Origin of the sequence: Paraburkholderia megapolitana (assembly GCF_007556815.1) — a bacterium.
Taxonomy (GTDB): domain Bacteria; phylum Pseudomonadota; class Gammaproteobacteria; order Burkholderiales; family Burkholderiaceae; genus Paraburkholderia; species Paraburkholderia megapolitana.
This window is the reverse complement of record NZ_CP041743.1, coordinates 1,835,674-1,951,016: the sequence shown is the minus strand read 5'-3', so window position 1 is coordinate 1,951,016 and position 115,343 is coordinate 1,835,674. Positions and strand designations below refer to the sequence as shown.

Genomic DNA, 115,343 nt, shown 5'->3' with positions numbered 1-115,343 from the left:
GTTACCACGTGACACTGGTACAACAACCGCTGACGTCATTCAACGACGACGTGACCGCCACGAAACGTGTACTCAATAGTCTTGACGGTCCTTGCGTACTCGTCGGCCATAGCTATGCCGGCACCGTTATTAGTGAGGCCGGGAACGACGGGCATGTGAAGTCGCTGGTCTACATCGCCGCACATGCACCCGATGCGGGTGAAACCATGGCGGACAACAACAAGAAGTACCCGGGCACACCTGTATCTATCGTCGGAACTCCGGATAACTTCGTTTACCTGAAACCGACCGACTACCCATCACAGTTCACACCTGACCTGCCCCACGCCCAAGCCGAGTTCGAGGCGCATGCACAGATCCCGCTTGCGGTATCCGAATTCTCGGCGCAGGTTTCCGATCCGGCATGGAAGACGAAGCCGAGCTGGTACATGGTCGCGACGGCCGACAAGATGATGAGCCCGAACCTCCAACGCATGTATGCAGCACGCGCTCATGCGAATACGGTCGCGATCGACGGTGCAAGCCATGCAGTGTTTGAATCTCATCCGCGGGAAGTCGCTGCACTGATCGAACAGGCAGCGCAGCACTCTGGGGAATAAGCAATCGCGATTCCGGGCAGGCTATCGGTCTTGTTGCTACTGATGCGCTTTCACCGCAGCTCACGCCATCAAGACGCCTCGGGTTCCGGCTGGAACGCCGCTGCGATGACAGACAGCGTCAGAATACCGACCGAAAGCCACAGGCCCGCACGAATGCCCGAAGGTCCATCGGAAAGCGCGCCGCTCAGTATCGGACCGATGCACTGACCCACGCCGAACGCGACGGTCAGTGCTGCGATGGCGGCAGTCCATGCGTGAGGTTGTGCGGCCCTGCGCGCAAAACTGGTCACAGCGGCAACGACCGCAAGAAACGAACCGCCGAACAGAACCGCCGACAGGTAGGCACCTGCGGCAGTGGGCCAGATGAGCGGAAGCACGGCACCGACGGCAACCATGGCGACCGTCGCGGCCGTCCCCCAGCCGCCTTTCAGATGACCAAGAACGGGGCCCCAGGCGAACGCAGCAACGATTGCGGCAAGGCCGAGGACCGACCAGAAAGTCGTGATGCCATAGCTGTTGAAACCGACGTTGCTACGCAGGTACGCAACGATGAAAGTGGCATAGGTGATATACCCTGCGCCGTAAAGACAGTACGACAGCAGCTTGCACACCATGAACTTCACGGACCAGCCACCGCGCGCCCTGGTGGCGTGATGCGCTGGCTCGGGCGTGCGGCTCAGCACAAGCCATCCGTAGATCGTCGCGAGTAGCGACAGGCCACCCAACGCGAGCCAGCCCCCTCGCCAGCCGGTTGCCGATAGCAGCGGCGGAATGGTGAGCGCCGAGGCCATCACGCCTAATCCGGCACCAGCAAAGTACACACCGAGAACAGTCGGCGCGCGAGACTTGCTCCCCCCCGCGGCAGCCGCAGAGGTCAGACCCGCACCCGCAACGAATGCCAGCGCACCCGTTACGCCCGTCAAGGTTCTCAGCACGAGCAGCAACGTGAAATGCGAAGTCATGCCAGTTGCACCAACGCATAACGCTGTTAAGAGCAGTCCAATCGCAAACACGCGCTTGTTGCCGATCCAGCGGCCGAGCGGTGCGGTAATCAGTGCTCCAGCCAGATAGCCCGCAGCGTTGGCCGTATTCATCGCCCCTGCGTCGGCAAAGCTCCAGCCGAGCTCCGCGCGCATCAGAGGAAGCAATAGCGCGTAAGCAAAGCGCGATAGTCCGAGCGCCACCGCCGGCCCCATCGCGAGACCAACTACGACCCAGAGAGGCGTCAGCGCGGCATCAGCGGTGGAAAAATCCGCTTGCCCCGCACGGCTCACCGATGACGAATGCGTTTTCTCACTCAATCTGACGCTCCTGGTGGCCATACTTTAAACCTGCGCAAAGCCACCGTCAGCCTGAATGTCGGCTCCGTTGATATAGCTGGCCGCATCGGAAGCAAGAAAAGCCACGATCGCGCCCATCTCATCTGCTTCGCCCGCGCGCCCCAACGGAACCGCGCCGACGATGTTCTTCATGTAAGCGTCCTTAGCCGCTTCGTCGACAAAGGTGGCCTTCACCAAAGGCGTCATGATCGGTCCTGGACTGATGGTGTTGACACGGATGCGACGCGCCTTGAGCTCCGTGGCCCATGTCCGCGCAAAGCTGCGAATCGCGGCCTTGGTCGCGGAATAGACCGTGCGCGCGGGCAAACCCTTCTGTGCCGTCGCGGACGACACCAGGATGATCGATGCTCCATCGCTCAGCAACGGTAGAGCCTGCTGAACCGTATAAATGACGCCCTTGAAATTGATCGCGAGCTGGGAATCGATGCCCTCTTCGGTAATCGAACCGAGTGCTTCTCGCGTCTGAACGCCGGCGTTCGCCACCACGATATCTACTTTGCCTTTCGCGACACGAACTGCTTCGTAGACGCGATCCAGCTCGGCCTGTCGGGACACGTCGGCCCGCAGCGCCACCACATCGCCGCCAATTTCGGCGACCGCTGCATCGAGTATCGACTGACGCCGACCTACGATAAACACGGAAGCCCCCTCTTCAACCATCCGCTTCGCGGAGGCCAGCCCGATACCTTCGCCACCTCCGGTAATGACAGCAATTTTGCCTTGCAGAGATGCGCCCATCGAACACTCCAATTCTGTGATGATCGACATATAACCATGAGTGAATGGACGAAGCAAGCGAATTATGTAATGATCGGCACAGATCATTGGAATGGATTGGTATGGCACGACCTCGCGATTTTGAAGAAGAAGAGGTGCTCGATCGGGCGATGGAGGTGTTCTGGCGCCGTGGCTACGACGGCGCCTCCATGGCCGAGCTGACGAAGGCCATGGAGCTGAGCTCACCCAGCATTTATGCTGCGTTCGGCAGCAAACGCGGCCTCTTCGATGCGGTACTCACCCGGTACCGCGAACGACGTGCTGGACACCGGCAGCATTTGCTCGGTGACGCCACTGCTCGCGAAGTGGCCGAGCGATTTTTATTCGGTGCAATCGAATGGCTCGTCGATCCAGACGAGCCTCGCGGGTGTTTGCTGATTCAGGCCGGAACGGCGATCGGAGTAGACAACGAAGATGTGCCGCGCGCCATCGTCACCCTGCGCGGCAGGACGAAGGAGTTGCTGACCGAACGGCTCGCGCGTGCGCAACGGGAGGGGTATCTCGCCGAGTCCGAAGATCCCGCGGCGCTCGCCCGTTATCTGCTCATGGTGTTCAATGGTCTGGCTCTGCAGGCAGCGGAGGGTATGTCGAAGGCGGAACTCACTGACTCCGCCGAACGCGCGTTGATGAGTTGGCCCGCTCGGCCTCGCCGCAAGTCTGTTGCGGGTTCAACAAGGCGCAAAGTTAAACAGTAACCGCGCTTAAGTGACGCTCCGCGACCTCGCGCGCTTTTTCGCGGGTGGAGCGTTATTTCGTCGCGCGGGTTTGCTCGAAGCGCGATGACCTTCCACTTCTCGCAAGACATCGATAAAAGCCCTTAACGCGGCCGGTACGAGACGGTTGCCCGGATAGTAGAGGTGCTGACCGGAAATAGGCGGTGTCCATTCCTTCAAGACGCACACAAGATGGCCGCTATCGATCTTGTCTTGCGCCGTCTCCGCCCAGACATACGCGAGCCCTATCCCTTTCACTGCTGCGTCGACCATCAGACCGACGTTGTCTAACGTGATCGGCCCCGATACCTCGATCTTCAGCGGCTGCCCATGTCGTTCGAACTCCCATCGATACATCTTTCCACTGGGTAACCGAAAGCGGACGCATCGATGTTTGCCGGCCGCCGCCGACGATTGGCCGATTTCAAGAAAAATTTGGCCGACCTTGCCAATGACCGGGTCTCCGGTTTGAAAGACACTTACTCCAATTTTGGGTGGTTAAATATGACCATTCAAAGATCACAGGAACATGCAGATTGCATTCTCCCAGCCTCCTCGGCTGGAGACACTTCTGCACGGACGACCAGATTCAAATAACTACATAAATCCACGTGATGGAGAGAGACAATGAACCACCTGGAGTCCGTGAGCAGCGGAAAATCCACCACTGATACTCCGTCGGCAACCGACACGCTATTTGCAAAGATTGCCTGGCGTATCGTTCCGCTGCTTTTCCTCTGCTACGTGTACGCGTACGTCGATCGCGTCAACGTCGGCATGGCGCAGCTGCAGATGAAACAGACGCTGCCGTTTGGCGACCTGTCGTACAGCATCGGCGCAAGCATCTTCTTCGTCGGCTATCTGCTTTTCGAAGTGCCCAGCAATCTGATGCTGGAAAAAATCGGTGCGCGCAAGACGATGCTTCGCATCATGCTCGGCTGGGGCGCCGTCAGTACCTGCCTGATGTTCGTGCGAAGCGAACCCGTGTTCTATGCGTTGCGCTTCCTGCTCGGTGCGTTCGAAGCGGGTTTCTTTCCGGGCGTGATCCTGTACCTGACGTACTGGTTTCCCGCCCAGCGCCGCGGCTCGATCATTTCGATCTTTCTTGCCGCGCCGGTCCTTTCGCTTCTCGCGATGACACCGCTGAGCGGTGCGATCTTGCGAGGCCTCGACGGTATCGCAGGTCTGCACGGCTGGCAGTGGTTGTTTCTGATCAGCGGCCTGCCGGCGGTTCTGCTTGGCATCGTGACGTTCTTTGCACTCAGCGACCGGCCGGAACAAGTGGCCTGGTTGACCGACAGTGAGAAGAACATATTGCGCAAGCAGCTCGATTCCGAAACAACCGGTGTCAGCACTGCCGCGCATACGTCGATCAAGGCGTTGCTGTGCGACCCCAAGGTCTACGTACTGTCGCTCGTCTATCTGCTGTTCATCGGCTGTGTGTACTCGATGATCTTCTGGACGCCCACGCTCATCAAGGGTTGGGGTATCGACAATCTGTTCTGGGTGGGCATCTATTCGGCAATTCCGTATCTATGCGGCATTGTCGGCATGACGCTGTTCGGTCGGCATTCCGATCGCACCCGCGAACGGCGCTGGCACTTCACAGGCGCAGCCGCCCTTTCCGCCGCGGGCCTGGGCATCACGATCGTCGCGCACGGTTCTTTCGCTGTGTCGCTGCTTGGGCTCTGCGTGATGACGACTGGCATGGTCACGCTCACGCCCGTGTTCTTTACGGCCGTAAGCGAATATGTGCCAAAGAAAACGGCCGCTGCGGGTATCGCGTTGATCAGCAGTCTCGGGAATCTCGGCCCAAGCGTGATTCCGCCTGCGCTCGTCTGGGTGAACGGCAGGACCGGCGCACCTTATACGAGCCTTGGTTTGATCATCGCGATGCTGTTGTTGTCGGGCGGACTGCTGCTGATCGCGCTTCGGCCCGCACACATAGCGCGTACCACTGCGGCTTACGAATCGACCTGACGTATCCCCGTGTCGCGCCGGTACGCACCCGGCGCCACGCCTGTCCAGCTACGGAACGCGCGATAGAACGACGGGATATCGCCGAAGCCGAGTCCTTCGGCAATTTCCGAAATCGGGTCCTCCGTTTGTGTGAGCCGATGGATTGCAAGGTCGCGCCGCAGTGCGTCCTTGACCTCCTTGACGGACATGCCCTCCTGTTCCAGTCGACGGCAAAGCGTTCGCAGGGACATGTTCAGCGTTTTGGCGATGTCGGGGACTTTCATCGAACCCACGCCGCCTTCGAGCAGGCAGGTCCGCACCTGATGCGCCACCGGTTGCCTGACGGAGGGCGAGCATAGCCAGTCGCGTGGCTGACGGGAAAGGAACGTTCTGAGGTCGCGTTCGGTGCGATGGAATTGCAGGTCCAGTAGCGACGCATCGAACGTCATCGTCGTCATCGGGCAATCGAAGTTCAGCGGCCCTGGAAACAAGCTGTAGAGATCGTCCAGATAGGTCGGTGCGGGGAACGAGAAGTTGACCGCCATCAACGGAATGTTTCGACCGATCAACCAGGAACCGACACCGTGAAATACCTTTAGCGTGAGCTCCAGACCCATCGGCCGGCATCGTCGCGGCCCGTCCGGTTCGCGTAACGCGATCGATGCGAGCCCGTCGTTTCGCGAGATCAGGACTTCGAAGTCGTCGCTGAGCATTTTGAGCAGACGGGAATAGCGATGCAGTGCGATGCCCGTGGTCGGCGCCGCGATGATGCTGTACCCCCCAAACTTCATCGTGCCGCCCGGCATGGGTCGGGACAGGAGGCCGAGCAGCTCGTCGTTTCTTGCGCTCGCCATCAGCCGGTATAGCGTCGCGAACTGGTCCTCGGTGACGCGTCCGGTGCTGGACGTCAAGGTATCGGCAGCGATGCCTACCTGTTCCATCAACCGTTGCTGCGTCGGGAGATCCGTGCCCGTTTCGCTGAAGAACGCTTGCAGAAAACGGGACGACAATGTCAGGCAGAGTGACTCGCTGGATGGGCGCATATCGCCTGTATACACCATTCCCCTAACAACACGCCACGTCTGGCCTCCAGCGTTCCGGACGATCTATAACACCGTCGGCGACGGGCCGATCGAGGCCCGCCGGTTCGACGCGGCCACGGCCTGCTCGGTCTCGTTGTTCCCTTGCACGTTGCCCGCTTCGGGAACGATCGAACCATTGCGATCGGTGACACGATCGAGCAGACCGGCGAGCCGCTCCGGTACGTCGATACCTACCCCGACGTGCAAGCCCTCCGTGAGCGTGATATGCGCGGCCTCGAACGTCCCCGCTCCCGCACAGAGAATGGTGCGCGTCGGCGCGCTTTCGTGAGCGAGTACCAGCATCGCGGGGACCACGGCTTCGGGCGACAGCATGTCGGCGAGATTGTCCTGGATCAATCCTTCGGTCATCCGGGTCGCCGCCGTCGGTGCGAGCGCATTGACATGGATGTTGTACTTCTTTCCTTCGATCGAGAGCGTCTGCATCAGGCCGACCAGCGCCATTTTCGCGGCGGCGTAGTTGGACTGCCCGAAATTGCCGTACAGACCCGACGATGACGTCGTCATCACGATACGGCCATAGCGTTGCTGCTGCATGATGTCCCACACCGCTTTCGTGCAATTGACCGAGCCCATCAGATGCACGTCCATCACGAGGCGAAAGTCGTCCAGCTCCATCTTCGCGAACGTCCTGTCGCGCAGGATGCCCGCATTGTTGATGAGCACATCGACGCGGCCCCATCGACTCATCGTGTCGGCGACCATCTTTTGCATCGCGTCGAAATCGGTAACGGACGCTTTATTGGCGATGGCCTCGCCGCCCGCGTGCCGAATCTCGTCGACGACCTGCTGAGCCGCGGTTGTAGTGAGGCCGGACCCGTCGCGCGAAACGGCCGGATCGTTGACGACCACCTTTGCACCACGCGCAGCCAGCGCCAATGCATGCTGCCTGCCGAGTCCGCCGCCGGCGCCGGTCACGATTGCAACGCGTTCCTTGAAGTCGATGCTCATTGTCTGGATTTCTCTCTGTCCGGGTCAGTGCTGATCAGTGCGGGTGAGTGGTAAAGACGATGTGAAAAATTACCCTGCACGAAAGGCTTGATTTCGCGCACGGCAAATTCTCCATGTGTTTATTTCCGGGGTCAGCGAGGGGTTTCCCGAGGTTTGTATTGATTGGCGCATTTTGAAAAAAGTTTGGCGAATCGTGCCAATGACGAGGTATCCGATCTGACTGATACTCGCCCCGAGACAATTCCGGCACAGGAATTTCTTTGGTCAAAAAATCAAATAGAAATGGAGACTTCAACGATGAACTCACATCGCCGCATTGCTGGCGCGGTTGTGCTTTGCACGTCGCTTGCCGGCGTCGGAACGGCCGCTCATGCGCAGGGCAGCGTGACGCTCTACGGCATTGTCGATAGCGGAATTTTATATACCAGCAAAACGCTTAACCCAGCTACCGGACAGAATGCCGGTCACCAGCTGTCGGTGATCACTGGAGGTTTGAGTCCGTCGGTCTTTGGCCTGAAGGGAACGGAAGATCTTGGAGGTGGATTCCATGCAATCTTCAACCTTGAGAGCGGTATCAACCTCGCTAACGGCGGCGTTGCCGATTCGAACGGCAATTTCTTCGGACGCCAGGCATGGGTCGGCCTGACGAGCGACATGGGTACGGTCAAAGCGGGCCTGCAATATTCGCCATTTGCGTTGTCGCTGATTGCCAGCGATCCGCGCAACGTGTCCTTTTTCGGCAGCGGCGTCCCCATCTATATCGGTGGGGTGTTCGTGACCGGCATCTTCAATTCGAATGCCATTTCGTACTCAAGCCCAACCATTGCGGGTCTGCAAGGCAGTGCAATGCTCGCCCTGGGAGGAACCGCGGGTGACTTTCAGGCTGGCCGGCAGTACTCGGCGAGGCTGAGCTACAAGCTCGGTCAACTCGTGATCGATGCGGCGATGTACAGCGGGAACCCTGGCGGTACGGCCGCGTCGACACCCACGCCGAGCACGGTCGCGTTCTCCGGTCGCACCATCGGCGCCAGCTATCGCTTCGACAGCCTTACGGTGAGACTCCTGTTCGTCAATTACAAGATCGCTGGGTCTTTCGACAATCGCGTATATGGCGGCGGGTTCAGTTATGAAGTCACGCCCACCGTGAATGTCGACGCAGGCGTGTGGGCCACCAGCGACGGCAACGACACCAGCAATCATTCGATCATGGCGGCGACCGGCCTGACCTACAGTCTTTCCAAATCGACCGCCTGTTATGGCCAGTTCGGTTTCGTCAACAACCACGGAGCGATGAACACCGGGTTGTCCACGAACGGCGCGCTCATGGGCGTGCGAGGATCGACCCTCGGTGCGGACGTTGGCATTCGCCATCTGTTCTAACCGCTCCAACTTTCGATGTGGGCACACGCGTATCTATCGATGATATCCGCCGGTCAATAAAAACAGGAGACAACGTATGTCCGTAAAAATCTTTCAAGCGACAAGTGCTGCGCTCGTGGTTGCCCTGATCGTATCGGCATGCGGAGGCAGTGTCGGTAGCTCTACGTCGCCCACTTCATCGCCTGTCGCTTCGTCGGCCGCTGCGGAAGGCTCGCTGCTGAATAGCCCGCCGCCGCGTACCGCTTCCCTGAGCGCGGCCGCTTTCACCGCTGTGCTGCAATCGAGTCTGTCCGGTTTGAGCCTGCTGCAAATGGCCGGCGGTACGCTGGCCTGTGGTGTCGACGTGCACTACGTGCAGTACGCTACCGTGGGCGGCGCCGGCGAAGCCACGACGGCATCGGGCGTGCTGATGGTGCCGACCGGCAGTGGGCCGAACTGCACAGGTCCTCGCCCGGTCGTGGAATATGCACACGGCACCAACATCACGAAAAGCTATAACCTCGCCGCCATCACCGATCCCACCAATCAGGCTTACCCCGAAGCGCTTCCTCTCGCCGCGCTGTATGCCGCGCAGGGCTACGTCGTCGTGGCGCCTAACTACGCCGGCTACGACAGCTCGGCGCTCGCATATCACCCGTACCTGAACGCGAATCAGCAATCGAAGGACATGATCGATGCGTTGAGTGCCGCAAAGGCCGCGTTGCCGTTGCTTGCCTCGCCCACTACGGCTAGCGGCAAGCTGTTTCTAACCGGTTACTCGCAGGGCGGTTATGTTGCGATGGCGACCGCGCGCGCGATGCAGGCGGCCGGTACACCCGTCACCGCCTCGGCGTTTCTGTCGGGGCCTTACGCGTTAGCAGCGATGGCGGACCAGGTGTTTGAAGGCGAAGTGGACATCGGTGCCAATGCGTTCTTTCCGATGATCCTGACCAGCTACCAGAAGGCATACGGCAACATCTATTCGTCACCCTCGGACGTCTACGAAAGCGCTTATGCGAGCGGTATCGAAACGCTGTTACCTGGTCCGTACAACTTCACGACGGTTACTTTGAGCGGCAAGCTGCCAAGTGCGCTGTTCAGCAGCACGCCACCCGCCGGGCCAGCCGCGCTCCAACCCACGCTTGACGCCATGTCACCGCCTACGGGTACCGGCGCGACCGATGCGATATTCGCACTCGGCTTTGGCGCGAACAATCTGATCCGCAATGACACACGGCTCGACTATCTGCTCGACGCTTTCGCCAATCCGGACGGGGTGGCACCGAAGCTCACGACGGGTGCGCCGGCAGCGTCCCCGCAGAATCCGCTTCGCATCGCGTTGAAGAAGAACGACCTGCGTGGCTGGACACCGACCTCGCCGGTGCTGTTGTGCGGCGGTCATCAGGATCCTGTCGTGTACTTCGCCACTAATGCCGACGTGATGAAACAGCAATGGGCCGGGCTCGGTTCGCTCGTGACGGAGCTTGACGTCGATTCCGCACCTGCGTCGGACGGTTTCAACACAGCCCGGCAGGTTTTCCTGACCGCAGAGGCGGCGACCGCTGCGAGTGGCGGCGCCATTGCGGTGATCGGGGCTTACCACTCTCCGCTGGTGTTCGATGGGTGCATGTCCGCTGCCGCTACCTTTTTTTCGGGTCACAGGAGCTGACGGGCGTATGGATGACGAGTTGGGATGGCAACTGATACCCCGTGAACATCCCTACTCGCATCAATCCCTCAGTCCAGTTGTCTCCACGCAAACGCCCGTCGCCGGGACACGGAGAATTCGATGCAGATTTTTCAGCAGGCCATATACCGCGTGATAGGCAGAAGACGGCGGCCTGTCGTAAGCGAGTCCGGCCTCCGTGTAGGTCGCTGCTTCGAGCAACACGACACGCGCTATGGCAATGCTGCGATCTGAAATCCTTCTTCTTGCGTTTGCCTTTCTCCGGCCGATGGTAGCCAACGCTTCGAATTCCTCGAATGTCAGCTTCGGCAGGTCGGAGTATCTGCAAGCACCAACGTTCCTCCGTTCGGTCTTCCCCGCCCCACCTTCTCCCAGGCACACCGGCGGCTGAACGGTCGGGTCCTGTATTGCAAAGTGCATCAAGGTCTTGACTGCTCGTCGCGCTCCACCTTCCGATGTCGCACCTTGTGCGAATGACGCCTGCTTGTACGTCACACCCTCGATCATTACAGCACGCGCCATCGCGACATCGTCATCTGACATGACGTTCCAGGATTTTCCATATGCTCGTGCGATTCGCACCAGTTCGTCGAACTCATTGGGCGTGACTCGAGGAAGATCCCGATAGGGCATTGACTTGCCAATATTGCTATCCATGGGGTGTACGAAGCAAAGTGATCGATTCTCTTAAGGCGCTCCTACGCCCGTGTCGAAAATCTGTAGGGTTATCCAGGTCGGAGAAAAACACTTCTTGCAACCTCACTTATGAGGAAGCCCGTTCGCTTTTCTCCGTGAAACTATCACGACGCAATGTCTAACGTCATTGTCATGTTGCGCCATGTCATTCTCAGAATCGACCATCTGGACGCCCCAGCCAAATCAAGATCACCTATAACACTATCGTTCATTGATGAATGCGAGAATCTCGTTTCCATAGCTGTCGTCATCGCTTCCAAAACTCAGGACATTGGAAACGTGATTATGGCCCTCTAGATAGACGATCTTTGGCATCTTGCCTCGTTGATTCGCAATTGCCTCTGCAAGACGAAGCGTTGGAATCGCAAGAAATGGAGGATCGAATTCCGAATAGCTCAGGAGCAACGGTACGTCGGCGTTTCCGACGTGCCGCAACACCCCTCGGCTGTCATAACAGGACTCGTCTTCGCCGTAGTAGAGCGCGAAGCCCGGGGGCATCGGCCGTACGCTCAGGTCATAAACTCCGCTGGCGAGAACCGCGCGCGTAGCCAGAAGCGTTTCTTTGCGAACCTCGGGATGAAACAGATAGCTGGCAACATGCGCTGCTCCCGCCGATTGCCCGAACAGCGTGAGGTTCTCGGGATCTCCACCCAGGCCCTGCGCATGCGCGTGTATCCAGTTGATTGCATCACGAACATCGTGCCCACCCGCAGGCCACTGAAATCCAGGTGCAAGCCGATAATTCATCACGAAGGTCAACACTCCGCGTTGTGCGAACCACCGACCGATGTTGCCATAAAATATTTCATCTATTTTCTTGTCACCGGAGACAAAGCCGCCTCCGGGAACGAACAGCAAAACGGGCGCGTGTCTCGCACCAAGGCAACCGTAAACGTCCATCTTCTGACGCGGATGATCCCCGTACGCGACATCGGGCGAAAGCGGCAAGTCATGTGTGCTGGCTGCGACGCAGGGAGCATAGAGTGCTCTTGTACGCGCGTTGATGTCCTGATCGAAAACCGCACCGAGTCTGGCAATTTCTCGCTTTATGGAAGTCATTGCATCGATCACTCACTACTCCGGCAGTAAAGTTCAGGCGCATAACGTCACCCATGATTCACAAACCTATACGTCACTGAGTTCTTTAGCACGATGCCGCTTGCCGATTTTCTCGATGTCGGACTTGATGAGCAATGCAGTCAATTTCGAGTAGAAGCGCGACATCGTAAATGTGCCACCCGACACGAAGAAGCCCGGCTGCCCGGTGCGTGTCCACATGCCCTGCATTTCATTGTCTGGCCCTAACCCCCAGATCGGACCAACCCGCTGCGCAACCTCTGGGCCGAACATGGCAGCAACCGCATCCTGGAGCGGACGATAACCGGTACCGAGCACAATCAGATCAGCTTCGAGGACGGTGCCGTCGGAAAGCTCCACCTCCCGCGGGCCAAGCTGCTTCACGCCGACTCCCGCTTTCAGCTTGATCTTGCCTTCGATAATGAGTTCGGAAGCCCCTACATCCAGATAGTATCCACCGAGGTAACGCACCAGTTTCATGAAAAAACCGGTGTCGTCTTCGCCGTTGTCGAGCAAAAAGCCAACCTCCGCCAGTCTTCGAAGCAGTTCCTCGTCGCCCTTCGCCATCACCTTGCTTAAGGGGCCGTGCGCTCTGCGTAAAAGATCGAATGGAATGGCGGCGACCATGAGGTCGGTGTCTTCAATGGGGCGGATGCCTTCGTCCCGGCGAAACGCGGCATAAGCTAGCGCGGCCTGCTCGACACTGACCACAGTGACGGACGAACGCTGCACCAGTGTCGGCTTTCCGCCGCGCAGATACACGTCCTGAGCGATATCGTGAGCGCTGGTACCCGCGCCCACCACGACGACGGATTCCCCCGACACGTCGACCGCGCTATTGAAGCGGCTCGAGTGAATGAGATCGCCCTGAAAGCGATTTTGCCCCGCGAACTCCGGAATATTGGGGATGCCACTCACGCCGATCGCCATGACGACATGCGACGGACGCATGCTTCGGATGCTCCCATCAGGCATCTTCAGACGAACATCCCAATGACCGGATGATTCGTCATAGCTACCGTCGAGAAACGTCGTGCGGTTCCAGACATTCAACTCCATCGCCTCGGCATAAAACTCGAGCCACCCGGCAAGCTTGTCTTTGGGAAGGAAGAGCGGCCAGCTAGCGGGAAACGGAAGATAGGGGAGATGATTGCAGGAGATCTCATTGTGAAGCGTGAGCGAATGGTAGCGTGAGCGCCAGTTGTCGCCGACCCGTTCAGAACGGTCGATGACCAGGGTGTCTACATTCAGGTGACGAAGCCGGGCAGCAACCGTCAATCCCGAATGACCGGCACCGATCACCAGAACCTGCGGATTGCGGTCTGCATAAGCCTGCTCGTATCTCCGTCTGTCGAGCCAGTTGGCCGTAGCCCCTGGGCCTGAGCGATGCGTATCGCAATCCCGGTTCACAAGTGATTGTTCTGGAAAGCCCTTGATCTCCTGCACGCTTGTCAACAACGTAAGGGCGCGCCGCTGACCCGACATCAAGCGGAGATATCCGCGTCCAGTGATCGTATCGGTTTCATATCGAATGAACCTGCCGGAGACTCCGCCCACACCCGGAATCGTCTCCACCTGCACGTCCCCTTCAGCCGCAATCTTTAGCGCAATTTCATCGCCGCCCTGCCCTGCGAGCATGTCCCGTATCGCTGCGTGACCCTGCGCTGTCTGGATCCGCTCATCGAAGGTCAGCATGTCGCGCCAATATCCCTCTTCGACAAAGAGCGACGCAACGCTGTTGTAGTCTTTCTCCGCAATCGCTGCATTGAAGGACGCGCACCACTCATCGAAAACATCGTACTGCTCGCATACGGAAACGACTTCGGTGATCATCATTGTTCCTTTGAACTCATTCCGGAATTCGATTGCCGGTCACTCGTATTGAAGACCTTTGTCGGCAAGTACCTGACGCATCTGGTAAATATCGAGTCCAAGCTCGCCCGCGGCAAGCCGCGCGCGCTTCGCCTCTTCGTTCTTCTCTCTCGCGCGAGCGGCCGCGAGAACCGAAGTCGCCATCGCGCGCTTCACAACACATATGCCATCGTCGTCCGCAACGATGACATCTCCCGCATCGATGGATACGCCGGCGCAGACGACTGGAATGTTGACCGAGCCCAAGGTGGCTTTCACCGTACCCTGCGCCGAGATCGTTTTAGACCAGACTGGAAATCCCATAGCCGCAAGATCACGAACGTCGCGCACGCCCGCATCGATCACTAGCCCCCGGCACCCACGCGCGAGTGCCGATGTTGCCAGCAGATCGCCAAAGTAGCCGTCATCGCTGGGACTGGTTGGCGCGAGCACGAGTACGTCGGTGGGCTGGAGAACTTCGATCGCCACATGAATCATCCAGTTGTCCCCCGGTGGCGCCGAAATGGTGATGGCGGATCCGGCAATGCGCGCGCCCGGATAGATCGGTCTGATGCGGCTTGATAACAAGCCGGTACGTCCCTGGGCCTCGTGAACGGTCGCGACGCCCGCCGTGGCCAGGCCGTCGATCACGTCTGGCCCGGCACGCTCAATATGTCGGATTACCCGGTGAATCGTCATGTAGCTTTCATCCTTACGAGCGCAAAACGACTTATGCCGCAACGATGGCAACACGGATGGAGCCGATGCCGTCCAGTTCGCCGATAACCTCATCGCCGGCAGCCATTGGACCTACACCTGCCGGTGTTCCAGTAAAGATTAGATCGCCGGCTTGAAGCGCGTATTGCCTTGAGAGCTGGCTCACGATCTCAGCCGGATTCCAGATCATCTCGGCAAGATCGCCCCGCTGGCGAAGCTGCCCGTTGACGTGAAGCGATATGACGCCACTGCCCGGCAGTGGTTCACCGTTCAACGGAACGATGGCGGCGATCGGCGCGGAATGGTCGAAGGATTTGCCGATCTCCCATGGCCGCCCCGCTTGTCGTGCCTCAACCTGCAAGTCGCGCCGGGTCAGGTCAATGCCGACCGTCAACCCGAATATGTGCCCAGCCGCTTCCTCGACCTCGATGTCGGTACCCCCACGCCCGATTGCGAGAACCAGTTCGATCTCGTGCTGGAAATCGACCGTACCCGACGGGTAGCGGATCGCGGCGCCGTCTTCTACGATCGAATCGGCAGGCTTCTGAAAGAAGAACGGTTTCTGCCGTTCATCACCGCCCATTTCGCGCACGTGCTCCGCATAGTTTCGGCCGACGCAATATATTCTGTGAACCGGAAAACGCTTGTCACTGCCCTTGATCGCCACGCTACTCACATGAGGAGGAGCGAACACATAGTCTTCTGTCTTAACCATTTCCACGCACTTCCCTAAAGATGTCGAGCTTTTCCTGAATGACACGGTCCGAGTAACTGAACAGCACTGCGTCCTCATCGGCCAGCAATGTGAAAGGGACCCAGCTTGGGACGACGAAGTGGTCTTTAGGCCCAAACCGGAAACGCACATTGCCAACAGTTGCGTCGCCCTTGCCTTCAACGACTGAGAACACGGTACCCGCGGTGCTCCTGTAGGGTTCGGTCGAGAATCCTTTGGGTACCAGCTGGATTGCAGTCGTGAGCGTCGGCATTGCCGGGCCGCCGGTGACGGGATTGATATAGACCATCTTGAACGCATGACAACTGTCGAGGTCCCGCGCACGGCTCAGCCGATCGAGTGCTTCCCTGCTAACGCGATAGGGATAGCTGAAAAGCGGCGACGTCTGTGAGGCCACCTTGTAATCGACTGGCAGCAAGTTGCAACCGGCCTCGGCGAACGATGCCCCCGGTTCGCGCGTCACCGGGTGCTCCCTGCCCGCGTAGTTCTCCCGGAAGCTTGCGCTCAGGATGTTGACGACATGCATGTCCAGGCCGTCGAGCCATACCATCGGCTTATCCGAATGATTGCCGTGATCGTGCCATGTCCAGGATGGCGTGATAACGAAGTCGCCCACCTCCATGACTGTTTTCTCGCCCGCTACGGCCGTATAGGCTCCGCTTCCTTCAACGATGAAACGCAACGCCGAGGCGACATGCCGGTGGGCCGGCGCCACCTCGCCGGGCAGGATGATCTGGAGTCCTGCGAAGAGGCTCGGTGTGATGCGGGACTGACCGGGTAAGCCTGGATTCTCAAGAACCAGCACGCGGCGCTCCGCCTCGTCGGTTGAGATGAGGTCACAAGCCTCCGCAAGATAGGGTCGTACGGCGGCATAGTCCCAATGAGCTGGAATCGCCCCCGACCTGGGCTCGTCAGTAACGAGGCCGTGAAGCACGCGCCAGAGCGGCGCCAGATTTTGCGTCCGGGCTTTCTCATAGAAAGCCATCCGCCCCACTTCAGCCTCTCGACTCACTGTCGGAACGAGGCCATCGGTGGTTTCGCTGGTCGTGACCATCATATCGATTTGGTTCCTGTATGAGAACATATTCTCATTTATATACACATCGACTGAGTGAGTCAAGCGATCGTCGCCTGGCATCGACGGGATGTACCGAGGGAGATAAGATGCAGGCGATTCCCTTGGACGAACGTAAATGGCAACTGAGAAAAACGCGCAGGTAAAGTCCGCCGATCGAGTCCTCGACCTCTTCGAGCTTCTGTCGCGGTCGAGCCGGGGTATATCTCATAGCGATATCGCTGACCGGCTCGGCATTCCGAAAAGCAGCCTCAGCCCGCTACTACGCAACATGGTGTCGAGGGGCTACGTGATAGCCGGCGCGGACGGGCGCTCATATCAGCTTGGACCGCAGTTGCTGCAGCTCGTGAGAGCCGGACGAATAGCAATTGATCTCGCGAAAGAGGCCGAGATTTTCCTTCAGCATGCGACCCGCGAAGTTGCGGAAAGCAGTGCTTTCAACCAGTTTCAGGGCGATCAACTTGAGGTCGTTGCGACGGTCCTGGGCCCCCATCGGCTTGTCACGCACATGAAAGTGGGAGACGTCGCGCCGCTCTACGTTACGTCGGGTGGCAAAGCGATGCTCGCGTTGATGCCGGACGAGTTTCAGAAGGAATACTTTCGTCGGGTGCGATTTCAGGCATGGACAGAATCGACCATCGTCAGACGCGCAGACCTTGAAAAACAGCTAGCCGAGATCAGACAAACCGGGATCGCCTATTCGCTTGAGGAATGGACACCCGGCATTGTGGGCGTAGGCGTTGCCGTGGTCGGGCCGGACCAGTGGCCGGTCGGCGCCGTGAACTTCGCCATACCGGCCGCCCGCTTCGACGAGGCGTTGCGACAACGCGCCGAGCGTGCTTTGCGACGATGCGCTGCCGATATGCAGCGCCTCTTCTCCGACTCCGACTCACTTCCGGCCAGCACGGACGAGTAAGCCGCTGCAGGCGGCAAGCGATCTCGTAGCGTTGCAAGGAAGAGCAATACATCGCGTCGTGCGCACCGCGACAAGCAACATCTCCATCCAACTAAATATTGTGCGCATACTAGAACTTGTTCTACTATGCGCACATCGTTGTTGCCTCATCCTTGAGGCAACAACCGGTGGCCGGCATCTCCTGCCCCTGTGCTTTGTCAGCCATCGCTCAGCCAACCACACCAGGACGTCTACTGTGACCTCTACCGTGATCCCCAAGATCGACATCTTCAATCACGTGATACCCGCTGGATACCTGGCGGCGATAAAGCAGTGTTACAAGGACGGCGGACTCGTCAAGCGGTTGACCAATCTGCGCATGCTCTGGGACATCGACGCGCGAGCCGGAATGCTGGATCAGTGGCCCGAAGTTCAGCAGGTGCTGACGCTGGCAAGCCCTCCGCCGGAGGTGCTCGGTGGCCCATCGCAATCGCCTGGATTCGCGCGGATTGCGAACGATGGCATGGCCGACATCGTTCGCCGTTATCCTCGCAAGTTCCCCGCATTCGTCGCGGCGGTGCCTATGAATAACGTTCCGGAGGCCTTACGCGAAATGGATCGGGCAATTGGCCGTCTCGGTGCGCGTGGCATCGAGATCAAGACCAGTGTGAATGGGCGCCCCCTCGATGACCCGGAGTTCTACCCTGTGTTCGAGCACGCGAGCAAAGTACATGGCGTGCCTGTCTGGATGCATCCCATCCGGCCAGAGAGTTTTACCGACTACCCCTCGGAGTCGAAGTCCCGTTACGAGATCTGGCAGGTGATGGGTTGGCCATTCGAGACTACCGCCGCGATGGCGCGAATGGTTTTCTCTGGTTTGTTCGATCGCCTGCCGGAATTGAAGGTCATCACGCATCACTGTGGCGGTATGCTGCCGTTCTTCGCCGGAAGAGCGGAAACGCTATGGGCTCAGCTCGGCTCACGAACCGCGGGCGAGGACTATAGCCAGGTCTTGAAAGGCTTGAAGCGTCCGTTCATGGAATATTTCCGGATGTTTTACGGCGACACGGTTCTAGGCGGCTCGGCCTCTGCGCTGCGCTGCGGTTTAGACTTCTTCGGACCCGACAATGTCGTGTTCGCCAGCGATTGCCCCTTCGATCCCGAAGGGGGCCCCATGTTCATTCGCGAAGGCATTCACTCGATTGAAGGCTTGAATCTGCCGGACGACGTCAAGCGCAAGATCTACGTGGAAAATGCCGAGAAGCTTCTCAAGATCAAAGCGTTCATCACAAGCTAGTCAAGCAGCTCAGTTGCCCGGCATCAGAACGAGCTTGCCGCGGGCACGACCGGCCAGACTGATATCGAGCGCCTCGCGCCAGTCTTCGAGAGCAAAGGTCCGCGCGACCGGTATGAAGAAACGTCCCTCGGCCGCCAGCCGCCCGTGCTCACCGAGCGCATCCCAGCGAAGCTTGAAGCCGCCTTCCGCTTTGACGTTCTCCGCACCGGTCCGCACACCGGTTTTCGCCGCACCGTCGAAGTCGGCGATCGTGATGACGCGCGTGGTGTCTCCGCCAGCGATCTCCACCAGGTCGGGCAGCGCGCCCGCAGAACCCGCTTTCAGGTTGACCGGCGCCACATCGATGAGAACATCGGGTGCTTCACCGACGAGCGCGCGGACCCGCTCTACCATTCCGTCACCGTGCGCCGCGACTAGTGCGCCCATGTCACGCAGACGATCCGCGAAGGTCTCGCCGGCCGTCGCGATAACTCGCGCACCATGCATAACAGCCATCTGGACCGCGGCAAAACCCACCATCGTGCCGCCTCCATTGATGAGAACAGTCTGCCCTTTCTTGAGACCCGACCAGGCAAGGTAGCGGGCCGCCGTTTCGACGACCATCGGCAGCGCCGCTGCATCGACGTGCGACAGCCCGTCGGGAAGTCGATCCCAGTGGTAGAGGACGGCGTAATCGGCCGCGCCTGCGCTCGGGTAATTCTTGAAGTCGGCTGGACCAAATACGGCGTCGCCTATGGCGACGTCGGAAACGCCGTCCCCTATAGCCGTGACGACTCCCGATACATCGAGTCCTATGCCACGTGGCAACGCCTGGGCGGACAGCCCCCGGCAGAGCGCCCAGTCGGCCGGGTTCAGTCCACAGGCATGCACGCGCACCGCCACGCACCCTGCATTGGGCACGGGTATCTGCGCCTCCTCGAGCCGAAGTACGTCAGCAGGCTCGCCATAGTCGTGAAAGCGGATCGTTCTCATCTTCTCAGCGCTCATATATTCTCCGGGCGTCTACGAGATCCGAAGGCGCGTTGCTTAAATGCCTTAGATCCGCTACAGTCGGTCGACACCATATTTTATGTCAGTGACTGTCAGTAAACATACGGTTTATGTCAGTGACTGTCAACAGGAGCGTTCGCGAGCCGTGCCAAAAGATCGAGGAGACGTGCGTCGCCGCATGCAGGAGGCTGCTCTCGAGCTATTCCACGAGAAGGGCTATGACGGGACTACTGCCGCAGAAATCGCCGCGCGCGCCGGCGTCACGGAGCGCACCTTCTTCCGCTATTTCCCGGACAAGCGCGAAGTGCTGTTCAACGAGGCCGCGTTGCATGCCGGCCTGAGCACCGCGATTGCCGAGGCGCCGCCCACGCTAGGTCCACTCGAGGTCGTGGTGTGGGCGTTTCAGTCGCTTGCGCCGATGTTCGAAGAGAACCTGCCGTTCGCCGAGCTGGGGCAAGCGGTGATCGCGCAGACGCCCGCACTGCAGGAGCGTCAACTCGCCAAATCGGCGGCGATCACACAGACGATCGCCGAGGCGCTTCAACTTCGCGGGATCGAGCCTGGAATTGCACGCCTCGCCTCGGCGACGGGGATGGCTGTCACCGGGCATGGCTTGCAAGCGTGGGTTCTGGAGCCGTCATCGCCGCTCGTCGAACATCTTGAGAAGGCGCTGCGAGCGTTGCGGGGGTTATCTTGACTTACTCCGCATCGATCGTCGGCACCCATTCAATACCTTCAGCGAACCACGCTTCCAGTTCTTTCGCGACCTCGGGTAACGTTTCTCTCACTGCCTGGAAGAAGATGTCCTGCAACAGGTAACTCGTTTCGAGTCTGTAAAGACAGTCCTTCCTGGCGAGCGTCCATAACGCCATCACTGCGACCAGTTGCTCGATTGAATATTGCTGCGTCTGGTCACCATATCTGGCGTTATCGGCGGCGAGCTCTTCTGCTTCCACCTCAATGAGGTTTGGCTGGGTACAGTTCACCCACCTGACTGAACTGTTCGCACCGGCACTAAGACATGGAAACGACAGTCGCACGCATTGAGCGGTAGCGTGACATGCGCCGCGACTCTGGGGAGACTGACATCGGGAATGTCCAGGAGGATGCTGGATGCTAATTGCTCGAACGGCCGGACGATTGCCACATCGAGACGTTCAGTTAACCTATATATCGTTAGCTTGATTAGCGAACGCGCGACGACTTCGATCTGGTCCAGACGCAGCGAACATGCGCCGCCATCAAGCGGCGCACCTCAGGTCAACCACCGATGACGCTAAAGCGAAAGTACCGTTACGCCGCCGCGAACTCCCCGATCAACCGACGGCTTCCGCTCAACGCAGCCTCAACCGCTGACTCGCCCATGGCCAAGCCTTCGGCGCGAATGACGGTGACGTCCGTCAAGCCGATAAATCCGAGTGCGGCACGGAGGTAGGCTTCCTGGAAATCCATGGACTGCGCCGGCCCTTCGCTATATACCCCGCCGCGGGCGATAAACAGATACACTTTCTTCCCTGTAACCTTGCCTGCAGGGCCTGCGTCGGAATAACTGAATGTCACGCCAACCCGGATGACATGGTCGATCCAGGCCTTCAGTGTGGAACTGATCGAGAAGTTGTACATGGGTACGCCCAACACAATGATGTCGGCGCCAAGCAGTTCGGCAACCAGTGCATCGGACAACTGCACGGTCTCAGCTTGCTCCAGCGAACGTTGCTCCAGTGGCGTAAAGAATGCCCCCATCATCTGTTCGGTCAGATGCGGAACGGGAACGACCGCCAGGTCGCGCTCGATAACGATGTCGCCAGGATGTGAAGCTTTCCGCTGGCTTAGAAATTCGGCCGCCAACTGCCGGGACGTAGAGCCTGTGCTGCGAACGCTGCTGCTGATATGAAGAATAGTCGCCATGATTGATAAATCTAGAAGAGTTAAGTGCGGAATGAAATTAGCCGCTTCGAATAGCCACGCGGATAATTCGATTGATGTGGCAGAAGCGCTGGCACGCATGAATCCTATGTGCGACAGCCGTTATCGACTAGACCGTAGAAACGGATTGCACTCGTCCATGACTGGAGGTAATTCATGGTGGATCTGAACGACATCGCGTTGTTCGTCCAGGTGGTGCGTGCCGGAAGCTTTGCTGAAGCAGCACGTCGCGTGGGCATACCGGCAAACACGGCAAGCCGGCGCGTGCAGGAACTCGAACGCGACCTCGGCATACGTCTATTGCAGCGCTCAACGCGTCGACTCACGCTGACCGACGCCGGCCAGACTTTCTTTACGAGGTGTGTCGATCAGATCGAGGCGTTGACGCAATCGGCCCTTGACCTTGCCGAAGGCAGCGAGGTGCCCCGAGGAAAGGTTCGTGTCGCCGCAGTGGCTGATTTTCTCAACTGGTTTTCAGTTGCCTTTGTAGCCGAATTCCTCGCAACCTATCCCAAGGTTCAGCTTGAATTCGTTTTGAGCGACATGCGGGCAGATCTGCTTGGCGAAGGCATCGATATCGCATTCAGGGCCGGCAAGGAGATCGAGCCACATGTGGTCGCACGTCAGATGGGGTGGGGCCATTACACGCTCGTAGCAAGTCCGGCCTATATCGACGCGCGCGGCATACCCGATTCACCTGCTGCGTTGTCGAAGCACGATTGCATTACGTGGCCGACAGGTCCGTCCGGTTTCGTAACCTGGCAACTCGAGGGTCCCGAAGGTGAGGTCGAGATTTCGGTGACCGGAAGATTCCATGCGAATAACGCGCAGGCCCATATCAATGCCGCTCTCGCCGGACTCGGTATTGCTCTGGTGCCGACAGCGATGGCCATCGCGCAGATCGACTCGGGTCGATTGCAAAGGGTGCTGCCCGAGTTCGATCTGCGCGTCGGTTTCTATGCCGTCTACCTTAGCCGGCGACAGTTGCCCCGGGCCGTGAGTACTTTCATCGACTTCGTCATAAAGAAAATGCTCGATCAAGGGATGATTCCGCCTCTTCCCGTTGCCGGGCAAGGCAGCGAACAGCATTAAGCATTCCCCCTGCCGCCCACTTCACGCGAGACGCCCCGCCTCGCGCAGATGCTTGCCGATGCGTTGTATGCGCCCCTCGCCTTCGCGCAATGCCTCGGCACTCGTGTGTACGGAGTAATAGCCGAGCACCAGATCGTGCGGGTGCTTAACCGCGGAACCCAGCACAAATTCGGTGTCGACTTCAGCATGGAAGTCAATGGCTTCAGTCGACTCGTCGAAGACGGCGAGCACCCCGGAATCCAACGACTCGGGCGCGGAAAGCCGCCCCTTGCCGACGGCTGCCCATGCGACGGTTTGCCCATCGGGCGGTTGAAATTGCCACCGTTCCCCCGCGCTTAATTTCACCGCCATGTAGGTCATAGGAGAAGCTGTACGGATCGGGCTGCTTGCTGCGCCGTAGTGCCCAAGGAGCACGGCGGCCGGACCATGATGGTCGATTGCATCCGGAGACAGGTAGATGCTTTCCGCTTCTGCCAGCTCACGATCAGGCGGTAACGCAACCCACAGCTGGAAGCCGCGAACCCGTCCGGTCTCGCCGATATTGCCGCCGTGCCACGCTCCGCCGCCCGCCTGCATCCATTCCATGCCTCCTTGCGGAAGCACTCCGATCTCGCCCGACGTGTCCACGTAGTTGATACTGCCCTCCTGGACCCAGGTGATGGTCGCGATACCCGAATGCGGGTGCATGTTGAAGCTATCGCTCTTCACCGGCCCCTGCGTGTCGAAGTAATCCAGAAAGACAAAAGGTCGCAGAAACTGACCGAGATCCGATGGACTCATCAAACGGGTAACCGGACCGTGCCACTGGCCCTGAGTGCGATGAACTACCGAGCGAACCGAAGTCGGTACTTTTTCGAGCGTACTCATGTTCTCTCTCCTGCGCGCGCAAGTTCGCCGTACGGGGAGCGCAGGCTATGAGCGACGAAGGCGCTGAGCAGTGCGAGGAGTGCAGCCGGACCCGGATTGCCGCCGATAATCAACAGATGCGTCGCGAGAGCGCACACCATCGTCGCGGCAAGCAGCAGTCCGCCCAAAAAGCCGGTTCGAGGAATGAGCAGCAGTACGGCACCGGTGACTTCGACAAGACCCGTGACATACCGGAACCATTGACCGAAACCGATGTGTTCGAAAATCTGGATCATGAGCGGCACGCCGGCCAGCTTCGCCGTTCCGGCCGCACCGAATGCGAGCGCGAGAAGCAGGCGTACCGCCCACACGATTCGATTGTTGGTGGTTTTAGACAGAGCCATCAGGACTTCCTTGAGTTGATTGACACGACGGATTCATCTTTCCGATGAGCGTCATGCTACGTAGCGCGGTAACCCGCGACTAGCCGGTTAAACCGGATTTCTCTCGTCCATGAATAGATGCAATCTGTCTGCGGCTTCGTCCAGGCAGCGACGGGAGCCAATGTAGGCTCTCAGAGAACGTGTCCTTGGGCGTCGAAATTCTCAGAAAAGCCGGCTGCGTAAATTGCGTGGCCTACGATTGCGCAACTGTAGTAGCGTTGAGCTGCGCCCCCAACTGCACGCCGTAAAACCCAGGCAACTGATGCAGGTTCGCCGGCGCCGATACATCTACCTTGAATTCCTTAAAGGCCCCTTCGAATTACGTATCACTAAGGTCACTTGCTCTCACTCAGGCATCGCTTCCCGGGCTACGCCGACGACTTCATCATCGCGACCAGCGCTTCAACCTTCACGCGGTCTATCTTGGCGTCACTAAAAAACTCAGCGACCTGCGCAGCAAGCATCGGCACACCATCGATCGCAGCCCGGTCTGCGGACGACAGGTTTGCGTCAGCCGCCAGCGCCGCACAAACGGGCTGCAGATCGGCGGCCAGCGCACTCAGACGGCATCCCTGCGGTCTATCGATTGCTCGAAGATCGTCACGATTTCGCGCTGCCTCGTCGAATGCCGCCAGCGCGAGCAAGCCAGCGGTCCAGATCCTGCCGTGACTCAGAAACAGCTGCGCTCCCGTCAAAAAATCCAGCCCCGCGGGCTGCAAAAACATCGGCTTGAATCCCGCAAGTCGATCCATAGCATAGAAGTTGGGAAGTGCCCGCACCGCATTCGGCGCACCCAGTGTCTGACGTAAGTCCGGGTGCCACCAGAAGTTCACCGACACCGCGACATCCGCTGCTTGCACCTGATGCCACCAGAATGCTGGCAGAAACAGCAGCTCGCCCGCATTGATCGTGAAGCGCACCGGAGATGCATCGGCGAAATCCGGGTAGCGGGCCAGGTCGGGTTGCAGCGCGTCGACGTGCGATAGATGCGCGGTCGCCGTGTCATGGTGATGCGGATGGAGACGCTCGCTCTCGTGTGGATCGAAGATGACGAACTGCTTGCTGCCATAGAGCTGCGCAAAAAAATTGTTCGAGTAGTCGAAGTGCAGCTGGGTAGTCGTGCGTCGACCGAACCACAAGTTAATGGCCGGCCGTGACGATGCGATCCATTCCGGAACGACCAGGTTGTCGAGCAGCTCGGGCAGCACGTCCGGAATCGACTGCTGCATCACGTAGATATGATCGCCCGCGTTTTCGTCGAGCATGCGCCGCGCTGCATCGCCGAATTCGACCTCCGCCTTCTCGAACACATGCGACCTGTTGATGTCGTGAGACGCATCGAACAGATACCGCCCGTCGTGTGAGGTGCTCATCGTAACGGGCCGCGCTTTCGCTATCCGGGCAATATGCTCGGGTGCCCAGCGCTCCGCGATCTGCCAGTCTTGCAAAGCATCCGTAATGATGGTCGGTCGCCCCTGCTCGAAGAGTTCAGCGGAAAATTCGTTGCGGGTAACGCGTGCAATCATGGTGTCTCTCCTACCGGTAGTTGTTGGGTTGGGTCGCGTCATCATCGACAACGATGCGACATTCGCGATCGCCATAGCCTGCATGTGCCGCTGCCGCCCGTTTCACCAGGCGCCCTCCTTTATTGACTTGAAGATCTCATCCGCAACCCGGTCGGGCTGGGTACCGACGAAGTAGTGCTGGCCTTCCGGCAACACCGCCAGGGCCACCTTGTCCGACAGGCTCGACCATCCCCTGAACCGACGTGCATATCTTCGCGTCAGGGGATCATCCTGACTGACGATGCAAAGTATCGGAGCAGCGATCTTCCAATGCGTGCGGCGTCGCTCGTACTCGAAAGCTAGCCGGGTATCTCTGCGGAAATTACCCATCATGAAGGCGATGATTTCCGGATCGACTTCGCCGGCCACCCCGCCCCAGCGCTTCGTCAGCGCATGCAGTTTCCTGTCGCTGGTAAAACGCCAGGGGGCAGGAGCCGGCAGCGTGCGCAAAAGGCGCGGTAGCGGAAACGCGGCAGCAGCGGCAAAAAAAGCGACTTTCTGCCCGCGCTGTTCAAGCTCATGCACCAGTTCAAGAGCAAGGAAGCTGCCCACACAGTGGCCATATACCGCGATCTCGCCAGGGTCCGAAGCGAGTAGCTCGTCGGCACACGCCTGCGCCATCTGCTCGACCGACACGTAGTCTTGTGGCGCTGTGCCAAGCTCGTTGCCCGGCAGTGCAAGCGCGCGCACCGCAAGTGTCGGATCGCGCAAACACAGCGCATCGGCGAGTGGCTTGAACACGGTGGCCGAGCCGCCGGCGTAAGGTACACACACAACCGTCAGTCGCGTCTGCGCCGCGCCGCGCGCAATCACAGGCACCAGCCCGTTCGTACGATCTTCGTCACACGCAAGCAACGTCGCGAGCCCCGCGACCGTCAGTTGTCGATAGAAATCGATCTGCGAGATTTTCCTGTCGAACACGCTGCCCAGCCGGGTCAGCAATACCATCACCTTCAAGGAGTGACCGCCCAGATCGAAGAAATTATCGTGGCGACCAACCTGATCGACACCTAGCAGCTCCTGCCAGATGCGTGCGATCGCGGTTTCCGTCTCGCCATGCGGTACCTCGTAGGTCTGCGTGGTCATCGAGGACTTGTCCGGTGCCGGCAACGCACGGCGGTCCAGCTTGCCGTTCGGTGTCAACGGCAAGACATCGAGGCTGACGAATGCGCTCGGCACCATGTAATCGGCCAGTACCGCCGACAAGCGTTCGCGCAGTTCCGTCGGTGCCAGCGTCACCCCCTCGTGACTGACCACATAGCCCACCAGCTGCTTGTCGCCCGATGCGTCCTCCCGCACCAGTACCGCTGCTTCCTTCACCCCGGCGATCTGACTCAACTGCGCATCGATTTCGCCGAGTTCAATACGGAAACCGCGAATCTTCACCTGGTCGTCGTTACGCCCAAGGTATTCGATGCTGCCGTCCGCAAGCCATCGGCCCAGATCGCCAGTCCGGTACATCCGCGCCGACGGCGGCGCGCTGAACGGGTCCTGCATGAACCGCTCTGCGGTGAGGCCGGCGCGATTCAGGTAGCCGCGTGCCACACCGGCGCCACCGACGTAGATCTCGCCCGCTACGCCCACCGGTACCGGTTCACCTCGTTCATCCAGAACGTACAGGCGCAAGTCGGATAACTGTTTGCCGATCGGACTGCGGCCCGCGTGCCGTGCATCTTCCACATTCAACGCCCGATAGGTCACGTGTACCGTCGTTTCGGTGATCCCATACATGTTCACCAGTTGCGTGTTCGCGTTCTGGCGACGCGCATACCACGGCTGCAGCATCGCGGGCTCCAGCGCCTCGCCGCCGAAGATCACCTGACGCAGTCGATGCGGCCGATCGCTCTCGCCTTGTGCGGCGATCAATTGACGAAACGCGCCCGGCGTCTGGTTGAGGATCGTTACGCCCTCCTCGTGCAGCAGGCGGTAGAAGTCGTGCGGCGAACGGCTCACCTGTTTGGGAACCACGACGAGGCGTCCTCCATGCAGGAGTGCACCCCACATCTCCCATACCGAGAAGTCGAACGCAAACGAGTGAAACAGTGTCCACACGTCGTGCTCGCCGAATCCGAACTGCTGCACCGTTGCCGCGAAAAGGCGCGGCACATTACGGTGTTCGATCATCACGCCTTTCGGCTCGCCGGTGGAGCCCGACGTGTAGATGATGTAGGCCAGATGGTGCGGGCTCAGGCCCGGAACGACCGGGTTGTGGTCCGGTCCGGCGGCGAATGTGGAAGGGTCGAGTTCGATCAGCGGGACCGGGATGTCCCCAAGCACTTCACGTACACCTGCTTGTGCCAGCACCGCCACCGGTGCGCTGTCTGTCAGTACGTACGCGAGCCGCTCGCGCGGATAGGCGGGGTCGAGCGGCACATACGCGCCACCTGCCTTCAGGATTGCCAGGATACCCACCATCATCTCGATACCGCGCTCGGCGCACAGCGCCACGCGATCGTCCGGTGAGATACCGAACTCGCGCAGACGATGCGCTACCTGGTTGGCCTGTGCGTTCAGCTCGCCGTAGGTCAGCGATATCCCGTCGAACGTCACCGCAACAGCTGCCGGCGTGCGCGCGACCTGTGCCTCGAACAACTGGTGAACAGTGTGGTCCTGGTGCCATGCGGCCTCCGCGGTGTTGAAGGTCTCCAGCACCAGCAGTCGTTCGTCTGCGGGAAGGACGGTCAGTGCATGCACGGCCGTGTGCGGTGCTGTTTCCAGCGCATCGAGCAGACTCTCCAGAGCAGTGCGCATATAGCCGCCCACTCGCCGCGCGTCGATCCCGGAGACCGCCTGCACCGTCAGTTCGAACTCTTCACCGAAATCGTCTACCGACAGCACCAGCGGATAGTTCGTCCGCTCATACGCTTCCAGCATCGCGATGCCCGGCCACAGATCCTGCCCTGCATGCGCCGCTGCGCGATCGCTATGCCTGTAATTCAGCAGCGCACTGAACAACGGCACGGGCGCCGCTACGCCGCTGCAACGTTGCGCGAGCGCGAGCGATGCATGCTCGTGCTCGAGCAATGCCGCAAGCCGGACGCCCGTTTCCTTCACGGCCGCCTGCACGTCCTGCGTCCCCACGCTGACGCGCAGGGGCAAGGTATTGATGAAGAGCCCTGGCGCCCGGTCTGCTCCCGCTCCGCCCTGCATGCGCCCGAGCAATACCGTGCCGAACACCACCGTGTCGCGTCCCGACACCGCCGCGAGCACGCGGCCCCACGCAAGATGACACAGGCTCGCCGCGCTCACGCCCAGCGCCCGCGCCTGCGTGCGCATGCGCTGCGCGAGAGTACTGCCCAGCGGCAGTTTCGCCTCGGCAATGCCGCTTCCATCGCCCTGGACGTTTGTCAGTCCGAAAGGCAGCGTCGGCTCGTCCACGTCCTGCAGCATGTCGCGGAAGAACGCTTCGTGCGACGCCTCGCTCACACCGAGCTTCGCCTGCGCGACATACGTGCGATACGGTATCGCAGGGGGCAGGTGCGCCGCCTCACCGGTCAGCCACATCTGCACTTCCTTCTGCAGCACCGCCATCGCCACATGGTCCAGTACGATGTGATGGGCCATCAGCAGCGCCACCCAGCGGTCACGCACCTCGTCGTGCGCATACGCGAGCCGTATCAGCGGTGCCTCGCGGATCTCCAGCTTTGTGTGGGCCGTATCGAAGCGCGCCTGCAATTGCTGCGCAGTGTCTCCTTCGCGTGGGTTCAGCACGATTTCGTCGAGACCCAGTGGCGCTTCACGCCAAACCACCTGCACCGGCGCATCGAGTCCATCCCACGCAACCGACGTCCTCAGGATGTCGTGCCGCGCGATCACGGCTTGTAGCGCCGCGGCAAAACCGTCCAGATGCGTGCGGCTCTGCATGCTGAACACAGCATGCAGCACATACGGATCGCCCTGCGCCGTCGACAGATGGTGATACAGGATGCCTTCCTGCAACGGCGCAAGCGGGTAGATGTCCTGCACATTGGCGGCGCCACCCGGCACACCCGCGACGATCCCGTCGATCTGCTTCTGCGTCAGGCTTATCAGCGGCAGCATCTGCGGTTCGATCGCCGTGCAGCCGGCGGCGATCAGGTTCGGCGGTACGACCACCTCGACCGGTTCGCTCACGGTGCCAGCCAGTGCCGCGACCGTCGGTTTTCCGAACAGCACGCGAACATTTGTCTGGAAACCCACCTGGCGCAATCGCTCGATCAGCGTGACCGCCAGCAGCGAGTGGCCGCCGAGTTCGAAGAAGTTGTCGTGCCGCCCGACGCGTTGCAGACCGAGCAGGTCCTGCCAGATTCCGGCAATCGTGGATTCGAGCGGCCCAACGGGTGCAGCGTATTCATGGCTTATCACCGCGCTGTCATCGGGCGCGGGTAGCGCGTGACGGTCGAGCTTGCCGTTCGGTGTGAGCGGGAACGCCGCGAGACTGACGAATGCGCCAGGCACCATGTACTCGGGCAACACACTGGCGAGCTGTTCGCGCACCGCGGCGATGTCCAGTATCGCGGGCTCTTGAGGAATCAGATACGCCACCAGGCGCTGGTTGCCCGGGGTGTCCTCGCGCGCGATGACAGCGGCGTCGCGCACCTGGGGCAAGGCGGCGAGCCGGGCCTCGATCTCGCCGAGCTCAATACGAAAGCCGCGGATCTTCACCTGGAAGTCGTTGCGGCCCAGAAACTCAATGTTGCCATCGGGTAGCCAGCGCCCGAGGTCCCCGGTCCGGTACAGGCGTGCACCGGAGTGCGAGCTGAAGGGGTCACGCACAAAGCGGGTGGCGGTGAGTTCGGGGCGGTTCAGATAGCCCCGCGCGACGCCTGCCCCGCCGATGTACAGCTCACCTGCCACGCCAATCGGAACCGGATTGCCGTGGGCATCCAGAATATAGATCTGCGTGTTCGCAATCGGGCGGCCTATCGGAACAATGCCGGTCTGTACCGATGGATGGGGATAGATTGCAGCGCAGACAGTCGACTCTGTCGGCCCATATGCATTGAAAATGCTGGCGCGATCCTTTTCGAACGATGCGAGTGAATCAAGCCTGAGCGCTTCCCCCGCAGCAATGTAGGTGATACCAGGTGCGGCTGATTCTTTTGACAGAAGGCGGAGAACAGATGGCGGCAAGGTGATATGCGTAATCGCGTAGCGACGCAGGGTATCTCGCAAGGGCACCCCAGGCATGAGTTCATTGCGCGATGCCAGGCACAACGCCGCTCCGCTGCACAACGCCATGGCGATCTCGGACAAGCTCGCGTCGAAACTAAAGGACGAAAACTGCAGGACGCGACTATCTTGCTGTACGTTGAAAACGTTAGTCTGTGCGGTTACCAGATTGATGACGCCAGCATGTTCGACCATCACGCCCTTGGGGGTGCCGGTAGAGCCAGAGGTATAGATGACGTAGGCGAGATGATGTGGGTTCAGACCGAACCCTGCAGGCTCGAGGTTGTGCTCCGGTTCAGTATCCAGCACGGGAGCGTCGAGCAGGATCACGGGGGCGGTAACGCGAGGCAGTGTCGGGAGCAGCGCGCTTTGTGTGAGCAGCGCCACCGGTGAGCTGTCCTCCAGCATGAAAGCCAGCCGCCCGGCGGGATAGTCCGGGTCCAGCGGCACGTAGGCACCCCCGGCCTTGAGAATGCCCAGCAGCCCCACCACCATCTCGAAGCTGCGCTCCACGCAGATAGCCACGCGCTGATCGGGCTGCACGCCGAGCGCATGGAGGCGGTGCGCGAGCCGGTTGGCGCGCGCGTTGAGTTCGGCGTAGGTGAGCGACGTGTCTTCGTAGACGAGCGCCACGGCATGCGGGGTCGCCTGGACCTGGGCTTCGAACAGCTGATGGATGAGCGCCTCGTGCGGATACGCGGCCTCCGTAGCGTTGAACTGCACCAGCACCTGCTCGCGTTCGGCTTCGGGCAATACAGTGATATGTCCGACCGGCTCCGACGAGCCTGCCACCAGGGCCTGCAGCAGCCCCTCAAGAGCTTGCACCAGGTAGGCGGTGATGCGGGTCGCGACAATACCGCGCACGCACTGGGCAGTGAGTGAGAAATCCGCGCCCAGGTCATCCACCGACAATGCCAGGGGATAGTTGCTCCGCTCCTCGCTGCCAAGAATCCGGATACCCTCCCAGGCAAGAGTACCGGCAGCTTCTGTCATTCCAGGTGCGCTGTGCCGGTAGTTGAGTAGCGCGGTAAATAGCGGCATGGATGGCGGCACCGCGCTGCAGCGCTGCGCCAGCGTCAGCGACGCCTGCTCGTGAACGAGCAATTCGCCAAGCCGCGTATGAGTATCGAGTATGGCCTGCCGTGCAGTGACATTGCCCAGCGAGATCCTTACCGGCAGGGTGTTGATGAACATGCCCAGCACCCGGTCGGCACCGGCCGAGCCCTGCAGGCGTCCGGACAGGACCGTACCGAAGACCACGTCGTCGCGCCCGGTGCAGCATCCCAGCACCTGGGCCCACGCAACATGGAACAGCACGGCGGGCGTCACGCCCAGTTGCCGCGCGTTCTCGCGGATGCGCTGGGCCAGTTCCGGATCGAGCAACGACCGCGCCTCGTCAAGCTCGCTGCCATCGCCGCGGGTGTTCAGGAAACCGAAGGGTATGGTGGGTTCTTCAATATCGCCGAGTTGTTCACGGAAATACGCTTCGTGCTCGCCTCGCGCAATCGCTCCAGCCTGGGCGATAAAGTTGCGATAGGGCAATGGCGTGGGCAACTGCTGGCGCCGCTCCTGAAGCACGGCCTGCACCTCGCTGACCAGTAGCTCCACTGTCAGGTGATCGCAGACCAGATGATGATTGAGCAGCGCAAGCAGCCATTCCCCAGAGTGCGGATCGCACACCGCATAGGCAGCCAGCAGCGGAGCGCGGCGCAAGTCCAGACGTAGATGTCGGGGGTCCGTGTGCTTGCGCAGTGCTTCGAGTACATCGCTGGCTGCGCTTAGATCGAGCTCTTCAACCGGCAGGGGAGCGTGGCGATGCACAACCTGTACGGGCTCGGGTAGCTCGTTCCAGTAAGCGGCACTGCGCAGAATATCGTGACGATCGATAACCTCCTGCAGGGCATCCACGAATCTGTCCAGGCGTGCACGACTATCGAAGGCCAGGACCGAGCGCATGATGTAAGCATCGCCCTCGCTCTCGAGCAGATGGTGGAACAGGATGCCCTGCTGCAACGGACCCAGCGGATAGATATCCTGGATGTTGGATGCGCCCTGCGGCACCTGCTCTACAATCCGGTCGATCTGTTCCTGGCTGAGCTGGACCAGTGGCAGCATGGCCGGAGTAATGGCGGTGCTGCCTCGCGGGATGAGATTGTCGGGAACCAGAAAGACCGGTGCGGGACGGTTGCGTCCGATCAGGCTGGCCAGCGTGGCCACTGAAGAGGTGGTAAATACCGAGCGCACATCCGTATTGATGTCCTGCTGGCGCAATCGCTCGATCAGCGTGACCGCCAGCAGCGAGTGGCCGCCGAGTTCGAAGAAGTTGTCGTGCCGCCCGACGCGTTGCAGACCGAGCAGGTCCTGCCAGATTCCGGCAATGGTGGATTCGAGCGGCCCCACGGGTGCAGCGTAGACGTGGCTGATCACCGCGCTGTCGTCGGGCGCAGGCAGCGCGTGACGGTCGAGCTTGCCGTTCGGTGTAAGCGGGAACGCCGCGAGACCGACGAATGCACCAGGCACCATGTACTCGGGCAGCACACTGGCGAGCTGTTCGCGCACCGTGGCGATGTCCAGTACCGCAGGCACGTGAGGAATCAGGTACGCCACCAGGCGCTGGTTGCCCGGGGTGTCCTCGCGCGCGATGACAGCGGCGTCGCGCACCTGGGGCAAGGCGGCGAGCCGGGCCTCGATCTCGCCGAGCTCGATACGAAAGCCGCGGATCTTCACCTGGAAGTCGTTGCGCCCCAGGAACTCGATGTTGCCATCGGGTAGCCAGCGCCCGAGGTCCCCGGTCCGGTACAGGCGTGCGCCGGAGTGCGAGCTGAAGGGGTCACGCACAAAACGGGCGGCGGTGAGTTCCGGGCGGTACAGGTAGCCGCGCGCCACCTGTACCCCGCCGATATGGATTTCTCCCGCCACACCGATCGGAACCGGATTGCCGTGGGCATCCAGAATATAGATCTGCGTGTTCGCAACCGGCCGGCCAATTGGAACGATGCCGGCATAGATTCCCGGGCGGCAATGCCAGGCGGTGACGTCAACGGCTGCTTCCGTCGGGCCGTACAGATTATGCAGTTCGACCCCGGGGAGCACTTCCGCGGTACGCAGTTGCAAGGTAGAAGATAGCGCTTCGCCACTGGCGAGCAGACACCTCAGCGGGAAGTCGCGACCCACACGGACCTGTGCCAGGAACAGCTGCAGCATCGAAGGGACAAAGTGGGCGATGCTAATACCCCGCGCCTGGATAAGCCCGGCAAGGTATTGGGAATCCTTGTGTCCATGCGGTCTGGCGAGCACCAGCTGGGCGCCCGAGAGCAACGGAAGGAAGACCTCCCAGACAGAAACGTCAAAACTTAGTGAGGTCTTCTGAAGAACGCGATCCTGCGGGCCGACGGTGTACTCGCTGCGTGCCCAGTGCAACCGGTTGACAACGCCACCATGCTCGTTCATCACGCCCTTGGGGGTGCCGGTCGAGCCGGAGGTATAGATGACGTAGGCGAGATGATGTGGGTTGAGACCGAGCCCTGCAGGCTCGAGGTTGTGCTCCGGTTCGGTGTCCAGCACCGGAGTGTCGAGCAGAATCACGGGGGCGGTAACGCGAGGCAGTGCCGGAAGCAGCGCGCTTTGCGTGAGCAGCGCCACCGGTGAGCTGTCCTCCAGCATGAAGGCCAGCCGCCCGGCGGGATAGTCCGGGTCCAGCGGCACGTAGGCACCTCCGGCCTTGAGAATACCCAGCAGCCCCACGACCATCTCGAAGCCTCGCTCCACGCAGATAGCCACGCGCTGATCGGGCTGCACGCCGAGCGCATGGAGGCGGTGCGCGAGCCGGTTGGCGCGTGCGTTGAGTTCGACGTAGGTGAGCGACGTGTCTTCGTAGACGAGCGCCACGGCATGCGGGGTAGCCTGCACCTGGGCTTCGAACAGCTGATGGATGAGCGCCTCGCGCGGGTACTCGGTGTCCGTAGCGTTGAACCGCACCAGCACCTGCTTACGTTCCGCTTCGTTCAACAGGGGCAATCGATCTACCGGTATCTCCGGGTTCCTTAACCCTGCCTCCAGGATGCGGGATACGCCTCTAAAAAGATCCCTTATCTGGATTGCCTCGAAATACTTTAGATCGAACGCTATATTTATCTTGACCCTGTCGGCGCCGGCCATCTCCTCCACTGCGGAAATAGCTAGCGGCGTTTCCGCTATCAGGTTTGGGAATCTGATGAATTGAGCAGACGCACCATCAAAATTCAGACCCTCGCCTCGATGCTCATAAGAAAAAATGACATCGTAGATTTTTCTGAGTCGAGATCCCGGGAGATGTATTTTTTTATAAAACTGGTCCGCGGAGAATTTTCTGAATTTATAATCTTCACGCAGAATTTCTTTTACGCAGGAAATTACATACAAAAAAGAAGCTTCCGGGGAAATATTGAATCTTGAAGGAATCAGATTTAAAAACAGTCCAATTGCCGAGGACTTCTCGCTACCCCATCGGTCGACGACCGGAATTCCCAGAACAATATCTGACTTTTTATTTGTTATGGATAGATATACATAAAACGCAGCCAGTATGATATTGTATTTTGAGTGTTTATGATTTTGAGAGAAATTTTCCACCTGAGAAAAAATACTTTCCTCCATGACAAAACTTAATGAATCGTACCCGGATCTGGTTTTGTCAGAATTGCTGGCGACTCCAAAAAAAGCTTCTGGAGGGGTGGCGTATTTATTAATCCAATATTCTTGATTTTTTAAAAATTCCGAGGTCTTGGCAAAATTATCTTCCTGCGCTGTAAAATTTAAAAAAGAAGAAGCTACAGCGGAGTGCGGGCGATTATTATACTCGTTGCAGAGATCTCTAGCTATCACACCCATGGACCATCCATCACTAATTAAATGATGGATACGGAGCACAAGATAGAACAAATCACTCTTTATTTTTAATAATGTAACGTCCAGCAACGGCCAGTCGAACCAGAATATCTTGGTTCGCAATTTCTTGTTAACCCACTCGATAGCTTCACTTTCAGGGTTTGATGCCTGCGTAAAATCGAGCATCGACATGGGGATGTTCGTACTAGATGAGATCTCTTGCCGGGGTAGCGAATGTTCTGATGTAGGCGGTAATATACGAATACGCAGCGCATCATGGCGCATGACGATTTTATCGAAAGCCTTGCTCAATCGAGCCGCTTCCACTACACCTTCAATGCGTAAATGACCGCCGATTGTATACGCCAAAGACTCACTATTAATTTCCTCGTCAAGCCATATATCCCTTTGAGCCGATGAGAGTGGATATATGGCAGATCCGCTTTCGTGATCGATGTAATTCATGAAAAATCTCTCAATTTGGGACTGCCGATGCTTCGCGCAATCCATTCCTGTACAGGGGCACGCCCTTGTTCATCAAAGTCGCATAAGAAGCATCAAGATTCGGTCCTTCGTCCGGATGGGACATGCCACGCAAAAGGCATAATCTGTTCTAGCGAATCATTCGGGATCGCGAACGGCAAGATTTGACTTGTTTTGCGACGTTTGTCCGGCAAACGATTGACTATTCTCGTGACCTTCGACGATGTGGTGACACGCGTTCTCATGCAATACCCAGAGAACCATCGTACTGCATCGGTTCAGCAGGCGATGTCAGATGTTTCTGGGACAAACATCACGAGGCAAGCCAGATTTAGTGCGCATCAATGTCAAATGAATCTGATGCCGGATGACTCGCTAGAACGCGTTATGCAGATTTTGCGAAGCCGCTCACCCACGCCGAACGACAACCGCTCCGTTACCTGGTAACGATTCATGGTCATGTTCATATATCGGACGAGCATGCGTCGCCATTTCGATTACCTGCCACGTAATTGATGATTCGAGGCATGTCGATAAACTAGCCAGCATCTACCGCGGGTAGATATTCCCTGGATATCCGGGGCGACGAAGCACGGAATTGTTTTCGGTAGTCTTAACGCGCTTTAACTCCGCATCATGTAACGAAGCCGGGCCTCGATCATCTCAGGAAGTCGCGACATCGCGCTATCGGGTCGCGGCCATCATCCCAAGCGCAATGAACGTCAGAATCAAGACGACTTGCGTGATCGCGAACGATGGAACAGCAAACGCTGCGGCACGCTGCTCCACCCGCAGCGGCGGGTGGGCAAGCGAAGGAGTCACTTGCCTGAGTGTCGGCAAGAACTGGAACGCCGCGACCACGCCGGCAAACACATTCAGATAGAGAGCCGCGACGCTGCTCGCGAGATATGCGGGCTTCCATATCCCCACCAAACCGCGCATGTAGATTGCGAATAACGCGAGCGTCAGCAAAGGAAGCGAGATCACGGCGAGCACATCGGCGGGTCCGAAAGACGTCGAAGGAATCGCCAGGCCACTGGCACTGGTGAACACTGTGGTAGCGAGAAACAGTGCTATCCATCGGGGAAGTCTGGTTCTGCAAGCCATGCCCACCAGCGCGACCACACCAGAGACTATTCCAGTGAGACTGACTGCAACGTGCACGGCACCCAATGTCGAGATTGACATGTCACGGACTCCAGAATGAACTACCCCACAGCAGGCTGTGGGGAACCTCAAAGCAGCACGATTAACTTGAAGAAAACGAGAAAACTCCTGGGAGAGAACGACCAGCCAGGGCCGGCCGTTTGCTGACCTCAGGGCTGCCACGCGTGCGACTGGAAGACCTCTTCCAGCGGCGGCTGCGTGACGCTCGCCGTGTAGTTCGTCATGGTCGATGAGAGCCATGACACAACACAGAAATCCTGGCGAGGGGTGTCAAGCTCAACAATTACATGTGAGGTAATAGCCAGCCTCACTGCGAACGCGGCTAGAGCGATCGACTACATCCCGCTATTCATCACAATTCCTTCGCAGGTAATAGACCTGCGATAGCGTCTACCCCAACGTAGGCTTTGAAGGAACACATACACCGGGAAAATCCCTTCACGTTTTCGATCCGATCGACTTTCAGACGTCGAGACTTTCTGGTGCCAAATTGACAAAGCCATGGCGTCGGATACGATGAGCCCGACGAAGGAGGGAAGGGTTTCATGCTGGCACTGCGCTATCCAATCGTTGCCGATGCGGAACGCATTTTTGCTGACCTCACCGAGGGCAGCAAGGTCACCATGCCGTTGCAAAGAACCTTCTGAGCCGAACCGTTTGGCATGGCGGTCGATCGCGTCGGTACCTCGTGGGCAGCCAACGGTGTGCCGGTCGCGCCCGAAGCGCTGTGCAAATAATCGTAGGCGTCACACACAAAACGTAGGAGCAACTGCATGACCCACAATATAGAGGGCCGTAAGCGCTGGCTCGCGCTCATCGTGCTCTGTCTCGGCGTGCTGATGATCGTGCTCGACACGACCATCGTCAATGTCGCACTGCCGTCGATCGCGGCCGATCTCGGCTTCTCCGAGACCTCGCTTGTGTGGGTTGTGAATGCGTACATGCTGACGTTTGGCGGCTTTCTGCTGCTCGGCGGGCGCCTCGGCGACCTGTATGGGCACCGCAGGCTGTTTCTCGGCGGCATCGTGTTGTTTACGGTTGCGTCGCTTGCATGTGGACTTTCGAACTCGCAGGTGCTGCTGGTCTGTGCGCGCGCTGTGCAGGGGTTGGGTGGTGCGGTGGTGTCCGCAGTGTCGCTGTCGTTGATCATGAATCTGTTCACCGAACCCGCCGAACGTGCGAAAGCGATGGGTGTCTACGGCTTCGTGTGCGCGGGCGGCGGCAGCATCGGTGTGCTGCTCGGCGGACTGCTGACCAACGTGCTCAACTGGCACTGGATCTTCCTCGTCAATCTGCCCATCGGCATCGCGGTCTACGCGCTGTGTATCGGCCTGTTGCCCGACGGCCGCGGCCATGCGGAAGGTGAAAAGCTCGACGTGGCCGGTGCCGCAACCGTGACGGTGTCGCTGATGCTCGCGGTCTATGCGATCGTCAACGGCAACGAGGCAGGCTGGACCTCTGCACAGACGCTCGGACTGCTGGCCGTCGCTGTCGTGCTGTTTGCTGCGTTCCTGTTGATCGAGGCACGCGTACAGCATCCGCTGATGCCGCTCGGCCTGTTTCGTAAGCGCAACGTTGCGGTGACCAATGTGGGCGCTGTGCTATGGGCCGCAGCGATGTTCGCGTGGTTCTTCATTTCTGCGTTGTATCTGCAGCGCGTACTCGGTTACCTGCCGATGCAGGTCGGCCTCGCCTTCCTTCCGGCCAACGTGATCATGGCGCTTTTCTCGCTGGGTCTGTCAGCAAAACTCGTGATGCGTTTCGGTATCCGGATACCGCTCGCCGTTGGGCTCGGTACCGCTGCCGTGGGTCTGTTGCTATTTGCTCGCGCACCGCTCGATGGACAGTTCGTTGTTGATGTCTTGCCAGGCATGCTCCTCCTCGGCTTCGGTGCCGGGGTTGCGTTCAACCCGATGCTGCTCGCCGCCATGAGCGACATCGAGCCAGGCGAGTCGGGTCTTGCTTCGGGTATGGTCAACACCTCGTTCATGATGGGCGGCGCACTCGGTCTCGCCGTGCTCGCGAGTCTTGCTGCTGCGCGCAGTGAGACGCTCGCAGCAGCGCACGTGCAGGAAGTGGTCGCGCTAAACAGCGGTTATCACGTAGCGTTTGTGTTCGGCGCGGTGTTTGCAGCACTCGCAGCGCTGTTGGGTGGGTTCTTTCTGCGCGTCGGCACACACGCAGGCGCACCCGACGCCGCGCACGGTGCGCGGACCGGTGAAACCAGTTCGGCTACCGGCAATACCTGATGTGCGCGGCAAAGCATTTCGCGTGCGCTTCATCTGAGTACCCGCGCGATTAACCCTGCCACCCGCCACATTGTAGGCTCTCAGAAAAGCTGTCATCGGAGCCTCATACAAATCAATGACCTGGACACCTTTTCTGAAACGACCGCATGCCGCTCGTCTCAGAGAAAGTGTCCTTGGGCATTGAAATTCTCAGAAAAGCTGGCTGCGTAAGTTGTGTGACCGGCGATCACGCAACAGTAGTAGCGTTGAGGTTCGCCCCCAACTGCACGCCGCAAGAATCCAGGCAATTGATGCAGGTTCGCCGGCACCGATACATCTGCCTCGGATTCCTTGAAAGCCCCTTCGAGCGTCGATGCAGGCCAGGGGATGGGGAGAAGGGGCTAGAAAACTGCGAGTGAGCCAGAGCGCGGGCCATGTAACGACGAAATGTGTGAGGACACGATGGCAAAGGCACACGACTCTGGCAAGACACCACTATCAGCTCAGGACGAGGTACCGGCAGAAGTAATGGAGGCGCTAGTCGCGCTGGTCCAGCGGATGGTTGCAGAGTCTGGCGATCCGATCGGATTTGACGCCAGACAGTGGCTGAACCGGTGGCTGCGTGGACCCGTTCCGGCACTCGGTGGGCGTTTGCCTGTCGAATTTCTTCATACGCCGGACGGGGTTGTTCAGATAACTCGCATTCTCGCAGGCATGCAAACCGGAGCCTATCAATAGAAATGCGAACCGCTCCGGGAACCATGGAGGCCGGTCAGTTTAGGTTCATGCAGGAGCAACAGCGACATTGCGTAGTTGCTGACAGTACTTGCCTCAACTTCGGCGTGCTGCATATGGCCGGCCGGTTGCATCAGTGATGGTGATTGCACCACATTGCCCATTCCAGCATGGCCGGTTCGACGGAGTTACGTGCCTTCCAAGGGAGTCGTCAATGAATCGGCGCCCCTGTACACGCATCGACCGCTTCAGCCAGCGTGAATTGTAGCTAGCGCCACGCACGCAGCGGACGGTCGCCTCGTCGGTCAACAGGCCTACATATCAGCCGAGCAGTACAGTTAGCTCGTCGGGAAAGCTGGCTGGTATGGGACTGCTGTTGCGGAAGGGAAACCCGTTTTCACGGGGTAGGTTTGGGTCGCAAATGCAGTCATTAAGATAAGAATAGTTATCTTAACAGTCACGTTTCCAACACTGTGAATGCATGCAAGACACCACACCGGGCCGACTATCGTAGCAAAGTGATTCCAGAGCTTGACGACTCCAGCGTGAAACGCTTGAGCCAGTACATGATCGTCGTGTCCCACCGTGACCTTCTTTGGGGCGTACGTCAGCGCCTGACCGCGCCAGATCTTCGTCTCAGCGTGGTCTCGAGAGCTGTGCACGTACACACAGACACTCCCCCAGATCGCACCACGTCCCCGTGCATTGCTCTAATTCGAACGGGACGTGGACCTCGGCCCTACCGATCCAGCCGATCTCGCAACCAGGCCGCCGCAATCGACTTCTGGGACAAAACCGCGTCACAGATGAGCCGTGTTTCAAAAAAGCCCCCGGCCTCTGCCAGCGCAACTAGCGACGTTTGCGTAGCGATCTCGCGGGTTATCTCGTCGTAAAGGCGTTCGAGATCCGCGCGCTCGCTTTCAGGCGGTCTACCGAGCCTGGCTTCAGGAATAGCGGGGATATCCTCCATGGACATCTGGGTATCATCCTCGTTCCCGGCCCCGTTTATTCGCTCGATGCAGCTAGCCATCTGCATACGATGTTCAAGCGTCTCTCTCAGGCTGGTTGCAATATGCGACGCAAGCTCCGTATCGTGAACAGGGCCGGTATTGAGCTTTCTCAGCAGCCGTTCGGCATCGAACTCCATGGCATGGGCGCTACCTAGTAGAGACAATAGATCCCGCCTTTCGTTACTCACCTCTAGCTCCCACTGCTGAAACGTTCTTCTGATAGCCCAGATGCAGGGGACCCCCGCATCTGTGCCTCAATGGAAAAGTGCGGAGCAAAAACATCAATGACCGCAGCGCTCATTCCGTCTCATTTGCATATCGAGGCAAGGTGATCGTGAAGACGCAGCCTGTGTCAGGTATATTCCGGACGCTGAGAACGCCGCCGTTTGCCTCGACGCCGTGCCTCGCCATCGAGAGCCCCAGCCCCACGCCGCTCCTGTCCTCGCTATTCTGCACGAAGGGCAGAAACATCTTTTCTGCACTGCCGGGTGGAAGACCGCCACAGTGATCCCTCACGTCGATCAGGATATGATCCGCCAAAGCATAGGCATTCAGCGTGACCTCAGTGTGATGGTGCGTGAACTTGAACGCGTTTTGTAGCAGACCGGCTACTGCCGAATACAGCTGGTCGCGGTCCCCGTGGATCGCAAGCCCTGGGTCCACCTTGGAAACCGTTAGCTGCGATCCGCGAATCTGAGCCGCAAGGTCAGCGGCAATTCTCACTTCCGCGATGAAGTCTGCGACAGAAAAAGTCCTGGGCCGCAAGGAAGTGCCGGCTGCGACGCGCACTTCATCCATCGATTGATCGATCAAATTTCTCAACTCTCCCAGGCTCCGCTCCAGAACCGCTCCCGTCGCACCAGACAGGCTCAGGTTTCCGGTTTTCACTGCCGTAAAAGCGAGCGTAGCCGTTTGAAGACGGCTACGTAGTTCGTGTGCGAACACTCCCAATTGCTCATTCGCCTCGCTGGCTTGCCTGTCCGCGATAGCAAGGTCGTGCTGATAGCTGAATTCGGTGACTGCATCGGCAATTGCATTGTCCAGACAACGATTGAGCGTGCGAAATTCGTCAATCAGAAATGGCGCATCGCGTTCGTACGCGAGATCCGTAATGGCCTGGCACAGGTCGCCATAATCGTGAACGACCTGGTCCACCGAGAACCCGAGCGTCAGCAACTCCCGTCCGTGCAGAGCAGCTGTCTTGCCAATCTCGGATGAAGATGCGCCACCGCCCGAAGGGCCAGAAATGCCGCGGCTATCCATCGGCTTCGCTGTCTGTTCTGTCCGCAGCGTCGCGATGAGCTGCTCCAGAAACAGTGGCACACCATTCTGAAGCTGCATCGCCGTTGCCTTCCGCGCGGGCCGCTGCGCGACCTTTACCCGGCAGCGCTCTATCAATTCATGGCGATTGTTCGCCAAAAAAACGTGCATCATGAATGTCCCCCGAACATCGGTTCACAACATTTACACAAACGGCGGTGGTGGAGGCCGGACATGGTGACAAGGCTCTTGTACAAGAATATCGGACCGTTTCGATCCAGGCGCGTGGCTCACGCAACGATGTTACGCCCTCTGCGCGTTCCGGTACGCCCGTCAAATACAGAGAGCGCACGACAAAATAACGCTGCGTCCGCCGCCGTACCGACAGTGGCACCGTCGGACGTCACACTGCTGTGAACGCATCCGCGTTGAATGACGCTCCAGGAGTCAAACGATGAACAACGACCAGATGCAGGGTTGGATCAAGGAAATGACCGGCCGTCTGAGGTCGGGTATCGGCAAAGCCATCGGAGATCGGACCGTCACATGGAAGGGTCGCGTGGAACAGGTGATCGGCAAGACTCAGGCGTCCTATGGCGACGCCAGGGCACGTCTCAAGAAACGATTGTGAACAGACCCATCAACAACCCCACTGCGAACTGAACGCGCAATCCAATGATCGCTACCGGACAGACATAAAAGTCGCATTCGCTCCATGATGAGTTCAGTCCGAGGAGGTCATCATGGACATCTCACTTTCCCCCGAAGCAATCTGGTCGCTCAAATCGTTCGATCACATTCCAGACTCGCAAGCGACGCTCCCACGCCCTGTCGCCGACGAACTGTTGACGTGCGGGCTCGCGTACGAGTCACGCCTGGGCGGCGCTATCAATATGACGGCCGCAGGCAGGCGGTGGCTGACCCGGCACACGGAGTAGCACGGCCGCTCCGGGCGAGCGTCCGCAGGATGACTGCGTCCGGCTATACCGGCTCCGGTACAGCGGGCTCGACGCTCGGTGCCTTACTGGCAGGCTCTGGAAGGCGCGGGGCGGGCCGATATCGCCACTTGGTCGCAGCAGGATCGTTATGGGTAGCGTCCTGTTTGCGCTGCTCCGCCCGCACTTCATCGGCATGGCCATATTCCGCGCGCCGGTCCCGGGTTTGATTGTGTGCATCCAATAGATTTGGCATAAAACCTTCTGTCATCGCGTGCGATAGAGCTCAAAATCTGCCACTGATTGCTCTCTATGTCAGTAAAGCGAGCCTTGTTTTGAATTGCTTCTGTGCCCCCTCCACACCCGTGTATCTCATCTCACGCAGGCAAGCGAGCGCGATGAATGCGCTCCTTGTCATGCGATGTGCGAGCGCCGTCGCCTCGACATCCCGCAGCACGCTCCTGCTCATACTGAGTTGAATACTGACCGCGCGCGATACGACCCGTGAGAGGTCGATATCGACAAACAGCCACAGTCCTTTGCCATCGTCCATGTCGAGCGTCTGTAGTGCCGACGTGTCGTGGGTGGGTGCCGGAATGAGTTGCTCGCTTCGGTGGTACATCCGCTGCACGACGTCCTGTGCATTGCGCTCCAGCTCGCCGAACGCGTCCGCATGAACATCGGCATCGGGAAGATCGGGGAAATGGCCGCGATAGCCCCCGCCGGCCTGTCGATGAATATAGAGTGGATATTGCATAGCGCCCTCCGAAGTTGCGCAACGCGAACTATCGCCAGGTACGGATCGTGCGCTCTACCCGACCTCGCGTCTGTACGCTAATGAACTTTGGTTAAAAGAGTGGGTATGGCGCATAGGCGTTTGCAAATATCACGGCCTCTATATCGCCTGCAGATCCGGCAGCAGCCGGTCGAATTCCCGTTTCACCACGGCATAGCATTCGCACACCCGCTTTTCCAGACCTGGTCGATCCAGTACTTCGATGTTGCCATAGCTGTAGCGGATCAATCCTGCCTCCTGCAGTTTCATTGCTGCATCCATTACACCAGGGCGACGGAGACCCAACATGTTGGCGATGAGTTGTTGCGTCATCCTCAGTTCGCTCGATGGGAGACGGTCGAGACTGAGCAGCAGCGAGCGGCACAATTGCTGGTCAATCGAGTGATGCCGGTTGCACGCGGCGGTCTGCACCATCTGAGCCATCAGCGCCTGGGTATAGCGCAGCAGTAACCGCTGCGCAGGACCGCCGCGATGGAATTCGTCTCCCAGGATTCGTGCGCCGAGCCGATATGCGCGACCGGCGCTTTGCACGACGGCACGGCTCGAGGTCGTCTCGCCCCCCATAAAGACAGCAATACCGATGAGCCCCTCGTTGCCGACGATCGTGATCTCCGCAGAGGCACCGTCTTCCATCACATATAGCAGCGAGACGATGGCCGTTGAGGGAAAGTAGACATGCTGGATGGGGTCTCCTGACTCGTAAATAACCTGTCCCAGCGGGAGGTCAATCGCCACGAGATACGGTGCCATGCGCTCCCACTCTGCTTGCGCGAGCATCGCCAGCAGGTGATTGTCTTTGGGTTGGTATACGTTCGGCATTAGCGGCGCCTCAATATCCTGTCAAAAACCGGATCGAGGAGCGCGAAAACAACCGCGGCGAGAAGAAACAGCGATAGAGGATTCATGGTTGTTATCCATTCGTGAGATCGGCGGCAATCGTGACCAGAGAACTGGACGTCATGTTCCGTGCGCGCATTGATTTGACTTCACCGCGTTGTGCACGGATTACTCCTGTGCACGATGTACGCAACGGCCCGGCATGTCGGTACGATCCCGTACTGGTACCCACCGTAACCGCCCTGACAATTGTCATACGTCGGGATCGCTTCCTGAAGAAAGCAGGACATTCCCACAACGGCAACGACCATCACAATCGTCGCCAGCCAGCTAACAACCCGCAACGTGCCTGAAGTGCGATACGTCCCCATCATGTCCCGATGCGATGCCATCTTCATCATGAGCACCATGATCGGGACTGTGATGACGCTCTTAATGACGGCACTCCCAAAAAGTGGTTTCTGGAAATCGTGTGGGTGAAAATGGTGTTTTCGTAGATGAGGCAGCATGCAGGTGAGGGTCTTCAGGTGCAGATACTTTGTGTCACGCAACCCGTAAACTCGGCGCTGGATGGCCCGGATCTTGTTTACGAGTCCCTCAACGAAACCAGGTGGCACCCTGTCCTCTGGCTTACAAAAAGCAGTGGTTCCATCCCAATAGCGCTCGATCATCGCGGCGAACTTCTCGTACGGCTTCGCGCGTTGCCACTTCAGACTGGCCTCCCCCAGTCGTCGAAGGCCCGTCTGCGTCTAGGCTGCGGTCTTGAGCGGCGCCATCGCCGTGCCTGCGATCTCATGTCCGGCAATCGCAAGTGCAAGCGGCGGGTTCAGGCTATCCACCATCGAACTCGGAATCAGGATTGTCGCGCCGCGCTCCTTGGTCGTCTCGTAGATGATGTTCATCGCGCGCAACTGCAGTGCACCCGGATGGTTCTCATAGACCTGCGCAGCTTCGACGAACTTCGCCGCAATCTCCGCTTCCGCGGAGCCAAGAATCACGCGCGCCTGTTTCTCGCGTTCGGCCTGCGCCTGGCGGGACATCGCATCCTGCAACGCCACCGGAATCGCCACATCGCGGATCTCGACCGATCCGACCGTGATGCCCCACGCGGCCGTCTTGGCGCCGATCTCGGCGCACAGTTGCTCGTCCGTGGCGCGTCGATCGGACAGGAGCGCTGCAAGCATCGACGAGCCGATCATCTCGCGTAACGACGTCTGTGCGACCCGGTCGATCGCCTGACGGTAATCGGTGATGGCGAGCGCGGCCTTTTGCGCGTCGTGCACATGCCAGAAGATGATCGCATCGACGTTGACGGGAACCGTGTCTTTCGTCAGCGCCTGTTCTGCGTTGAACGACGTCGTCTGAATCCGCTCGTCGATAATCGCGACAATGTTGTCGAGAACCGGGATGATCATGAAGAACCCTGCGCCCTTCACGCTTTGCAGTTTCCCGACTCGCAGGATCACGAATTTCTGCCAGACGTTGGCGACTCTCACCGACAGAACAATCAAGGCGGCAATCGCAAAGAAAAGCGGCGCCAGATACAGGTTGGCCCATTCGCCAGCGGCAACGCCCGCGAGCACGAACACGGCGGCTAGAAAGAGTGTGATGGGATTCATGATGGGCACCTCCCGGCTGACGACACCCGCAGCGCAGGATCGTTTTCCCGCCGAAAAGGTGCCTCGCGTGACGAACGGAACGCTCGCCGCACTCGGAGACGGTGCGCCAGATGGCGGAGGAGAGTCGGTACGGTGCCGTACCGGCGTTCATCACGCGTGAGCGACGTCTCGCGAACGGCTAACGCATCAGTCGACGCCGATACCGGTTCAGCGAAAAAGCGACTATCAGCACCATCCCGATGACGACTCCACTCATTGCGGTCATGTCGCACCTTCCCGTCGACGGTCGATTGAAGTCCGATATGCGCTCGCGAATTCGGCGCTCCCGGTTCTAGTGGTTGCTGTCCGGCCTGCTCGCGGCCTGCTGCGGCTCTATCTGCGCGATGGGCGCGGACTCGCTACGCGCACGGCGCAGACGCGCCACCGAGTAAATCGCGACGAGCAGTAACACGGCAAGGCCTGCTGCGAGCTCGATGAATGACTGGTTCAACGCGTCCTCCCCTGACGCCGGCAGCAAACAGATCGGCACGATCGACTGATCGAATGCGGCAGCCCCGTGAATCGACACGCGAGAAGACGCCCCGGCAAGCACACATCATGCGACCAGACGGATCACGCAATCTGTACGCTGCAGGACCCTGTGCGCATCGCATGCGGCGACGCACCGTATCCGCTGCCCAGCTCGCTCGCAGCCGAAACCGGCGGCCGGGTTTGTACGCTGTCGTACCGCTTGTGGCTCCACGAACGCGTACTGTCGTTCATATCGCTGGATCACATGGAGAAGATCATGCTGAGACGAACATTTATCTGGAGCACACCGGGTTCCCTGCTTGCGCTGGGGCTCGCGGTCTCCGGCTGCACGACGACGAGCCCGACGGACAGCAGCAGCACACAGATGGACAAGCGCCGCACCATCGATGCCGGCGTCGACTCGACGCTCTCGCGCCTGTACGTTGCGGCACGAGGCTCGCACGAGCTGGTCGCGAAAGCGCACGGTGTGCTGACGTTTCCGTCGGTTATCGATGCGGGCTTCGTCGTGGGTGGCCAGTACGGCGAAGGTTCGCTGCGCATCGCCGATCGCACCGTTGGGTACTACAGCACGACAACGGGCTCGATCGGCTGGCAGATCGGCGCGCAATCGCGCGCCATCGTGTTTCTGTTCATGACCGAAGCGGCGCTCGGGCGGTTCCGCAGCGCGGACGGCTGGTCGGCGGGTGGAGACGCATCGGTCGCGTTGCTGAAGGTCGGCGCCAACGGCAATCTCGATACGAGCATGGCCACTGGGCAAGTCGACGCTTTCCTGCTGACCAACAACGGGCTGATGGCCGGCGCGTCGCTCGAAGGTACCAAGGTCACGCGGATAAGTTCGCTATGACAACAAGGCTGATCTGGTGTGCGCACCGGAACAGCGCTTTTCGGCGAGGAGTGCCACCATGTTACGCGGCGTAGCAGATCTGCACGGGTACACGATTTGCGCCTCGGATGGCGACATCGGCCGCGTCGGCAAGGTGTACTTCGACGACAAGGCATGGGGCATCCGTTACCTCGTCGTCGATACAGGAGACTGGCTGCGCGACCGACAGGTGCTGGTGTCGCCCTACTCGGTCGAGCGCGTCGATGCGGCCACGAACCAGGTTCACGTGCGTCTGACGCGCCAGCAGGTGCGCGACAGCCCGAGCATCGACTCGCATAAGCCCGTGTCGCGCCAGCATGAAATCGAATATCTGCGCTACTACCGCTACCCAACTTATTGGGGCGGCCCCAATCTGTGGGGCATGGGCGCCTACCCGGCGTTCGATCCGGCCTCGATCGCGCAGCAGCCGGAGGCACTCGAACCGCGACTCCCGCCGCTTGCCGACAGCGACCGACCGCTCGATACCCACCTGTGTGACACCAGCGTCGTAAAGGGCTATCACCTCGAGACGATCGACGGCAAGATCGGCCACGTCTGCGGCTTCGTCTACGACGACGAGGCGTGGGCGATCCGCTATCTGACGATCGATACGCGCACCTGGTGGCCCGTTAGCAAAGAGGTATTGATTGCGACGCACTGGGTCGATCTGATCGACGAGCTCACCGCGACCGTGTCGACCTCGTTGACGCTCGATGCGGTCAAACACAGCCCGCCCTACGACAACTCGGTTGCGATCGAGCGTAGTTACGAACTGGCGCTGCACGCGTTCTACGGCAAGGAAGGGTACTGGGACCACGGACGATCCGCATTGCCGCCGGACCGCAGCTGACATGCAGCCCCGTCTACAGCGCTTTCAGATCGGGCAGCAGGCGATCGAACTCGCGCTTCACAACGCCATAGCATTCGCAAACCCGGCGCTCGAGTCCCGGCCGGTCCAGCAACTCGATGTGGCCGTAGCTATAGCGGATCAACCCGGCGTCCTGCAGTTTCATCGCCGCTTCGGTCACGCCGGGTCTGCGCACACCGAGCATGTTGGCGATCAGTTCCTGCGTCATCTTCAGTTCGTTCGACGGCAAACGATCGATGCTGAGCAGCAGCCACCGGCACAATTGCTGGTCGATCGAATGGTGCCGGTTGCAGACCGCCGTTTGCGCCATCTGCGTAATCAGCGCCTGGGTGTAGCGCAACAGCAGGCGCTGCACCGGACCGGCGCGGTGAAATTCTTCTTTCAGAATCCTCGCTTCGAGTCGGTACGCCTGCCCAGCGCTTTGCACCACTGCGCGGCTAGGCGTCGTTTCGCCGCCCATGAAGAGCGCAATGCCGACTACCCCCTCGTTACCGACGATCGCGATTTCGGCGGACGCGCCATCCTCCATGACGTACAGCAGCGATACGATCGCCGTGGTCGGGAAATAGACGTGATGCAGACGGTCGCCCGATTCATAGACGACCTGCCCCAACGGCATATCCATCAGCACCAGATGCGGTGCCACGCGCGCCCACTCGGGTTCTGGAAGGACCGAGAGCAGGTGATTCCTGTTTTGATGATGTTCTTGCAACATGTTCGCACTCCCGCTGCCGGGTCGAAAACGGCAGAATGTTCGCCGCTCCGCTCCCGACACAATCGTCATAAAGCAATCGTTGAATGAATACTGCGAGCGGCGCTCTCTTCAGATCGCCGGCCAATGTACGTGCGCGGTCACGCGTTACTGCAGGCCGTATCGTGCTGAACGACGATCGGCAGCCTGAGCGTGAATTCACTGCCGGTACCCGGCCCGCTGCTCGCCGCCGATACCGTTCCACCATGCGCCATCGCGATCGCTTTCACCACCGCAAGACCAATGCCGAGGCCACCTGCGCAGGCACCGATGGTCCGGTTCGATTGCACGAACAGATCGAAAATACGTGGTAGCAGCAGTGCGGAGATACCGGGTCCGTTGTCTCTCACACTGATGACCAGGTCGACTCCTTCAGTCAGTACGTCCAGCTCGATCGCGCCGCCCGCCGGCGTGAATTTGACGGCATTGCGCAGCATGTTGCCGATTGCCTGGGAGAGGCGAACCGGATCGCATTCGAGTCGCAGCGTGCCGCGCGGCACCCGCGTGGTGAACGTCTGGCTACGTACAGCCGCGGCGGCGGCAGCTGCTTCGAGCGGGTCGATCAGGATGTCGGCTACATCTACTGGCACACGCATCAGACGCAACGTGTCGTGATCGACGTGTACGGCATCCGTCAGATCGTCCGCGAGCCTCGCGATGCCGACAATCTGCCGGTCGATTACATCGAGCATCGGCTGGATGTCGCTTCGACCCGGCAGCGTCTTGCGGGTCAGGTAAGCAGCCAGCCGCAACGACGACAGCGGCCCACGCAATTCGTGCGCGACGATGGCGAGGACTTCGTTCTTGTGTCTGAGCGCGTCGACGGAAACGTCAGCCGCGAGAGAACCTGTTTGTGTTGCCGACGGAGCGTCTTTGGGAAAATGCTCCATCAACTCCATCATTTCATCGGCCACGAATGCGTGGTGGTGGATAGAACCGTTAACTGACGTCTGGAGAGACGCCGTATGGGCTGACATGATAATCCCCATGTTGCAGCCCGATGGGCCGCACGAGATTAGCGAATCGCGATGGGAGACTTGCCGTTCGACGACGGCGGAGGCGCTCTGTGCAGAGCCAGTGACCGGCGGTTCGCCAGTGCCTGCTCAACGGAATCGATCGGTAGATCGCGTACGCAAGCAGCTTGAGCAATCAGCATGCCATGGCTGATCAGAGGCGTCTGTACGGTGCGGGTTAAAACAGCAAAATAACTCAAGACCTTTTGCTGCCAGCGCCGCCGCCTCGAAAGGAGCGACACGGGTAGCGCGCCGCGTCACGCATACTGGCGCAGGCGCAGCGAGAACTCCGCGAGCGCCTCGATACCGCTTTGCTCCGCACGCCTGCACCACTCCTGCAACTGGATCAACAGCTGTTCGCGGGTCGCCGTCGAACGTTGCCATAGCGACGCCAGGTCGCGGCACAGGTCGGCGTACGTGCGCAGCTTCTCGCTGGATGCATACACGTCGACGAAGGGCACGCAGCGCATTGCATCCCGATCGCTCTGCTCGCGGCACAGACCCTTGCTTACCGCGCGCACACGTCGCGATTTCTCGCGACGGCTGAGATCCTTCAGATGCGCCAGTTCCTGCCGGTAGTCGCGCTCGGCTACTTTCGCATAGCTCGCCATCACCTCGTAACGATTGCGCAGCACCGCCTGCAGTGTGTCGTCGTCGACCGTCATCTTGCCTTTGACGAGCAGCGGCGTCGGCGCGAGCTTTCGGACACGGGCCAGCCCAAACGCCGAGAGCATGCGGATATACATCCAGCCCATGTCGAACTCGTACCATTTGCTCGACAGCTTCGCGGAGGTCGCATACGCGTGATGGTTGTTGTGCAATTCTTCTCCGCCGATCAGGATGCCGAAGGGCAGCACGTTGGTACTTGCATCGGCGGGATCGAAGTTGCGGTAGCCCCAGTAGTGGCCCAGCCCGTTTACCATGCCGCCGGCCCAGAACGGAATCCAGATCATCTGGATCGCCCAGACCGATACGCCAATTACACCGAACAGCGCGACGTCGATCACCATCAGCAGACCGATGCCGAGATTCGGATAGCGGGAATAGACGTGCCGCTCCATCCAGTCGTCGGGTGTGCCGTGACCGAAGCGGCGCAGCGTTTCTTCATTGAGCACTTCGCGGCGATACAGTTCGGTGCCGCCTAGCAGCACGCTCCAGATGCCGTAGAACTGCGGACTGTGCGGATCGTCGCTGGTTTCGCATTTCGCATGATGCTTGCGATGCACCGCGGCCCACCGGCCAGTGAGCATGCCGGTCGTCATCCATAGCCAGAAGCGGAAAAAATGGCTGACGACGGGATGCAGATCGAGCGCGTGATGCGCTTCGCAGCGATGCAGATATACCGTGACGCTGATGATCGTGACATGCGTGACGGCCAGCGTAGCGAGTACGATCTGCCACCACGAAAAAGCGAGCATGCCGTGGGAAAGAAAAGCAAGAGACGCATTCAACAAGAGGACCTTCTTTCCGCGGACAGCTCGACCGTCGACGGTCGCGTTGGCTGCAGCACAGTGCGCACCGCATTTTTAGCGATGCGGCAGGTGTGAGACCGGTCCCGTCGGATGGCGCCGCGACGTGTCCGGAGAATCCGGAGAATCTGGACATGGCAATGCCCCGTGCCCTTGATGCACGGACCATCGCATACCGTCTGAGGATGCACGAAGCGCTGGTGCCTGTCGGTACGGTTGCGTACCCGACGCATTGCACGCTGGCGAAAAATTGCAGCGGCCCTTTGCTGTTTCTTTCTGTTTCTTATAGCAACCCGCTGAACAACCGGTCGCTCTCGCGCTTCACCACCTTGTAGCACTCGCAGACCTGGGTTTCCAGCGCCGCGCGATCCAGCACCTCGATCAGCCCACGGGTGTAACGGATGACGCCGTCCTCCTGCAGTTTCTTCGCCGTTTCCGTGACGCCGGCCCGACGCACGCCCAGCATGTTCGCGATCAGTTCCTGCGTCATGCGGACATCGCTCGACTCCAGACGGTCGAGACTCAGCAGCAGCCACCGGCAGAACTGCTGGGCGATCGAATGATGCCGGTTGCAGACTGCCGTTTGCGCCATCTGCGTGATGAGCGCCTGGGTATAGCGTAGAAAGAGGCGCTGTATCGCACCGCCGCGCGCGAACTCATCCTTGACGACCTGTCCGCTCAGGCGGAAGGCTTCGCCGGCGCTCTGCACGATCGCACGATTCGGCATCGTCTCGCCGCCCATGAAGAGCGCGACGCCGAGCAATCCGTCCCGACCGACCACCGCGATCTCCGCCGACGCGCCGTTCTCCATCACGTACAACATCGAGATGATCGCGGTGGTGGGTAGATAGATGTGACTGAGGTGGTCGCCCGATTCATACACGACCTGGCCGAGTGGCAACGTCACCGTCGACAGATGCGGCTCGATACGCTCGCGTTCCTCTTTCGGCAATGCGGCCAGCAGACTATTGCGGCTCACCGGGGAATCGGGCGTGCTCTCGTGATACGCGCCGTTTCTTCCGTACGCGTGAGCGCGCCCGCTCACGCGCGCGATCAGATGCTCCTGCTGCCGGACCTGCTCCACGCGATTCTTCTCAGGCAGCAGGCTCAACACCGCCGAGCGCAAGGTGTCGTGGCCGAGCGCATCGAGGATCTTGATCTTGGTCAGCGTTCCGAGATCGCTCTTGCCGGTTCGCCACGCAGAGATCTGGGAGCGGGTGAGCACCAGGCTATCCGCCAGTTGTGCATCGCTGTCGAAATGGCCGCGGCGCTTCAACTCGTCGAACAACTCATACCAATCGAACTGCATCGTTTGATAGCCAGAAAGATGTCAAATACATTTGACACAACCCTCGCCAGCATGAAACACTCAAGCAGGCATACTATGTCAAATATCCTCGACATTTATATCATATACACCCCTTGTCGTAATGCTAGGTCAACGCCTTCTGCATTCACGCCGTGCTCGTGTACCTATGGAAGGACAGCATGAGCGATATCACCAACTACATCCGTTTGCCTTCCGCACTGTCCGATAAGCGGCTGATGACTGTGCCGTCGTCGATCGATGACGACGAGTTTGCCGCCCATCAAATCGAATTCGTCAGGCACGTGTTCAGTTATTGCGCGCACCTGCACGAGCACGCCCGGGAAACGCCGGTCTCGGATGCGTTTCTCGCGGTGTTCGTCAATCTCTTCGAAGTCATGGACACGAACGCGCCCGACGATGCGCGACGCTGCGCCTTGCAACTGCGGGAAGTTTTCCGGGTCATCTTTCCTGAACTCGAGGTTCACGGATAGAGAGCGAGATTTACCGAAGCCCCATCCGCCATCGCGGCAGCCGGTCGTGTTTGCCGATTACACGGGCGCCGGTATAGCTGAACGCTACGCGACGTGCAGCTCCGTCGTCAGTTCCGACATGCGTTCTATTGCTGCAAAGAGTTTAAGCAACCTTGTTACGCGTACGGTGTCGTTCCGGCATAGACCCGGATGCGTCGATAGCGACGTGACGCGGCTTGCCCAGTACACGAGACCGAGTGGACTATCCCGCGCGAGCCGGGGGACGATGTATTCGAGGTGCTTCAGTTCTTGCTGGAATTGTAAATACGCCATCATGCCCCCGGGATGTTGTCGCCCGTGGCACTGAGCATGTCCGTACCAGTTTGCAATGTCTGCACGCTACCGTACGGCGCCCCGTCGGACTCGTCACTGGCACGCCGCACGATGAACAAACCGCCTCGCGTAGACCAAATTGAAGTTGTCACAACTTCGTCTATAGAGTTGTCAATTCGCACACTCGTGCGGTCAGACTTGCCGGAGACCCAGCGAGTTCAACAGGTTGAATCAAGGAGAGCGAGCAAAAACCTAGTGAGGCCTATTTAATCTGGAATCCTTAAATATAGGCAGCTCTGCATGCCTGGTTTGTTCGATAGACGGAGCTGACCTGTCGACGCTGTCCCGCTGCACTTGACGTGCCGCAAGGCCGCTGCCCGGAGCGCCGCGATACAGCGGGGTGAAGTTCTCCGTTCAGAACCGCGATCCTGACCTGTGCCATGCAGTGCGCTCTTTCGTCAGTCCAGCGCATCTGCTGCTTCTTCGCCATGCGGTGGCTGACGACCTGATTCATCGCCGACCCCTCCACCTGTTTTGAAACCAGCCCCGCCTGCACTTTGGCCAGCAGTGTGCACCCCTTTGCGAGGCTCGGGCCCAGCTGGGCAAGACTGCAGCCACGGCGTTCAATCACGGCCAGAACTTCGTCACTATCAGTGACCGTGTCGCTGTCGGCCAACCTTGCTTCGATGATCCAGCGCATGATCTACTCCCGCCGTTCCAATACCGCTCAGCGTACTCCACACGAAGCCGACGACCATCCCTGGAGCCTTCCCAACTCTTGCACACTCTCAAACGTCCGGCACCGGACAGACCTCGACTGAGAACACAGTCATAGCTGCAGTACCTGGCTTAACTCGCTTGCACGGCTCGCCGCACTGAAGTGATTCGCTCTATGAGTACTCGTCGGTAGCCTCATCGGCAATCAATCTGTCTTTGGTTCACTGCGTGGCTCGTTATGCGTTTGACCAACTGCTGCTCGGAAGCGGCACAGGGACGACCTGTCCAATTCATCTCGCCAATACGCAGGAGCTTGATCGATATCAAGTATCAATCGCAGTGGATGGCTAAAGTGACTTTCAGCGAGGGCATCCCGCATGGCGCTGACGGCTCGCCATCGATTCATCCGATAGTGGCACAGGAAAACTGATGCATATCGTCGACGGGCGACAGCCGGGACACCGACGCGGGGGAAACAGCATCCAGCTACTGCTGCGACGCCCGTGTTTCGCACGCGTTCGGGTCGTGGCACTTGCAGTGAAGTTTGCTTTGCCCGGCGAGTTATATATGGTTTTTTCTCAGACACACAGACCGTCGAACCACGCGTCGTTGCCGCCGCCGTCGCGCACATTGTGGCCGGCCATCCCCGACTGTCCGCGGAGACCCAGGATGATCGATACCTCCGAACCTCAACCGATAGCCATCTCGTTCGCGACAGCGGCGCTCACACGTGTCAGATCTACGGATCTCGTGTCCCACAAACGCTTGCCCCGCAAGGCTTGCGTCAACCCTGGCGTACTTTGGCGCCCCAATCGACGAACGCCCTCATCCTGAGCAGGCAGTTCACTTCCTGGAGCAGCGAAATGGCCGATACCCGTGGTAGCGAATCGCCTCTCAGCGCCGATGCGCTACGCAAGATGGATCGGTATTGGCACGCCTGCAATTACCTCGCAGCGGGAATGATTTACCTGCGCGAAAACCCGTTGCTGCGCGAACCGCTCAAGCCCGGGCACATCAAGAACCGTCTGCTTGGGCATTGGGGCTCCGATGCCGGGCAGAGCTTCGTGCTGGTCCATCTGAACCGGCTCATCAAGAAGCTCAACCTCGACGTCATCTATATCGCCGGTCCCGGCCACGGTGCGCCGGCCACACTGGCCAGCTGTTATCTGGAAGGGCATTACTCCGAGATCTACCCGGACCGCAGCGAGGACGAGGCCGGAATGCGTCAGTTCTTCCGGCAATTCTCGTTTCCGGGTGGCATCGGCTCGCATTGCACGCCCGAAACGCCCGGCTCGATCCACGAGGGCGGTGAACTGGGTTACAGCCTCTCGCATGGTTACGGCGCGGCTTTCGACAATCCCGACCTGATCGTCGCGGTTGTGGTCGGCGACGGCGAAGCCGAAACCGGTCCGCTCGCGACGTCCTGGCATTCGAACAAATTCCTCAACCCGATCCGCGACGGCGCCGTGCTGCCGATCCTGCATCTGAACGGCTACAAGATCGCCAATCCGACGATCCTCGCGCGTATCCCGCACGAGGAACTGGAAGCGCTGTTCATCGGCTACGGCCACCGGCCGTATTTCGTCGAAGGCGACGACCCTGCGCAGATGCATCAGAAAATGGCCGCAACGATGGAGCACTGCATCGAGGAAATCCGCGCGATCCAGCAGCATGCGCGTTCGACAGGCAGCGCCAGGCGACCGCGCTGGCCGATGATCGTGCTGCGTTCGCCGAAAGGCTGGACCGGTCCACGGGAAGTGGACGGGCACAAAGTAGAGGGCTCGTGGCGCGCGCACCAGGTGCCGGTGCTCGATCCCGCGACTAACGAAACGAGCCTGAAGCTCGTCGAGAGCTGGATGCGGCGCTACCGGCCTGAAGAACTGTTCGACGAATCAGGACGCCTTGTGGCAGAGCTGCGCGAGCTGGCGCCCACCGGCACGCGACGCATCAGCGCGAATCCGCATGCGAACGGCGGCCTGCTGTGTCGCGCGCTCGACATGCCGTCATTTCGCGAATACGGCGTCGACGTGACGACGCCCGCAAGCCGTTACGTGTCACCGACCGATGTGCTCGGGAAGTTTCTCTGCGAGGTCATGCGGCGCAATATGAGCAACTTCCGCGTGTTCGGCCCGGACGAAACATCGAGCAACAAGCTCACCGCGATCTACGAGGCATCCCAGAAAACCTGGCTAGCCGAAACGATCGCCGACGATGCGGACGGCGGCGAACTGTCGGTCGACGGCCGCGTGATGGAAATGCTGAGCGAACACACGCTCGAAGGCTGGTTCGAAGGCTACGTGCTGACCGGGCGGCATGGACTCTTCGCCACCTATGAAGCGTTCGTGCACGTGATCGATTCGATGTTCAACCAGCATGCGAAGTGGCTCGAGAAAGCGAAGCGCGAACTGAGGTGGCGTCAACCCGTGCCGTCGATCAACCTGCTGATCACCTCGCTGGTCTGGCGCCAGGATCATAATGGCTTCACGCATCAGGACCCGGGCTTTCTCGATGTCGTCACGAACAAGAGTCCGGACGTCGTGCGGATCTATCTGCCGCCCGATGCCAACTGCCTGTTGAGCGTGGCCGATCATTGCCTGCGCTCGCGTGACTACGTGAACGTGATCGTCGCCGACAAGCAGCCGCATCTGCAGTATCTCGACATGGACGCGGCGGTCACGCACTGTACGAAGGGCATTGGCATCTGGGAATGGGCGTCGACCGACCAGCACGCCGATCCTGACGTCGTGATGGCGTGTGCGGGCGATATCCCGACGATGGAATCGCTCGCCGCCGTCGAGATCCTGAAGGCGCAGTTCCCCGACCTGAAGATCCGCTTCGTCAATGTGGTCGATCTGTTTCGCCTGATGCCGGACACCGAGCATCCGCATGGGCTGTCGGACCGCGACTTCGATTCGATCTTCACCGCCGACAAGCCGGTCATCTTCAACTTCCATTCGTATTCGTCGCTGGTGCACAAGCTGAGCTACAAGCGCAACAACCACGACAACATGCACGTGCACGGCTACCGCGAGAAGGGCAACATCAACACGCCGCTCGAACTGGCGATCATCAACGAGGTGGACCGCTTCTCGCTCGCAATCGATGTGATCGACCGTGTGCCCAGGCTGCGCGGCGTCGGCGATCATGCGAAGGAATGGTTGCGTGGCCAGATCATCGAGCATCTTGCGTATGCGCATGCCGAGGGCATCGACAGGGAGGAGATTCGCAACTGGACGTGGGCTGGCGAAGGTACGCGAGCATGAATACGTCAGGACAGACCATTCTCGTGTTGAACAGTGGCTCGTCGTCGCTCAAGTTCGGACTGTTCGACACCGACGGCACCGCGGGAGAGGCGCACGACGAGACGGTGCTCCTCGAAGGCAGCGCGGAGGGCATCGGTCGGCCCGACGGCAGCTTGAAGATGCGCTCGCCCGATGGCTCCGTGCGGTGGCAGAAGACCCACGTGATGGAGTCGCAGACCGACGCACTACGCACGCTCGCCGATGTGCTCGCCGAACATGGCCACGGCCGCCCGGCGGCGGTCGGTCATCGCGTGGTTCACGGCGGTCCGCATTTGCGCACGCATCAGCGTCTGACGCCGCAGGTGCGGCAGCAGTTGCAGGAAGCCGTGCATTTTGCGCCGCTGCATATTCCGCCGGCACTTGCATTGATCGACCAGGCAACTGAGATTTTCGACGGCGCGCAGGCGTTCGTCTGTTTCGATACGGCATTTCATCGCACGTTGCCACCGCATGCGTCCCATCTCGCGTTGCCGCGCCGCTATGCGGATGCCGGTGTGATTCGCTACGGCTTTCATGGGCTGTCGTACGAATCGCTGGTGCATCGTCTGGGAGACGCGTTGCCGCGGCGCGCGGTGCTGGCGCATCTCGGCAACGGCTCGAGTGTGTGCGCATTGCGGGACGGGTGTTCTGTCGATACGTCGATGGGGCTCACGCCGACTGGCGGCGTACCGATGGGCACCCGCAGCGGCGATCTCGATCCCGGCGTCGTGCTCTATCTGATGCGCACGGAGCGACTCGACGCACAGCAGATCGAGAACCTGCTGAATCGCGACAGCGGCCTCGCGGGTTTGGCGGGCGGCGAGAGCGACATGCAGGCGTTACTCAGCCGCAGCGCTGCCGGCGATCGCGATGCCGCGCTCGCTGTCGACGTGCTCGTCACGGCCGTGCGCAAATACATCGGCGCTTACGCGGCGCTGCTAGGCGGCATCGATCTGCTGGTGTTCACTGGTGGTATCGGCGAGCACAGCGCCGAAGTGCGGAGCCGCGTTTGCGAGGGGCTCGGTTTTCTCGGGCTGTTCGCGGAGGATGCGAACGGTAAGGTCAAGGCAATGCACACCAACGAGGAACGGCAGATCGCCCGGCATTGCCAAGCGTTGCTGCGCGAGACGGAAGACTGAAGCGCGGCGTGCGTGTGGTGGGTTCAGACATCCGCAAACGGGTTGCATCTTCGCGTAACGGTAGTTTGCGCGTTGCAGTAACCACACCTTAATAGACAATCTGCAGCGGTGTGCGTAAAAATCCGATACGAAATAGATTTCCCGGAATGAGTATAGCCCGGGGATATTGATGCGGGTACTCCAGCGTTACTCCGTCTACTTTCACGTGGATTTGATGCGATTTCTGGTGTTCCGTCGTGTTTTTTTAGCACACCGGTAGCGCCGGACGCATGTAAAGGGGCAAAAGAAACCTCGACGGCTCCTAGCATTGTTAGCGTATTTCGACTGGTGTCAAACGAAGCAAAGTCGGTACGAATTTGCCACTAAAGTTGAGACTTTTTCGACTTTAGCAGGATGTCCTAATGGTGGCCCCTAAGGGGCAAGTTTTGCACGCTCTCACCGGCGGCCGCAGTTCGTTTGCATGAACCTCTTCCTCTTTTACACAATTTTGATCTCTGCCCCCAGGGTAAAATATTTGTGCAACGACCTGTTACGCAAACAACACCGAGCCCGACGAGATTTCCGCGTCGCCGATTCAAAAATCTCAGTGCGGCGGAAAGACTACAAGTGAGCGTGGGCCGTTGCCTTGACGGCGCATATCTGCCTGTCAGTGCAGTCCCTGGGCGCGCAGCAGCTCCTGCACGAGCTGGGTGGACACGTAATGCGGGCCGTCAAACAGATAAGCTGGATAGCCACGATAGGCTGTCAGTTGTGACGACAACTCGGCGGCCGTGGCAGATCGAAAGCCCCCGCCCTGCGCCGGCCTGAAGGCCTCGGCGATGATCCGCACTCGATCCTTGCCAAGCCGGGCCGCCAGTGCGTCCGCATACTCGCGCGCCACAGCCGGGCCACGTGCGTAGACACCGCATCCGTCCTGCAGAAACACGCCGACGTCGCGCGGCAACCAGCTATCGAGCCACGCGGCGAGCGCCGGACCGCCGATGTTCGATCTGTCGTAGACACTGATCCATAGCGGCCGCGGAAGCGTGTCGAGCAGTGGCCTCAATGCCGAAGCGTCCTTCCACGTCGGATCGACTTCGACCGGAAAGTAGTAGCCAACCACATGCACCGGGGGGTGCACGGCAGCCAGTTTCTTCGACCGCTCGATCAGTTGTGCAGTCTGCGCACGCGCCGTGGTTTCGTCGAAACGGCCCGCGAGGCCGACGATCACGTTGCGCGCCCACTTTTCTCCGGCGACGCGGGTCCAGTCCGGTAAACGCGCTGCTGTCTGCATACCGGCGCCGGGTAGAAACGACGTGTCGTCCACTGCGGTCCATTGCACCAGCAGGTCGCTGACACCGAGCTTGTCCCAGTCGCCGTGCGGATCGATGTGATTCTCGTCAATCTGCCAGACCACGCCTTGTGCCAGAGCGCCACTGTCGCCCGGGTTCTGTATCGAACAGCCGCATACCAGCGCCGCGTATAACCCTGCGGCTAGCAGGACGCGTTGCCGCGACGTAATGCGCTGTTGTTGCATATGAATCTCCGGCGAGTCACGCTTTGCACTGGCGCTACGATTCGAGGTGGGCGTCACGGTAATCCTGAGCAAGCTGAACACGATCGACCCTGAAGTTCACCGACACCGGAAATGACTGGCACACCAGCGATTCCGAACGGATCATATCCTGTAGAGATTGATCTGATTCAGTCCTTTCAATACGAGTAGGTGGCGCCGAAGAAAACGCCACGCGCGCGATCGTCGCCGGTGATCTTCAAACGATACTGCACCGACAGATCGATATACGAACGCGGTGTATCGTACATGCTGTCGCGCATCCAGTAGCGCGTCGAAATGCCGATGCCTGCGCCGAGCGGAATGCTGTGATCGACGGTCGAGTCGTAGTCCGCACCGATCACCGCGTACGGAAACACCGTCCACTTCGGGCTGTAGCGGTCCATCCGGAACGTGCGGCCGAATTCAAGGTTAGTGGTTGCGTAGGTCGAATCGCCATTCAGGTAGTGGCCGGCCTCGGCGTAGATCTGCGCGGTCCACCACGACGGCACGTCGACGCGACGTGCGGTGCCGAAGCCGCCCGAATACGCGAGCCGCGCGAGCCAGTCCGGATTGACCGACGACCCGATCGGAATGATCCGTTCGAAGGCGACGATCGCATCGATCTGGGAAAACGGCTTCGCGCGCGCGCCGACCGCTGCCTGCAGTGTGTCGGCGCCGCTTGGACTGCCGCCCTTCACGCCGAAGCTTTCGTAACCGCGTGCGTAGACTTCGAACATCCGGTCACCCAGGCTGCCGAACGGCCGCCAGTATGCTTCGACACCGGTCTGCCAGTTGTTCGACGTGCTCTGCGCCGGAGACGGCGAGAAACCCGGTTGTATCCCCGCACCACGATAGTTCATCGACACGTTGAAACCCCAGTTGCGGGTGACGTCCGCATGCGCGCTGCGAATGTCGTTCAGCGCGATTGGGGTGACAGGTGCGTTGCCGCCGTTCAGCGCGTCGTTTGCGACTTCTTTGGGCACGGCTGGAGCAGCGCTTGTCGTCGGCGCCGCTGACGTCGCTATCGTTGCGTCGACTGCCGTGTTTGCATCGATCGCGCGTTCGAAATACTTCGCGGCGTCGCGGTTACGGTGTGCCCGCCACGCTGCGTAGCCGGCGTCGGCATTCGCGCGAGCCGGCAGTTGCCCGGCTTCGTCGGCTCGCCTGAAGTGCTCATAGGCGAGACGGCTATCGCCGGCCCGCTGTGCGATGTACGCCGCGCTCAGGTCCGGCATCGCGGCGTCCATGCCCGCGTCGATCATCCTGCGCGCTTCGCGGGTCGCCGACTTCGCATCGCCCGCTGCGCTCAGCGCATCGATCAACTCGATCCGATGCTGCGGGTCGTCCGGTGCAGCCTTGACTGCTTCGCGTGCGTAACCGACTGCGCCGGTCCTGTCCTTCGCAGTCGTCGCGGCAGCGGAGGCTCGTGCGGCGAAGAAGCCGGGGTCGGCTGCGTAGACGTCGCAACTCGCGCCGAATTGATCAACGGTGCAGTCGATCACCGGGCGCCTCGCTGGATCGATCGCCTGGGCAGTCACGGCTCGTGCAGGCGCGACGGCAGGCACCTGCGACGAAGCCTTCGCCAGCAACTGCCGCGCCTGGTAACGGCGCAGGGCGATCGGTGGGTCGGTGTCATCGCCGTTCGTCTTCAGTGGCGCGAGCAGGTCGAGTGCGCGCTGCGCCTCGCCCTCGGCAATCCACACGTCGGCGATGATCACACGCGCAATGCGCTGATTGCGCTGCGTCGCATCGTGTGCCTGCTGCACTTTCGAGAAGTCTGTATCGGCCTCGCTCGTCTTGCCTTGCGCAGCGAGCGCGTAACCGTGCAGCGTCAACAGCATGATCCCGATGTCGTCGGCAGCAATCGCCGCGCTTGCAGCGGCTTGCACGCCAGCCAGATCGTTGGTGGCGAACAGCGTATCGATCAGCTGCACGCGATAGCTGGCCTTATCAGGCTCGTACTCGACTGTCTGCCGCGCGAGTGCTACTGCCTGCGCATCGTCGCCACGCTTGAGCGCCGCATACGAGCTGCCGGATGCCTTCGGCGCCAGCCGGTTGCCGATAAAGCGACGACGCAAACTCAATTCGTCGCGGTCGCCGAAACGCCTGACGGCGTCGAGATCGGCGCTCCAGGCATCGGCGTCCTGACCGGCAGCACTGGCCGCGTCGATCATCAGCAAACGTAGCCGCAGCACGTCGGGACGTTGCGCGATCGCCTCGTTTGCATATCGGACCGCGGCCGGGAAATCCTTCGCGTCATAGGCGTTGTACGCCTGCTGCGCACTGGTCAGCGCCGCGCCGGTCAGGGCGTTCGGGTCGCCGGGCAGTTCGCGGCTACCAGGACCTGAACGGCTCGCCTCGCCAGAGTGACGTTCTGCCGCCAGCGCATTGGCAAGCAGGAGGCGCAGCGATGCGACGTCGGGCCGCTGGCGAATCGCTTCGCGCGCGGCCGCAACTGCCGTCGGGTAGTCGTGGCGCGCATAGGCCGCGTAGGCGTCCTGCGCGACCCGATACGCGGCACCGCTCAGCGGCAGCGGCTCCGAGGCGGCCGGCAGCTGCGCACTCGCGATGCTCACTGCACCGGATGTATCAGGCGCGTTCTGCGTGCCGGATGCACCTGACATCCGTGCTGCGCCCACTTCGCCCTGCGCCTGCGTCGATGTTTGCGCATGTCCGGAGCTTGCGCCAAAGCACAGCACACCCGTCACCATAACGGCGGCAACGTGCCGCATCGAAGACACGGAAGGTGGCACACACACAGACACGCGAGTCTGCCTGCAAGCAGTTGCGGATACTGCCCGCGTGCCTGTCATGAGAAGTAACTCAGTCATTTGGCGGCCGCTGGATCGTCAAGCAGGCGACGCTGCTGCTGGATTACGTTGTCGAGTGCGACACGCGAGATGACGTTGCACGCCACCATGTACTCGCCGATACGGCCATGGAGATCCGGACGATAGTGCTGCATCGCGACTTCGAACGCTTCGCGCCGCACGTGGCCGTATTCGATCAGCAGATCACCAATCAGCGGTGCGCCGCGCGTGGGCACCTCGCCGGCGGAGGCAGGTGTAGCCACCGGCGTTGCGACGTCGACACCTCGCAGCAACCGCAACCCCGCGGCGATCTCGCCTTCGCGGACGATGCGCTGCGCGATCGGACCGCTCGCCAGCCCGGTCAATTCAGCAATCGCGGGTTCGGTGAGCGGGCCCGCCGTCAGCAAAACGATGGGACTACCTGCTTCACTGGATTGCGGCAACACGCGGTGACGCACGATCGCTTCGAGTGGCAAATGTATGGCGTCCTGCGCGAGTCTTGGCACATCGAGCCTGCCGCGCGGCAGATCCGCCTGGAACGCAATCGCTTCGGCGAGGGTTTCGTCGTCCAGCCAGCCCTTCGCCATCAGCACGCGGCCAAGCGGCGCTTCGCGCGCATGCCTGTCGCCGAGTGCCTGCTCAAGCCTGTCTGCATCGATCGCCTGCCACGACATCAGCAGCTCGCCCAGGCGTTGACGGCGATTGATAAAACCATCCGCGGAAGGAAAATCGTGCATGGTCTTGTCCCACGCAAGCCGCTTACCGGTCACGAGGTGCGAGACGAACAACTTCCACGCACGCGATACGGCCATGAAGTTAATGAAATTGCCGACTACCATCCGCGGGGCGGAAAGCACACCGTGCTCCCAGCCATACAGGCGGGTCACGAAATAGAAGCGTTGCGCGACGCGCAACAGGAGCGCGCAGCCGTTCATCCATAGCAACGCTCGCATCCAGCCCGAGTCGGAGAACGGCGACGCGATCAGATCTGGCATCACACCGAGCGCATCGGCCGCGGCAAACAGCAAAAACTGAACGACCAGCACGTACGCGAGAATACTGACGAACGCGGTCACGATCCCCTTGCGGTCACGAAACAGCAGATAACGATTTACCAGCGAGCCGGTCCAGCCGGTCTGCTCCCAGCCTTGCAGACCGATGCCGAGCACCCAGCGCGCGCGCTGCCGGTACGCGGTGCGGAGTGTGTCGGGGAAAAATTCGCGTACGCACAGCGGCATCGTCACGGTGATATCGCGCTCCTTGCCGAGGCCGAACCAGGCCTTGCGGCGCGTCGCGAACTGCACCGGAAAGCGCGCAAAGATCGACTGCATGCCCATCCTGCCGAGCCTTGCCCCGACGTCGTAATCCTCGGTCAGGCTTTCGGTATTGAACGGCTGCCGGTCGGTTTCGTCGATCAACGCGAGCAGCGCGCGGCGCGAGAAACAGGTGCCGACACCCGCCGACGGTACCCAGCCGACAAGGCTCTCGCGCACCACCAGATCCTTCGCATGCCACTCGGCAAATTCATCCATGTAGGTTCCTGCCACCAGTTCAAACCAGTTGCGCTCGAGCGACGCAACTGGCAGCTGGATCATGTCCTTGCGCGGCAGCAGGTAGTTGAAGAACTTCAGCTCGACCGGATGCAATACGTCTTCGCTATCGTGCAGCACGACACCCGCGAACTCGATATCCGCCTCGCTCTCATGCCGCAAGATCGCCTGAATCACCCGGTTCAGGCAGTCGGCCTTGCAGGTCGGGCCGTCGTGCGGCACCTCGACGCGCTGCAGTTGCTTATAACGGCGACGCATGCGATCCACTTCGGCGATCGTCTGGGGATCGTTCTGATAGGTACCGACGAACACCACGTAGTTGCGGTAATCCACCACTCGCACCAGGTCTTCGAGCATCGCGGCGATCACGTCGTACTCATGCCACGCCGGCACCATGATCGCGATCGGCTGCTCCTCGCGCTGATACAGCTGTGCAGTAGTTAGCGGTTTGTAGATGCGCTTCACCGTGAAGCAGCGATAGAGCGTGCGCGTCCAGTACCAGGCATCGATGAACAGATCGTCGAAACTGGACAGCAGGATAATGGCCGCCACTACCGCCGCGACGTACTCAAGCCCCTGGTAATAGTGAGCGACGACGTACCCGCTATACCATTTGATCAGCCCGATGCTCACGACTTGTCCCGATTCCTGCGGCGCGCGATCCTGGCCACCAGCAGCAGCACAATCAGCAGGCCGACCAGTACGACCGGAACGCCCCAGCGCACCCAACCCAGCACAAATCGCTGATCCTGCGCGTCGTCGTCGATCACTTCGCCCGGATGCCGCGTGTCGAACTGACGCAGCACACCGCTACCGTCGACAATCGCGATATCGCCGTGCGACAGCTGCAGCGAGGCCGGGAAAATCGCCGAAGTGTCGCCGACGGTACGATAGGCGATGCCCGACACGCTACCCGACCTCACCACCTCGATCACACCGATACGGCTCAGGCCAGACACGTCGATGAGCATCTTGCCGGAGGCATCGGTCAGCGACAGACGGTCCTTGCTCAGACGTGTCAGGTTTTTCTCGTCGGCGAGCATCACATCGGCGGCAAGGAACGCGCCCTTCGGCGCGAACGACTGACCATCCTGTGCGACGCTGAAATTCGCGCGCGTCGGTGCGATACCGCTCGCATTCGCCAGTCGCGCGATCCGCGACAACGTATGGATGGCGTCGTTCAGGTAGGACGTGGGCACCACCACATTCGCGTCCGACGCGTATCGCGCATCCATGCCGGTGAAATCGTCATCAACCTTCGCATCGACCAGCGTCAGATGGCTGGTCGGCAGCACGGCGATCGGATAACCCTGACTGCGCGGCTGGCAACCGCCTTCTGGCTGGCGCTGGAACACCACGCGCAGCAGGTTGTTCGGCGCGAGCGCGTAGCGCGGCACACGCACGGAAATACGCTGTGGCTTACCGTTGGCACCCAGCAGTTGCGAGCCAATCAGCACGTCGTTGAAATACACCGACGCCGTTTGCGCGGTGTTGTTCGGTGTGGGCGATGCGGCGACGTCGAGCACCACGGCACCCGGCAGCTTGCCGTTGCCAGAAGCCGCGCCGAGGTCGAAGTTCGCGTCCCACGTCGCACGACCCTGCACGTCGAGCGTACGCGGCTCGCCACCGAGGAGCGACAGTGCAATCCGGTCACCGCGCGTATCCGGCGCGTTGTCCACCTCATGGACGACGAGGCGGCTTGCAACATCGATCGGACGCCAGCTGCGCGCGAGCAGCGCGACGCCATTGTTATCGCCCACCACGATCGCGGTCTGGCCACCGAGATGCGCGAGGCGCACTTCGCCCGCTGCAAGCGGCTGCGCGATCGGATCGACCGCGCGTTCTCGCCATGCGTCGAACGCGGCGGCCGCATCCGGCGATGCGCCGACCACCTGCTCGCGCAACGCGTCGAGCGTGGTTTTCAGCGTGTTGCGCAGGGTGTCGTCGGCAACGATCACGTCGGGCGCGAACGCGGAACCGGGCGCGAGCGCCATCAGGGCACCGACTTCCGCGGGACTTGCGAGCTTGTGCGAGCCCCCCGCAGCGAGCGCGGCAAACGCCGGAATCGCACGAAGTGGAGCCGGCACCTGCACGTTGCCCAGATCAACGGTCTCGCCAACGGCCGGCCATGCGCGCGTCACAGGCGTATGGCCGTCACGCTGCAGCAGCGCCTCGACACGCCAGCCAGCATCGAACGCGGGCGCAGCTAGCGTGGCGGCCCCGAGCATCACCACCGGCTCTTGCGGCAACGCGCTCCACGCGCTGCGCAGATCGACTATTGCATCCGGATCGTAGCGGTAGGTCAGACGCGAAGTCGGCGCGATACGCCAGACGTTGCCGATCGCAGTCTGATCGGTACAGATGTTATCGTTGATCACCGATGACCAGTCGAGACCGACACGCACCATGCCGTTCGGTCGCGGGGCGCCGTCCACTCCGAGCGTTGCGGAGCCGTCGCCCTGGGGCTGCGTGGGGCTGCGCGAGAGCACCGGTGAACCGTCGAGTGAAAGCAGCATGGTGGTGCGGCCGCCGTCGCCGCGCAAATAGCTACCGTCGATCTGCAGTGTCGCATCGGTCAGCGGCACGTTGGCTGGCACCGGCAGATACAGTTCCTGACGGCCGTCGGGTGCATGCAGCACCAACGGATCGCGAATACCCAGGCCAGTCAATGACACGGTGCGTGTCGCGAGACGCCCGCTGCCGAGTTGTGCAAAGCTGCCGGCGACGTCGGTCGCCCGCTGGGGCAGTTGAGGTTGTTGCGCATAAGCGGTGGAAGCCAGCAGCAACAACACGGCAAGCGCGTTCAACTGAGAGAGCGCAAAACTGCGCACAAGCGTATTGATGGTCACGTCGTTCTTTCTCGAATGGGTGCATAAGCAGCGCAGCGAAGTCGTTGCACTGAGGGTTCCATGAAAGCAGAGGTTGCCAGCGTTAGAGCAGGACCGGTTGAAACCACGCCGGAGCCGCCCTCGCCTGAGGCATCAGCGAAACGAGGTTCGCGCGGGGGGCACTATCCTGCGACTTCCTGCGATGCGACAGGCATGGCCGGATGGGCCTGCCGACCCGCACCGCCTGCGAATTCGTCGAACGGACGGCCGGCCAGGGCCGCAACGATCCGTTCAGACGCGCGGCCGTCGCCGTACGGATTGATCCGGTGTGCGAATTCATCGCGTTCCTGTGCGTCCTCGAGCAGGTCCGTCACCGCATGCACGATGGCTTCGCGTGCCGTGCCAATAAGGCGTACCGTACCGGCAGCGACCGCCTCAGGTCTCTCTGTCACGTCGCGCATCACCAGCACCGGCTTACCGAGCGCAGGTGCCTCTTCCTGTACGCCGCCCGAATCGGTCAGGATGATCGTCGCACGCTGCATCAACCGCACGAAACCCAGATAGTCGAGTGGCTCAATGAGATGCACGTTACGCGCCTTTCCGAGCGCACTCTGTACGGGACCGTGCACGTTCGGATTCAAATGCACCGGATATACGATCTGCACCGTGTCGGTCTTCGCCAGATCGGCCAGCGCGTTGCAGATATTCGCAAAGCCCCCGCCGAAACTTTCGCGGCGATGGCCGGTAACAAGCAGAATTGGCCGCGAACCGTCAAGAAACGGCAGGTACGCGTCGAGCCTGGCACGCAGCGCCGCGTCGTTGGCGATACGGGTGGTCGTCAGGCTCAGTGCGTCGATCACCGTGTTGCCGGTGACAATGATCTCGCCATACAGGGCCTCGGCCACAAGATTCGCTTTTGAACTCGCCGTGGGCGCGAACATCAGGTCGCTCATAACGTCGACGATACGGCGGTTCATTTCTTCCGGCCACGGCTGCATCAGATTGCCGGTACGCAACCCTGCCTCCACGTGGCCGATCGGGATGCGGCGATGAAATGCGGCAAGTGCGGCCGCCGACGCCGTCGTGGTGTCGCCATGGACCAGCACGCGGTCAGGTTGAACAGTGGCAAGCACATCGTCGAGCGAAGCGATCAGACTCGACGCCAGACCGTTGAGCGTCTGGTTACCCTTCATCAATGCGAGATTGTAATGAGGGGTGATCTGAAACAGATCCAGCACCTGATCGAGCATCTGCTGATGCTGTCCCGTCACGCAGACGATCGATTCAATGGCCGGATCCAGTTCGAGCTGTTTGACGAGCGGCGCCATTTTGATGGCTTCCGGCCGCGTGCCGAATATCGACAGGATCCTCGATGGCATAACTTAAGACCTCTAACTAATTATCCGGTTGATTGACGGCGCGCAGATCTGTCGCCGGAATCCCTCAGTAAGGGGAATAGCTGTCTCCCAGACACCGAACTGATTTCTACCGCTGTTTCATGAGAAGAAATATAGCGCCTGATCAGGCGACTGTAGGCCAGATTCGCAGCATCATTCATTGATACATTGAAGGCTGATATCATAACGTGCGACACGACCGAATTTTTGGCAACTTTTGACTTTATGAGGCCAAAAAACTGTTGCGCGAGCCGCGTGGAATCGTATTTTCACAGCATTAATCGGGTATTTACGTCGCTATACGCACTTATATTCGACTCCCTCTCAATGCTGGCAAAGTTGTAAAAATCAGTGACATTTGACAACCGCAATGACCCTTCCGTGCCAATTTAGATCCGGGGTTAATTCGGAGCGCGGCGGATTGACTAGGAGCTTCAGAAGCTTCGTGCAAAATGTGAACTGACTTGAGGGGGGCAGAATTTCCGTGTTCAAGGCGGGTTGAGAATTACACGGATGATCTGAGGAAGCGATCCTGATAAAGGATAGCGAACTGGTTCGCGGCCGTCTTCCAGTCGTGAGCGGCGTGCCCCCAGCTGGCAGTGGTATTGCGCAAGGCCAGCCAGATGAGCTTGGTAGCGGCTTCGTCGCTCGGGAAGTGGCCGCGGGGTCTTGAGGATCTTGCGCAACTGCGCATCAATGCTCTCAATGGCATTGGTGGTGTAGATGATCTTGCCTATCTCGGGCGGAAACGCAAAGAACGGGATCACGCGATCCCATGCACTGCGTCAGGCCATGCTGGTCATCAGAAGTTTCTCGCCCCAGGGTCCGTCGGCAAATTCATTGACGATGCAGGTCTGCAACGTAGTCCCGGGGAATACGGCTGCCAGCGCTTCGGGCATGCCCTCGAGGCCGTCAATATCGTTCGCCGCGCGTCTTCAAATCGTTGAAGACCTTCATCCAGAACCTGGCGCCCTCGGCACCTTCGATCCAGAGCCCCCAGGATATCGCGTGTACCGTCTGGCAGTACGCCCGACCGCCTTGTTGCCCACCACGGCATCTTCGCGGATCTTCACGCGCAGTGCGTCGAAGAATACGACCGGGTACATCGGGTCGAGCGGTCGGGCCTGCCAGGCCGTGACTTCGGCCGTGACCTCGTCGGTTACCGAACTGACGAAGTCGGGCGAGACCTCCGTACCGTAGTGCTCCAGCAGGAAGCCCTGAATCTTGCGCACGGTCATGCCTCGGGGGTACACGGCAACGATCTTGTCGTCGAAGCCCGCGAAGCGTCGCTCGTGTTTGGGAATCAGCAGTGGTTCGAAACTTCCGTCACGGTCGCGCGGCACCTCGATGCACATCGGGCCGTCCTCGGTCAGCACCGTCTTGGCGTCGCGGCCATTACGCTGGTTGGTGACGGTGACCGGTTTGGTGGCGCCTGACGGATAACCGAGATGGTGATTCATCTCGCCGCCCAGCGCCCGCTCGATCAGCGCCTTCTTGAGGGCCATCGTGGCCGCATTGATGGCTTCGGCCGTCATCGGGCCACCGAACTGTTCAAGCAGTTCAGCCGGAATCGCCGGCAGATCTGCCGGTTTGGCTTTCGGTTTGCGAGGCATAGTCTCTCCTTGAGAGCATGTTATGCCTTAAACAGGCCCGTAACTGGACCGCTCAGCTAACGTCGCTGAGCCAGCACATCATCAACGACTGGAACAACGGCGAGAGTAAGCAGGACAATAGCGAGAGGAATGGTCGACACGAACCCTAGATGTCTGAAGCCTATGGCACCTGCAAATCCACCAGCAAAGAACGATAGCAGCAGCGATCCGAGCAGACCTAGTTTCTGTCGATCTGCACGCACCAGGCTACGGGGTGTTGTTCCAACATTCCAGTAAAAGAGCTTGCCGAGTTCGATGCCGATATCTGTCACAAGGCCGGTGACGTGCGTCGTACGTATCTCCGCCTTTGAAATCTTTGTGATCATGGCGTTCTGCAGCCCCATCACGTAGCAGAGAAGACAGACGGTTGTCGGCACGAACAGCAGGCGGTGCGTTTCGAGATTCGAGCCGAGCAGGCCAAAAAGGAGTAGCAGCGCAGCCTCGAGCATCAACGGCATCGCGTACTGGCTGCGCAAGCTCCTGCCGCGCCCCCAGTTGATCAGGATTGCGGAAGTAGCCGCCCCGACAAGAAACGACAGCAACGGGCTCAATCCCTCCACGACCGCATTGACGCCGCCAAGCGCGAGGTTCTCGGCGAGCGCCGACACAACGCCGGACATGTGGGATGTGTACTGGCCCACAGCAAGGAATCCGCCGGCGTTCGCTGCCCCGGCGACAAACGCGAGCGATTGCCCAAGGCGCCGATTCGTCGCGTCGCTGCGTTCAGGTTTCGTGAACCCACGAAGATAATTGATAGGCATGCGGACTACCTTCGGTATCGGCGACGTGAACCCGGAGCGGTTGCGCTCCAGTTAGCCCATGCACAAGATATATGAGCCGAGCCGGTTTTCGGGCGGATCAGATGCCCTGCGCTGGCCCTATCGAGATGACGGCAGAAAATTGCTGCGGCTCACAACAACGGTCAGTCGCTCTCTACCGCACGCGCGAACACGCCGGAAGGCGGTCGCGACATCAAGACTCGACGGTGAAGTCCGAATTTGCTTCCAGCCACATCGCGTTGATCACTCCGACTGCCACAGCAAAACCAATACCGAGAATCCATGCGAAGTACCACATGATCGAGCCCCCCCTGAAGTCAATACGATGCGTGATCCTGTTCGACCGATTCCGCCGTCACACGTCCGAACATCACGCGATAGGCCCATGCGGTATAGAGCAGGACAATCGGCAAGCACACCGCGACGGCCACCAGCATGATCTGCAGCGTCAACCGGCTTGACGTCGCGTTCCACATCGTCAGGCTCTGGAGCGGCACCGTCGACGATGGCACAACGAACGGGAACATCGACACGCCCGCGGTCAGGATGACGCCTGCGACGCTCACGCTACTCGCCGCAAACGCGCCCACCGGATGGTTGCGATGCGCGCATAGAGCCGACGCCAGCGCCCCCGTAAGCCCCAATGCCGGAGCAAGGGAAAACCAGACGTCGAACCCGTAGTTACTCACCCATAAACCCTTTGCTGTCGTGACGCTGCCGTTGCCCGATAGCTGGTAACCCGGCACCACCGTGACAATCAACGCACCGGCAATAACAAAGAGCGCAAACGTCGCTATACCCGCCCCGACGTTGACGTAAGCAGCCCGCGCGACGATGACCCCCGACGCCTTCAGCCGGAGGAACGCTGCGCCGTGCATGACCAGCATTGCGACACTCACGAGCCCGCAAAGCAGCGCAAACGGATTGAGCAACGCCCAGAACGATCCGCCGTACGCGAGACGCATGTCCGCGTCGAATTGAAACGGCACGCCTTCGAGGAGATTGCCGAACGCTACACCGAATACGAGCGCCGGTACTGCGCTCCCCACAAACAGTGCCCAGTCCCACGTTGAACGCCAGCGCTGGTCCTGCACCTTGCTTCGATAGTCAAATCCGACGGGACGGAAGAACAGGCTGAACAGCACCAGCAGCAACGCGATGTAGAAACCGGAGAACGCCGTCGCATATACCATCGGCCACGCGGCAAAGATTGCCGCACCGGCGGTGACCAGCCAGACCTGGTTACCTTCCCAGGTCGCGCCCACCGAATTAACGACGACTCGTCGCTCGATGTCGGTACGCGCGATGAACGGCAGCAACATACCGGCCCCCATGTCGAAGCCGTCGGTCAACGCAAAGCCAATCAGCAGCACCCCAATGAGCGCCCACCAGACCACCTTGAGCACGTCGTAGTCGATCACATCAGTCCCCTTTCAAGCGTTTCGGTACGCTCGCCGCCCCGATCCAGCGCGGACTGCGCACGCTCCTGCTCATCGTGATCCGGCGGCCCAAGCCGCACATACTTGATCATCAGGAACATCTCGATGACGAACAGCACCGTATAGAACAGCAGGAAGCTCGCGAGGCTGAAGACGAGATCGCTCACATGCAGGGTCGATGCCGAAAGTTGTGTGGGCAGAACGCCGGCGATGGTCCACGGTTGTCGCCCGCACTCCGCCACGATCCAGCCCAGCTCGGCCGCGACCCAGGGCAGTGGAATCGCCAGTACCGACCAACGCAGGAACCAGCGATACCGGCCCAGTAGCATGAGGCGCCTTGCACACAGCCACACGGCAAACGAGAATGTGGCGAGTAGTAGCATGCCCAGACCAACCATCCCGCGAAACGACCAGAAGAGCAGTGCAACGCGGGGAATCGTATCGGCGGCAGCGGAGTCGATCTGCGCTGCAGAGGCATCGAGTACTTTCGACGTATAGCGCTTGAGCAGCAACCCATAGCCCAGGTCGTCACCGTGTGCGGCAAACTGCGCGGCGACGGACGCAGACTCATTGCCTGCACGCAGTTGCTGCAGCGCTCCGTAGGCGATCATTCCGCTACGGACCTTGTCGGCGTTTTCTGTCTTGAGCTGCCTCAGACCTTCGATCGGCGTATCGACCGAGCGGGTCGCAATCAGGCCAAGCACCCACGGCACCCGCACGGCAAGATCGGTGTGCTCTTTGGTCTGGTCGGGCAGCCCGAACAGCGTGAAGGCTGCCGGAGCGGGGACCGTGTCCCACTCCGCCTCGATCGCAGCGAGCTTGACCTTCTGGACCTGCCCGGTCGTGTAACCCGATTCGTCTCCGAGCACAATCACCGACAGTACTGAAGCGAGCCCGAAAGCCGATGCAATCGCGAACGACCGCAACGCGATTGCGGTATGACGACGTCGAAGCAGATACCACGCGGAGATACCCAGCACGAACATCGAAGCGGTGACGTATCCGGCAGAGACGGTATGCACGAACTTCACCTGCGCGGCCGGGTTGAACACCACCACGGAAAGGTCCGTGAGCTCCATACGCATCGTTCGATAGTTGAAGTGACCGCCGACCGGATTGTTCATCCAGCCGTTTGCCACGAGAATCCACAACGCTGACAGATTGGAACCGAGTGCCACGAGGAACGTCACTCCGAGATGCTGGACCTTCGACAGGCGTCGCCAGCCGAAGAAGAACAGCCCGACGAACGTGGATTCGAGAAAGAATGCCATCAGGCCCTCGATCGCAAGCGGAACACCGAAGATATCGCCGACATAGTGCGAGTAGTAGGCCCAGTTAGTACCGAACTGGAATTCAAGCGTAAGACCGGTCGTGACACCCATCGCAAAGTTGATGCCAAACAGCTTGCCCCAGAAGTGCGTCATGTCCCGGTAGACGGGCTTGCCGGTCATCACATATACCGACTCCATAATGACGAGGATCCACGACAGACCCAGCGTGAGCGGTACGAAAAGAAAGTGATAGAGCGCCGTAATGCCAAACTGCAGGCGGGACAGTTCGACGACGGTGTTATCGATCATCATGGGTCTCCGCGGACGGTCGGGGATCGCCGGCCACAATGTGCGCAACGGCGGCAGAAACGACGCGTGGTTCAACGCTCTGTGTGTTTGAGAAAAAAACCATATATAGCGCGCCGAGCAACGCAAACTTCACTGCGAGTGCCACGGCCAGATCGCGTGCGAGACACCGTCGCCGCAACAGAAGATGAATGCGGCTTCCCTCTTGTCTGTGTCCCGGCCGTCGCTCGTCGACGATAAGCATCAGTTTTCCTGTACCGCTATCAGATGAGTCCACAGCGAGACGCCGGCGATACGCGACACGCCCTGGATGAAAGTCACCTTAACCATCCACTGCGATCGATTTTTGATATCGATCAAGCTCCCGCGCATTGGCAAAAGGTCGGACCGCTGCAAGGGAGCTCAGCCCGGTGCTGCAGCTATGACTGCGTTCCCGTTCGAGGTCTGTCCGATGCCGGACGTTTGGGCATGTAGGGGATGAACAAGGCGCGCGCTTAGGTACCCTGTTACTGCCTCACGCCAGTCAGAAGAATCGGTGCCCCGGATAGGTACGTCGTGTTGCGCGTGATGCACAACGTGTGCAGGCCCAGCCCGTCCGGTGGACCGCCTGGACAGGCGTCACGCGATGGACTCAGAATTCACAGCCTACCGTTCGCTCAGGTTTTTCCACACGCGGCCGATATCGAGGTATCGCACCGGATGCCCACTGAGTATCCGGAAGCGCGACAAACCAGACGGCAGCAAAAGTGCTCTATATGTTGCGCAACATTCAGATTCTTGGAGTAGCGGCTCTCCTGCTAGGCACATCCACGTCGCACGGATCTCCCGCAGGACAGGCCCCTATCCAGGTCAGCCTGATCATCCAGGAGAGCTGCGTGATCCAGTCCGCAGTCAATTCGGCTACCACAGGGACGCCCGGGGTCTCGTGTCTACACGGCACGCCTTATAGCGTGGCGCTTGCGCCGAGCAGATCTACGGAGCCCACCGCCCCCTTGCTGCCTGCCGATCGCACTGCGCAGCGCGCCATCTGGACGGTGATGTTCTGACCGGTGATACAGGTAAGTCAACACCACCAGGTCAGAAACTGATCGTCGCAGTGATGGTGTCGCTATAGCTGCCCGGCGCCGGCGTGGTCTGCGGCGGAACAACGCCATAAACGCTGATCACCTGCTGGTTACCGGAACCGGTCGCGGTGACCATCGTGGTGCCAGCTGTACCGTCGCCCCATGTGGTGGTGTGAGCTGCATCGGTATACAGCTGATAATTCACCGCCCCTCCGCCACCCGAGCGCTGCATCGTACGCGCGACCACGTTGCCACTGATGCCGCCGTTCAACGCAATGCGATAAGCGTCGCTGTTTGTGCATTGCGCGGTGATCGAGCCCGTCGCACTCAGCGCGGAGTTCAGCACGCTCGAAGCAGCAAAGCTGATATTCGTCGCAGTGATGTTGCAGTTGTTGACGACGGTGGCCGACACGCTGAACGGGAAACTACCCCCGGCGCTAGTGAGCGATGTACAACTCGGCGCTCCAAGCAGATAAAAGCCGTAGTTGATCGATGTCGAAGTGCCCCCGAATGTCTGTGTGTAGATCGTGCTGCTGTTGCCGACAGTCGGCACGGTGGGCTGGTTACTGGCGATCTGGCCATAGATGGTGACCGACTGGGTGGCGCTGGTGCCGAGCGCGGGTTTGGTGAGCGTGAGCGGAATCGGTGTAGTGCCGTAGTAGATCGAGCCCCACGCGAGTGAATGGGCCGAGTCCTGATACAGGTCGTACTGCATCTGGTTCGTGCCGTTCACGAGGCTGCGCGGGCTGGTGCCGCCCAGATTCAGGCACACCTGCACGTAGGGTGTAAGCGTGATCACGGGCCAGGTGCAGGTCACACTGACCGTGCCGGTCGCGCTGACCGCGCTGCGACTGATTGGACTAACCGAGCCGAAATTGACCGACGAAGCGGTGGCCGAGCACGTCTGCGCACTCACCCGGCCGGACACGCCGAGCATCACGGCAAGAAGCAGCAGCGTGAACACCATCCGTCTCATGGCTGGCCTCCAGGCTCGGGATGGCATGTCAGCGGCCCGATTGTCGGCAGCGTGCCGTTGACGGGACGGACATACGCAAATTCCACCGTGCAATGCAGCGTGCTGCTGTTGACCACGAGATGGTTGTCGCGCTGAAGGCTCTCGATGAAGGTCAGTCCGTCGTAGCCGACGATGGTTTCCTTGCCGCTTTCCACATGACGCACGGACGTGCCGGCTGCCAGGACCTTACCGTCCGGACCATCGAGTATCACCGATGCCGCGCTGTAACGCGTCACCCCGAAATGGGCGAGCACACCCGATTGCGCCTGCGGCACGAGATCGATCGAGGTGCTGGCGATCCGCGCATCGGCCGGCAGCTTCATGCTGTCGATGCTGACCTGGTTGTTCTGGTAAGCATTCAGATCCGGTACCAGCAGGTGGCCGGAACCATCGGTCGTGCCGATCAACCGGTTTTCGTGGAGCACCGGGATACCAGCGACGCGATCGGTCGACACCAGCGCAAAACCATCGTCGATACGGCGCGACAGCTCGGCACTTCCATCCATCAGCACGAGCGCGCCGCTCACGTCCAGCGACATGCTCGAGTGGCCCGCTACGTCCTGACCGATCGCGGTCACCTCGCCATATCGGCCGAGATATTGCACCTGCGCCTGACGGTATGCCACCGGCCCCGTACCGCCCGCCTGCACGCCCCAGCCCCAGCCGCCGTCGTAGTCGGGCGGACGGATCGCATTGACGTCGTAGTTCGATTGACCATTCTGTCGGCCGACCGAGGCGTTGACCGATGTGTTGTGACCAAAGCCGAAGCTCACGCTCAGGAACACGCCGCTTGAGTCGCGCTCGTGGAAGTCCTTGTAGGCACTGACATTGAGTGTCGCCAGATTGCCGAAATTCAGCGTGTACGACACTGAGCCGATTTTCGAGCTCGGCCCCTGCGGTAGCCTGAAGCCAATGTAGCTCACGGAGAATGTCTGGTGGCGCAGGAACGGCAGGGCGAGCGTGACCTGGTCGGTCGCGCTCGGTACCGGTGTGCCGTCGCGCGCGGCAAGATCGCCATAGTTGCCGAACGCCCGGATGGTCTGAGCGCTAACGGAAAAGTGCGGGGTGACCAGCTGGTAGCCGAGACTCGTCTGGGTGCCGGCCAGGCGCCCCGCGCTCGCCGAGAGCGAACCGTTGACGACGCCTGCCATGCCAAGCCGCACGAGCGCGCCGGCGCCGGCGTTGTAGAGACCACCGGTGGCTTCCGCGTGAGCTTCGACGGTCAGCGAGTCACTGACTCCCCGGCGAACTGATCCGCTCATCGCTGGCCGCGGGTCGTAATCGAACGAATCGAGACTGTAGTTGCGTCGCAGAAAACCGGCTTCGAACGAATAGCTCGAAAGTCCTGGCGTCAGCAGACGCGTGTCGACATAGAGCGGCACGGACGTGACGACGGTGCGTCCAAGCGCGTCGCGCGTGATGACGGTAGCCTGTCCGGCACCGGTAATGCCGGGCACGTCACTGACGACGAACGGACCACTCGGCACGTTGCCGCTAAATTGCCGGACATTGTTGATATACAGATCGACCGCCGACGGCACGACCGCCGTCCCTGCAAGCGCGGGGACGGGAAAGGTGACCAGGTCCGGGCGCAACGCGAAATTGCTGCGCCACTGGAATCCGCCAATGCGGATCGAACGCGACCACGCGAGTGACGACGAAATAGTGTCGCCGATCTGCGTCGTGCCGAGAGTGGCGGGGTTGGACCAGCTCCACGACGTGTCGTAGCGTGTATAGCGCTGGTCGTTACGGTACAGGTAGGCGATGCCCGTATTCCTGAACACACCCAGAGGGTTGAAGTAACGCTCTTCAGAATACAGCGCAAGGTCCTCTCCGGCGTTGCTCTGCGCGAAGGCGTCATAGTTGATTACCAGTCCGCTCGACGCAGTCGCAGGAGGTATTTTCGGCAATGAGCGGCTGTCGAACGTATAGGGTTTGCGCATGGTGTCGGGAATGCGCAGGTCGACGGCCTGGCGCGCAACATCATAGGTGTACTGCAAGCCTGGAATCGCATCGAGCTGCACTTGCGCCGCGTCTGCAATGCCAAGACGGTCGGTGGTCAGGCCGATATCGCTCAGGTCCTTGCCCGTCGCGGCAAGGTGACCGTCAAGCTCACGAAAACGCGCGAGCAGTGAAGTGCGTTGCCCGTTGATTTCGACTTCGAGTACTACCTCATTCGGCATGCTCGTACTGGCATCCACCATCAGCAGGGACGATTGTCCATAAACCCGTGTACACCCCACTGCGACGAGGCACACCGCGGCGAGCGCTGCACGAAGGCGGCGCATCTGGGGTCCCTGCAGTCGCATCTTGTTGCATTGATCGGACATTGGCGCACGGTGTCGGCTCCGGGCAGTACATGAGTAGTAAGCAATGCGCGCGGTTAGCCCGGGTGTTCCACCGTCACGACGGCTTCGACCGGCAGCGAATTGACTGACGCCCGGACCCTTACGGTGCCCCCCAGGTCTGCATTGGGCGGCAGCAGCACCTGCCACTGGCCCGCGCGTCCTGCAAGCGCATAGCCGAGCAGTCCCTTGTTGATCACATAAGCGCTACCGGTGCCACTCACCAGCTGGACCGCAGCGATCTGCGCGCGTTTCGTGCCGGTGTTCGCGACGTGCATCACCCATCCCTGACCGGTTCGCACGAGACGCCAGGAGAGACTGGGCTGACCTGCCGCGCTGGCGGGTTCGATGAAGACCGGCACGGAATAGCGCAGCCGGATCGTTACGCCGTTCGTCGGCGCCGCGTTGGGCTGCGGCAGTTCATCAATCAGGATGCGAAAGCTCTGTTCAGTGGCGACAGCGCCAGGCGTAACCCGCACGAGCCGGACCAGCTGGTCGTTCTGCGCCGCGATCTGGATCAGGGGCGGGCTCGCGATCAGGTCCTGGGTTGGTGTCAACGTGTCCTCGCCATTGACCTGGTCCCAGCGGAACACCCGCACCTGTCCGTAGAGCAGGCTGTCACCCGGGTTGCGCAACGTGACGCCAGATGCACTCTCCTCCGCCTGCATGTCGACCATCACCGGCGAGATCTGCAGTGTTGCGGCAGGTGCTGCCAGCGGCCACACGGATAACAACAGACCGGCGGCAACCAGCAGCGGAAGCAGACAACGACGGAACCTGATCATGGTCGCGGCGGGCCGTCAGAAGTAGACCGTCGCGGTGACAGTTGTCTGGTACGTGTCAGGCTTCGGCGTGGCTTGCGCCGGCACCTGGCCGTAGACCGTAATCGACTGCGCCGACCCGGTACCGGTGCCCGCGACGGTATTGGTGCCCTGCGTATTGCCCCAAACGGTCGCTCTGCCCGCGTCCTGATAAAGCTGGAAGCCGACCGTCGTACCAGTGTTGCCCGTTGCGGTGCCAGCCATCAGCCTGCTTGCGATGCTCGAACCGGCAACCGTGCCGGCATCGAGCCCGACGTTATACGGCGTGGTATTGGTGCAGGTTACCGCGACCGACGTTTGCTGGTTGAGAGCAGTGGTCAGCACGCCGCTTGTGCCGAAGTTCAGCGGCGTCGCTGCGATGGTGCAGTTGGCCTGGAGCGTGAGCGTGACGTTGAATGTCGCCGTCGCTGTGCCATTGCTGTATGTCGCGGCGTTTGCTAACGGTGCGCCCGCTCCGAATGCCAGAACCACGGCAAAGACGGGTGACAGAAATTGCTTGTTCATTTGTTGCCTCTCCGGCAAGTAATACCGCAAAGCATCGGTGATGACCGGTCTTACTTCCTGATCACGCAGGCCGCCCAATCCCTGGAGATGCTCATATAAAAAACGGATTTAATATTTATAGGTTAGACCATTACGTCGAAACTGATAGATTCTTCTGGATTCCGTACGATAGTTTTAAATTTCGGGGCAAACAGCGAAAATCCCCTCAATTCAAGTCATGGATTTGATGCCCGATTCCTCACTTCACGGATTTCGCGGGAATCGCCTGCCAGCATTGACTGACATCGATCGGCGACAGCCATAGATCCGTGCTTTAATCGATCTGATCGAACTAACAAGTTAAAAAATAAACAACCTGAAGATCATTTTTACACTGCTAAATCGGAAATGTCATTGTGCATAATTTCCCCGTTAAAGATGAAATGCATTTACCCGCTTCAATCCGATCCAGACCATCCCTTCCCGCAAACCTTCGATCATCGCTTCGTGTTCCGTCGAGAAGACACCACTTTGCGTGAACGCATGATCGAATTCACCGCCCGGTATCGCATGTTGAACGCGAATCTGACACGTGAACCCGCCCGTTGTCCGGCGCGCTTCACCTGAAACGGACCAGTCGTCCTCGTGGACACAACCTGTCAATGCCATAGCAATCCCTGGACCTGTTTGCATCGCGGCCGCTCCTTCGATTCGCTGCCGCCCGCCACTCACGCACTACACTTCGATAATCACCTTCAGCGCGTGCGTGTCTGCGGCCCGCCCAAATGTGTCGTACGCCTCGACTACCTCGTCCAGGCGAAAGCGGTGGGTAATCAGCTTTTGGGGATCGACCCGGCCAGAACGTACGGTTTTCAGCAGCATTGGTGTGCTGACCGTGTCGACCAGACGCGTCGTGATCGTGATGTTGCGATCCCATAGCACTTCCAGATGCAGATCCGCCTTCACACCGTGCACGCCGACGTTCGCGATGACGCCGCCCGGTGCAATGATCGATTGGCAGAGCTCGAACGTCGACGGCACACCAACGGCTTCGATCGCGCAATCGACACCGATACCGCCCGTCAGCCGCATCACTTCATCGACCGGGTCGGTCTGGCCGGTGTCTACACACGCTGTCGCGCCGAAACGGCGAGCCACCTCGAGACGATTCACGTCGCGGTCGATCATTACGATCTGCGCCGGCGAATAGAACTGTGCCGTCAACAACGCCGCAAGACCGATCGGACCGGACCCGACGATCGCGACGGTGCTGCCCGGCTGCACCTTGCCGTTCAGCACACCGCATTCGAAACCGGTCGGCAGAATGTCGGAAAGCATCACCAGCGCTTCTTCGTAGGCGCCAGCTGGAATGGGATACAAGCTAGTCTCCGCATGAGGAATGCGCACGTATTCGGCTTGTGTGCCGTCGATCCGGTTGCCGAGAATCCAGCCACCCGTCGTGCAGTGCGAATACATGCCGCGCCTGCAATAGTCGCATTTGCCGCACGACGAGATACACGAGATCAGGACGTGATCGCCGGGCTTGAGCGAGGAAACCGCGGCACCGGTCTGATGCACGATGCCAACCCCCTCGTGTCCGAGAATGCGGCCCGGCTCGCAGGTCGTCACGTCACCCTTCAGGATGTGAAGATCGGTACCGCAGATCGTCGTGCGGGTCATCCTGACGATTGCGTCGGTTGCTGCTGCCAGTTTGGGCATCGGCCGCTCGTCGAGCGATTTCCTGCCAGACCCGTGATACACAAGTGCTTTCATCGTCAAACCTCTATCAGGAGCGAAAGTTCCTCTCTGACGAAACTCTAGACTCGCATACGAAGAACCAGTTGATGTAGATCAAACTATGTTGTCGGTCCGGCTGGTCAGGGCGACGGGCACGCGCACCGAGAGCGATTCCGGCACTTGCCGTACACCTCGCAATCGCCTGGCAATACGGGGATGTCCGCCCGACGGTTCGTGCTTCGCGATGCAATGGAATCGGGCACAGCTGTGCGAAGGAAATTGCGTCTCATTGCATATGCATGCCGCCGTTGATGGCGAGATTCGCTCCCGTGACGAAGCCTGCATCGTCGGAACAGAGAAATGCCACGAGTGCAGCGACCTCTTCGGGTCGACCCAGCCGGCCAAGCGGAATCTGCGGCAGGATCCGCTTTTCTATCACTTCGTTCGACATGGAGGCGATCATCTCAGTCGCAAGGTAGCCCGGCGACACGGTGTTGACCGTGACGCCATGCGTCGCGACTTCCAGTGCAAGCGATTTCGTAAAGCCGTGGACACCCGCCTTGGCCGTAGAATAGTTCGTCTGCCCGAACGCACCGCGCGAACCGTTCACCGACCCGATGTTGACGATCCGGCCAAAATCCCGCTCGATCATTCCACCCATGAACGGTTTCGTCATGTTGAACAGTCCGTCAAGATCCGTGTGTACTACCGCATCCCAGTCGGATTTCGTCATTTTTTCGAACGTCGAATCGCGCGCGATGCCGGCATTATTGACAAGGACATCAACCTCACCGTACTCGGCAAGCACGCGCTGCGCACAGCGCGCGCAAGAATCGTATTCGGTCACGTCAACCTCGAATGACTGGAAATGGCGCCCCGCATCGAGCTCATGTGTCAGCCACGTCGCGACATGGTCGTTGCGTTCGGTGTGGGACATTGCGACGACCATGCCTGCATCGAGCAGCCTCCGGCTGATCGCGGCGCCGAGCCCACCCATGCCTCCGGTCACGAATGCCACGCGTCTAGCCGACATGCTGATCTCCGCGTGACACGTCCGCTCGCACAGCGGGGGCAGTTACACTGGACGTCTGCGGCGGCGCATCTCCCAGGTGGGCGGCCGCGAAGCCTCGACTGTCCAACGCGCTCGAAACCGTCTGTTCGACTTGCTGCATCCAGTCCCGCACAAGGGTCCCTGCTGCATTCAGGTCGACGACCTTCTTCCACTGTTCCTGCCACTGTCGTTGCCACTGGTCTCCCCAGTTCGCCTGCCATCCGCGCAGCGCTTCGCGAATCGCGTCACCGAACGCATTCTGGTCGTGCACCGTAAACCCCAAGCCTTGTTGCCAGATGTTCGAACTGTTCGAGAAGTAGTCGCGCGCCGCGGTCTGGATGTTGGCGTTGAATTCGCTCCAGTCGCGGGCTGTCGTCGCAGCCTCGCGGGTCCGACGCAGCGTCTCGAAATCGCGCTCGGTCCGAAGCTTCTCGAGCGTGCAGGCGCGCTGGCGCCAATCCTGGCCAAACGAAAGCATGCGCAGCGCGAGCGTCAGATTCGCGCGATAGATTTCAAAGGGACGGGTATATCCGGTCACCATGGTCGGCTCCTCGTGGATTGAAACGATAGATGAAGCGGCATGCTCCCACTGTGATGGGTAGATGGAAATCGCGCCGCTACGACAGTCCGGTTCACTGTAAAGAAACGATCGCGCCGTGCATTGACCTGGGTCAACCTCCGTCCCAGCGCCACTCATAGACTCCAGATCACGCATTTACGCGCCCGACCATCTTTTCAGGAGTCAGTGCGATGACCTACAAGAGCATCCTTGTTCACCTCAACGCGAGCGAACACGCGCATCCGCGACTCGAACTTGCACTTCGCCTCGCCAGGCAGTTCGACGCGCATCTGGACGGCATCTACGCGATGTTTACGCCCCAGCCCCAGCCGCTCTATGTCATGGCCGGTACCGCGGAGTACTACCTCGACCGCGAACCAGCGCGGCTCGAGCGCCGCGCGGCGCTCGAGCGCCTGTTTCATGCCGAAGTGACCCGCGCGGAATTGATGGGTACCTGGACGGCGACCAATGAACACGCCAGCGTTGCGGTCCGGCGCGCGGGCCGCTGCTCAGACCTGATCGTGGCAAGCCAGAATGATCCGGATGACCCCGAATCCTACGTAGGCGACCAGTTTCCAGAGAATCTGATCATGTCGGTCGGACGCCCCGTACTGTTGATGCCTTACGCCGGCGCCTTTTCTTCGCTCGGCACGCACGTGATGGTCGCGTGGGACGGCAGCCGTGAAGCCACGCGCGCTATCCACGACGCACTACCGTTCATACGGCGCGCGAGGAAAACGACTGTGGTGATCATCAATGAAGCAAAAAGCGGGGCGTTAGCCAACCGGATTGCTGGCTCGGATATCGCTGCTTTCACCGCGCGTCACGGCGTGAACGTCGAGGTACACGATGTTGAACTGGCACACGGCGAAGCTATCGGTGACGTGTTGCTGTCGCAGGCCGCCGATCTCGGCGCTGATCTGCTCGTGATGGGGTGCTACGGGCACGCGCGCTGGCACGAACTGGTCATGGGCGGCGTCACCCGAACGATCCTGAAATCGATGACGGTACCCGTGCTGATGTCGCACTGATCTTACGCATTACGACGTCTACATCAGGTTCGCGCCGCTCCGCTGCGAGCCGACGTCCGGGTCTTCCGGGCCACCTCCTCAGTGAGATACAACATGTACAAACGCATCATGGTTGCCGTCGACGACAGCAAGACATCCGGGTACGCGTTCGACACTGCTCTCCGGCTCGCCCGCGAAACGTGCGCTACCCTGCAACCGCTCTACGTCGTCGACGTTCCGCTAATGTCGTACGATTCACCTGGTTTTAACGCAAGCATCATCCGCCAGACACTCTACGAGGACGGCAGGAATGTAATCAACGGCGCGTTGACGTCGATGAAGCGAGATGGCGTTCAAGGAATTGACCGGATCGTCGAAACCAACGTGACCGACTTCGATGTCGCTCACTGCATACTGCGCGCTGCCGCTACCTTCAATGCCGACCTCGTTGTGATGGGAACGCATGGGCGAAGCGGTATCCGGCGGCTTGTCCTGGGCAGTGTCGCAGAACGTTTTCTTCGCATAGCCGAATGCCCGGTCCTGATGGTTGGCGCGCGGGCCGCCGAGCGTTCCGCTGCCGGGACAACGACTGCAGTGGAATCCGTAAAGGAACCGTCGTGAGTTTCAAGCGCATACTGGTCCATATCGGCGACAGGGCGCAAAGAAACGCACGTGGTGCGATCACCATCCGAGTTCATTGCGCCGCGACCTGACCGCCTGCGCGGCGGCCTGTTCCACCAGTTCGCGAAGATGACGCCGGGGCAAGCGGTCAGGTACCAGCGTCGCCCGGATCGTGCCGCCCAGCAGCGTCTGTCGTTCATCAGGCCATTCGACGCGCAACCGGAACACCGGTGGCGCCCCAATTGGCGGGAACCAGGGAAGCGCGACACAATTGCCTGTCGATCGAGCAGTGCCGCAGCCACTGCAAGGCGGCGGCACCGCACTCAGCCCTCCGGGACATCAAGGTGGCGACGTGACTTCCAGCAGCGCCGAACCAGAGGACACGAGCGGCAACACCGCCCACACAGCCGGACGGCGGGTTCGTTCGCGCGCCGCTGGGCTGCGACGTCGTCCTTTGCTCGTGGCACTGCTGATCCTGTGCATCAGCGCGGCCGCGATATTCGCCGTTACGTCGTTCGTCGAGCATCAGTGGCAAGCAGCGGCACAAGCCCGCTTCGACGCCCGGACCGAGCGTGTCACCACCCGTCTGCGGCGCCTGCTCAGCGCAAGTGAAACGGTGCTGTACGGTGCGCGCGCCGCGCTAGACCTCTCGCCCTCGATGACGTCCGCGGCATGGCAGCAGTATGTCGAGAAGCTCGAACTGGACAGTTCCGCGTTACCGATCCGTGCGCTCGGCTATGCTGATGTTGCCAGTGCATCGACCGGCATCATCGGAAATTCACCGCTCACGGGCCGACACCTTTCTGTGACGCTACTCGCGCCGGCGGGTGGACTCGTACGCCCCGATCTCTTCGACCAGGATTCTTTCGTCCATGCCGCGCTACTGCGCGCGGCACAAGACAATCAGGTCGCACTCGCCGTCCATTTCGCGTCGGACGTCGATGCGGCGGCCGACAACGAAGCGGTACTGCTGCTATGCCTTCCGCGCTATAGCGGCAGCACTGTCCCTGCTTCACCCGAAGCGCACCGCACTTCGCCAAGGGGTTTTCTATTTGCGTCGCTGGATACGCGGCGACTGTTCGAACCGCTCGTCGCAGGGCGGCCCAGCATCGAACTGAACGTTCAGGCGGGACGGCCAGGCGCATTCATCTATGCTACCGATAGCGGATCTGTGGAAGCTCCCGCTACGACCTCGCTGTTCCGGAAAACCGATACGCTGACTTATGGTGGCATGCCACTGACGCTGGTCTATACGGCAAACGGCAGCGCGAGCGCAACCGGTGCCGACGTCGTCAACGGCACCATTCTGCTGATGGGAATCGGCGTGGCCTTCGCACTTGCCGGGCTGGCCTACGCGCTCACGGCAACCTATGCGAAAAACATGCTCATGCCTGGCGTCGCGACACTCAACGAGGCACGCATGATGGGTATCATCCGCTCGTCGATGGAAGCGATCATCACGATCGACGAAGCGCAAACTGTCGTGATCTTCAACCCCATGGCCGAGCACGTGTTCGGCGTATCGGCGATGGAAGCGGTCGGTGCACCGCTGTCGCGCTTCATTCCTGAACGATTTCGCCAGGCCCACGGCCGGCATGTCGAGCAATTCGGCGTCACCGGCGTGTCGGAACGACTGATGGGCCGGCAGCGCGTGCTGTTCGGACTGCGCGCGAACGGCGAAGAATTTCCGATCGAAGCTTCGATATCGCAGATCCGTGACGCGACCGGCAAGCTCTATACCGTCATGCTGCGCGACGTCACCGAACGGCTCCGGGCAGACAATGCCCTCAAACAGTCCCGCGAAGAATTACGCGATCTGTCCGCCAACCTGCAAAACGTCCGCGAAGAAGAGAAGACTCGCATCGCCCGCGAACTGCACGACGATCTAGGACAACAGCTGACTGCACTGAAGATGGATCTGTCGGCGGTTGAGCAGACACTGGATGCGCACCCGCCCGCACAACCGGATGCGATCGCGAGCGTCTCCGGGCAGTTGCTTTCGATGCGTCTGCTGATCGACTCGACGGTTGCGTCGGTGCGCCGCATCGCCGCCGATCTGCGACCAGTTATGCTCGACGATCTTGGACTCGTCCCGGCAATCGAATGGCTCGCTAATGACTTCACGAACCGTTACGGCATCGACGTCGAACGGCACATCGATCCCGGCGACACTCGCTTCGCAAAGCGTGGCGCGACCACCGTGTTCCGGATTGTCCAGGAAGCACTGGCGAATGTTGCACGCCACGCCGACGCAACGCTCGTCGTCCTGACGCTGGAAACCGAGGGCGGCTACTGTGTATTGCGCATTGTCGATAACGGTCGTGGCACCGACGCCGGCGTCCGCACGCACATCGAGCGCGGCGCACACGCCGACAAATCGTTTGGGTTAATCGGGATTCGCGAACGGGCTCATATGCTACGCGGCACCGTGACTATCGATACTTCGCGGGACCGGGGTTTCGCCCTCACGGTCGCGTTTCCGCTGCACGCCATTGAAGCGGAGGATCCGATCCCATGACCAGGGTACTCATCGCTGACGACCATACGCTGGTGCGCGACGGGCTGCGTCACATCCTCAGCAACGCAAGCGGGCTCGAGGTTGCGGGCGAGGCGCGTGACAGCGCGACGACCATCGCACTGATCCGCTCGACCCCCGCCCACGTGCTGGTACTCGATCTGTCGATGCCGGGGCGCAACGGCATTGAACTGATCAAACAGATCAAGGACGAAAAACCCGACCTCCGGATCCTCGTGCTGACCATGCACGCGGAGCGACAGTACGCCGTACGCGCGTTCAAGGCCGGCGCATCCGGCTACCTGACCAAGGAGAGCGCGAGCGCGGAACTGGTGGGCGCAGTGGCCAAGGTGGCCTCGGGTGGAGTCTACGTGAGTCTTGCGATGGCGGAACGCTTTGCCGAGAGCCTGAACGAACCGGCCGATACGCTGCCGCACCAGCGGCTCTCCGACCGCGAGTTCGACGTGTTTCGCCGGATCGCCGCCGGACAGACCATTTCGGAGATCGCGCACCAGCTATGCGTCAGCGCGAAAACGGTCAGCACCTACAAGACACGCATCCTCGAAAAGATGCAGATGCCGCATGAAGCAGCGCTGGTGCGCTATGCCATGCGCCATAAGCTGCTCGACGACGACGAAGACGAGGTCTGAGCAGCTCAACCGGTCATTCTTGCGAACCTGCTTCGAGGTTCGGCTGTAGGACGATCCCTACACGCCTTCCGCCAGGCTTACTTCAACTTCAATGCCGGCCGATTTCTATCCTGCGTGGCAAGCACGATACTGTGCTTCATGGATGCCGGCGTAACCGGCTACCTTGACGGGGTTTCTCACCAGGAACGCCACGAGCCACAGGTTTCGGACGATTGCGCCAGCATCATTGCGACACGTCGCCGGACAGACAGGAGTCGCGCATGCTTTCCGTATCCGCAGGTGAAGTCCGCCCGTCCCATGCACCGATCGGCATGGCATTTCCCCTCGATGCCCATCACGCCGCGCGTCCGCTCGAGTTCGTGGACGTGACGAAACGTGCCTGTTCGACCTGCTCGATACGCTCGGTGTGCCTGCCGCCCGATCTGACAGCCGCCGAGCTCACTCGCCTCGACTCGATCATCTGTTCGTCTCGCCATATCCGGCGCGGCGAAGCACTGTTCCGCTCGGGTGACACGTTCCAGAGCCTCTATGCGGTCCGGGCCGGATCGTTCAAGACGGTGGTCATGCACCGCGATGGCCAGGAGCACGTCACGGGTTTTCAGATTTCCGGCGAAACGCTCGGACTTGACGGCGTCTGCAGTGATCGCCACAACGGCGACGCGATTGCACTGGAAGACAGCGTCGTGTGCATTATTCCCTATGCGCAGCTCGAAGCCATCTGCCGCGAAATGCGCTCGATGCAGCGTCATGTTCACCGGATGATGAGCGGCGAGATCGTCCGCGAATCGGACTTGATGATGCTACTCGGTACGATGACCGCCGGGCAACGCGTCGCCGCTTTCCTCCTTAATCTGTCAGCACGTTTCAGGGCGCGCGGTTACTCGGCCGCCGAATTCAACCTGCGGATGACGCGCGAAGAAATTGGCTGCTATCTCGGGATGAAGCTCGAAACCGTAAGCCGGATGTTTTCGAAGTTTCAGCGTGACCGCCTGATCGACACGCACGGCAAAGAGATTCGCATCGTCGATCTGGAGGGGCTCGAGCAGGTATGAGTTGCGCCGACAGCGTCGATAACAAAGGGGGCGGCTCCCCGCATAAGATCCGGGCCTCGCTGCGCATGGTCCTCGATCCGCACGAAAACCTCTGCGGCAAACTGCGCTTCGCTACGCGATTCTCGCCCCATCGAGTCACAACATGTGGCCGTGGCGCCTGGTCGTCGGCGTAGCGCACCGCAATCATTCAGTGGCGGACCGTCGCAGCTCCCTGTTCGCATCACCCAGAAGTCGTTCTGCCGCATCGAATGCCTGCCGCACAGCCTCCCTGGGATCGGGACTCGAGCAATGCCCGATCGGAGTGAAACCATCCACTCGGGTCATCAGGTCGAGACGAGCGTCGTACAGTGTCTGGCCTGTCGGGGTTTTCAACGCTTCGATCGCCAGATGACACCCGGCCAGTACGCCTGCGAAGCGCTCGAGGCGCACGAGCTGCACGCCGGCCTCAGCCTCGATCGGTATGGAACCGGCGAAGCCCAGATAGACGATATGCATGCCGACTCCCATTTCACTTCTCCCGAAATCCATTCAGCCAGGGGTATCGGCCGATGCGGCGCGGTAGACCCACTCACCAAAGGCCCTGGATACAATCATCGTCTACTGCCGGAGAATGGTGTTGACGTGCATCAATCAGCCTCATTCGCACGTCGGAACGGGGCGCGCCACTCAGCGGCACGGCCGTCCGGCAGGAGGGAGCGCGAACGCTCGCCGGCTAGCTGCCGCGCAGCGACATGCTGCGCACTGTGCGACGCGAGCCTCGACCTGCATGCGCACCTACGGCCGACGCTCGATCCACCGCCTCCATAATCGCCAGCCGACTGCGTATCTTCCTCGCGAAGGTACCGAGTATGTCGGGGGCTGCTCCGTCACGCATAGCGCTTGCGGAAATGGAGCAGGTCGCGACCGGCGCCTTGCCGACGATTTCGCGCATCCGTTCGAACGCCGCTTCTGCATCCGGCTCCCCCTTGCTACAGAAAAATGCGACATGCAGTAGCTGCTGCCTGTGCGCGGCAAGCCACGTCGCCACTGGCGCACTGGCACGGGCTGCCCAGACCGGTGTGCCGACGACAACGATGTCGTATGCGGCCGGGTCGTGCCGGGTGGCGACGAGACACGCGGGCTTGCGCTGAACTGCGTCGATCAGCGAGCCCAGGTAGCCAATGAAACCGGGACGATGCCGCAGTGGCACGCACTCGCGAATCGGTTCGATGTCTGCGCCTAATTCGGCGGCGAGCCGCTCCGCGAGGCGGCTGGTCACCCCCTCGCGCGAATAGTAGATGACGAGAAATCTGGGCGCGTCCGGCATGGCTGGTCTCCGTTGCGGCGCTCCGTCAAACCGCGGGCGCACTTGAACAAAGATAGGCTTCGCATCTTTGTGATCGATGATCCAGGTCAAGCCGCGCCACACCCGTTGCGCTTGAATAGAGTCTGTACCGCCTGCGATGTCAGGTGTCTCATCAGGTTCAACGGGAGTTTCCATGAAACTTACTTTTCTCGGTGCAACGGAAACGGTCACCGGTTCCCGATACCTCCTCGAAGGAGCGGGTTTGCGGATCCTGATCGACTCCGGATTCTTCGAGGGAGCAGAAAACCGTCGCGCACGTAGCTGCAAGCCCTTTCCGACAGCCGTCGACAGCCTCGACGCAGTCATCCTCACGCATGCACATATCGACCATAGCGGGTATCTGCCCGCGCTCGTCCGCGAGGGATACCGTGGCCCCGTGTATTGCACGCCGGGCACCGCCGACCTGTGCGGCATCATGCTGGACGACAACGCAACATTTTCCAAAGAGGAAACCGGTTTTGCGTGTCGTCACGGCGATTCGAAACAACGCCCCGCACTGCCGTTATATGCGCCCGACGATGCGCAGCGCGCGCTGCAGCTTCTCAGGCCGCACGAATTCGACACGCCCATCGCACTTAACGACGCGATGTGCTTCAGGTTTTTACCGGCAGGGCACATTCTCAGTGCTGCAAGCGTCGTACTGTGCTGGCGCCAGACCATACTCGCGTTCTCGGGCGATCTGCGCCGTCCGCAGGCCTCCCTCATCCGCGCGCCGTCGGCGCCCATACATGCCGATTATCTGGTCGTCGAATCGATTCCATCGCTTTCCGTGCATGCGGACTACAGCGACACGCTTAGCTGGCTCGGTTCAATGACGGACGCACCGGCACGCACCTTTATCACTCACGGCGAACCCTCCGCGGTCAACGCGCTGCGCCGCCAGATCACGGAAACGCTGGGGTGGTGCTGCGAAGTACCTGCCCCGCAACAAAGCGTCGAGCTGGAGGAACGACCGATAGCAGGTCGTGCCGCGCTGCAGGTCCATCTCGACGCGGTGTAGATCGCCCGCCATTTCATCGCAAGCCATACGGGTGTGCTGCGCGTTGTGCAGCTTCCCGACGATGCGCTGCGATTGCAAGACTCTCCGTGGCGCCCATTCGATCCCGTGCGGCACGGCTCATTCATAGCAGTCCTTTCTCAAGCAAGAGGCAAGACATCATGACCTTTCTCAAGTCCGCACCGCCCACACCGGACGCAGTGGCCGATGACTACATGGCGACGATTTCCGGGTCGTCCCTCCCGAAGTACCGTATTCCCGAAACCTCGTCGGACCGGCGCACCGTATTCGATCTGGTACGCGACGAACTGTTCATGGACGGCAATTCCCGCCAGAACGTAGCGACGTTCTGCACGACCTATGCCGATGATGAGGTCCGTCGTCTGATGGATCTTTCGATCGACAAGAACATGATCGACAAGGACGAATACCCGCAGACCGCCGAGATCGAGATGCGCTGCGTGCACATGCTTGCCGATCTGTGGCACGCCCCCCGGTCATGGAAGACCACGGGGTGTTCTACGACCGGGTCCAGCGAAGCCTGCATGCTCGGCGGCCTTGCGCTCAAATGGCGGTGGAAGCAGCGCATGGCGGCACAAGGCAAGCCGACAGACAAGCCGAACTTCGTCTGCGGCCCGGTTCAGGTCTGTTGGGAAAAATTCGCACGTTACTTCGATGTCGAGATGCGTCAGGTTCCGCTTGATGGCAATTCACTCGGCCTGCAGCCGGAACAGCTGGCTGCCTGGTGCGATGAGAACACCATCGGCGTCGTCGCCACGCTGGGTATCACCTTCACTTGCGTGTATGAACCCGTCAAGGCGCTGGCGAACGCGCTGGATGCATTGCAACGCGACGTCGGTCTCGACATCCCGATTCACGTCGATGCGGCAAGCGGTGGATTCGTTGCGCCGTTCATTCAACCGGATCTCGACTGGGATTTCAGCGTCGAGCGTGTCAAATCCATCAACGCGTCCGGGCACAAATTCGGGCTCGCCCCGTTAGGAGTGGGCTGGGTCGTGTGGCGCAGCACCGCCGATCTACCCAGTGACCTGATCTTTCGTGTCGACTATCTGGGTGGCGACATGCCCACCTTTGCGCTGAATTTCTCGCGCCCAGCCGGACAGATCATCGCGCAGTACTACATGCTGCTGCGTCTCGGGCGCGAAGGGTATCGACACATCCAGCAGGAATGCGCGGACACGGCACAGGCACTCGCCGATGGACTTGCAAAGATCGAGGCGCTCGAACTCATCTACGACGGTCGCGGAGCACTCCCGGCTGTCTGCTACAAGCTCAGGTACCCGGCTACCGCGGGTTTCACCTTGTTCGATCTGTCGGACCATGTACGCATGCGGGGCTGGCAGATTGCCTCGTACAAGCTTCCGGCGGGACGCGAAGAAACGATTGTCCAGCGTGTTCTGATACGGCGTGGCGTGACGCGCGACATGGCGGCGTTGCTGCTCGAAGACATCCGGCGCGCGGTCGCGCATCTGGCAAAGAACCCGGTGCGGCAGTCGACAGCCGGTCCGAGCTTTCACCACGATTGACCCGATACCGAAAACCCACAGGAGCATGTGAAATGGACAAGACAATTGAGCGAGGCAAATACCTGAGCGTTACTTCAATCGGGTTAATGACGGCGGCCGCCGTCGTCACCAGTCTTCGCGGACTGCCCCTGCTGGCGAAGGAGGAGATGACGATGTTCGTCTATCTCGCCTTCACGGTGGTCTTTTACCTGATTCCCGCTTCGCTCGTCTCCGCCGAGCTGGGTGGAGCGTTCTCCGATCGGCGCGGGGGAATCTATACGTGGGTCGCAGAAGCATTCGGGACGCGTTGGGGGTTCCTCGCGATCTGGCTGCAGTGGATCCAGAACGTCGTCTGGTTTCCGGTGGCGTTGACGTTCGGCGCGGCAGCGATCGCCTACACCATCGGGAAACCGGGACTCGCGACCAACGGCAACTATGTCGGCGCGTTCTGCATCGTTGCGTACTGGATCGCCACGTGGATCGTATTGCAGGGCGTCGAGGTGTTCTCGAAGATCGCCAACTGGACGTTTGTCATCGGTACCATCGTACCGGGTATCGTGCTGCTGGCGTTGCTTGGCTATTGGGTCAACACTGGTCACCCGATCGGCTGGGAGCAGCTGCAAGTGGCGGCGCTGTCACAGGACGGACACGCGCGCTTCTGGCCGGCGATTCATGGTTTCGGCACGATCGCTTTCCTTGCCGGTATCGTATTGCTGTTCGCGGGCGTCGAAGTACAGGCCGTGCACGTGATGGAGATGCGCAGCCCAAGCCGCGGGTATCCGGCCGCTATCGGTCTCGGCGCCCTCATCTCCGTGCTCATATTCGCACTCGGCGCGCTACCCATCGCTGCGATCCTGCCGTATGAAAAGATCTCTTTGCAATCGGGCGTATTCGATACGTTCAGTGCGATCATCACCGACATCTGGCATATGGGTTGGGCGGTATCGGCGTTGTCGCTGCTAGTGGCACTTGGCGCGATCAGCGGCGTGCTTGCCTGGCTCGGGAGTCCTTCGCGTGGCCTGCTCGAAACGGCCCGCGAAGGTGAGCTACCGCCAATCCTGCAAGCAAAGAACAGCAAAGGCATGCCGAAGCACATCCTGCTCGTACAGGGGGTGATCGTTACCGCGATGTCCTGCTTCTACTTCGTCATTCCCGATGTATCGGTGGCCTTTTTCCTGATCTCGGCGATGACGATCGCGCTTTACCTGATTGCCTACATGCTGATGTATGGCGCGGCAATCAAGCTGCGTTATTCAGCGCCGACGCTGCAACGTCCGTTCAAGGTGCCGGGCGGGATGGCGGGAATGTGGCTGACTGCGGGCGTCGGCTTTGCGGGTGTGGCATTCAGCTTCATTGTCGCGTTCTTTCCGCCGGATCAGTTACCGGTTGGCTCGCCCATGCTCTACACGGCACTCGTCATATCTGGCATCGTGCTGTTCGCAGGCATCCCCTTGATCATTCACCACGTCCGCCGCAGCGGCTGGGCGACTGCGCCGATCCTGCCGCGGGTGCCGCTGATCCCGGTGGCAAAGAGTCCGGTGAATTAACTGCAGTCGTGACGGCAGACCAGGCATCGGGGCATCACGGGCTCTTCATCTGCCGTGGTCGTTTTCGACGTGGCAGCGCAGTGGCAAGCCTGACCGACGAAAGCTCGACGATCTCCGATGTGATCTCATCCTGCCTCAGGCTGCGAGCTTCTCCGGCCAGCCGATCGACCGTGTTGTGGACGTTGGTGCGCGCGGCGATCATTGCGTGCATGCGGGCTTCGTTCTCTGCAGCGAACGACAGCATGACGGCCTCGCAGAGCTGCGTGTAGATGTACTCCTGCGCGAGCCGCGCGAGCAGGCGCTGCGGGGTCGTCGTAATGAGCGGTGGATTGACGCGGCTCGATGGTTTGAAGCGCCTGAAATCGAACGGCCACAAGGCGCTTTGCACGACCTCGATTGCCTCCGATGGATTCGGCACGGCGTACAGCAGCGTCACCCGTGTCGCGCGCCCTGCGTTCAGGCGCTCGTACAGAGCGACCGTGATGCGGTCGGCAAGGGCCGGAACTTCATCTGCATGGGCGACCATGGGTGCGGACCAGCCGATCGTCAGGCCATGTTCGGCAGCAGTCGGAATGCCGCGATCACCGGCCAGCAGGTATTCGATCGCTGCCGACGCCGCCCGGCGCGTCGCGGTTTCGACCAGGTGTTCGTTGAACGTGCCGACAAAACCCTGCTCCGCACACAGGATGACCACGACCTCGGCATCGAGCGCGGCGTCAGGACGCGCGGTTGCGTCATCGTGACCGTCGAGCATCAGCGCATTGCTGATGGCGGCACCAATCATGTCGGCGCACGCGTGGATTGCTGGGATACGACTTTGCGCTTCTCTCGAGCGGGCGGCCGCGATACCACGCATCGCGCTCACCACCGATTCGAGCTGGTGCACGCTTGCAATGCGCGCCTGGACCTCGCCGAGCCGGTTGCTCATGATGTGCCTGGCTGGACGGCCGGTACCGGTTGTACCGGCGGAGTCTTTCCTGCTGATGTCGTCGTACCGCACACTTGAGCGAGATCACGTACAGCGGCCACGAGCATTGCCAATGTTGCGTCGTCGAGTTTTCCGGTGTCTCGCAGGAGCGTTGCTGCACTATTGCCGACGGTGTCGAGATGCCCGGCAAGACGGGCCCGTATCGCCGGGATGCTGTCGACGGGGAGGCTATCGAACACGCCCTCGGCGAGCGCGGCGAGCAGTGCGACTTCGTCGACAGGCCGCAGCGGTGTAAAGCGCGGCTGCGTGATGAGCGCACGAATACACGAACCACGCACAACCTGAGCCTTCACGCGCGCGTCGGTGAGCCCCCCGAAGCGCGAGAACATTTCCAGCTCGAGGAATTGCGAATAGTCGAGACGCAGGCGCCCGGACACGTTTCGTAAGGCCGGCATCTGGGCCTTGCCACCGACCCGGCTGACGCTCAGGCCGACATCGATAGCGGGTCGCTGGTTTGCAGCGAACAAACTCGTATTCAGGACGATCTGACCGTCGGTGATCGAGATCAGATTGGTCGGAATATAGGCAGACAGGTTGCCTGCATCGGTCTCGGCGATCGGCAAAGCTGTGAGCGAGCCGCCGCCGCGCTCTGGCGAGAGCTTCGCGACCCGTTCAAGAAGACGCGCGTGGAGATAGAAGATGTCGCCCGGATAGGCTTCGCGCCCGGGTGGCTCGTGGGTAAGGAGTGCCAGTTCGCGGTGCGTCGCTGCGTGTCGGGTCAGATCGTCGATTACGACGAGCGCGTGTTGCCCGCGGTCGCGGAAGTATTCGGCGATCGTCATCGCGCTGAATGGCGCAATCCATTGCAGGCCAGCCGACGCTGCCCCCGACGCGAACACGAACACGCAACGCTCGGGCGCGCCGTGCTCCCGCACCGCGGCAATCGCGCGCTCGACTGCCGAAGTACGCTGGCCGATAGCCACGTACACGCAGACCATGTCGGTGTCCTTCTGATTGACGATCGCGTCGATCGCAATCGAGGTCTTGCCCGTCGCCCGATCACCGATGATCAACTCGCGTTGTCCGCGCCCGATCGCGAACAGCGCGTCGATCAGGAGGATCCCGGTCGCGACCGGCTGAGCGACCAGATCACGTTCGATGATGCTGGGCGCCGGCCGTTCGATCGGCATCCGCGATTCGGCCTGTATCGGGCCTAGGTCGTCGAGTGGCCGGCCGAGTGGATCGACGACGCGTCCGAGCAGGCCGGGTCCGACGGGCACCTCCACGACCTGTCCCGTACCGGTGACGACGGAGCCCGCCGAGATCGCCGCGCCGTCGTCCAGCAGCACGGTGCCGATGGTATCGACATCGAGCGTGAGCGCGAAGCCGAAACGGCCGCCGTCAAAGCGCAGCAACTCGTTCAGGCGCACGTCGGGTAGACCCGAAACGAGCGCAATACCATCGGCGATGTGCTCGACGCGACCCACAGCGTCGGCATGCGAGCCGGGCTGCGCACGTGCGAGCGTGGCCCGGCTGCGCGCGAGCCACGCATCACCGGAGGCGTCAGGCGTGGTCTTCGTCATGGGTGAGCAGCTCGGTCTGGAGATAGGCGAGGTCGGCGCGAAAGCTGTTGCGCACGATCGCGTGCGGCGTTTCGAGTTCGAGACCCGCGAGTACAGTTGCGTCGATGCTGACCAGCAGCTGTGCGTCATGACCAAGCACCCGGATAAGCGCGGCATGACAGGCTGCAAGTTCATCGGTTTGCAGTGCACGAGGAACGATCAGGCGGACCATCGCGCCGTCGCGGCCCAGTTCGGTTCGGGACTCATCGGGCAGCTTCGCGAGTTCGCTCGCGAGGCCGTCGATGAAGCCGGCGACCCGTACCTGTTGCGGCAGCCGGTCGAGCAGCTTTGCCGCAATATCGATCGCGAGTCGCGAAGCCCCGTCGGCATCGCCGTCCGCTGCTGCCAGCTGCGCATTCTCGATATCGACCTGCGCGGCCGAGCGCAAACGGTTCGCATCGACATGAGCGGCACTTTCGATCGACGCCTTCAACTTTTCTGCCTCCGCCGTCGTCGTCACGAGCATGTCGTTGCGCTGTCGCGCGATAGACACGACTTCGTCTGCTGCCCGTTGTCGGTCGGCAATTGCCGCCGCCCTTGCCCCAGTGGCATCGGCTATGAGATCGGTTGCCGCTTGCTGCCGCGCGGCGATGATCTTCGCGACCGGGCGAAACAGGTAGCGCGCCAGCAACCAGACGAGCACGAGCGCGTTGATCGTCTGCAACCCGAGTGTCCACCAGTCGATGTGCATGATCGCTCTAGCCTCACTTGACGAAGGGGTTCGCGAACAGCACGAGCAAGGCGATGACGAGACAGTAGATCGCCATCGTTTCGATCATCGCCAGACCGACGAAGAGCGTCCGCGAGATGGTGCCCGCCGAATCGGGCTGGCGCGCGAGCGCATCCATTGCCGCGGCAACAGCCCGGCCCTCCCCTAATGCAGGACCGATGGCACCGAACGAAACGGCGATCGCCGCTGCAAGAATGCTGATCGCCTGGATGAGATTATTCATGACGCCCCCTGTTTTATCGAAGACTCTTCAGGACTGTCGGCAAGCGCCGCACCGATGAAGACCATCGCCAGAACCGTGAAAATGTAGGCCTGGACTGCGCCCGTGAGCAGATCGAGCGCCATCAGCGGAATCGGCACCAGCAGCCCGGCAAGCGACAGCACGATACCGACGACGAATACGCCGCTCATGACGTTGCCGAAGAGGCGCACGGTCAGTGAGAAGGTACGCGTGATCTGCTCGACCACGTTGAGTGGGATCATGATCCAGCTGGGCTGCGCAAACGTGGCTAGATAGCGCAGCAGGCCACGTGTGCGAATGCCGTAAAAGATCGTCGCGCAGAAGACGACGAGCGCGAGTGCCGCATCGGTTTCAACATGAGCGGTCGGCGGTTCCACTCCAGGAAGGAGCGATGACACGTTACTGACCAGGACGAACAGGAACAGCGTGCCGATCAGCGAACGGTATTTGCACGGAGGGGTCTGCATGGTGTCGACGATCTGCGCATCGATGGTCGTGACCAGCAGTTCGAGCACGGTCTGCAGCTTCGCAGGCCGCAGCGACAGCCGGCGAGTTCCCAGCGCAGCAGCCGCGACGAGGACTGCCATGATCACCCATGTCGTCGCGACTGCCGCTGTGACGGGCACCGGGCCGAAGTGAAACAGCGGCACGCTGAGAAGCGGGGAGTGAATCATGACGTTTCCTGCCGAAGCCGGTGCAACACGATCGACCGGCCAACGAGCATACCGGGGGCACTGCACAACAGCGTCCAGGGGCCGAGTTTCGCCAGTACAAACAGAACCACGAGCAGCAGGCCGAAACGGGCACCCTGCGCGGCAAATGCCCTGGACATCCGCCCGGACGTGAGCAGGCGAACGCTTTCGTGCAACGTCGAGAAATGAAGCAGTCCCGCCGCCATGCCAGCGATTAACCCGGTGGGTACTTGCGCGATCCACGACAGAGGTTCAATCACGATGCGGGCTCCGGATCTGCCGATGCATCCACTTCCATGCCGACCACAGACCGGTCGCCGCGCCGATCATCAGCAAGGGAGCGGCAAAGAAGACGCCCGTGCCGAAGTACCGGTCGAGCCAATGACCGGCGACGAGACCGAGCAGCGTCGGGACGACGATCGACCAGCCGAGAATGCCGATCTGTGCAAGGCGTCCGCCGGGCGTCGGCTCGGGGTCGTCGCGTGCCTCGCGAGCGCGGGAACGGGCCTGCCTCGTGACATACCCGAGTCGGTCGCCGTCGTTCGGCTCACTCACGTTCGCCCCCTATGTGCGCCCGGCCGGGCGCAGATAACGCAGCAGTTCGCGCACGGCCTGCGCATGCAGTCGGGCCTGTTCGACACGGGTCTGACGCACGACCTCGACTCGTTTCACACGGGCAGCGGCGATCTGCGTGTCGAGTGCTGCCAGAGAATCGCCAAGGACGCCGTTGCGGCATGCGATCGTCACGCTGCCTCCGCCGGATACGCTCAGGACGCCCTCTTCCACCGCGCAGAATCTCTCGACGTGGTCCGCGTTGAACCAGCGCAGCACGGTGGGGGTCAACACGCTGAGAAAATCGGCATGACCCGGTCGGATGCCGAAGCTGCCGCTTTCGTCCGCGGCACGCAGCGTGACGATGGTTTCCGCGTTGACGAGGATACTCATGGGCGTGGCGATGGTCAGGCGCAGCGTCGAGTTCATGTCTTCTTGCCCCCAGGACTGGGTGCACCTGCGGTCTGGGTTGCCTGTTCCCGCGCACGCGCTTCATCGAGCGTGCCGACCATGTAGAGCGAACTCTCCTGCCAGTCGTCGCATTCGCCGTCGACGATGGCTTTGCAGCCAGCGAGCGTATCGGCAACTGCAACCGAGCGGCCAGGCACGCCGGTGAACGCTTCCGTCACCGTAAAGGGCTGGGTCAGGAAACGCTGCAGGCGACGTGCGCGCCCGACGATACGCCGGTCGTCCGCACCCAGCTCTTCGACGCCCAGGAGCGAGATAACGTCCTGCAACTCGCGGTAGTGCTCTACGGCGCGCCGCACCTCGATGGCGATCTCCGCATGCTCGTCGCCGACAACAAGCGGATCGAGCAGCACCGACGACGAGGCGATCGGGTCGATAGCGGGATACATGCCCTCGGCAGCCATCGACCGCGACAACACGACCATACTGTCAACGTGCGCCGCGATGGCGGTCACGGCGGGGTCGGTAAAGTCGTCAGCGGGCACGTAGACCGCTTCGATGGCCGTTACGGACACATCGCCGACCGACATGATCCGCTCCTGCAGCGCGGCGACCTCGGTGGCAAGCGTCGGCTGGTATCCGACGCGCGACGGCAATCGGCCGAGCAGCCCCGACACTTCCGCACCGGCCTGGACGAAGCGAAAGACGTTGTCCATCAGCAGCAGAACGTTCTGGTGCCGTTCGTCGCGGAAGTACTCAGCGACCGTCAACGCCGTCAACGGCACACGCCATCTGGCACCGGGCGGCTCGTTCATCTGGCCGTACACGAGCACAGTACGGGAAAGCACGCCTGAGTTGCGCATGTCGTTGAGCATTTCATGACCTTCGCGACACCGCTCGCCGACACCGGCGAAGACCGAGATACCTTGATACCGCTCGACCATTGCGTGGATCAGCTCCATGACAAGTACGGTCTTCCCGACACCTGCGCCGCCGAACATCGCGGCCTTGCCTCCTTGGGCCAGTGGCGTGAGTAAATCGATTGCCTTGATGCCGGTTCCGAAGATCTTCGTGCCAGCGCCGCGCGAAGCGAGCGGCGGAGGCTTCCGATGGATCGCCCGGCGCGGCACGTCGACTGGCAATGCCAGGCCGTTGTCGCCGGGCACGCCGATCACATCGATCAGGCGGCCGAGCATTGCGTCACCGACGGGCACCTCGATCGGCCTGCCCGAAGCCCACACATGCGCACCCCGCCGCAGTCCATCGGTCGAACGCAAAGCAAGCGCGCGTACGGTGCATTCGTCCAGGTGCGCCTGTACTTCGGCGATGATCGGCGAGGCATCGTCGGCGCAAATCTCCAGGGCTTCGTCTATCAGCGGCAGTGCACCGACGTCGAAGGCGACGTCCACGACCGCGCCGCGCACTGCGCAGACTCGCCCAAGCGGTTCGTCGCGACTTGCTGGTTCAACCATCGCCTGCGAGTCGGGAATCCAGTCTGACGGTTTGGCTGCCCGGACGGCGCCGAAGGAAAGTGGAGTGTTCGTGATCACGTCCTTGAACTGAAATCGTCGTGGATCGGATGATTTTTTTCTGCCTGTCCGCCCGTTATCGCAGGAGCGAGAACTGCCGGAATGTCCGACGGTAGATGAGCGGCCTGTGTGGCGATTGCCTGGTCGTGGATGGGTTCGCGCCCCGGGATCAGCAACACCGGTAGCGCTGCGAGACGCGCACAGTGTTCCGCTACGCTTCCGAGCAACAGGCGCCTCACGCCTCGACGCCCATGTGTACCAAGCACCAGAAGATGTGCATGGAATTCGCATGCGGCTTCGACGATGCTGGTCGCGACGTCGTCTAGCGCGTCCTTGTCGATCACTTTCATATCGCCGCGCACATCGCGCTTCCTGAACAGCTCGATTGACTCGCCCCGAAGCTTTTCGCCTTCTTCGGCAAGTGCGTTGTGAAGGATCGACGGATCGTAGCCCGGCGCATCCCAATAGATTGTCGGATCGGCGATCACGTAGATCACGCGCAGCGATGCGTCGACGTGACTGGCGATATCGAGCGCTGCGTCGAGCGCGCGGCGGGCAGTTTCACTACCGTCGACAGCTACGATGATTCGTTCGAACATGCCGGGCTCCCTCGATACACGTCAATGTGAGCATCCTGACGTTTCGCCACACGTTTCGTCGGTCCGCTGGCGTACCGTTCGCCTCGCGTCGTATTCCTCGCCACGCTGTCGTCAGTAGCAGTGGCCAAAAACGCAAGGCGCCCGGGTACGCGACCGTACCGACTTCATCGCTACATTCGCGCACATTGGATTGGAGCGTTGGCGCTCCGAAAATTCGATTCGATCTAGATCCGACGAGTTTCGCTGTGGCATCGAACAGCGTCGTAGCGGTTATGGACGAACCTTTTGAGGCGATTGCCTTCCCGGTCTTCGAAATGAAATACAAGGACTATTACGAAACGCTGGGGTTGCCGCGTACTGCGACGCAGGACGAGATCAAGCGCGCGTATCGCAAGCTCGCCCGAAAATATCACCCGGACCTCAGCAAGCTGAGCGACACCGAGGCGCACTTCAAGGAAGTCGGTGAAGCCTACAACGTGCTGAAGGACACCGAAAAGCGCGCCGCCTATGACCGTATGGGCGACCGATGGAGCGACAACCAGGAGTTCGAACCGCCGCCCGAATGGGATGAGGGTTTCGAATTCAGCGGACGAGGTCGCGAGGCGAATGACCCGACTGAGTTCAGCGAGTTCTTCGAGTCACTATTCGGAGGCGGTCGCGAAGGCTCGCGTGCGGCGGGCTTCGCTCGCGGTGGGACGGCAACACCCGATCGGAACGGCCACGCAGGTGCTACACCCTATTCGATCCCCGGCCGCGATCATCACGCAAAGACGATCATCGATCTGGGCGATGCCTATCACGGTGCACAGCGCACGATTTCGCTGGCAATACCCGCCGTCGATGCCGACGGCCGCGTCACGCTGCAATCGCGCACCCTGAACATCACGATTCCGAAAGGCGTGCGCAGCGGACAGCACCTGCGACTCATCGGGCAAGGCGGCGCCGGGTTCGGACAAGGTCCTGCAGGAGACCTGTACCTGGAGATCCGCTTTCGCGATCACGCGCGCTTTCATGTTGACGGTCGCGACGTATCGATCGACGTGCCGGTGGCGCCGTGGGAAGCCGCGCTCGGCGCATGCATCACGATACCGACGCCGGACGGCCCCGTCGAAGTAATGGTACCCGCCGGGTCCGCCGGCGGCCGCCGCCTGCGGCTCAAGGGGAAAGGGATTCCTGGCGTTACGCCGGGCAACCTGTACGCGAACCTGAACATCGTTTTGCCACCTGCCGACAGCGATCGGGCCCGCGCTGGCTACGAGGCCATGCGGCACGCGTTCAGCTTCGATCCGCGTGCACATTTTGCGGATGACGAATCATGAATGAATCTCGTGTAACGTGGCTCGAAGCCCAAGTGATCGAGGAACAGGTCGAATTCACACTGGTCGAGCTGTGCCGGGCAACCGGCGCGTCGGAAGAGCAACTGGCGCTCTGGGTCGCCGAAGGGGTCGTGGAGGTGCGAACCACCGATGCGCGCGCTACGCGCTTCGGTGGGGATGCCTTGCACCGTGTCCTGACTGCTCAGCGCCTGACTCGCGATTTTCAGATCAATGCGGCGGGCATTGCACTTGCGCTCGATCTCCTGGACGAAATCGCGGCATTGCGTTCGCAGCTTCTCAGTCGATCGACCTTTGTGTCTGGGCGGAGGCGCTTCAAATTCCATCCGGGAGCATGACCTCGAGTGGTGCTTCCGTCGGTACGGAGTCTGTAAGCGTCGAATGGTCAACCAATGCGATGGCACGCAGACCTACGGCGGCGAATGACTGACCTCGCGCCGGGCCAGCCAGACGCCAGGCAGCATCGGAAGCCAGAAGGTCAGTCCGCGGAACAGGAGGGTTCCCGCCAGCGCTACCTCAACCGGTACGCCGAGCAAGCCCAGCATGCCGACGCACGTCGCCTCGAAGGTTCCAAGGCCGACCGGGATCGGGCCGATCGTCGCGACCATCGATGCGATCGCGAAACTGACGAACACGACCCACAGCGCCGGCACACTGCCGAGCGCATTGAATGCGAGCCAGAGCGTCGACGCATCGAGCACGAAAATCGCCAGCTGGAGACTGATGGTTTGCATCAGCAGGCGCGGGCTGCGCAGAAGACCGGTGGGTGCATCGGTTAGCGCCCGAAGCAGCACGGTCATTCCGAGCAGCCGGCTCAACCATGCAACAGGCGCGCGCTGACCCCATCGCTTGAGTCCGAGCACGGCGACGGGTGCCGCCACGGTCACGACAACAAAGATCGTGACGCCGATCCTTAAGGTAAGGTTGAGGCGATGATGTGAAAGCAGAATGCCCGCGCTGCTGAGCACGACTAGCAGATAGGCGGCGTCGTAGGAGACCAGACCCAGCAGCATCGCGCCCATTGCGATTTCCGCGGGAATCTGTCGTCGAATCAGGCCGCGGACAACCAGCATCGTGCCGCTAATCCCTCCGCTTGGCAGGACCTGATCGGTAAACACCTTGGCGATACCAAGGGGCACAAGTGTGGGCAACGGCAGCGAGTGGCCGGCTTGCGCGAGCGCCTGACGCCACACGAAGGCGGCGCTCACGTACGTGCCGGCCTGAACGGCGAGCGCTGCAAGCAGCCACGCCGGTTGTGCCGTTCGCACGAGCGCGACCATTTTTTCCAGCGAACCGAAGTGCAGGACGACGAGAATGACGGCGAGAAACCCCATCAAACCGACCACCCAGAACATCAGCGAGCGCAGATGTGATGCTTTGCTGGCCCAGCCCGGCGCAATCCTCAGCAGGCCGGTTCCGATCAAGGGAACCCGCGGATTTCCCAGCTGCGAAACAGCGCCGTGCTGGCCGCCTGCAACCGGTTGATAGTCCGACGGAGTAGCGGGAGTCGTCATGTCTCGGAGCAGTCTCCGACGCCGGAGCTGTAATCAAAGTGAACTGAGCACAAACGCGAGTCACGGGCGTGCTTTCCTTGAGCGGTTCCGCAGCGGTACGAACAGACTGATGGCCGAAGAGCTGCCGGTACGGAGTCTGTGAGCATCGGTCCGTTTATCGCGTTGCTTCACACCAGCCACGCGATGCCCATTGCCACCACGGTCGCCGCCATCACGAGCGTAGAGATCCAGCCCAGGATGCGCAGTGGCGCCGGCAGTGTGAATTTCGACATGATCGCCGGGCGCATCGACAGATGCATCATCACGATCATCACTGGCACGGCGACTACTCCGTTGAGCACCGCGCTCCAGTACAGCGCCTTCACCGGATCGATCGCCGTGAAGTTCAGGCCGACGCCGATTGCGGTTGCTGCGACGATGACGCCGTAAAACGCTTTCGCGCGGCGTGGAAGTCTTGCCAGCCCCACCCTCCATGCGCGTAGTTCGCCGACCGCGTACGCCGCCGAACCGGCAAGCACGGGCAGCGTTAAAAGACCGGTACCGATAATGCCCGCGGCAAACACCACAAACGTGAAGCGGCCTGCCACGGCCCGCAGCGCTTCGGCCGCCTGCGCGGAGGTCTGGATGTTGGTGAGGCCGTGCGCGTGCAGGGTCGTCGCGGTTGTCGTCACGATGAAGAACGCGATGATGTTCGACAGTGCCATGCCGACGTATGTGTCGATCCGGATGCGGGAAAACTCGGTACGCGCCTGCCAGGGGGCATGGGTCAGCGCGTGTGCGCCGGGTCGCTCCTTCTCGTCCTCGACTTCCTGTTCGGCTTGCCAGAAAAACAGATATGGGCTGATCGTCGTGCCCATCACCGCGACGATGGCGACGATGTAATCGGACCTCGCGGAAAGCGACGGCCAGATGACGGCACGGCCGACTTCGCCCCAGGGCACCTTGACGACGAACGCGCAGATCACATAGCTGAACAGCGACAGGCACAGCCATTTCAGCACCGAGACATAACGCGCATAGCGGGTAAAGACTTCCAGCCCCACCGACAGCGCGCCGAACAGACACACGTACAGGAGCGCCGGGCCGGAGATCAGCAGTTTGAGCGCGGCACCCATTGCACCGAGATCTGCGCCCAGGTTGATGATGTTCGCGACCAGCAGCAGGCTGACGATGCTGGTGGACAGCCATGCCGGGTAGTGCCGGCGAAGATTGCCGGCAATGCCGTATCCGGTGACGCGGCCAATGCGCGCGCTGATCTCCTGGATCGCGGCCATCAGCGGATAGCTTAGCAACAGGGTCCAGCCAAGACTGTAGCCGAACTGCGCGCCGACCTGCGAATAGGTGGCGATGCCGCTGGGGTCGTCGTCGGAGGCGCCGGTGATGAGGCCCGGCCCCATCACCTGGAGCAGCTTCGGGCGAAGCGGCTGTTTGACTGGATCGCGTGAGAGCGTGTTCATCGTGTGCCTGGCGCCTGTCGAACGCGCCGGGGCTGTCTCGTCGGTGCGTATCAGATCGCCGTGGCTGCAGGTTGATCGACGGGTGTCACGCCGGTGTGCAAGTCGAGGCGCGACGGGTTGTGGGAAGCGAGGATGGACTTTGCGCGCGTCATCTCCCCCGTCGAGCCGTGCCCGATCACCAGAAATCCGTCCGCCTTGATCGCCGCCTCGTAGTGGACGACGTGTTCTTTCGGCAGCCCAGCGTTGACGAGCGCCGCCCCAAGCGCGCTGAGACTACCGACCACCACCGCTCCCTCGATCGCCGAGACGACCATCGCGGCCAGATGACCGAGCACCACGACTGAACCGAGCACCGGAACCGTCAGAAAGACGCCGCCGATCAACAGGCCCCACAGGCCACCCCAGAAAGCACCGTACCGGCCCCAGACCCTCATACGGTCACCGATCGTGTAGAAGCCGACGATCTTTTCTTCCGTGTGGTAGCCCTTGCCAATCACGCTGAAGTTTTTCATCTGGAAGCGTCCGTCGATGAGCTTGCGCACGGCGACGTCGGCTTCGCGATGATCGTCGAAGACGGCAATGACGATGTCATGGGAAGTCATGGGGTTGTGTCCTTGATTGGGACGAAGAGTCCGCCCCGGCTGTTCACCCTGAACGGTTTGGTGTGTCGCGCAACCAGTCGAGAATCGTTGACTTTGCGGCCACGGCGACGATACGACGGTGCACGCGCTGGGGGTCGAAGTCGGTACGGAATCGGACAGGGTAAGCGTTTACGCGTGCAAAGCACTATCACGAACCTTGTTCGCCCTCAGGAACGATGGCCCACACATACAGGGGCTGCGCGCACTTTCCCTTGCCCCATCCGTACCGGAAACCATCCATCATTCTGTACCGGTACCGTACCGGTCACATTCGCTAGACTGCATGCAACGACTCTCCTGGAGCCTCCCATGCTGTCCATCGATACCCTCAGCGCCCTGCCCGCCGGCATCCTGTTCGCGCTCGTCACGACGATCACGCCCGGTCCGAACAACACGATGCTGCTCGCGTCGGGCGTGAACTTCGGTTTTCGCCGCACGCTGCCGCACATCCTCGGCATTAGTGCAGGCGTCGTCCTGCTGATGCTCGCGGTTGGATTCGGGCTCGGCGAAGCATTCCGTCGCTGGCCGTTGCTGTACACGGTGCTGGAAACCGCGAGCGTCGTGTATCTGCTGTACCTCGCGTGGAAGATCGGCACTTCGGGCCAGGTGCAGGTACGCAAAGGCGAACGCAGACCGATGCGTTTTTATGAAGCGATCGCGTTCCAGTGGATCAATCCGAAGGCATGGATGATGGTGCTGACCGCGGCCACGACCGTTCATCTGAGCGCGGACTTCGGCCTCAATGCCACGCTGATGGCCGTGCTGTTCTATGTGGTCGGTCTGCCGTGCATCTGCCTGTGGGCTGCGTTCGGCATGGCGCTGCGGAATCTGCTAGCAAACCCGGTGTGGTTGCGCGTGTTCAACGTCGGGATGGCCGTGCTACTCGTGCTGTCGCTGTATCCGGTCGCACTGAAGATGATGGCCTGAGAAAACACGCAAGCAACGCTAAGAAAGCCCTCAACGAATCCGCTCGATGAATCGCCACAGCGCGTCATCGGTCGAATACGGCGCGTTGAAACGAAACCACGCACTCTGCGCATCGTCGGGACGGAAGTACGAACCCGGTGCCAGCCAGATGCCGTCCGCGAGCGCAGCGGTCGCAATGTCGGCCGCGTGCTCGGCTTCGACCGGTAACCTCACCCACAGAAACAAGCCCGCGCGCGGCCGGTGAAACACTTCGAGCCCGAGCGCATCGAGACGTGCCTCGACGGTCAGATGCGCAGCCTTCAGACGCTCGTTCACCGCTTCGACGTGACGCGCATAGCGTCCCTCCACGAGCACCTTGTCGACCATCCGCTCGATCGCCTCCGACGACGTCAACCCAACCGCCATCTTCGTACGCGCGAGTTCGCGCAGCACGTCGCGCTCGGCGACCACGTAGCCGCAGCGCAAGGCCGGTGTCACCGTCTTCGAAAACCCACCGACATACAACACGCGCTGCAAACCCTCGAGCGCCGCAAACATCGGCGCCCCAGGCGGCGCGAGTTCACGGCTCACATCATCCTCGATCACCCACATGCGATGTCGTTCGGCAATCTGCAACAGACGGAACGCAGCCGCCATATTGAAACTCGCACCGGTCGGATTCTGCAGCGTCGTGTTGACGAAGATCGCCTTCGGCTGGTGTGCGGCGACGAGCGCTTCGAGCACATCGGTATCGATGCCAGTCGGCGTGCGCGGCACGCCATGCACGACCAGTCCGGCGAGTTTGAGAATCTGCAGCAGGTTGCAGTAGCCGGGATCTTCGACGATCACCGCATCGCCGGCACGCAGCAATGTGCGCACGATCAGATCGAGCGCCTGGGTCGCGCCTTGCGTGAGCAACACGTTCGATACATCGACGGGTAGTCCGCGCCGGTCCAGTTGCTCGACGATCCGCTCGCGCAACGGCGCGAAGCCATAGGGATGCCCATAGTCGCCAAGCCGCGCCGCCGGCACCCGGCTCAACGCACGCAGCGTGTGCTGCAGTCCCGTTTCGTTGATCCATTCGTTCGGTAGCCAGCCGCCACCCGCCTTGATCGGCACCGACTGGTCCGCGAACACATCGGACAGCAGCCAGGTCGCGGTCAGGCTAGGTGGTTGCCAGTTCTGCCATTGCCCGGCGCTCGCCCGCGAGGTCTCGCGGGGCGCGACCCGGTAGCCGGAACCGCGACGCGCGACTACGAGCCCCATCGAAACAAGACGGTTATAGGCTTCAGTGACCGTGAAGGTGCTCAACTGATGCGTCTGGGCCAGTTGCCGCACCGATGGCAGCAACGCGCCGGCGCGCAGCGAATGCCCATCGATCGCCCGCGCAAAGCCTTGCACCAGCTGTTCCACAAGGGTCGGCGCCGTGCGGCGGTCGCGGTCCAGCTCGAGTTCGATCATGGCGGGAGGTGTCGATTGAACAATACAGTTGACCCCAATCTACCAGCACAGCTGGCAGCACAATGAGTCAACTGTTTATGTCCGCCATTTAACCGCGGGCGCTACAGTTGCGCAACGCCCGTCCCGCGGGGACTTCCGTCTATTGATGGAAATCGCCGCGGAAACCACTTCGAGGAGATAACCCGTGACTTCGCGCCCCGTCATCGACGATCTGTCGTCTTTCTGGATGCCGTTTACCGCCAACCGCCAGTTCAAGGCTGCACCGCGCCTGCTGGAATCGGCGAAAGGCATGTACTACCGCACGACCGATGGACGCGAGGTGCTCGACGGCTGCGCGGGACTGTGGTGCGTCAACGCGGGCCACGGCCGCGACGAGATCGTTGCGGCGATCACGCAGCAGCTCAACACACTCGACTTCGCGCCGACCTTCCAGATGGGTCATCCGCTTGCGTTCGAAGCGGCATCGAAAGTCGCGGAACTGATGCCGGCCGGACTCGACCGGATTTTCTTCACGAACTCGGGTTCGGAGTCGGTCGATACCGCGCTGAAGATCGCCCTCGCCTATCACCGTGCACGCGGCGAAGGTCAGCGCACACGGCTGATCGGTCGTGAACGCGGTTATCACGGGGTGGGGTTCGGCGGTATTTCGGTCGGCGGGATTGCGCCGAATCGCAAGACCTATTCGGGCGCGTTGCTCCCCGCCGTCGATCATCTGCCGCACACACACAACCTCGAGCACAACGCGTTTTCGAAGGGGCAGCCGGCATGGGGCGCGCATCTTGCCGACGAACTCGAACGCATTGTCACGCTGCACGACGCATCGACGATCGCTGCTGTCATCGTCGAGCCGGTTGCCGGTTCGACCGGTGTGCTGGTGCCGCCGCAGGGCTACCTGCAAAAGCTGCGCGACATCTGCACGAAGCACGGCATCCTGTTGATCTTCGATGAAGTGATCACCGGTTTCGGCCGCCTCGGCAAGGCAACGGCAAGCGAATATTTCGGCGTCACGCCGGACCTTTTGACGATGGCCAAGGCGATCAACAACGCCGCCATTCCGATGGGCGCGGTCGCCGCGAGTCGCACGATTCACGACACCGTCGTGAACGGCGGCGCGCCTGGCGCAATCGAGCTGTTTCACGGCTATACGTATTCGGCACATCCGGCCGCTGCCGCCGCCGCGGTCGCTACGCTCGATCTGTATCGTCGTGACGATCTGTTCGGCCGCGCCGCGTCGCTTGCTCCGACGTTCGAAGCTGCGGCACACGCACTGCGCGATGCGAAGCATGTGAAGGACGTTCGCAATCTCGGCCTGGTCGCGGGTATCGAACTCGAACCGCGCGACGGCGCACCGGGCGCGCGTGCGTACGAAGCGTTCGTCAAGTGTTTCGAAGCAGGCGTGCTGGTGCGCTTTACCGGCGACATCCTCGCGTTCTCGCCACCGCTGATCGTCAGCGAAGAGCAGATCGCGCACATCTTCGGCACCGTGCGCAACGTGCTTGCGACTGTGCAGTAACGTCGTATAACGGGCCGCCTCGCAAACGAAATCAGCGAAGCGGCCCTACCTGCTCCAGACGCGCTCAGTCCGCCGGACGCATCTTCTTCACATCGGCATCGGGCGGTTGCACGCTCGCACCGTCTACATACCTGAACGACGTCATCACACCCTTGCCGTCCTTCAGCCCGGTCACGCCGACATACGCGCCCATCGTCGACTGATTGTCCTGCGCGCGGTAGACGATCGGTCCGAACGGCGTATCCACGTCAAGCCCCTTGAACGCGGCCGCCAGTTTGTCCGGATCGGTCGAGCCGGCTTTCTTCAGGCCGTCCGCAATCGACATCAGCGCCGAGTACCCCACCACCGATCCAAGCCGCGGATAGTCGTGATACTTCGCACGGTACGCATCGACGAAAGTCTTGTTCGCGGGAGTGTCGATCGAGTACCACGGGTAGCCCGTCACGATCCAGCCAGTCGGCGCTTCTGCGCCCAACGGGTCGAGGTAATCGGGCTCACCAGTCAGCAGCGATACGACACTGCGATCCTTGAATAGCCCGCGCGTATTGCCTTCGCGAACGAACTTGCCGAGGTCCGCGCCGAACAGCACGTTGAAGATCGCATCGGGCTTCGCGTCCGCGAGCGCCTGGGTGACTGCGCCGGCGTCGAGATTGCCGAGCGGCGTCGCCTGTTCCGTGACGAACTGCACATCGGGTTGCGCGGCCTTCAACAATTTCTTGAACGTCGCCACTGCCGACTGCCCGTACTCATAGTTCGGATAGACGAGCGCCCAGCGCTGCTTGTGCAGCTTCGCCGCTTCGGGCACGAGCATCGCGACCTGCATGTAGGTGGATGGCCGTAGACGGTACGTGTATTTGTTGCCGTCGGCCCAGACGATCTTGTCGGTCAGCGGCTCGGCAGCGAGGAAGAAGATGTGGCGCTGCTTCGCGAAATCGGTCAACGCGAGCCCGGTGTTCGACAGGAAGCCGCCGAACAGCAGTTGCACCTGTTCGCGCGCAATCAGCTCCTGCGCGACGCGAATCGTGTCGCCAGGGTTGCCGTTATCGTCCCGCGATACGACTTCGAGCTGCTTGCCGAGCACCCCGCCCGCGGCGTTCACCTGGTCGAGCGCGAGGTTCCAGCCATTCTTGTAGGGGCCGAGAAAGGCGGGCTGCGCCTTGTAGCTGTTGATCTCGCCGATCTTGATCGTCTGCTGTGCAAACGCGCCCGTGGCGGCCAGCGACAGCGTCAACGGAACAAGGCAGCGAGTGAGTTGGGTCATCCATCCTGCGCGCGTGGTCATGCGTTTCTCCGTTATTGGTGGAAATGCGGGAATACAGGAATACGGACTGCTGAAACCGGGTGCGAAGCGTCGTCGTGCGGTGCGGCTTAGTCGGCGTGCGGCGTGGCGCGGATTCGCGCGACTGTCGCTTCGACGTTCCGCCATGCGGGCTTGCCGCCCGCGAACTGCTGCCGCAGGTACGACACGAGTTCGGCGACCTGCGCATCGTTGAAGCTGTCGCGGTAAGCCGGCATCGTACCGAGTTCGGGCCGCGCCGGCGAGCCGATACCGTCGAGTATCACGCGAATCAGATTGTCGGGCACCGCGCCGTGCAGGTTCGTATTGAGCGCAAGCGATGGATGCGCACCGAACAGTTGCGGTCCGCTGCCGGTATGGTGGCAGGCCGCGCAGGCGCCGTCGAAGAGCCGCGCGCCGAGGCCCGTCGCCGTCGATATCTGGCTGCTCGCCTGCTCGTACTCTTGCGCAAGCGCATGCGGGTTCGCGTTCGCTTCCACTGGTGTGAACGACGCTAGGTACGTAGCCATCGCGCGAATATCGCTGTCGGGCAGTTCCGCAAGTTCGCTCACTACCGGCCCCATCGGCCCCGCGGCCACACCGTGCAGCGGTGCGTGACCAAAGCGCAGATAGCTGAACAGTTCGTCTTCGGTCCACGGTATCGGTGCGTCGGACAACGCGGTTAAAGCCGGTGCCTGCCAGCCGTCCGCGGTGCCGCCACCGAGAAACGCCGCACCTGTGCGCTCCGCACCGAATGCGTTGCGCGGCGAGTGACACGCGCTGCAATGCCCGAGCCCGTTCACGAGATACGCCCCGCGATTCCACTGCGCGCTCTGCGCCGGATTGCTTGCGACGGCTGTACGCGTGAGGAACAGGCTGTTCCACACCGCCATCAGCGGTCTCACATTAAATGGGAACGCGAGCGATGTTTGCGGCGGTCGCGAACGTACCGGCGTCTGCGCCATCAGGTACGCGTAGAGCGCTTTCATGTCGTCGTCGGAGACGTTCTGGAACGACGTGTAGGGAAACGCAGGGTACAGGTGCCGTCCGTCGCGATGGATGCCTTGTCGCATCGCGCGCGTAAATGCTTCGAGCGACCAGTTGCCGATGCCGGTCTGTGAATCGGGTGTGATGTTGGTGCTGTAGACCGTGCCGAACGGTGTCGCGAGCGGATGGCCGCCCGCGTTCGGCACGCCGTTGCGCGCGGTGTGACACACCGCACAGTCGCCGGCAGCGGCGAGCAGTTTGCCGCGCGCGATCAGCTCAGGGGCGAACGAACTCGCTAGCGGTGTGGCGATCGGTGCAATCGGTTGCGGTGCGAGCGACAACGCACCGAGCCAGCCCACCGCACCTGCCGCGAGCGCACCGAAAAAGCCGAAACGCCAGCGCTTCTTTCTGCGCGCCCTCGCCTCTTCGGCCTGCGCATCGGCAAGTGCCGCGCGAATTACTTCGGGCGTAAATGGCGGCCGGCGAAACCGCACGCCGGTCGCATCGAACAGTGCATTCGCAATCGCCGCCGCGCCAGGCAGCGACGCAGATTCGCCGGCGCCCATCGGTGGCTCGCCGTGGCGCGGCATCATCACGACGTCGATGACCGGCACCTCGCGAAACGTGAGGATCGGATACGCGCCCCACTCCTGGCTCGTCACCGCGTTATCGCTGAACGTCACACGCTCTTTCAGCGCGCGGCTCGTCGCCTGGATCACGTTGCCGTGAATCTGGTGACGTACGCCGCCGGGGTTCACCATCATGCCGGTATCCTGGCCGACGACGACACGCGTCACCGCCAGTTCGCCGCTGCGCCGGTTCACTTCGACGTCCGCGACCCATGCGGACCATGCGGCGCCGAAACCGGGAAACTTACTGTGTACGTAGCGTGCATAGGCAAAGCCGCGGCCGCGCAGAATGTCGCCTTGATCGGCGGCTTCTGCTTCGCGTGCTTCATCGGGCGATGTCGCGGCGCGCCGCGGAACCCAGTCCGCCCGCTCGGCCACTGCTTTCACCAGATCGATGGCGCGCGGATCGGTTAGATGTTGCAAGCGAAACGCCACCGGATCGATCCCCGCCTGCACAGCCAGTTCGTCGATGAACGATTCGTGTGCAAACGTATTCGGCAATGCCGACACACCGCGCAGCCACGATGCACGCACGATCGGCGGCGTGTCGTCGCAGACGATACGCATCGTCTTGTAGTCGTAGGGCGGCACCGCCGTCCGGTCGCCCATCTCGAACACCTGCGGTTGCGGCGAGATCGTGCCTGTGAGCAGCAGGGCTAGCGTCGGTGCATCGTTGGACGGATAGCGTGTCGAGAAGTCGTAACCGGCAAGCTGCCCTTCGCTATCGAGTGCGCCGCGCACGTCCATCAATTGCGCCGCGCCTTTGGGCTCCCACGCATGTTCGTCTTCACGTGATAGTTGCACGCGCACCGGTACGCCGACCGCACGCGACAGCAATGCCGCGTCGGCCACGACATCGTCCGCGCAGTTGCGGCCATAGCAACCGGACGCGTCCATGCGGA

The 115,343-nt window shown here is 60.8% G+C and carries 96 protein-coding genes and 2 pseudogenes (2 of these 98 only partly in view); 30 read left to right on the top strand and 68 right to left on the bottom strand.

What is annotated here, in order from left to right:
- A protein-coding gene (locus FNZ07_RS08185) for an alpha/beta hydrolase (protein WP_091015374.1) crosses the window boundary here: on the top strand, positions 1-599 show its 3' portion. Its footprint begins 175 nt before the window's first position; 599 of the gene's 774 nt are visible here — the last part of the coding sequence; its start codon lies beyond the left edge, outside the window; it ends in the stop codon at positions 597-599.
- A gap of 68 nt (positions 600-667) precedes the next feature.
- Here FNZ07_RS08185 and FNZ07_RS08180 read toward each other — a convergent pair whose 3' ends face one another.
- Together FNZ07_RS08180 and FNZ07_RS08175 are read right to left on the bottom strand one after the other, a co-directional pair.
- Positions 668-1,900, bottom strand: a complete 1,233-nt coding sequence (locus FNZ07_RS08180) for a YbfB/YjiJ family MFS transporter (protein WP_170275694.1) — start codon at positions 1,898-1,900, stop codon at positions 668-670.
- A 24-nt stretch (positions 1,901-1,924) separates the two neighbouring features.
- Positions 1,925-2,677 carry an SDR family NAD(P)-dependent oxidoreductase gene (locus FNZ07_RS08175; protein ID WP_091015369.1) on the bottom strand — a complete coding sequence of 251 codons (753 nt, stop codon included), beginning with the start codon at positions 2,675-2,677 and terminating at the stop codon, positions 1,925-1,927.
- Positions 2,678-2,721: 44 nt separating this feature from the next.
- On the opposite strand from FNZ07_RS08175, the gene FNZ07_RS08170 reads away from it, so the two are divergent.
- Complete coding sequence (locus FNZ07_RS08170) at positions 2,722-3,411, top strand: TetR/AcrR family transcriptional regulator (RefSeq protein ID WP_211367805.1); 690 nt, start codon at positions 2,722-2,724, stop codon at positions 3,409-3,411.
- A gap of 6 nt (positions 3,412-3,417) precedes the next feature.
- Here the strand turns inward: FNZ07_RS08170 and FNZ07_RS34470 are convergent, their stop codons facing one another.
- The gene (locus FNZ07_RS34470) at positions 3,418-3,786 is read right to left on the bottom strand and encodes a LysR substrate-binding domain-containing protein (RefSeq protein WP_091015363.1); all 369 of its coding nucleotides are present in this window, start codon (positions 3,784-3,786) and stop codon (positions 3,418-3,420) included.
- Positions 3,787-4,056: 270 nt separating this feature from the next.
- On the opposite strand from FNZ07_RS34470, the gene FNZ07_RS08160 reads away from it, so the two are divergent.
- On the top strand, positions 4,057-5,409 hold the full coding sequence (locus tag FNZ07_RS08160; protein WP_091015360.1) for an MFS transporter: 1,353 nt from the start codon (positions 4,057-4,059) through the stop codon (positions 5,407-5,409).
- Here FNZ07_RS08160 and FNZ07_RS08155 read toward each other — a convergent pair.
- Together FNZ07_RS08155 and FNZ07_RS08150 are read right to left on the bottom strand one after the other, a co-directional pair.
- A complete protein-coding gene (locus FNZ07_RS08155) occupies positions 5,394-6,329 on the bottom strand; it encodes an AraC family transcriptional regulator (protein ID WP_170275693.1) in 936 nt (311 codons plus the stop codon). The two genes, FNZ07_RS08160 and FNZ07_RS08155, sit on opposite strands and share 16 nt — an antisense overlap.
- Before the next feature lie 165 nt (positions 6,330-6,494).
- Entirely contained in the window at positions 6,495-7,439 is a 945-nt protein-coding gene (locus FNZ07_RS08150; RefSeq protein WP_091015355.1) for an SDR family NAD(P)-dependent oxidoreductase, read from the bottom strand.
- A gap of 297 nt (positions 7,440-7,736) precedes the next feature.
- On the opposite strand from FNZ07_RS08150, the gene FNZ07_RS08145 reads away from it, so the two are divergent.
- Positions 7,737-8,819 carry a porin gene (locus FNZ07_RS08145; RefSeq protein WP_091015353.1) on the top strand — a complete coding sequence of 361 codons (1,083 nt, stop codon included), beginning with the start codon at positions 7,737-7,739 and terminating at the stop codon, positions 8,817-8,819.
- Between the two features lie 76 nt (positions 8,820-8,895).
- The gene (locus FNZ07_RS08140; RefSeq protein WP_091015350.1) at positions 8,896-10,467 is read left to right on the top strand and encodes an alpha/beta hydrolase; all 1,572 of its coding nucleotides are present in this window, start codon (positions 8,896-8,898) and stop codon (positions 10,465-10,467) included.
- A 60-nt stretch (positions 10,468-10,527) separates the two neighbouring features.
- On the opposite strand, the gene FNZ07_RS08135 is transcribed toward FNZ07_RS08140, so the two are convergent.
- The 6 genes from FNZ07_RS08135 to gtdA form a co-directional block, all read right to left on the bottom strand.
- Positions 10,528-11,142, bottom strand: a complete 615-nt coding sequence (locus FNZ07_RS08135) for a hypothetical protein (RefSeq protein ID WP_143098115.1) — start codon at positions 11,140-11,142, stop codon at positions 10,528-10,530.
- Positions 11,143-11,382: 240 nt separating this feature from the next.
- On the bottom strand, positions 11,383-12,252 hold the full coding sequence (locus FNZ07_RS08130; protein ID WP_091015345.1) for an alpha/beta hydrolase: 870 nt from the start codon (positions 12,250-12,252) through the stop codon (positions 11,383-11,385).
- Between the two features lie 54 nt (positions 12,253-12,306).
- Positions 12,307-14,094 (bottom strand): FAD-dependent oxidoreductase, encoded by a 1,788-nt coding sequence (locus FNZ07_RS08125; protein WP_091015343.1) that lies wholly within the window; start codon positions 14,092-14,094, stop codon positions 12,307-12,309.
- 36 nt (positions 14,095-14,130) lie between these two features.
- Positions 14,131-14,808, bottom strand: coding sequence for a 4-carboxy-4-hydroxy-2-oxoadipate aldolase/oxaloacetate decarboxylase (locus FNZ07_RS08120; protein ID WP_091015340.1), 678 nt, complete (start codon positions 14,806-14,808; stop codon positions 14,131-14,133).
- Between the two features lie 31 nt (positions 14,809-14,839).
- Positions 14,840-15,541 (bottom strand): fumarylacetoacetate hydrolase family protein, encoded by a 702-nt coding sequence (locus FNZ07_RS08115; protein ID WP_091015339.1) that lies wholly within the window; start codon positions 15,539-15,541, stop codon positions 14,840-14,842.
- Positions 15,534-16,544 (bottom strand): gentisate 1,2-dioxygenase, encoded by a 1,011-nt coding sequence (gtdA, locus tag FNZ07_RS08110; protein WP_245811616.1) that lies wholly within the window; start codon positions 16,542-16,544, stop codon positions 15,534-15,536. Before gtdA ends, FNZ07_RS08115 begins: the two co-directional genes overlap by 8 nt.
- Positions 16,545-16,752: 208 nt before the next feature.
- On the opposite strand from gtdA, the gene FNZ07_RS08105 reads away from it, so the two are divergent.
- Positions 16,753-17,550, top strand: coding sequence for an IclR family transcriptional regulator (locus tag FNZ07_RS08105; RefSeq protein ID WP_091015336.1), 798 nt, complete (start codon positions 16,753-16,755; stop codon positions 17,548-17,550).
- A gap of 235 nt (positions 17,551-17,785) precedes the next feature.
- Positions 17,786-18,826 carry an amidohydrolase family protein gene (locus FNZ07_RS08100; RefSeq protein WP_245811584.1) on the top strand — a complete coding sequence of 347 codons (1,041 nt, stop codon included), beginning with the start codon at positions 17,786-17,788 and terminating at the stop codon, positions 18,824-18,826.
- Between the two features lie 9 nt (positions 18,827-18,835).
- Here FNZ07_RS08100 and FNZ07_RS08095 read toward each other — a convergent pair whose 3' ends face one another.
- Positions 18,836-19,813: an NADP-dependent oxidoreductase gene (locus tag FNZ07_RS08095; protein ID WP_091015333.1), complete on the bottom strand. Its 978-nt coding sequence runs from the start codon at positions 19,811-19,813 to the stop codon at positions 18,836-18,838.
- Positions 19,814-19,961: 148 nt separating this feature from the next.
- Between FNZ07_RS08095 and FNZ07_RS08090 the strand changes: the two genes are divergently transcribed.
- Complete coding sequence (locus tag FNZ07_RS08090) at positions 19,962-20,513, top strand: TetR family transcriptional regulator (protein ID WP_245811583.1); 552 nt, start codon at positions 19,962-19,964, stop codon at positions 20,511-20,513.
- Between the two features lies 1 nt (position 20,514).
- Here the strand turns inward: FNZ07_RS08090 and FNZ07_RS08085 are convergent, their stop codons facing one another.
- Both FNZ07_RS08085 and FNZ07_RS08080 read right to left on the bottom strand, forming a co-directional pair.
- A complete protein-coding gene (locus FNZ07_RS08085; protein ID WP_091015329.1) occupies positions 20,515-20,772 on the bottom strand; it encodes a hypothetical protein in 258 nt (85 codons plus the stop codon).
- Between the two features lie 337 nt (positions 20,773-21,109).
- On the bottom strand, positions 21,110-21,724 hold the full coding sequence (locus FNZ07_RS08080; RefSeq protein ID WP_091015879.1) for an FMN-dependent NADH-azoreductase: 615 nt from the start codon (positions 21,722-21,724) through the stop codon (positions 21,110-21,112).
- A 174-nt stretch (positions 21,725-21,898) separates the two neighbouring features.
- Here FNZ07_RS08080 and FNZ07_RS08075 point away from each other — a divergent pair, with 174 nt between their 5' ends.
- Positions 21,899-22,834: a LysR family transcriptional regulator gene (locus tag FNZ07_RS08075; RefSeq protein WP_091015326.1), complete on the top strand. Its 936-nt coding sequence runs from the start codon at positions 21,899-21,901 to the stop codon at positions 22,832-22,834.
- Between the two features lie 21 nt (positions 22,835-22,855).
- On the opposite strand, the gene FNZ07_RS08070 is transcribed toward FNZ07_RS08075, so the two are convergent.
- The 5 genes from FNZ07_RS08070 to FNZ07_RS08050 form a co-directional block, all read right to left on the bottom strand.
- Complete coding sequence (locus FNZ07_RS08070) at positions 22,856-23,701, bottom strand: pirin family protein (RefSeq protein WP_091015324.1); 846 nt, start codon at positions 23,699-23,701, stop codon at positions 22,856-22,858.
- Positions 23,698-24,084, bottom strand: a complete 387-nt coding sequence (locus FNZ07_RS08065; protein ID WP_091015321.1) for a DoxX family protein — start codon at positions 24,082-24,084, stop codon at positions 23,698-23,700. Before FNZ07_RS08065 ends, FNZ07_RS08070 begins: the two co-directional genes overlap by 4 nt.
- Positions 24,085-24,491: 407 nt before the next feature.
- Entirely contained in the window at positions 24,492-25,649 is a 1,158-nt protein-coding gene (locus FNZ07_RS08060; protein ID WP_170275690.1) for a cupin-like domain-containing protein, read from the bottom strand.
- A 102-nt stretch (positions 25,650-25,751) separates the two neighbouring features.
- On the bottom strand, positions 25,752-36,170 hold the full coding sequence (locus FNZ07_RS08055) for a non-ribosomal peptide synthetase (protein WP_170275689.1): 10,419 nt from the start codon (positions 36,168-36,170) through the stop codon (positions 25,752-25,754).
- A 702-nt stretch (positions 36,171-36,872) separates the two neighbouring features.
- Positions 36,873-37,376 (bottom strand): hypothetical protein, encoded by a 504-nt coding sequence (locus FNZ07_RS08050; protein ID WP_143098114.1) that lies wholly within the window; start codon positions 37,374-37,376, stop codon positions 36,873-36,875.
- A 752-nt stretch (positions 37,377-38,128) separates the two neighbouring features.
- On the opposite strand from FNZ07_RS08050, the gene FNZ07_RS08045 reads away from it, so the two are divergent.
- Both FNZ07_RS08045 and FNZ07_RS34365 read left to right on the top strand, forming a co-directional pair.
- Positions 38,129-39,604 carry a DHA2 family efflux MFS transporter permease subunit gene (locus FNZ07_RS08045; RefSeq protein ID WP_091015313.1) on the top strand — a complete coding sequence of 492 codons (1,476 nt, stop codon included), beginning with the start codon at positions 38,129-38,131 and terminating at the stop codon, positions 39,602-39,604.
- 426 nt (positions 39,605-40,030) lie between these two features.
- Positions 40,031-40,321 carry an MbcA/ParS/Xre antitoxin family protein gene (locus FNZ07_RS34365; protein WP_322788652.1) on the top strand — a complete coding sequence of 97 codons (291 nt, stop codon included), beginning with the start codon at positions 40,031-40,033 and terminating at the stop codon, positions 40,319-40,321.
- A gap of 736 nt (positions 40,322-41,057) precedes the next feature.
- Here the strand turns inward: FNZ07_RS34365 and FNZ07_RS08035 are convergent.
- Both FNZ07_RS08035 and FNZ07_RS08030 read right to left on the bottom strand, forming a co-directional pair.
- Positions 41,058-41,516, bottom strand: a complete 459-nt coding sequence (locus FNZ07_RS08035; RefSeq protein WP_281250576.1) for a DUF892 family protein — start codon at positions 41,514-41,516, stop codon at positions 41,058-41,060.
- 109 nt (positions 41,517-41,625) lie between these two features.
- Entirely contained in the window at positions 41,626-42,762 is a 1,137-nt protein-coding gene (locus FNZ07_RS08030; RefSeq protein ID WP_177228303.1) for a sensor histidine kinase, read from the bottom strand.
- A gap of 280 nt (positions 42,763-43,042) precedes the next feature.
- On the opposite strand from FNZ07_RS08030, the gene FNZ07_RS08025 reads away from it, so the two are divergent.
- Positions 43,043-43,219 carry a CsbD family protein gene (locus FNZ07_RS08025; protein ID WP_091015307.1) on the top strand — a complete coding sequence of 59 codons (177 nt, stop codon included), beginning with the start codon at positions 43,043-43,045 and terminating at the stop codon, positions 43,217-43,219.
- 112 nt (positions 43,220-43,331) lie between these two features.
- Complete coding sequence (locus FNZ07_RS08020) at positions 43,332-43,526, top strand: hypothetical protein (protein ID WP_091015305.1); 195 nt, start codon at positions 43,332-43,334, stop codon at positions 43,524-43,526.
- A gap of 307 nt (positions 43,527-43,833) precedes the next feature.
- Here the strand turns inward: FNZ07_RS08020 and FNZ07_RS08015 are convergent, their stop codons facing one another.
- From FNZ07_RS08015 to FNZ07_RS07995, 5 genes are all read right to left on the bottom strand, one after another.
- Positions 43,834-44,280: a type II toxin-antitoxin system HicB family antitoxin gene (locus FNZ07_RS08015; RefSeq protein WP_091015302.1), complete on the bottom strand. Its 447-nt coding sequence runs from the start codon at positions 44,278-44,280 to the stop codon at positions 43,834-43,836.
- A gap of 138 nt (positions 44,281-44,418) precedes the next feature.
- A complete protein-coding gene (locus FNZ07_RS08010) occupies positions 44,419-45,138 on the bottom strand; it encodes a Crp/Fnr family transcriptional regulator (protein ID WP_091015299.1) in 720 nt (239 codons plus the stop codon).
- 167 nt (positions 45,139-45,305) lie between these two features.
- Positions 45,306-45,869, bottom strand: a complete 564-nt coding sequence (locus FNZ07_RS34465; RefSeq protein WP_407670687.1) for a transposase — start codon at positions 45,867-45,869, stop codon at positions 45,306-45,308.
- A 36-nt stretch (positions 45,870-45,905) separates the two neighbouring features.
- Positions 45,906-46,775 carry a slipin family protein gene (locus FNZ07_RS08000; protein WP_091015294.1) on the bottom strand — a complete coding sequence of 290 codons (870 nt, stop codon included), beginning with the start codon at positions 46,773-46,775 and terminating at the stop codon, positions 45,906-45,908.
- A gap of 331 nt (positions 46,776-47,106) precedes the next feature.
- Positions 47,107-47,343: a hypothetical protein gene (locus FNZ07_RS07995; RefSeq protein ID WP_091015292.1), complete on the bottom strand. Its 237-nt coding sequence runs from the start codon at positions 47,341-47,343 to the stop codon at positions 47,107-47,109.
- A 219-nt stretch (positions 47,344-47,562) separates the two neighbouring features.
- On the opposite strand from FNZ07_RS07995, the gene FNZ07_RS07990 reads away from it, so the two are divergent.
- Positions 47,563-48,150, top strand: coding sequence for a BPSL1445 family SYLF domain-containing lipoprotein (locus FNZ07_RS07990; protein WP_091015872.1), 588 nt, complete (start codon positions 47,563-47,565; stop codon positions 48,148-48,150).
- Between the two features lie 58 nt (positions 48,151-48,208).
- Complete coding sequence (locus FNZ07_RS07985) at positions 48,209-49,018, top strand: PRC-barrel domain-containing protein (protein ID WP_091015289.1); 810 nt, start codon at positions 48,209-48,211, stop codon at positions 49,016-49,018.
- Between the two features lie 13 nt (positions 49,019-49,031).
- On the opposite strand, the gene FNZ07_RS07980 is transcribed toward FNZ07_RS07985, so the two are convergent.
- From FNZ07_RS07980 to FNZ07_RS07965, 4 genes are all read right to left on the bottom strand, one after another.
- The gene (locus FNZ07_RS07980; RefSeq protein ID WP_091015285.1) at positions 49,032-49,751 is read right to left on the bottom strand and encodes a Crp/Fnr family transcriptional regulator; all 720 of its coding nucleotides are present in this window, start codon (positions 49,749-49,751) and stop codon (positions 49,032-49,034) included.
- A 137-nt stretch (positions 49,752-49,888) separates the two neighbouring features.
- Positions 49,889-50,764, bottom strand: coding sequence for a sensor histidine kinase (locus FNZ07_RS07975; protein ID WP_170275688.1), 876 nt, complete (start codon positions 50,762-50,764; stop codon positions 49,889-49,891).
- 293 nt (positions 50,765-51,057) lie between these two features.
- Positions 51,058-52,218, bottom strand: a complete 1,161-nt coding sequence (locus FNZ07_RS07970) for a DesA family fatty acid desaturase (protein WP_456152371.1) — start codon at positions 52,216-52,218, stop codon at positions 51,058-51,060.
- Between the two features lie 334 nt (positions 52,219-52,552).
- The gene (locus tag FNZ07_RS07965) at positions 52,553-53,578 is read right to left on the bottom strand and encodes a Crp/Fnr family transcriptional regulator (protein WP_091015279.1); all 1,026 of its coding nucleotides are present in this window, start codon (positions 53,576-53,578) and stop codon (positions 52,553-52,555) included.
- A 179-nt stretch (positions 53,579-53,757) separates the two neighbouring features.
- On the opposite strand from FNZ07_RS07965, the gene FNZ07_RS07960 reads away from it, so the two are divergent.
- Complete coding sequence (locus FNZ07_RS07960) at positions 53,758-54,069, top strand: hypothetical protein (RefSeq protein WP_091015276.1); 312 nt, start codon at positions 53,758-53,760, stop codon at positions 54,067-54,069.
- Between the two features lie 592 nt (positions 54,070-54,661).
- On the opposite strand, the gene FNZ07_RS34455 is transcribed toward FNZ07_RS07960, so the two are convergent.
- Positions 54,662-55,081, bottom strand: coding sequence for a hypothetical protein (locus tag FNZ07_RS34455; RefSeq protein ID WP_091015270.1), 420 nt, complete (start codon positions 55,079-55,081; stop codon positions 54,662-54,664).
- A gap of 880 nt (positions 55,082-55,961) precedes the next feature.
- On the opposite strand from FNZ07_RS34455, the gene FNZ07_RS07950 reads away from it, so the two are divergent.
- Together FNZ07_RS07950 and FNZ07_RS07945 are read left to right on the top strand one after the other, a co-directional pair.
- Complete coding sequence (locus FNZ07_RS07950) at positions 55,962-58,361, top strand: phosphoketolase family protein (RefSeq protein WP_091015267.1); 2,400 nt, start codon at positions 55,962-55,964, stop codon at positions 58,359-58,361.
- Complete coding sequence (locus FNZ07_RS07945; RefSeq protein WP_091015264.1) at positions 58,358-59,518, top strand: acetate/propionate family kinase; 1,161 nt, start codon at positions 58,358-58,360, stop codon at positions 59,516-59,518. Before FNZ07_RS07950 ends, FNZ07_RS07945 begins: the two co-directional genes overlap by 4 nt.
- A gap of 646 nt (positions 59,519-60,164) precedes the next feature.
- Here FNZ07_RS07945 and FNZ07_RS07940 read toward each other — a convergent pair.
- The 19 genes and pseudogenes from FNZ07_RS07940 to FNZ07_RS07855 all read right to left on the bottom strand — a co-directional run bounded on the left by FNZ07_RS07940 (position 60,165) and on the right by FNZ07_RS07855 (position 84,141).
- A complete protein-coding gene (locus tag FNZ07_RS07940; protein WP_091015261.1) occupies positions 60,165-61,034 on the bottom strand; it encodes an alpha-amylase family protein in 870 nt (289 codons plus the stop codon).
- 176 nt (positions 61,035-61,210) lie between these two features.
- Entirely contained in the window at positions 61,211-63,784 is a 2,574-nt protein-coding gene (locus tag FNZ07_RS07935) for an NfrA family protein (RefSeq protein ID WP_091015259.1), read from the bottom strand.
- A 95-nt stretch (positions 63,785-63,879) separates the two neighbouring features.
- Entirely contained in the window at positions 63,880-66,045 is a 2,166-nt protein-coding gene (locus tag FNZ07_RS07930; protein ID WP_091015257.1) for a glycosyl transferase family protein, read from the bottom strand.
- The gene (locus FNZ07_RS07925) at positions 66,042-68,261 is read right to left on the bottom strand and encodes a cellulose biosynthesis cyclic di-GMP-binding regulatory protein BcsB (protein ID WP_245811582.1); all 2,220 of its coding nucleotides are present in this window, start codon (positions 68,259-68,261) and stop codon (positions 66,042-66,044) included. The genes FNZ07_RS07930 and FNZ07_RS07925 overlap by 4 nt, the downstream gene beginning before the upstream one ends.
- 161 nt (positions 68,262-68,422) lie before the next feature.
- Positions 68,423-69,619 (bottom strand): non-hydrolyzing UDP-N-acetylglucosamine 2-epimerase, encoded by a 1,197-nt coding sequence (gene wecB, locus FNZ07_RS07920; protein ID WP_091015255.1) that lies wholly within the window; start codon positions 69,617-69,619, stop codon positions 68,423-68,425.
- A 523-nt stretch (positions 69,620-70,142) separates the two neighbouring features.
- Positions 70,143-71,250, bottom strand: a pseudogene (locus tag FNZ07_RS07915) (IS256 family transposase).
- 56 nt (positions 71,251-71,306) lie between these two features.
- A complete protein-coding gene (locus tag FNZ07_RS07910) occupies positions 71,307-72,050 on the bottom strand; it encodes a YoaK family protein (protein ID WP_091015253.1) in 744 nt (247 codons plus the stop codon).
- A gap of 229 nt (positions 72,051-72,279) precedes the next feature.
- Positions 72,280-72,366: pseudogene (gene cydX / locus FNZ07_RS07905) on the bottom strand (cytochrome bd-I oxidase subunit CydX); the annotation flags it as partial.
- Between the two features lie 19 nt (positions 72,367-72,385).
- Positions 72,386-73,486 carry a cytochrome d ubiquinol oxidase subunit II gene (gene cydB, locus FNZ07_RS07900; RefSeq protein WP_091015867.1) on the bottom strand — a complete coding sequence of 367 codons (1,101 nt, stop codon included), beginning with the start codon at positions 73,484-73,486 and terminating at the stop codon, positions 72,386-72,388.
- A complete protein-coding gene (locus tag FNZ07_RS07895; RefSeq protein ID WP_091015865.1) occupies positions 73,486-75,087 on the bottom strand; it encodes a cytochrome ubiquinol oxidase subunit I in 1,602 nt (533 codons plus the stop codon). Before FNZ07_RS07895 ends, cydB begins: the two co-directional genes overlap by 1 nt.
- On the bottom strand, positions 75,077-75,190 hold the full coding sequence (locus tag FNZ07_RS34450) for a hypothetical protein (protein WP_409373389.1): 114 nt from the start codon (positions 75,188-75,190) through the stop codon (positions 75,077-75,079). Before FNZ07_RS34450 ends, FNZ07_RS07895 begins: the two co-directional genes overlap by 11 nt.
- A 971-nt stretch (positions 75,191-76,161) precedes the next feature.
- Positions 76,162-77,151, bottom strand: a complete 990-nt coding sequence (locus FNZ07_RS07890) for a Csu type fimbrial protein (protein WP_407670682.1) — start codon at positions 77,149-77,151, stop codon at positions 76,162-76,164.
- Entirely contained in the window at positions 77,121-79,472 is a 2,352-nt protein-coding gene (locus FNZ07_RS07885; protein WP_091015862.1) for a fimbria/pilus outer membrane usher protein, read from the bottom strand. Before FNZ07_RS07885 ends, FNZ07_RS07890 begins: the two co-directional genes overlap by 31 nt.
- Before the next feature lie 74 nt (positions 79,473-79,546).
- Entirely contained in the window at positions 79,547-80,293 is a 747-nt protein-coding gene (locus FNZ07_RS07880) for a fimbrial biogenesis chaperone (RefSeq protein ID WP_091015243.1), read from the bottom strand.
- Between the two features lie 15 nt (positions 80,294-80,308).
- Positions 80,309-80,833 (bottom strand): Csu type fimbrial protein, encoded by a 525-nt coding sequence (locus tag FNZ07_RS07875; RefSeq protein ID WP_091015239.1) that lies wholly within the window; start codon positions 80,831-80,833, stop codon positions 80,309-80,311.
- A gap of 411 nt (positions 80,834-81,244) precedes the next feature.
- Complete coding sequence (locus tag FNZ07_RS07870; RefSeq protein ID WP_245811575.1) at positions 81,245-81,505, bottom strand: UDP-glucose 4-epimerase; 261 nt, start codon at positions 81,503-81,505, stop codon at positions 81,245-81,247.
- A 42-nt stretch (positions 81,506-81,547) separates the two neighbouring features.
- A complete protein-coding gene (locus FNZ07_RS07865; RefSeq protein ID WP_091015234.1) occupies positions 81,548-82,585 on the bottom strand; it encodes a zinc-dependent alcohol dehydrogenase family protein in 1,038 nt (345 codons plus the stop codon).
- A 250-nt stretch (positions 82,586-82,835) separates the two neighbouring features.
- Positions 82,836-83,582 (bottom strand): beta-ketoacyl-ACP reductase, encoded by a 747-nt coding sequence (locus FNZ07_RS07860; protein ID WP_091015231.1) that lies wholly within the window; start codon positions 83,580-83,582, stop codon positions 82,836-82,838.
- Entirely contained in the window at positions 83,572-84,141 is a 570-nt protein-coding gene (locus FNZ07_RS07855) for a hypothetical protein (protein WP_091015229.1), read from the bottom strand. Before FNZ07_RS07855 ends, FNZ07_RS07860 begins: the two co-directional genes overlap by 11 nt.
- 209 nt (positions 84,142-84,350) lie before the next feature.
- Between FNZ07_RS07855 and FNZ07_RS07850 the strand changes: the two genes are divergently transcribed.
- The 5 genes from FNZ07_RS07850 (at position 84,351) to fnr (ending at position 90,007) form a co-directional block, all read left to right on the top strand.
- Positions 84,351-85,190, top strand: coding sequence for a universal stress protein (locus FNZ07_RS07850; protein WP_091015227.1), 840 nt, complete (start codon positions 84,351-84,353; stop codon positions 85,188-85,190).
- A 108-nt stretch (positions 85,191-85,298) separates the two neighbouring features.
- Entirely contained in the window at positions 85,299-85,790 is a 492-nt protein-coding gene (locus FNZ07_RS07845; protein WP_409373375.1) for a universal stress protein, read from the top strand.
- A 439-nt stretch (positions 85,791-86,229) separates the two neighbouring features.
- Positions 86,230-88,308 carry a sensor histidine kinase gene (locus FNZ07_RS07840; RefSeq protein ID WP_091015860.1) on the top strand — a complete coding sequence of 693 codons (2,079 nt, stop codon included), beginning with the start codon at positions 86,230-86,232 and terminating at the stop codon, positions 88,306-88,308.
- The gene (locus tag FNZ07_RS07835) at positions 88,305-88,955 is read left to right on the top strand and encodes a response regulator (protein ID WP_091015220.1); all 651 of its coding nucleotides are present in this window, start codon (positions 88,305-88,307) and stop codon (positions 88,953-88,955) included. Before FNZ07_RS07840 ends, FNZ07_RS07835 begins: the two co-directional genes overlap by 4 nt.
- Positions 88,956-89,266: 311 nt before the next feature.
- Positions 89,267-90,007, top strand: coding sequence for a fumarate/nitrate reduction transcriptional regulator Fnr (gene fnr, locus FNZ07_RS07830; protein ID WP_091015857.1), 741 nt, complete (start codon positions 89,267-89,269; stop codon positions 90,005-90,007).
- Between the two features lie 183 nt (positions 90,008-90,190).
- Here the strand turns inward: fnr and FNZ07_RS07825 are convergent, their stop codons facing one another.
- A complete protein-coding gene (locus FNZ07_RS07825) occupies positions 90,191-90,514 on the bottom strand; it encodes a hypothetical protein (RefSeq protein WP_091015218.1) in 324 nt (107 codons plus the stop codon).
- Positions 90,515-90,719: 205 nt separating this feature from the next.
- Positions 90,720-91,313 carry a flavodoxin family protein gene (locus FNZ07_RS07820; protein ID WP_170275687.1) on the bottom strand — a complete coding sequence of 198 codons (594 nt, stop codon included), beginning with the start codon at positions 91,311-91,313 and terminating at the stop codon, positions 90,720-90,722.
- 172 nt (positions 91,314-91,485) lie between these two features.
- Between FNZ07_RS07820 and FNZ07_RS07815 the strand changes: the two genes are divergently transcribed.
- The 3 genes from FNZ07_RS07815 to FNZ07_RS07805 all read left to right on the top strand — a co-directional run bounded on the left by FNZ07_RS07815 (position 91,486) and on the right by FNZ07_RS07805 (position 95,422).
- Complete coding sequence (locus tag FNZ07_RS07815) at positions 91,486-92,352, top strand: MBL fold metallo-hydrolase RNA specificity domain-containing protein (RefSeq protein ID WP_091015213.1); 867 nt, start codon at positions 91,486-91,488, stop codon at positions 92,350-92,352.
- A 158-nt stretch (positions 92,353-92,510) separates the two neighbouring features.
- Entirely contained in the window at positions 92,511-93,896 is a 1,386-nt protein-coding gene (locus FNZ07_RS07810; protein WP_091015211.1) for a glutamate decarboxylase, read from the top strand.
- Positions 93,897-93,928: 32 nt separating this feature from the next.
- Positions 93,929-95,422: an amino acid permease gene (locus FNZ07_RS07805; RefSeq protein WP_091015208.1), complete on the top strand. Its 1,494-nt coding sequence runs from the start codon at positions 93,929-93,931 to the stop codon at positions 95,420-95,422.
- Between the two features lie 34 nt (positions 95,423-95,456).
- Here the strand turns inward: FNZ07_RS07805 and FNZ07_RS07800 are convergent, their stop codons facing one another.
- From FNZ07_RS07800 to FNZ07_RS07755, 10 genes are all read right to left on the bottom strand, one after another.
- A complete protein-coding gene (locus FNZ07_RS07800; RefSeq protein ID WP_091015205.1) occupies positions 95,457-96,350 on the bottom strand; it encodes a F0F1 ATP synthase subunit gamma in 894 nt (297 codons plus the stop codon).
- Positions 96,347-97,933 (bottom strand): F0F1 ATP synthase subunit alpha, encoded by a 1,587-nt coding sequence (locus tag FNZ07_RS07795; RefSeq protein ID WP_091015202.1) that lies wholly within the window; start codon positions 97,931-97,933, stop codon positions 96,347-96,349. The genes FNZ07_RS07800 and FNZ07_RS07795 overlap by 4 nt, the downstream gene beginning before the upstream one ends.
- Entirely contained in the window at positions 97,914-98,663 is a 750-nt protein-coding gene (locus FNZ07_RS07790) for a F0F1 ATP synthase subunit B family protein (protein ID WP_091015200.1), read from the bottom strand. The genes FNZ07_RS07795 and FNZ07_RS07790 overlap by 20 nt, the downstream gene beginning before the upstream one ends.
- A gap of 13 nt (positions 98,664-98,676) precedes the next feature.
- A complete protein-coding gene (locus FNZ07_RS07785) occupies positions 98,677-98,925 on the bottom strand; it encodes a F0F1 ATP synthase subunit C (protein ID WP_091015198.1) in 249 nt (82 codons plus the stop codon).
- Entirely contained in the window at positions 98,922-99,617 is a 696-nt protein-coding gene (locus FNZ07_RS07780) for a F0F1 ATP synthase subunit A (RefSeq protein WP_091015193.1), read from the bottom strand. The genes FNZ07_RS07785 and FNZ07_RS07780 overlap by 4 nt, the downstream gene beginning before the upstream one ends.
- Positions 99,614-99,895, bottom strand: a complete 282-nt coding sequence (locus FNZ07_RS07775) for an N-ATPase subunit AtpR (protein ID WP_143098111.1) — start codon at positions 99,893-99,895, stop codon at positions 99,614-99,616. Before FNZ07_RS07775 ends, FNZ07_RS07780 begins: the two co-directional genes overlap by 4 nt.
- Positions 99,888-100,190, bottom strand: a complete 303-nt coding sequence (locus FNZ07_RS07770) for an AtpZ/AtpI family protein (RefSeq protein WP_091015189.1) — start codon at positions 100,188-100,190, stop codon at positions 99,888-99,890. Before FNZ07_RS07770 ends, FNZ07_RS07775 begins: the two co-directional genes overlap by 8 nt.
- A gap of 9 nt (positions 100,191-100,199) precedes the next feature.
- A complete protein-coding gene (locus tag FNZ07_RS07765; RefSeq protein WP_091015186.1) occupies positions 100,200-100,616 on the bottom strand; it encodes a F0F1 ATP synthase subunit epsilon in 417 nt (138 codons plus the stop codon).
- Positions 100,613-102,067 (bottom strand): F0F1 ATP synthase subunit beta, encoded by a 1,455-nt coding sequence (gene atpD / locus FNZ07_RS07760; protein ID WP_091015184.1) that lies wholly within the window; start codon positions 102,065-102,067, stop codon positions 100,613-100,615. The genes FNZ07_RS07765 and atpD overlap by 4 nt, the downstream gene beginning before the upstream one ends.
- 74 nt (positions 102,068-102,141) lie before the next feature.
- Entirely contained in the window at positions 102,142-102,723 is a 582-nt protein-coding gene (locus FNZ07_RS07755; RefSeq protein ID WP_091015182.1) for a universal stress protein, read from the bottom strand.
- A gap of 314 nt (positions 102,724-103,037) precedes the next feature.
- Here FNZ07_RS07755 and FNZ07_RS07750 point away from each other — a divergent pair, with 314 nt between their 5' ends.
- Positions 103,038-104,042 (top strand): DnaJ C-terminal domain-containing protein, encoded by a 1,005-nt coding sequence (locus FNZ07_RS07750; RefSeq protein ID WP_091015855.1) that lies wholly within the window; start codon positions 103,038-103,040, stop codon positions 104,040-104,042.
- Positions 104,039-104,395 (top strand): chaperone modulator CbpM, encoded by a 357-nt coding sequence (locus tag FNZ07_RS07745; protein WP_091015179.1) that lies wholly within the window; start codon positions 104,039-104,041, stop codon positions 104,393-104,395. The genes FNZ07_RS07750 and FNZ07_RS07745 overlap by 4 nt, the downstream gene beginning before the upstream one ends.
- Positions 104,396-104,467: 72 nt before the next feature.
- Here the strand turns inward: FNZ07_RS07745 and FNZ07_RS07740 are convergent, their stop codons facing one another.
- The 3 genes from FNZ07_RS07740 to FNZ07_RS07730 form a co-directional block, all read right to left on the bottom strand.
- On the bottom strand, positions 104,468-105,571 hold the full coding sequence (locus tag FNZ07_RS07740; RefSeq protein ID WP_091015175.1) for a lysylphosphatidylglycerol synthase transmembrane domain-containing protein: 1,104 nt from the start codon (positions 105,569-105,571) through the stop codon (positions 104,468-104,470).
- A gap of 167 nt (positions 105,572-105,738) precedes the next feature.
- Complete coding sequence (locus FNZ07_RS07735; protein ID WP_091015172.1) at positions 105,739-107,028, bottom strand: NRAMP family divalent metal transporter; 1,290 nt, start codon at positions 107,026-107,028, stop codon at positions 105,739-105,741.
- A gap of 50 nt (positions 107,029-107,078) precedes the next feature.
- A complete protein-coding gene (locus tag FNZ07_RS07730; RefSeq protein ID WP_091015169.1) occupies positions 107,079-107,630 on the bottom strand; it encodes a DUF1269 domain-containing family protein in 552 nt (183 codons plus the stop codon).
- A 351-nt stretch (positions 107,631-107,981) separates the two neighbouring features.
- Between FNZ07_RS07730 and FNZ07_RS07725 the strand changes: the two genes are divergently transcribed.
- On the top strand, positions 107,982-108,596 hold the full coding sequence (locus FNZ07_RS07725) for a LysE family translocator (RefSeq protein WP_091015853.1): 615 nt from the start codon (positions 107,982-107,984) through the stop codon (positions 108,594-108,596).
- A gap of 30 nt (positions 108,597-108,626) precedes the next feature.
- On the opposite strand, the gene FNZ07_RS07720 is transcribed toward FNZ07_RS07725, so the two are convergent.
- Positions 108,627-110,036, bottom strand: coding sequence for an aminotransferase-like domain-containing protein (locus tag FNZ07_RS07720; RefSeq protein WP_091015167.1), 1,410 nt, complete (start codon positions 110,034-110,036; stop codon positions 108,627-108,629).
- A gap of 184 nt (positions 110,037-110,220) precedes the next feature.
- Here FNZ07_RS07720 and FNZ07_RS07715 point away from each other — a divergent pair, with 184 nt between their 5' ends.
- Positions 110,221-111,549: an omega-aminotransferase AptA gene (locus FNZ07_RS07715; RefSeq protein ID WP_091015164.1), complete on the top strand. Its 1,329-nt coding sequence runs from the start codon at positions 110,221-110,223 to the stop codon at positions 111,547-111,549.
- 64 nt (positions 111,550-111,613) lie between these two features.
- Here FNZ07_RS07715 and FNZ07_RS07710 read toward each other — a convergent pair whose 3' ends face one another.
- Both FNZ07_RS07710 and FNZ07_RS07705 read right to left on the bottom strand, forming a co-directional pair.
- Positions 111,614-112,831, bottom strand: a complete 1,218-nt coding sequence (locus FNZ07_RS07710) for an ABC transporter substrate-binding protein (RefSeq protein ID WP_091015162.1) — start codon at positions 112,829-112,831, stop codon at positions 111,614-111,616.
- Between the two features lie 86 nt (positions 112,832-112,917).
- On the bottom strand, positions 112,918-115,343 hold the 3' portion of the coding sequence (locus tag FNZ07_RS07705; protein WP_091015159.1) for a molybdopterin cofactor-binding domain-containing protein. The gene runs 1,210 nt beyond the window's last position; only the last 2,426 of its 3,636 coding nucleotides appear in the window; the start codon falls outside the window, past its right edge; it ends in the stop codon at positions 112,918-112,920.

Bases quoted from the DNA above. Each gene is read 5' to 3' on its own strand.
- FNZ07_RS08095 (WP_091015333.1), bottom strand. From the start codon at position 19,813: ATGAGCGCTGAGAAGATGAGAACGATCCGCTTTCACGACTATGGCGAG.
- FNZ07_RS07795 (WP_091015202.1), bottom strand. From the start codon at position 97,933: ATGACGAAGACCACGCCTGACGCCTCCGGTGATGCGTGGCTCGCGCGC.
- FNZ07_RS08020 (WP_091015305.1), top strand. From the start codon at position 43,332: ATGGACATCTCACTTTCCCCCGAAGCAATCTGGTCGCTCAAATCGTTC.
- FNZ07_RS08065 (WP_091015321.1), bottom strand. From the start codon at position 24,084: ATGGCTCTGTCTAAAACCACCAACAATCGAATCGTGTGGGCGGTACGC.
- FNZ07_RS08145 (WP_091015353.1), top strand. From the start codon at position 7,737: ATGAACTCACATCGCCGCATTGCTGGCGCGGTTGTGCTTTGCACGTCG.
- FNZ07_RS07750 (WP_091015855.1), top strand. From the start codon at position 103,038: ATGAAATACAAGGACTATTACGAAACGCTGGGGTTGCCGCGTACTGCG.
- FNZ07_RS07910 (WP_091015253.1), bottom strand. From the start codon at position 72,050: ATGCCTATCAATTATCTTCGTGGGTTCACGAAACCTGAACGCAGCGAC.
- FNZ07_RS07790 (WP_091015200.1), bottom strand. From the start codon at position 98,663: ATGCACATCGACTGGTGGACACTCGGGTTGCAGACGATCAACGCGCTC.
- FNZ07_RS08030 (WP_177228303.1), bottom strand. From the start codon at position 42,762: ATGATGCACGTTTTTTTGGCGAACAATCGCCATGAATTGATAGAGCGC.
- FNZ07_RS07850 (WP_091015227.1), top strand. From the start codon at position 84,351: ATGACCTACAAGAGCATCCTTGTTCACCTCAACGCGAGCGAACACGCG.
- FNZ07_RS07890 (WP_407670682.1), bottom strand. From the start codon at position 77,151: ATGCCATCCCGAGCCTGGAGGCCAGCCATGAGACGGATGGTGTTCACG.
- FNZ07_RS07740 (WP_091015175.1), bottom strand. From the start codon at position 105,571: ATGACGACTCCCGCTACTCCGTCGGACTATCAACCGGTTGCAGGCGGC.
- FNZ07_RS08070 (WP_091015324.1), bottom strand. From the start codon at position 23,701: ATGAGTACGCTCGAAAAAGTACCGACTTCGGTTCGCTCGGTAGTTCAT.
- FNZ07_RS08115 (WP_091015339.1), bottom strand. From the start codon at position 15,541: ATGGTTAAGACAGAAGACTATGTGTTCGCTCCTCCTCATGTGAGTAGC.
- FNZ07_RS08170 (WP_211367805.1), top strand. From the start codon at position 2,722: ATGGACGAAGCAAGCGAATTATGTAATGATCGGCACAGATCATTGGAA.
- fnr (WP_091015857.1), top strand. From the start codon at position 89,267: ATGGCATTTCCCCTCGATGCCCATCACGCCGCGCGTCCGCTCGAGTTC.
- FNZ07_RS08155 (WP_170275693.1), bottom strand. From the start codon at position 6,329: ATGGAACAGGTAGGCATCGCTGCCGATACCTTGACGTCCAGCACCGGA.
- wecB (WP_091015255.1), bottom strand. From the start codon at position 69,619: ATGCCATCGAGGATCCTGTCGATATTCGGCACGCGGCCGGAAGCCATC.
- FNZ07_RS08045 (WP_091015313.1), top strand. From the start codon at position 38,129: ATGACCCACAATATAGAGGGCCGTAAGCGCTGGCTCGCGCTCATCGTG.
- FNZ07_RS07970 (WP_456152371.1), bottom strand. From the start codon at position 52,218: ATGCTCGCTTTTTCGTGGTGGCAGATCGTACTCGCTACGCTGGCCGTC.
- FNZ07_RS07980 (WP_091015285.1), bottom strand. From the start codon at position 49,751: ATGTTGCAAGAACATCATCAAAACAGGAATCACCTGCTCTCGGTCCTT.
- FNZ07_RS34450 (WP_409373389.1), bottom strand. From the start codon at position 75,190: ATGGTTTTTTTCTCAAACACACAGAGCGTTGAACCACGCGTCGTTTCT.
- FNZ07_RS07855 (WP_091015229.1), bottom strand. From the start codon at position 84,141: ATGGTGACCGGATATACCCGTCCCTTTGAAATCTATCGCGCGAATCTG.
- FNZ07_RS34470 (WP_091015363.1), bottom strand. From the start codon at position 3,786: ATGTATCGATGGGAGTTCGAACGACATGGGCAGCCGCTGAAGATCGAG.
- FNZ07_RS07825 (WP_091015218.1), bottom strand. From the start codon at position 90,514: ATGGGAGTCGGCATGCATATCGTCTATCTGGGCTTCGCCGGTTCCATA.
- FNZ07_RS08000 (WP_091015294.1), bottom strand. From the start codon at position 46,775: ATGAATCCCATCACACTCTTTCTAGCCGCCGTGTTCGTGCTCGCGGGC.
- FNZ07_RS07990 (WP_091015872.1), top strand. From the start codon at position 47,563: ATGCTGAGACGAACATTTATCTGGAGCACACCGGGTTCCCTGCTTGCG.
- FNZ07_RS07755 (WP_091015182.1), bottom strand. From the start codon at position 102,723: ATGTTCGAACGAATCATCGTAGCTGTCGACGGTAGTGAAACTGCCCGC.
- FNZ07_RS07860 (WP_091015231.1), bottom strand. From the start codon at position 83,582: ATGTCGGCTAGACGCGTGGCATTCGTGACCGGAGGCATGGGTGGGCTC.
- FNZ07_RS08120 (WP_091015340.1), bottom strand. From the start codon at position 14,808: ATGACGATTCACCGGGTAATCCGACATATTGAGCGTGCCGGGCCAGAC.
- FNZ07_RS34455 (WP_091015270.1), bottom strand. From the start codon at position 55,081: ATGCGCTGGATCATCGAAGCAAGGTTGGCCGACAGCGACACGGTCACT.
- FNZ07_RS07735 (WP_091015172.1), bottom strand. From the start codon at position 107,028: ATGAACACGCTCTCACGCGATCCAGTCAAACAGCCGCTTCGCCCGAAG.
- FNZ07_RS07975 (WP_170275688.1), bottom strand. From the start codon at position 50,764: ATGTCAGCCCATACGGCGTCTCTCCAGACGTCAGTTAACGGTTCTATC.
- FNZ07_RS08150 (WP_091015355.1), bottom strand. From the start codon at position 7,439: ATGAGCATCGACTTCAAGGAACGCGTTGCAATCGTGACCGGCGCCGGC.
- FNZ07_RS07940 (WP_091015261.1), bottom strand. From the start codon at position 61,034: ATGCAACAACAGCGCATTACGTCGCGGCAACGCGTCCTGCTAGCCGCA.
- FNZ07_RS07960 (WP_091015276.1), top strand. From the start codon at position 53,758: ATGAGCGATATCACCAACTACATCCGTTTGCCTTCCGCACTGTCCGAT.
- FNZ07_RS07780 (WP_091015193.1), bottom strand. From the start codon at position 99,617: ATGATTCACTCCCCGCTTCTCAGCGTGCCGCTGTTTCACTTCGGCCCG.
- FNZ07_RS07885 (WP_091015862.1), bottom strand. From the start codon at position 79,472: ATGCGACTGCAGGGACCCCAGATGCGCCGCCTTCGTGCAGCGCTCGCC.
- FNZ07_RS08055 (WP_170275689.1), bottom strand. From the start codon at position 36,170: ATGAATTACATCGATCACGAAAGCGGATCTGCCATATATCCACTCTCA.
- FNZ07_RS07835 (WP_091015220.1), top strand. From the start codon at position 88,305: ATGACCAGGGTACTCATCGCTGACGACCATACGCTGGTGCGCGACGGG.
- FNZ07_RS07710 (WP_091015162.1), bottom strand. From the start codon at position 112,831: ATGACCACGCGCGCAGGATGGATGACCCAACTCACTCGCTGCCTTGTT.
- FNZ07_RS07720 (WP_091015167.1), bottom strand. From the start codon at position 110,036: ATGATCGAACTCGAGCTGGACCGCGACCGCCGCACGGCGCCGACCCTT.
- FNZ07_RS07945 (WP_091015264.1), top strand. From the start codon at position 58,358: ATGAATACGTCAGGACAGACCATTCTCGTGTTGAACAGTGGCTCGTCG.
- FNZ07_RS07985 (WP_091015289.1), top strand. From the start codon at position 48,209: ATGTTACGCGGCGTAGCAGATCTGCACGGGTACACGATTTGCGCCTCG.
- FNZ07_RS07765 (WP_091015186.1), bottom strand. From the start codon at position 100,616: ATGAACTCGACGCTGCGCCTGACCATCGCCACGCCCATGAGTATCCTC.
- FNZ07_RS07805 (WP_091015208.1), top strand. From the start codon at position 93,929: ATGGACAAGACAATTGAGCGAGGCAAATACCTGAGCGTTACTTCAATC.
- FNZ07_RS08015 (WP_091015302.1), bottom strand. From the start codon at position 44,280: ATGCAATATCCACTCTATATTCATCGACAGGCCGGCGGGGGCTATCGC.
- FNZ07_RS08105 (WP_091015336.1), top strand. From the start codon at position 16,753: ATGGCAACTGAGAAAAACGCGCAGGTAAAGTCCGCCGATCGAGTCCTC.
- FNZ07_RS08075 (WP_091015326.1), top strand. From the start codon at position 21,899: ATGGTGGATCTGAACGACATCGCGTTGTTCGTCCAGGTGGTGCGTGCC.
- FNZ07_RS08080 (WP_091015879.1), bottom strand. From the start codon at position 21,724: ATGGCGACTATTCTTCATATCAGCAGCAGCGTTCGCAGCACAGGCTCT.
- FNZ07_RS07880 (WP_091015243.1), bottom strand. From the start codon at position 80,293: ATGATCAGGTTCCGTCGTTGTCTGCTTCCGCTGCTGGTTGCCGCCGGT.
- FNZ07_RS07895 (WP_091015865.1), bottom strand. From the start codon at position 75,087: ATGATCGATAACACCGTCGTCGAACTGTCCCGCCTGCAGTTTGGCATT.
- FNZ07_RS34365 (WP_322788652.1), top strand. From the start codon at position 40,031: ATGTGTGAGGACACGATGGCAAAGGCACACGACTCTGGCAAGACACCA.
- FNZ07_RS07875 (WP_091015239.1), bottom strand. From the start codon at position 80,833: ATGAACAAGCAATTTCTGTCACCCGTCTTTGCCGTGGTTCTGGCATTC.
- FNZ07_RS08160 (WP_091015360.1), top strand. From the start codon at position 4,057: ATGAACCACCTGGAGTCCGTGAGCAGCGGAAAATCCACCACTGATACT.
- FNZ07_RS07950 (WP_091015267.1), top strand. From the start codon at position 55,962: ATGGCCGATACCCGTGGTAGCGAATCGCCTCTCAGCGCCGATGCGCTA.
- FNZ07_RS07810 (WP_091015211.1), top strand. From the start codon at position 92,511: ATGACCTTTCTCAAGTCCGCACCGCCCACACCGGACGCAGTGGCCGAT.
- FNZ07_RS08010 (WP_091015299.1), bottom strand. From the start codon at position 45,138: ATGCCGAACGTATACCAACCCAAAGACAATCACCTGCTGGCGATGCTC.
- FNZ07_RS07745 (WP_091015179.1), top strand. From the start codon at position 104,039: ATGAATGAATCTCGTGTAACGTGGCTCGAAGCCCAAGTGATCGAGGAA.
- FNZ07_RS08135 (WP_143098115.1), bottom strand. From the start codon at position 11,142: ATGGATAGCAATATTGGCAAGTCAATGCCCTATCGGGATCTTCCTCGA.
- FNZ07_RS08025 (WP_091015307.1), top strand. From the start codon at position 43,043: ATGAACAACGACCAGATGCAGGGTTGGATCAAGGAAATGACCGGCCGT.
- FNZ07_RS08140 (WP_091015350.1), top strand. From the start codon at position 8,896: ATGTCCGTAAAAATCTTTCAAGCGACAAGTGCTGCGCTCGTGGTTGCC.
- FNZ07_RS08050 (WP_143098114.1), bottom strand. From the start codon at position 37,376: ATGTCAATCTCGACATTGGGTGCCGTGCACGTTGCAGTCAGTCTCACT.
- FNZ07_RS08175 (WP_091015369.1), bottom strand. From the start codon at position 2,677: ATGGGCGCATCTCTGCAAGGCAAAATTGCTGTCATTACCGGAGGTGGC.
- FNZ07_RS07935 (WP_091015259.1), bottom strand. From the start codon at position 63,784: ATGCGGCACGTTGCCGCCGTTATGGTGACGGGTGTGCTGTGCTTTGGC.
- FNZ07_RS07800 (WP_091015205.1), bottom strand. From the start codon at position 96,350: ATGAGCAACCGGCTCGGCGAGGTCCAGGCGCGCATTGCAAGCGTGCAC.
- FNZ07_RS07865 (WP_091015234.1), bottom strand. From the start codon at position 82,585: ATGAAAGCACTTGTGTATCACGGGTCTGGCAGGAAATCGCTCGACGAG.
- FNZ07_RS07815 (WP_091015213.1), top strand. From the start codon at position 91,486: ATGAAACTTACTTTTCTCGGTGCAACGGAAACGGTCACCGGTTCCCGA.
- FNZ07_RS08125 (WP_091015343.1), bottom strand. From the start codon at position 14,094: ATGATGATCACCGAAGTCGTTTCCGTATGCGAGCAGTACGATGTTTTC.
- FNZ07_RS07845 (WP_409373375.1), top strand. From the start codon at position 85,299: ATGGTTGCCGTCGACGACAGCAAGACATCCGGGTACGCGTTCGACACT.
- FNZ07_RS07730 (WP_091015169.1), bottom strand. From the start codon at position 107,630: ATGACTTCCCATGACATCGTCATTGCCGTCTTCGACGATCATCGCGAA.
- FNZ07_RS07820 (WP_170275687.1), bottom strand. From the start codon at position 91,313: ATGCCGGACGCGCCCAGATTTCTCGTCATCTACTATTCGCGCGAGGGG.
- FNZ07_RS07785 (WP_091015198.1), bottom strand. From the start codon at position 98,925: ATGAATAATCTCATCCAGGCGATCAGCATTCTTGCAGCGGCGATCGCC.
- gtdA (WP_245811616.1), bottom strand. From the start codon at position 16,544: ATGGCTTTCTATGAGAAAGCCCGGACGCAAAATCTGGCGCCGCTCTGG.
- FNZ07_RS08060 (WP_170275690.1), bottom strand. From the start codon at position 25,649: ATGATTGCACGCGTTACCCGCAACGAATTTTCCGCTGAACTCTTCGAG.
- FNZ07_RS07870 (WP_245811575.1), bottom strand. From the start codon at position 81,505: ATGCAAACAGGTCCAGGGATTGCTATGGCATTGACAGGTTGTGTCCAC.
- atpD (WP_091015184.1), bottom strand. From the start codon at position 102,067: ATGGTTGAACCAGCAAGTCGCGACGAACCGCTTGGGCGAGTCTGCGCA.
- FNZ07_RS07965 (WP_091015279.1), bottom strand. From the start codon at position 53,578: ATGCAGTTCGATTGGTATGAGTTGTTCGACGAGTTGAAGCGCCGCGGC.